Below are 106,549 nucleotides of genomic sequence, written 5' to 3'. Positions count from 1 at the left end.
CGATCCGCTTGTGCAGGCCGGGTGATCCCCCTCCGCCCGTCCGTCCTTGCACCTTGCACCCCCCGGTCTCGCCGACGGGCAGGGTTGCAGCGCAGCGCTGCGCTCCAACCCAAGCCCATAGGAGAAAGACCATGACCACGACCGACAACACCGCCCCGACCGTCGAACACGGCACGACCGTTTTCATCCCGCTCAACAAGCTCAAGAAGCACCCGAAGAATGCCCGCAAGACCCCGCACAGCGAGGCGTCTATCGAGGCGAAGGCGGCGAGCATCGCCGCCAAGGGGATGCTGCAAAATCTGGTAGTAGAGCCGGAACAGAACGCAGACGGCGAGCCGACCGGCTTCTATCTGGTCAGCGTCGGGGAAGGCCGCAGGCTGGCGCAGTTGCTCCGTGTGAAGCGCAAGCAGATCAAGAAGACCGAGCCCATCCGCTGCGTCATCGACACGGCGAACGACGCGGCGGAAATCAGCCTTGACGAGAACGTCAACCGCGAGAACCTGCATCCCGCCGACGAGTTCGAGCGCTTCCGCGAGCTTTCGGAAAATCGCGGATGGGACGCGGAGGAAATCGCGGCCCGGTTCGGCGTCACCGCGCATGTGGTGAAGCAGCGGCTTCGCCTCGGCGCTGTCAGCCCCAAGCTGATTCAGGTTTACCGCGACGGCGGGCTGACCATGGACCAGTTGCAGGCTTTCGCCATCACCGACGACCACGACCGGCAGGAACACGTCTTTGAAAACCTGTTCCACAACAAGGAGCCGTGGATCATCCGCCGCGACCTGACCGCCTGCAATGTGGCGGCTTCGGATCGGCGCGCGGTGTTCATCGGGCCAGAAGCCTATAGCGAGGCGGGCGGCTACATCATCCGCGACCTGTTCACCGAGGATCGCGGCGGCTTCTACGAGGACGCCGCGCTGCTGGACCGGCTTGCCCTCGACAAGCTGGAAAGGATCGCCGCCGAGGTTCGGGAGGCAGAGGGATGGAAATGGGTTTCGGCGCATATCGACTGGCCCCATGCCCACGGCATGCGCCGCACCTATCCGGGGCCGGTGGAGCTATCCGAGGATGATGAAGCCGCCTACGCCGCCGCGCAGGAGGAACATGAGCGTTTGACGGCGGAATGGGAGGACGCGGACGTGGACCTGCCGCCCGATGTGGATCAGCGCTTTGCCGATCTTGAAAACGAGATCGAGCGCATAGATTACAAGCGCTACGACTACGATCCCGACGAGATCGCGCGCGGCGGCGTTCTCGTGGTTCTCAACCATAATGGCAACGCCCGCATCGAGCGCGGTTTCATCCGGCCCGAGGACGAGGCCCCGGAGCCGGAGGAAGATGAAAGCGGGGATGACGAAACCGTCATCGACGGCGTTCGCGTCAATGGCGATGGTGAAATCATCGGAGAGGACGGCGAGCATGATGAGGGTGGAAACCATGTTTCCGCGCTCGGGGACGAGGAAAGGGAGGAAGACGGCAAGCCGCTGTCGGATTCGCTCATCCGCGACCTGACCGCGCATCGCACCCTTGCCCTCCGTCTCGCCCTTGGCGAGCAGACGGACATGGCCTTGATCGCCGTCACCCATGCACTCGCCGCGCAGACCTTCTATCGCGGCGGCGGGGACGCCCATTGCCTCGAAATCCGTCCGATCAGCGCCAGCCTTGGCGGGCATGCGGACGGCATCGAGGACACGGCGGCGGCGAAGGCGCTGGCGGATCGTCATGCCGGATGGGCGGCGGACATGCCTCGCGACGTGGCCGACCTTTGGGGTTTCATCGCCGGGCTGGACCATGCCAGCGTCATGGCGCTGTTCGCCCACTGTGCCGCGCAGACCGTCAACGCCCTCAAGCTGCCGTGGGAGCAGAACAAGCGCCACGCTCATGAAACGACGGACAGGCTGGCGACGGGGGTTGCGCTCGACATGACGGCGCACTGGACCCCGACCGTCCGGGCTTATCTCGGGCGCGTCACCAAGGCCCAAATCCTCGCCGCCGTGCGGGAAGCCCTTGGCGACGAAGCCGCCGAGCGGATCGCGGACAAGAAGAAGCAGGAAATGGCGGAAAAGGCCGAACAGCTTCTTGCCGGAACCGGCTGGCTGCCCCCTTTGCTGCGCACCGAGCGGCCCGCGTGGCTGGACAACGAGCAGCCGGAGGCCGCCGCCATGGCCGAGGACATGCCGGAGGCCGACAGCGCCGGGACCGTGGAGGATGAGCCTTTCCCCGTCGCGGCGGAATAAGCGGCGGGCCGGGATCGCGCCAGCGGTCCCGGCCTTCCATCGGAAAAAATCCCGGCCGCGCGGCTTCCCCGCGCGGCCGGATAACCTCGACAGTTCAACAATAGTCAGGCCCCACAGCCTCGACAGGACAGGCAAGCATTGGCACCATGCCGACGATCCAGCCGTCAGAATCGCGACGGCACGAAAGGCGGTGTGGCAAGTAGAAGGTGAAGGATCATGGTCGCAGTGATGTTCATGAGCGTTGCGCTGATCGCGCTTCTCTGCGTTCTCGCCTACACGCTCGCTATCTATGCGCTGCCCTTCATGCTCGGGCTGACCGCCGCGCAGTTCGCCTATCAGACCGGCTCTGGCCTGATAGGCGCGGGTTTGGTCGGCCTGTTCTCCGCTGGCGTCGCCTTCGGCATCCTGGCGGTGCTGTTCGAGACGATCCGCACACCCGTTATCCGTCTGATCGTGGCGCTTGTCTTCGCCGCGCCCGCCGCCGTCGCAGGCTATGCGCTGATCTATGGCATCACCAAGGAAGCCGTACCGTCCGAAATCTGGCGGCAAATCTTCTGCATTGTCGGCGGCGGCGTCGTAGGCGTGTCCGCCTTGACACGACTCGCGGCAGGGGCTCCCAAAACCGCGTAGCGGGTTTGCTACATCGCACAGGTTAGACGCACGAGGTGTCGCAGGTTTTGGGGAATTTTGCGACAGATCGGTCATTGACTGTTCAGCGCGGCGTTAAAGCCGAGAGCGATCGATATTCCCCCGCCGATGCGTTGAGCCAGTCGGCCGGCCTATGTGCGGCTGCTGAAGGAGCCGCGAGTACAGCTTAGGACGGCTTCCGACCTCATCCTGGTCATTCGTGTGGCCGGTCATCACTCCTGAAAACCAGACATTGCAGTTGGCCATCGTCATCCGCGATCATCACGAAAGCCTTACTGCCCGCCCGGCCGCTTGTATGGGATCACCGCGTCTATGACCGTGCAGGGTCGTCGTCCACGTATGCGCACGTCATCCCATTAGCTGCCGGAGCAGGATCTCAAGCATGCTGCGACAACCACGGAAGCATCTTCACCGACACCCATGACGAGGGCTGAAGCACGATTCCGTTGCCATGGGCGACCTAGGGTCGAAACCCAATCAGGCTGTTGAAGGTCTGTAGCAAATCAGATTCGCTGTCGTCGTTTTGCGATGGAGGCGATGATGAGCAGGCTTTTCTGGCTGGACGACGAGGCGTGGGCGGCGATCGAACCGCACCTTCCAAAAAACCAGCCGGGCGCGCGCAGGGTAGATGATCGCCGCGTGATCAGCGGCATCCTGCATGTGCTAAAGACTGGCTGCCGTTGGCAGGACTGCCCGGCCGAATACGGCCCGTCCACGACGATCTACAACCGCTTCAATCGCTGGTCCCGCCGGCAGCTCTGGAGCCGAATCTTGGACGCTCTCGTTGCCAAGGGCGTGCTTGCGCTGTCAGCGTCGATCGACTCCAGCTACGTGAAGGCGCATCGCTCAGCCCATGGCGGAAAAGGGGGGCGAAGGCGCAAGCCATCGGCCCGTCGCGCGGCGGCCAGACCACCAAGATCCATGCAGTGACAGACCTGCTCGGGCGGCCGGCCATTCTGCTGCTGACGGCAGGCAACGTCGCCGACGTCACTATGGCCGGGCCGCTGATGGACGCGGCCGGTCGAGTGCGCTGCCTGATCGCAGACAAGGGCTATGACGCCAACGCGTTGCGCAAACGCCTGCGGGCAGAAGGTGCCGAGGCTGTCATTCCGGGGCGATCGAACCGGAAGGTGCCGATCGCTTACGACAAGGTCCGCTACAAGGGGCGTTGGCGCATCGAGGCAGCCTTCTGCAGGCTGAAGGACTTCCGGCGCGTCGCCACTCGTTATGACAAGCTCGCCCGCAACTTCCTCTCGGCAGTGGCGCTCGCAACCCTCGTCGCGTTCTGGGTCTGAATGAGTCTCGACCTTAGGTGAAAAAGGCCCGCTACGGGAGACAGCCCGACCGTTTGCAGAAAGCTTCCATTGGAATCGGTACTACCTGCAATCTGGAGCCATTCGGTGTCGTCTCGGTATCCGATGCACCAGATGACGGAGTCGATCACCCGTTTCGATCCATCTGCAAAGAATGCGAGGCGGTCCTGTGAAGAGACTAAGCGTGTTGAAACCGCTACGCCCCTTTGTTCCAGATCGCTAAGGCTGCGATCCCTGTCCGGAAATGGGTCCGCGCGCCGCATCAGGCGACCTATCGCGGAGCCGGGCCTTGCTCTCATCAAGCCCAATGTGTGCAGCCACCACCATGTGCTCTTGCCCAGAATGCGCTCGGGAAACAGACGGCGCCTGCGTCCAACCGCAAGCATCACTTCATGGGTCAGAACCAGCTCGGCTGCGATGTCGCGTCCGCTTGCTCCATCCCCGACAACAAGGACCGTGCCAGGCGGGAGATCGCCGGGATTGTGATAACTTTCCGGTGTCAGTTGAGTGACCGCGCTGTCGAAGCCGGCAGCAATCGTTGGGACGATTGGTTTCTGAAACGCACCCGTCGCGACGATCACCGCCTTGGCGACCACGTGTCTGCCATCATCGAGTTGCGCGGTGAACCGCTCATCAGCGCGGCGTTCGAGCCGAGCCACGCCATTTCCGGAATGCACCGGCAGGTCGAAATGGCTGGCGTAGGTTTCGAGATAGTGCGCAAACGCGTCTCGCGTTGGGTAGCCGTCCGGGTCCCCCTCGAGCGCAAGACCGGGCAGCGAACTAAATGCGCGCGGAGTGAACAGAGTCAGGGAATCGTAGCGACGGCGCCAACTGTCACCGATGCGGGAATGGCGATCAACGATCAGGAATGAAAGCTCTGTTCTGGCAAGAGAATAGCAGGCTGCGAGTCCCGCTTGACCGGCGCCGATCACCAGAACGTCAACTTCCTCCGGCCCATGACTCACGGATAGCTGGCGAAAGCTTCTGTTCATGCCGCCTTTGTTTTGCCTCGTGCCAGAACGCTCTCCACCAGTAAAAGCCCTACCCCGCAGACAATCGCCACGTCGGCAAGGTTGAAGGCGGGCCAATGATAGCTGCCAATGTAAAAATCCAGGAAATCCGTCACGGCACCCTGCCGGAGCCGGTCGAGCAGATTGCCGAGCGCTCCCCCAACCACGAGCCCGAGGGCCGATGCCGTCAGGCGGCTGTCGCTTCGATGGATCCAGACCAGGAGCCCGGTGACTATGGCAAGCGTGAGCGCCATCAGGATCCAAGCCGGAGCCTGGCCGAACAATCCGAAGCTCACGCCGGTGTTAAAGCCGAGCACGAGATTAAAGAAGCCGGTGACGGGGATGACCTGAGGTGGATTCATAACATGGTTCAGGACCCACCACTTCGCCGCCTGATCAATGAAAAATCCGCCAAGGACGAAGGGAAGGCCGATCCTGAGCATGTCCAAATGTCCTCTAAACTAAGGCTTAGCCGATGCGGCCCAGAGCCGGGAAGGTCTGGAGCAGCCATATCGCAAAGCTGGTGAGATGGCCGGTGATCATGGCGATGCCCATCACCACCATCACCCCACCAGCGACGATTTTGAGCACGCGGCCAGTGCGGCGCATCGACATCATCCGAGCCATGAACCCGCGCATGAACAAAGCCGCCAAGATGAAAGGGAGGCCAAGACCAAGGGAGTAGACGGCGAGCAGCGTCGTTCCGCTTGCCACCGTGGCGTTGGCGGCGGACAGGGTCAAAATCGCTCCCAGCACTGGTCCGATGCAGGGAGTCCAGCCGAACGCGAAAGCGAGACCGAGGAGATAAGCAGCGCCGGCGCTTCCGCTGCCCGGATTGGCATGGAACCGCGCTTCACGATTGAGCCAGGGCATTGGCACGAGGCCTGTCGTGAACAGACCGAAGACGACGACGATCGCGCCTCCAATCAGGTTCGCTTCGAAAAGGTACATGCGCAGGAGCCGGCTCAACACGGTGGCGCTCGCCCCAAGGAGGACGAACACGGTCGCAAAGCCGAGCACGAAGCAGAGGCTGAGGCCGAGAGTTCGGCTTGCCGCTTTGAATTCGGCATCGGCCGCAGTGCCATCCGGGCTAATCGTGCGGCCTGCAACGTAGGAAATATAGCCCGGCACCAGCGGCAGAACGCAGGGCGACAGGAAGGATATAACGCCAGCGGCAAAAGCCGTCGCTATTCCGATACTGGAGAACTCCATCAGCCAATCTCGCCCACCAGACGGCGGAGCTTCTGCAAGCGAATCTCACGCGGCTCGTGCATGTCGAGCGTGCCGACGAATTGGCTCTCGGCATCCATCATGTAGACGCCTGCGGTGTGATCCATCGTGTATTCGCCCCCCTCCAGAGGCACTTTTCGCGCGTAGGCCGCAAAGGCCTTCACCACGGCGTCCGTTTCCTGTCGATTCCCGCGCAGTGCGAGGATGCGGTCATCAAAGGCTGTCATGTACTGAGCCAGCAGTTCTTGGGTGTCCCGTTCGGGATCGACGGTGAAGAACAGTACGTTGAACTGGTCGGCCACCGGCCCAAGTTCGTTCATGAGATCGCTAAGTTCGTAGAGCGTCGTCGGGCACACATCGGGGCAATGGGTGAAGCCGAAGAAGGCGAGATAAGGCTTTCCAGCCAGCGCAGCATTGTCGATCGTCTCGCCTCGATGGGATGTGAGCTGGAATGGACCGCCGATGGCTGCGGTGCCTGTCGAGGACGCGACCGCCGCGGTTTGCTGCTGCCAAGGCTTTGATAAGGACAGGCCGATGAAAAGCCCGCCGACAGCGGCGACGGCAACCCATGCAACAAGACGGAAAAGTTTGACGCCGCTCATTGGACAGCCTCTCCGTGCCCTTCATGTTCGCTCGCAGATTCCGGACGAGCACCCATGTTCTGCACAGCGAACTCAACGTCGATGGTACCGGCCTGCTCGAACACCAGTGTTGCGGCAAACCGCTCCCCTTCCTTCAAAGGACGCGATGGTTTCAAAAACATGATGTGTATACCGCCAGGTTGAAGTTCGATCGTATCGCCAGCCCCAATTTCGATGCCATTTTGCACCGGCCTCATGCTGGCAACCCCGTCGATCACGGTCGACTCGTGGATTTCCGCCCGTTCTGACAGAGGTGATGAGATCGAGACCAGGCGGTCGGCCATGTGGCCATCGTTCGTTAGCGTCAGATAGCCGCCGGCTACCGGCGCGACCGGCGGAGTCGCGCGTGACCACGGATGATCGATGGTGATCGAACCGGCCTGGAAGTCGTGACCCACAGCAGGAACGATCGACGCGGTAAGGGCAAGGAACGCGCCGGATAGCGCTCGCAAACTAATCATGTTGTTTTTCCTTTGTTTCCAGCTTCGCCGGCCTTCTCAAGGATTTCGAAGCCGCTTCTGACAACGACAACAACCACACCCACGCCAATGATCAGATCCGGGTATGGCGAATTGAAAAGGATCACGGCCAGACCCGAAAGCGCGATGGCCGAGTTCACAAGCATGTCGTTTGTCGTGAAAATCCATGAGGCTTGCAGATGCACGCCGCCTTCCCGATGTGATTTCAGGAACCACATGCAGACCATATTTGTAAGCGCGCTTGCTATCGCCACGGCGATCATGACCGGCCCTATCGGATCGGAACCAGTGAAGAAGCGACGTCCGACTTCGAATAGAAGAAGACCGGCGAAAACGATCAGGAGGATACCCGACAGCCGGGCAACTCGAACCTTCGCGGCCAAACCGCGTCCGACGACAAAAAGGCTGATGGCGTAGACACCTGCATCGCCAAGATTATCGAGCGCGGAACCCATCAGTCCTGTTGACTGAGCCCACCACCCTAATCCTCCCACAATGGCTGCCTGGGCCGTATTGATCGCAAGCACCCATGCGAGCGCCCATTGTTCGCTCTTCTCGGATGAAGTGGCACTGCCCTTGGACTGATTCCTCATAAATTACACCTCGGCTTTCTTGGCAAGAAGTGGAAGCCGCGACCTGCCTTCGCGCACTGCTTAAGCTCATTTGTCGCGGGTGCCGCGCCAGGTCAGCAGGCGCAACGCATTGGCCGTAACGAGGACCGTAGCGCCCGTATCGGCGAGGATCGCCATCCAGAGCGTGGTAATGCCGAATAGAGTCGTCACGAGGAAGACGGCCTTCAGACCAAGCGCTATGGCGATATTTTGCCAAATATTGCCGAGTGTCGCCTGTGACAACCCGATGAGATCGGCAACACCCGTCACCCGGTTTCTGAGCAGCGCGGCATCTGCGGTCTCCAAAGCAACGTCGGTGCCTGCTCCCATGGCGACACCAACGGAAGCGGCTGCGAGCGCCGGCGCGTCATTGATACCGTCTCCCACCATGGCGATCGGGCCATCAGCCTTGAGGCGGCCGATCTCGGCGAGCTTGGCGTCGGGCAACAATTCGGCGCTCGCCTCAAGGCCAAGATGGGCCGCGATGGCGTCGGCCGTGCGCTTGTTGTCGCCGGTCAGCATCAGTGGCCGCACACCCCGATCTGTCAGTCGCTTCACACCTTCGATAGCGTCGTCGCGTGGTTCGTCGCGCAGAGCGATCAAACCCTCGACGGTCTTGCCCTTTAAAAGCACAACGACCGTCTTGCCTTGGCTCTCCAGTGTCGTGATCGTCTCGGCGATGTTCTCTTCAAGGGCAGCCTGTTCGGCGGCATGACGGGGAGACCCGACCGAAGCGAAGCCGTCCTTCAATCGCGCTGTGACCGCCTTGCCTGGTGTGGCAACGCCGCCTCCGAAGGTGACGGGCAGTTCGAGCCCACGCGACTCCGCCGCCGCCACGATTGCAACCCCAAGCGGATGGCTGGTGTTGCGCTCGACCGCTGCCGCGATGGCAAGGACGGAGTTCTCGTCCCCATTGATCGGCACAATGTCCGTCACCTGGGGGTGGCCACGCGTCAACGTTCCCGTTTTGTCGAAGGCAACGGTTACGACCTTGCCGAGTATTTCCAGCGCCGCCCCGCCCTTGATCAGCAATCCCTGACGCGCGCCGGCTGCAAGACCTGACGCGATGGCCGCCGGCGTGGAAATCACGAGTGCGCAGGGACAAGCAATCAGCAGCGTGGCGAGACCCCGATACACCCATGTCATCCAGTCGCCGCCGAAGGCGAGCGGCGGTACGACAACGATCAGAGCCGCAACGACCATCGCGCCCGGCGTATACCAGCGGCTGAAACGGTCGATCATGCGCGCCGTTGGGGCCTTTGATTCCTGAGCTTCCTCAACCATGTGGATGATACGGGCAATGGTGTTGTCAGCCGCGACATGGCTGATCGACACCCGCAGCTCGCCATTGGCATTGATGCTGCCGGCATAGACGGTTGCGCCGGCTTCTTTCAGCACGGGCACGGATTCGCCTGTCACGGGGGCCTCATCGACCTCGGATACACCGTCAATCACCGTGCCGTCAGACGGCACACGGTCACCAGGCCGGACAACGACGACATCACCAATGGCCAGCTCTTCGGCAGCGACCTGCTCAACGGCACCGTCGCGCTCGCGGAACGCGACGCGAGGCACGAGGTCGATCAACGCCTCGATACCGGCGCGCGCGCGGCCAGCCGCTACGGTTTCAAGCAGTTCGCCCACTGCGAACAGGACGATCACGACAGCGGCTTCTTCGGCCTCGCCAATGGCGACCGCGCCGAGTGCCGCAACCGTCATCAACGTCTCGATGGTGAAGGGCGAGCCGGACATCGCTCCGGCGACCGCGCGCCTCGCGAATGGGATAACGCTGATCAAGGCCGCGCCTGAATAGAGCCATTGCTCCCAATCCGGCAGGATACGCGCGAGGGCGAAGGCAAGCACGAACAACGCGCCGGTCAGGAGGACAAGCCGACCCTTGCTGCCTTTCCACCACGCCTCTGTACTGCGCTTACGAGGCGGGCCCGCCTTTGTCTCCGCCTGTTCGATCACTGGCGTGTAGCCCAGCGCGCGGATCTTTTGCTCAATCGTGCCGAGGGCCGTGCGGTCCTCATCGAGTTGCAACGCGAGCGTCTCGTTGGCGTAACTGACATTGACGTCGCTAACGCCTGGCAGACGTTGCATCGCCGTTTCGATTTTCAACGCGCAGGATGCACAGTCCATGCCTTCTACACGCAGTTTGTAAGGGCTCGCTGCCGCCATGAGATGTCACCTCGACAATTTGATGTAACACCGCAGATAGACCCTGTAGCAACTACAGGGTCAAGGGCCGGTTTCTATGATTACCTTTGCGCGGCGATCCGTGCGCGAATTCGTCGCACAGAGACTTGACCTTGTAGCTTGTACAGGGTGCAAAGATGCTCGAAATACAAAGCTTGATGGAACGAAAGAAACGTTGCGAAAGGGAGTGCTATGACCACCGGTGCGGGCACGACTGAAAATGTCTGGGCGGCCGTGTTCTTGGCATGGCTCATCGCGCTTGCCGCCTCGCTGGGCGCTCTCTTCATTGGTGAGATTATGGGACAGACACCGTGCAATCTGTGCTGGTATCAACGCGCTTTCATGTTTCCGCTGGCGGTCATTCTGGCTGTTGCCAGCTTTCGGGGCGATGCCAGCGTTTCCTGGTACGGGCTTCCACTGGCCGCCCTCGGCGCCGCCATCGCGGCGTTCCACTCCTTGCTTTATGCGGGCGTCATTCCCGCCGCCATCGAGCCCTGTGGTCAAGACGGCCCATCCTGTTCGAGCGCGGATATGACGATTCTTGGCGTTTTGCCGCTCCCCTACCTATCGCTCTCTGCCTTCTTGAGCATTGCCCTTCTTCTCGTTCTCGCGCGCCGGAGGCGTCCAGCATGACCAGACGGTCCATCGTACTTTTCACTGGCCTCGTCGCACTGATCGTCTTTGCCGGCGGAGCCTTTCTCTACGACCGCTACGGCAGCACCTCGGCACAGCTCGTTGCAACACCGCAAGGTGATTCGATGGTCAGGACGCATTCACCAATCATTGGCCCTGCGGATGCGCCGGTGACGATCGTGGAATTCTTCGATCCGTCCTGTGAGGCCTGCCGAGCCTTCTATCCAGCCGTTAAGCAGATCATGGCGAATTTCCCTGACGAGGCGCGCCTTGTCATCCGATATACGCCCTTCCATGAGGGATCGGAGGAAGCCGTCAGGATTCTGGAAACGGCCCGTCTTCAGGACCGCTACGAACCCGTGCTGGAAGCCTTGCTGGCGCGCCAGCCGGAATGGGCCGTGCATGGTGCACCCGACCTTGTGAAAGCCTGGGAAATCGCAGCGGCGGCCGGGCTTGATGTCGAGCAGGCACGGCGCGAGATGTCCTCGTCCGAGATCGACGCGGTTCTTGAGCAGGACCTGGCCGATGTTCAGAGCAATAAAGTTCGCCAGACACCGACTTTTTTCGTGAATGGCAGGCCGCTCGAATCTTTCGGACCGCAGCAACTCCACGATCTGGTGCGTGAAGAGGTGGAGAGTGCCAGAGCGGCACAATAGGCGAGCCATCAAGATCGACAAACGTCCAGATCGAACCTACATTGACCCTGTATTCGCTATAGGGTCACGCAATGAACTCTTCAATTCTGACGATCGGACATCTTGCAAGGCAGACCGGCACCAAGGTCGAGACAATCCGGTTTTACGAGAAGAATGGTCTACTGCCCGAGCCGTCACGCACCGAAGGCAACTATCGGGCTTATGAGCCGGATCATCTGAACCGGCTGAGCTTCATCCGGCGCGCGCGTGATCTCGGTTTCTCGCTCGACCAGATCAGGGCGCTTCTCGCACTCTCCGACAATCGCGGGCAATCCTGTGCGGCTGTTGACGCCATCGCTAGTGAACACCGTGCAGAGGTTGAAAAGAAGATCACTGATCTGATGGCGCTTAAGGCCGAACTCGACAGGATGATCGACCAATGCGGGTGCGGCGTCGTCGCCGATTGCAGGATTATCGAAACCCTGTCTCCTCTGCCGTCGAGAACCTAATGACTGCTCACCGCAGCGCCGGGCCTCTCGATGCCAAAATCTTTGCGGCGATCGGTGACGTAATCATCTGGATCACAGCGAAGAAGGCGGCAGGCACGGCGATTTTCGAGGGCAACCCGGACGCCGCTACGAACGCCGCTGCAATGGAGAACTCCTTTTTGCTCACCGTGAACAGGTAGGCGATCAGTTCTTGCCGGTCGGCCACAAAGACTTGCGCGACGGACCCGACCGCATAGCCGATCAGGTTCAGCGTGAGCGCGGCCAGCGCGATCACGAAGGCGAACCAGCCATAGCCGAGGATTGTTTCGGCGTTCGGACCGACGACCGCCAGAAGCAGGAGCAGATAGAGCACCGAACCAAGAGAGGGATAGAGGCCATCGTGTCGGCCGACCGCTTCCGGGTATCGCGTGCGTAGGTAGATCCCGATCACGGTCGGCAGCACCACGATCTGCACTAATTCCATGATGACCGCCCCGATGGGAACTTGCAGCTCGATTCCGGTGAGAAGCAGGAACAGGATTGGCACGATGAAGGGCGAAAGCACTGTGTTGACCGCATTGAGGACCGCCGCGAGGGCGACATTGCCGCGTGCGAGCAGGACCAGCAACGGAGCGGAAACGTCAGTCGGCAGAGTGCCGACAAGGGTTTGACCGGCGGCCAGCGGCCCAGAGCCGAAGAACAGCCGCCCGGTGAACCATCCGGCGAGCGACATGGGACCATAGACGAGGCCAAGCGCCCAAAGCTGCCGGCTCGGCTTCCGGAAAACCAGCTTCACGGCGTGAGCGTCGAATGTCAGGCTGATGACCAGCATCAGCAATGCCAGAAGCGGGCTTATGCCGCTTTCAAGGACCATGCCGAGCGAAGGGACGAGCAGGCCAAGCGCGGCCGTTACAACGGCCAGCAGCAGGAGATTGTTTTCAACAAAAGCGAGGGCTTTCTGCATCGGCAGTCCTATTCGCAGCGGATCGTGCCGGTCGGGCGGCCCTCGCATTTCGCGAACAGGGCAATCGCTTGATCGCAATATTTGCAGTGACCTTGGCAGCAGTCGTGCATGAGGAAGGCGACGAGATCGGAGAGCGCCGGCCAATCGGCGCTGTAGATGATCGACTTGCCATCTCGCCGCCCCTGCACGAGTCCGGCACGCTCCAGTTCCTTGAGATGGAAGGAGACGCGCGACGGCGGCGCATTATCGAGCGCGCCGGCGATGGCACCAGCGGCCATGCCGTCAGCGCCGGCGACGACCAACATGCGGATTATCCGCAAGCGGTCCTCGTGAGAGAGCGCGGCGAAGCCCGCGAGCGCGTCGTTTTCGTCCATATCATTTCAACGTTTCATGTTTTGTTGAAATTGTTGCTTATAGACGGAGCGCACTCGCGTCAATGTCGCGCAAATCCTAAAGCCTGCAACAGATCGGCCGATCCTGGAAATCAAAGGTCTCCGTGTCGTATGTCTTTGTCGTTAGCGGCGGAAAACGCGCGACATAATTTGCGACAATAGGTGTCGTTTGATGGCGTTACCCTTCGGGCCGGGCTTTCGGCTGCGCCGGAACCACGCCTATGGCGCGTTTCCGCCATTCGGCTTCAATCCCATAACGCAAGGGCGGCGGCGGCCATTTCGCGGCAAGCCCAACCCGGTTGAGCAAGGGGCCCGGGGCCGATCCTGGTCGCCACGGCTCAAGGAACAAGGAGATCGGGATACACGGCTTTCCGGTTCTCGGGTTTTGCGTATCCCGATCAGATTTTCTCTCCCGTCCTCCGCTGCGCTCTGGCCGGGCTGGTTGCTTGGGGGCGCTGCCCCCTGGCGCGGCACAAGGGCGGCCGGGCGGTATCCCCAGCCTTCCGCGCGGATGCCAGCTTTCGCACCTTCGTTATGACTTCGATCCGCTTGTGCAGGCCGGGTGATCCCCCTCCGCCCGTCCGTCCTTGCACCTTGCACCCCCCGGTCTCGCCGACGGGCAGGGTTGCAGCGCAGCGCTGCGCTCCAACCCAAGCCCATGAAAGGAAAGACCATGAACACCATGACCATCAACGCCAGCCAGCCGGTTTCCAAGGGGTATCGCGTGGACATTTCGCGCGGCCAGAATATTGGTCGCGTTTCATCGGAATGGTTTTCGCGCCCGGATGATGAGCGCTATCTGTCGCTCACCGAGCTTTACGACGCGGTGAAGGCCCGCGCGGATCGCGCCAAGGCGCGCACCGTGGAGAGCCGCGCCGTGCGCGTGGAGGCGACCCGCGACAATACCGAGCGGCTTTCGCTGATCGTGCCCGGACAGGAGCAACCCGTCGCCCCGACGCATTGGAGTTTCGGCCAGCTTTGCAGCCTTGTCGGTGCACCGGCCCGATACCTGCGCGAGCTTCCCGCGCCGCTGGCTGGCATCAACCTGCAACATGGCTTACTGTCCCATCGCGGCGAGCTTGTGAAAACGCTGGAAACCGAGGATGGCCGCGTTGAGCTTCGGGCCGTGACCGGCCCCGACTATGGCCGCATCTGGGATCATGAGCTTGTCGCCGCCGTGATGAAGATCGCCGGGAACGGAACCGGGGACACCATGTGGAAGGTGCCGGGCGTGCTGGATTGGGCGACCATGACGCACAACCCCTTTGTGGATGTAACCAAGGACACGACCACGCTTTACGCCAGCGACCGCGACGTTTTCCTGTTTCTGGTGGACGACACGCACCCCATCGAAGCCGGACGCCTGCCGAATGGCGACCCCGACCTTTATTTCCGGGGTTTTTATTGCTGGAACAGCGAAGTCGGATCGAAGACCCTCGGCATCGCCTCTTTCTATCTCCGGGCGGTCTGCATGAATCGAAATTTGTGGGGCGTCGAGAATTTCGAGGAAATCAGCATCCGGCACAGCAAGTTTGCCGCGCAACGCTTCGCCCATGAAGCCACCCCGGCGCTGACCAGCTTTGCCAATTCCAGCCCCGCGCCTTTCGTCGCCGGGATCAAGGCGGCGCGGGAGCGGATCGTCGCCCGCACCGACGAGGATCGGGAGAGCTTTTTGCGCAAGCGCGGTTTTAGCAAGGCGGAAACCGGCAAGATCATCGAAACCGTGTTGCAGGAGGAAGGCCGCCCGCCCGAAAGCATCTTCGATTTCGTCGCAGGCATGACGGCGCATGCCCGCAGCAAGGCCCATCAGGATACGCGCCTTGAACTGGAAACGAAGGCGAAAACCTTGCTGGAGAAGGCCGCATAGCCCTCAAAAGCCGCGCAGCCGGAAATCCGGTTGCGCGGCTTCCCGGTTCTCCAATTTTCCGCCGATCCGGCATCGCGGATCGGCGGTGCGGCCATGCCCAAAAACATGGCCGCGCTCGCCGGGCTGCGCCCGACTCGCAGAATCACACACGCACTGTTAAGAACAAAGTAACCAAGTAATTTATTGAGTTACGCGCTTCGGTTATCGCGACTGCACAGCTACAACGACTTCCGGTCTTCTTGAAATCTCTCTATCCGGGCGTTGCCCTGCGCCGCCCGGTATAGGGAGGTGACGCCATGTTGAGTATTGATTGGCGTGTTCCGGGCGCTTACGGGCACGCAAAAACCATCCCCGCCGCCGGATTCGCCTGGGAGTATCTTCGTCGCAATGAGGACTATCATCGCGACTTCGAGACCATATCACGCTTGAAGAAACCGGCTGCCAGCCGACTGGAAACCTTCTCGAAGCGTTGGGGGTTGCGATTTCCCGTCCGACCCCGAAACCCCACCTGACCGACAATCCCTGTTCTGGATTCCAAGCCTCCAGCCGCAAGTTGTTCTCCTTTCGCCCGTCCAGCATCGGGACGGCGCGACAGAACCTATAGTGACGCTGGCGCATCTGTCCGGCCTTGATCTGCGGCACGCGGCGGACGGATGGCATGGTATCTGGCAGGTCGATGGCGTCGCGCATCAATTCTGGCTGCCCGAGGCCGTGCCCGATGCAGCCGCCTTCTATGCCGCTACCCTGCTGATGGATTCCTTCATGGAGCTTCGCGCCCATGCGACCCGCCGCCTATGGCGATCCCTCAGCGGACGGGCACCTGGCCCGGACTTCCGAACCATGCCCGCCCAGCTCCGGCAGTTTCACACCTTGTCCCTGCGCGCGCTCGACGCTCGCCTGCGGGGCGAAAGCTACCGCGTCATTGCCGAAATTCTGCTCGGCTTTCGCGGGAGCAAGGAAGATTGGGAAGCCGATCCCCGCAAGAATCAGGTCCGGCGTCTGGTTGCCCACGGCATCAAGATGATGCGGGGCGGCTACCGCCTCTTGCTGCACTATCCGATCAAACCGCCTGCCAAGTGAAGCGCCAGCGCTAGTCAGCGCTGAGCTGCGACCGCCTGTTCCAAGATGCGCCGATATCCCTCGCGTGAAAGCCATTGGGCGCGCGCGAGGTGGCTTTCCCAGCAACGCAGCGTTCGCGCTTCGTCGTCAACCGGATCGCGGTGCAGGACGATCCGCGCAACTTCCTTCCAGTCCGTGCCTTCCGCCTTCGCGTCGAGAAGGCGCAGATAGGTGACGTAGTGCTGTTCATCGTATGGCGTGATGTTGTTACCCGTTGGCGCTTCGTCGCCTACATCAGGATCGAGTTCGACGGGTGTTTGCATCGTCGTTCCCCTTTTACCCGGAAGAGCCGAGCTTGCGGTGCGCCCCCGCAAATGGCCCCTCTGACCTGGTGATCGGGGAGTTAGTAACCGTGTTGGACGGCCCCATGGCCTTTAGGCGGGTAGCCCTGGACATACGCCATGGGCTCCCCGACCATAGGGTCAAGGAGTGTGGTGCCGTCACGGCCGACACCAACCGCCAACAGGGGTTACTAAGCCCCAGAGCAGCGCGTCTGCTCCGCCCGTAGTCTTAACCGAACCGCGCACGAATGTCTTCGCCAATTCAACGCGACGGCCACGCCCCCACTGAAATCGTTCCGCTTTTCGTCTTCGCGGGGGGTGCCGCCAGCGCATAGGCGCAAATACGGCACGCTACAGGTCGCCGATCCCTCGCCATCGTTCGCCATAGCCCGCTGCCGGCATCGGCAGCCCGACCGACGAACGAGGTGAACCCCATGGCCATCCGCCGCAATGCGGACCTGCCGCCGCGCCTGTTGCGCACAAAGGAAGCTGCGCGCTTCCTTGGCTTGTCCATCCGCACATTGGAGAAACATCGCACCTACGGCACCGGCCCGACCTATCGCAAGGTCGGCGGCCGCGTTCTCTACACCGTCCGCGATCTGGAAGCGTGGAGCGCCATCGGCACCCGCAAATCCACCCGCGACAAGAACGCCGGCACGGTCTTCGCCGCACGCCCGCTCACACCCAAAGAACGGGATGAGTGCTGAATGTTGCGCGACGACGAACATAGACCCGCGCAGCCGACCGACGCCAGCGAGCGCAGCCGCCTCGATCCCTTCGTGGTCGCAACCGGCGATGCCGCGCCGCGCGACCAGCGCGATTTGATGGAGCGGCCCTTCTTCTCGCTGGCGAAGCGGCCCCGCACTACGCCGATCCTCTACCGGGCCGCCGATGTAGAGGTGCAGGTGTTCGCCATGCCCGAACATGGCATGGCGACGATCTGGGATGCGGATGTGCTCATCTGGGCTGCCAGCCAGATCGTCGCGGCCGAGAACGCCGGTTTCACCACGTCGCGCTTCTTCCGCTTCATGCCATATCAGCTCCTGCGCGCCATCGGGCGGGCCACCGGCAACCGGGATTACCTGTTGCTCAAGGCCGCGCTCGCGCGCCTGCAATCGACCGTCATCGCTACGACGATCCGCAACGGCCGGCATTGGCGGCGGCGGCAGTTTTCATGGATCAACGAGTGGGAGGAAATGACGACGCGCACGGGCCGCGTCGAGGGCATGGAATTTGTCCTGCCCGAATGGTTCTACAACAGCGTCATCGACCGCTCGCTGGTGCTGACCATCGACCCGGCCTATTTCCGGCTGACCGGCGGCATCGAGCGCTGGCTGTATCGCGTCGCCCGCAAGCATGCCGGACGCCAGACCGAGGGCTGGGCGTTCGAGGTTTCCCACCTTCACCAGAAATCCGGTAGTTCGGCCCGGCCGTCCGACTTCGCGCTCGACCTGCGCCGGATCGCTGCCCGCCAGTCGCTGCCCGGCTATTGCCTCCAGATCGAATGGGAAGACGGCCGGGAGTTGCTGCGTTTCCTGCCCGAAAATCTATCCACAGTGCCTGTGGATAACCATGTGAATCCTATCGGGACATTAGGCGCACGCAGTATCGGGACATTAGGCGCAAATCGCCCGCCGGACTCTATAGAAGAATCTAACAAAGAATCTAACTCTTCTTCTTTGACGCGCGCGCACGCGATCCATGGTGCCTGTCGGGGTGCCAGGTTTCGCGAACCGGGGCGAGGTTTCGCGGACTCGCTCCGGGAAACGCGAACCGGGTTCACGAACCCGGAACCGAATACTGCCCAGAACCCCTCGGTTTCCAAGCCGGTCCACTCGATCAACGACGATCAGGTGGCGCAAAATCTGCGCAGAAACCAGTACGCAAACCCGGATCACCACGAGCCCGATTCACAAACCTGGAACGAGTCGCTCTCCGCCAATCCATTGGAAAGGCAAGATTCTGCCGACGGTTCGATTCACGAAACCTGGAAAAACGACAGTGCCGGTGCCACCCGGCGAGGTGCGCCATGATCGTCGCCGTTCTCAATCAGAAAGGCGGCGTCGGCAAAACCACGCTGGCGCTGCATCTCGCCGGAGCCTGGGCGGCGCAAGGACGGCGCGTCGTGCTGATCGACGCCGACCCGCAAGGCTCCGCGCTCGACTGGTCCGAACGGCGCAGCCATGAAGGGCTGCCGAGGCTGTTCAGCACCCTCGGCCTGGCCCGCGATACGCTGCACCGGGAAGCCCCGGAGCTGGCCCGCGATTCCGATCATGTCGTCATCGACGGGCCGCCCCGTGTCGCCAGTCTCATGCGCTCGGCGCTGCTCGCCGCCGACCTCGTGCTGATCCCGGTGCAGCCGTCCCCCTTCGATGGTTGGGCCTCGGCCGAGATGCTGGCGCTTCTGAGGGAAGCACGCATCTACCGGCCCGAGCTTGCCGCCCGCTTCGTTCTCAATCGTTGCGGCATACGCACGGTCATCGCGCGGGAGACGGCCGAGACGCTGGCCGATCACGATCCGCCCATGCTCTCCGCCACCATCGGCCAGCGTGTCGTCTTCGCCGACGCCGCGCAGTCCGGCCGGCTCGCCAGCGAGATTGACGGCGACAGCCCCGCCGCGCGCGAAATCGCGGCGCTGGCCGCCGAGATCGACCGGCTGCGCATCGGAAGGGCCGCGCCATGACCGGACGCACCCGCAAGCCCGGCTTCGCCTCCCGGCCGGGCAATCCCGAAAGCTGGATCAGGGCGGCCGAGGCGCAGCCGGATGGAAAGGCCGCCGGTGAAGCATTCACCGCCCGCCTGACCATAGACGTCACGCCTGAGCTGCGCGGCCGCATCAAGGTCGCCGCCTTCCGGCGCGGCATCACCGCCAGCGACATGCTGCGCGACCTGCTCGCGCGTGAATTTCCATCCTCCGAAGGAGATCAGCCATGACCGGCAAAGCGGCCCGCCGCATGCCCGGCCGTCCGCTGCCGGATGGCCCCGCACCCTTCACCACATTGGTCGAACTGACCTTCGAGAAGCGCAAGGTCGAGCATTGGATACGCTTCGGCCGCAAGAGCTACGAACAGATCATCGACCGCCGCCGCAGCGTCGTCGGCTTCGCGCCGAACAGCATATTCGCTTTCGTGCGATGGGCGGCCGGCGACCATGGCACGGTGATTTCCCGCATCGACATCGTGCGCGCCATCGGCCGTGGGGAGCCGTTCCAGACGCTGCCCTTTGTTCGCCCCGGTGGCGAAATCCTGTTGCGCCTCGGTAGCTGGGCGAAGGTGCAACGCGCACTTGCCGCCATCGACGCCGTGAAAGCGCTCGGCCTCGATCCGGCAGACGTATCGCCGGAGCACTGGCGGCATGTTCATAACCGCCTGACGGTCGGTCTGGAGCCGCATCCCTACACGCCCGAGCGGCATGCAGCATGGATCGGCCGCCAGAGGATCGACCCATGACGTGCCGCCGCATCCTCACGGTAACGGCGCTGGCCGTCATCGGTATCGCCGCCGCAAGCGTCGTCGATTGGCCTGCGAAACTGATCTGGAACGCCACCGCCAGCGCGCCCATCGGCTTCTACACGGTCGCGCCAGCCGACGCGCTCGACGTGCCGGAGCTGGTCGCCGTCATGCCGCCCGAACCGCTCGCCGCCTTCATGATCGAACGGGGTTACGTCGCACGCGGCGTCCCGCTCCTGAAGCGCGTACTCGGCTTGCCGGGACAGCGCGTATGCCGCGACGGCTCCGCGATCACGGTCAACGGAATCGAGATCGGCGAGGCGCTGGCGCATGACCGGATCGGCCGCGAACTCCCTGTCTGGCAGGGCTGCCGCATCATCTGCGACGGCGAACTCTTCCTGATGAATTGGGACGTTCCCGACAGTCTCGACGGCCGATACTTCGGCCCCATCCCCGCAAATTCCGTCATCGGCCGAGCGGTCCCGATCTGGACCGACGAGGAAGGCGACGGCCGCTTTGAATGGCGCGCGCCGACGCAATGACCGCTTCCCCATCAGCGGGAGCGGTGCCCGCCGATGGTTCTCCAACCTCACCGCCAAGGAGAATGTCATGCCCCAGATTGGTGAATTTACGCGCGACGAGGCCGGCTTCATCGGAAACCTCGGGACGCTCTTACTGCATCAGGACATCATCATCGTCGCGGCAGAGCCGTCCGATGCGGAGAACGCACCGGATTATCGCGTTCACCTCTTCGACGGCATGAGCAACGAAACCGGCCCGGAGGTCGGCGCAGCCTGGAAACGCACCGGCGAGAAGGCCGGCGAATATCTTTCCGTGCTGCTGGACGATCCCACATTCCCGCATCCGATCCGCGCCAACCTGTTCCGCGACGACGATGCGGGCGCGTCGTGGTCGCTGCACTGGAGCCGCCCTAAACCGCGCGACGAGCGGGACTAAGGCCATGCGAACCCGCATCATTCCCGCACTCAAGACCCTCATCCCGTTGTTCGCGGAAGGACCGGCTCATCCCGCCGTCCCGCTCAGGCGCGAGACGGCCGACGCGCGCAGCGAAGGTCAAGGGCGGCCAACGGCCGGCGCTTGCGCCTTGCCCTTGACCGCAGCGAGCACGCTGGCAGGCTGGTGTCGTGGCGGAGACAGGGCGGCATGGCGCTATGCCGCCCTGATAGTAGCCGGCGTGCTGTCGTTCGGCGGCGGATCGGCTTTCGCGGTCGCGCAATCGACGCCGGCCGCTCAGTCCGCCGCCCATCCTCATGCCGCTCACATTGCCGAGGCGTCGCAGCGCTTCGGCATCCCCGAACTCTGGATTCGCGCCGTGCTGCGCGCCGAAAGCGCGGGCGACGTGCGCGCGGTCTCAACGGCCGGCGCGATGGGGTTGATGCAGGTCATGCCCGACACCTGGGCGGGCCTGCGCACCCGTCATCGGCTCGGCCGCGATCCCTACGAGCCGCGCGACAACATCCTCGCAGGAACGGCCTATCTGCGCGAGATGTTCGACCGCTACGGCAATGTCGCGGCGATGCTGGCGGCCTACAATGCCGGTCCCGGTCGCTACGATGAATACCTTGCGACCGGCCGCGCATTGCCCGCCGAAACCCGCGCCTATGTGGCCGCGCTCGCGCCGGTTCTCGGCGGCGCGGCTGCATCCGATACCATGGTATCGGCACCGCCACCGCCGCCCGACTGGCGCGAAGCCCCGCTCTTCGTCACGCGCCGCAGGCCGGCAGCATTTTCGTGGCCCGCGCCGACGATGGGGGAACGCCATGAGGACGGCGTTCCCGCCCTCGGCGCGATCCGTTCCGGTGTCCAGTCGGGCAGGTTTGCGCCTGGCTGGATTCCCGGCAGGAAGGGCGGAAAGGGCGAAAAGGAAGGAGGGCAAGATTGAAGAAACCGGCACCATATCGGGCCGGTTTCCGAAATTGTTGTTGTCTGCACACTGGTTGGGCGGCCGATTCCGGCACCATGGATTTGAGGCGTGGAGTGCCGCGATTTCGCGCAACGCCTTGGCTTTGCGGGATTTCGACCGGCACCATGGCCGCCGATTGCCCGATTTTCCACCATTTTGGCCGGAGGCGCATCCATGAGCGCCGATGACGAAAACCGCTTCCGGCCGAAGCCCGGCCGTATCCGCTCGGACACGCCGCGCGCGGGCAAGACCAAGAGCTTTCTCACGCAAGCCAAGAAGATCGCCCGGCAGCAGCGCCGCACGTCGCCCCGCGTCGGTTTCGGAACGGCGGCGTTCACGCCCGTAACCCCGGCCGGTTCGCATGTGGTCCTGTCGAGCGGCAAGGGCGTGAAGCGCGGGCGCGGCGCGATCTTCGTCCGCACTCGCAACCTCGGCGGCGGCTGGCATCACCGGCAGCCGGGCGCGCGTCGCGTCATCGTCCAGCAGCGCTACATCCTCCACCCCGGAAAGGGCCATAAGGCGCAATCCCATCTTCGCTATATCCAGCGGGACGGCACTTCGCGCGACGGCGAGCGCGGACAGCTTTATTCCGCCACCGAAGACCGCGCCGACCGCGACGCCTTCATTGATCGCGGCCAGGACGACCGCCACCAGTTCCGGTTCATCGTCTCGCCCGAGGACGGGGCAGAGCTATCCGACCTCACAGCCTATACCCGCGACCTCATGGGCCGGGTGGAAGGCGACCTCGGAACCAAGCTCGATTGGGTTGCGGTCAACCACTACAACACCGGCCATCCCCATGTGCATGTCATCGTCCGGGGCAAGGACGAGCTGGGGCAAGATCTGGTCATCAACGGCGACTACATCGTTCACGGCATCCGCGAGCGCGCCAGCGAGCTTGCCAGCCTCGAACTCGGCCCCGTGACCGAGATCGAGCAGACCCGCAAGCTCACCGCCGAAATAGATCAGGACCGATTCACCCGCATCGACCGAGCCATGGCTGAGGAAGCCGACGGACGGTTCATCGACCTGCGCCACGAGCCGGGGGAGCCGAAGCGGCAGTTCGAGCGCAGCCTTCGCCTGCGTCGGCTTTCCAAGCTGGGGCGGATGGGCCTCGCCACCGAACACGCGCCCGGCGTCTGGGAATTGAACGAGCGGCTTGAACTGACGCTGCGCGAGCTGGGCGAGCGCGGCGACATTATCCGCACCATGCAAAGATCGCTCGCCGCCGATGGGCTTGAGCGCGATCCGATGACCTTCCGCATCCATGAGGGCGCACCCGCAACGCCTGTCACCGGCCGCGTCCTCGACAAATATCTCGCCAACGAACTGGGCGACAATCTCACCATCGTCGTGGACGGGATCGACGGGCGGACGCACCATATCGCCAACATCGACCCCATGCAGTTGGAGGATGCCCGGATCGGCGGCGTCATCGAGATCGGCCGTGCCGAGGCGACGGCCCGACCGTCCGACCGCACCATTGCCGCCATCGCCGAGGACGGCATCTATCGGCCGAGCCGCCATCTGGAGCAGGCGAAATTCGAGGGCCGCGTTCCCGGCGGCGACTATGAGGGCTATGTCGATGCGCATGTTCGGCGACTGGAGGCGCTACGCCGCGCTGGAATCGCCGAGCGGATCGACGCCGACCAGTGGCGTATCCCCGAGGATTTCGAGAGCCGCGCCGCTGCCTATGACGCTGGCCGCACCCGGCAGGCCAGCGTTCGCGCCCTGTCGGCCTTCGATCTGGAAAAGCAGATCGGGGCGGACGGCGTGACCTGGCTTGACCGCCGGATGATCCACGGCGAGACCGCCGACCTTGCAGCAGCGGGTTTCGGTCAGGAGGTGCGTGAGGCCATCGACCGCCGCCGCGAGCATCACGTTGAACAGGGTGACGCTACCCGAGCGCGGGACGGCCGCGTGTTATACCGGCGCAACCTGCTAGCCACGCTGCGCGAGCGGGAGGTTGCCCGCGTCGGCGCGGAGATGGCGGAGAGCAAGGGGCTGCCGTTCCGTGCCGCCACAGATAGCGAGAACGTCAACGGCAAGTTCACCGGCACCGTGCAGCTATCCAGCGGCAAGTTCGCCATCGTCGAAAAGAGCTATGAGTTCACGCTTGTCCCGTGGCGGCCGGTCATCGACCGTCAGCTTGGCCGCGAGGTCATGGGCGTCGTGCAGGGTGGTTCGGTGTCGTGGCAGTTGGGGCGATCGAAAGGCCTGGGTATCTAGTGTGTCGCACTTTTCCCAGTTGTTCGAGCAGCGACACCATAAGTGCTCGTGTCTCAGAATAGTCAGTCAGCATTGTCGAGACGTGTTTTGATCTGCTCCATCTGTTCGATTTCAGACCGTTGCGCGCGGATTATATCGTCGCACAATGCAACCAGTTCGGCGTCTCTGATATCGGCCTCCCGACACATCAGGATAGCTCCCGAATGATGGGGGATCATCGAGTCGATAAACTGACGATCGTCGATGAAGGTTTGTGCGCGCGTCGCCGCAAACGACCCGATCGTCAGGACGATGAACGCCGCATAGAGCGCGAGATTGAGAGCCCTTCTTAGAAACATGCCCGGCATTGTCGCCAGCATGAAGATGCCCATCGGCGCCCACATGGTCACGGCCATGTAGAACATGTTGAGATTGTTCCGAAAGTCATGCAGACCGTCGATCATCGAAAACATCACGACGTACATGACGACCAGACCGAGCGCCATGTTGATCCAGAACATCAGATAGGGACGGCCTGCGCCGTGGTTCTCGTGGTGCCGTTTGTTGGTGTCGGATGATTGGGTCATCTCGTCTCTCCCGCTGCGCTTAATCAATGCCCAAGACCCACGCCCATCGGCTTGAGCAGCATCCAGATGGCCATTCCGACCATCATCAGGTTTTCGGTCAGCGACACAAATCCGAGCGGCACGTTGCTGTCTCCGCCGACACAAGCGCATTTGAGTTCGCGCTTATCGATATAGACCGCCTTGAAGACGGAGATGGCTCCGATTGTGCCGATGAAGAGGGCGACCGGAATCGACAGCCACATCAAGGCTCCGGCGATCATGAGAATGCCTGCCAAAGCCTCGGCGAACGGATAAATATAGGAGTAACGCACCCACCGCTGTGCCAACAGATCGTAGTTCAGGAACATGGTGGCGAAGCCCTCCACGTCCTTCAGCTTCTGTAAGGCGAGCAGGGACATGGCAATGGCGATGAACCACTCTGCCGCCTCGACGGTGAGGAGACTTCCGAACGCAGCCCAGCTCGCCGCCAGCGCCATTGCCGCTGCCATCGAGAACAGTGCGATCACAGGCGTGTAGGTGGTAGCGTCCTTGTCCTTCACCTCCTTGCCGAAAAAAGCGAGGAGATCGTCATAACCGCCAATGCGCTTGCCATCGATGAAGGTCTGCGGTGTGGTCTCCACACCATGCTCTTCCTTAAAGGCGTCAATTTCGGCGCGGGAAGTAAGTTCATGGTCGTTGACTGCGTAACCCTCACGTTTCAGAAGATCGAGGGATTTGAGACCGTAGGGACAGGTATGTTCGGGCGTCACCATCCGGTGCAGTTCGGCGTGTTTTCCAGATGCCATTTTCGGTTCCTTTGATGTCTATAGCTTCGCCTTGGCGAAGACCTCGACCAGCTCGGTAAATTTCGCGCGCTGCTGCGCGGCGTTCCCCGAGGCGATCGCATCCTCGACGCAGCAGGCGGCATGGGACTTCAGGATTTCAGTCTCGACCTTGGCGAGAGCGGCCTTGATCGCGTGAACCTGGTGCAGGATGTCGATGCAGTAGCGGTCATCCGCGACCATCTGGCCGACCCCGCGCACCTGTCCTTCAATCCGGTTGAGCCTCGTGCGGAGGGCTTTGTTGTTCTTCTGGCACATCGCCGTTAAATACCCCATATGGGTATATTAAGGCTCGAGAGCCACCTTGGGTTCCTTCCGATCAATAAATCTCTCGTCGGCACCTTCCGACTGCTTTGCCCATTGTCGTGATCATCAGTAGGGTTGACCTTCCAACGGTGGGAAGGATTATCATCCCAGACAAGCAAAGGAGATCAATCCATGAAGATCAGAGCCGAGAATCTGATCGCCGCTGTTGGCGAGCTTCGGGTCGGGTTGCTTACGGTCAGGAATCTGGCCGATACGCTACTATCCCTGGTCGAGGCAGCGGACGCATCACCATTATCTAAGCAGGGTTCCGGGCGTCGTTCTGTGTCCACCGCAGCCGTTTGCCTTGATCGTAGGCGAACCGATGGAGTGCTTGTCGCCTTCGCGGTGGCAACTGTCATCGTGCTGATGACCGGCAAAGGAAAAGGGCGGAATTGATCCGCCCTTCACCGTGTCATTGGCCGCGCTTGGCCAGCCATTCCTGCATCTGCGCGATTTCCGCCTCCTGGGCGGAGATGACCTCCTCAGCAAGTGCTCGCACCTCGGGGTCTGATCCGTGTTCGAGAACGACACGAGCCATGTCGATGGCGCCCTGGTGATGGGGGATCATGCCGCGCATGAAATCCTCATCCGCATCGCCCGTAAATTCGATCGCCATATCGGCATGCATCTTGTCGTTGGCTTGCCTGTAGGCCCGAATGACAGGGTTATCCGAAGGCGTGCCGGCGCCGTGTCCGGCATGTTCACCGTGATTCATGGTCGCTCCTTGGCCTTGCTCGTCCATCTGGGACTGTGCGTAGGCGAGTCCGCCGGCAATGACGAACGCGCCGGCAATGAAGATCGGGGTGAGCTTGTTCATGACGCAGCTCCTGGTCAGTTTACAGTTGCAGGATAGCCGGCTTCTTCGAGAACCTGCTGAAGAGCCCCCGCCGTAGCAGTCGTCTCGACCTTAACCGCGCGCGCTTCCGGATTCGTCTCCACCCTGGCGGTGGGGTCGACTGACTGGATCGCCTTGGTGACGGATTTCGCGCAGCCGCCGCAGGTCATGTTCTCGATTCTGAGTTCCATGAGAATTCTCCTTGTTTCGGTCTCACGCTGCCGGATGTAGGGCTTCCAACCATGGGAAGGTCAATAGCGATTTTTCTCTTTTTGTCCTCTTGACCTTCCCATGGTTGGAAGCCCCATCTTCTGTCCGAACTGGAATTTCGGGACAAAAAAGGAGGCGGCTATGAATGCCCCCGTTCGAGCAACAGACTTGTCTGGAACGATATCACTCCCCATTGAGGGGATGACCTGTGCATCCTGCGTAGGTCGTGTCGAAAGAGCCCTCAAGGCCGTGCCTGGCGTCGCCGATGCGGTCGTCAATCTGGCGACAGAAAAGGCGAGCATCACCACGAACGCTGCGGTCGATCCTGCCACGCTCGTCAAGGCCGTGGAGGATGTAGGCTATGAGGTTGCGGCAAGCTTCTCCGCGCCAACGGCAGCCTCGCTTGAAGTGGCGATCGAGGGCATGACCTGCGCATCCTGCGTGGGACGCGTCGAAAAGGCGCTCAAGGCCGTACCCGGCGTCACCAATGCCGTCGTCAACCTCGCGACCGAGAAGGCCACGATCCAGGGCAGCGCCGATGCGGCGGCTTTGGTGGCTGCCATTGAGGGCGCGGGATACGACGCCAGGGTGATCGCCACGGCGGCAGGAACCAGCCAGGGCGAGACGGATGATCGTTCCGAAAAGAAGGAAGCGGAGCGCCGTGAACTGACGCGCGATTTCACCATCGCGGCGGTGCTGACGGTGCCTGTCTTTATCCTGGAGATGGGCTCGCACGTCGTCCCGGGCATGCATGACCTGATCGCTTCGACCATCGGCATGCAGATGAACTGGTACATCCAGTTCCTGTTGACGACCATCGTGCTGTTCGTTCCGGGTATCCGCTTTTATGACAAGGGGCTGCCCGCCCTGTGGCGGCTCGCCCCCGACATGAATTCACTGGTCGCGGTCGGCACGCTCGCCGCCTATGGCTATTCGCTGGTCGCGACCTTCGCGCCCGGTTTCCTGCCTGCCGGAACGGTGAATGTCTATTTCGAGGCAGCCGCCGTCATCGTGACGCTGATCTTGCTCGGTCGCCTGCTGGAGGCTCGTGCCAAGGGACGCACCTCTGAGGCGATCAAGCGTCTCGTTGGCCTTCAGGCCAAGATGGCGCGCGTGCGCAGGGACGGCAAGACGGTCGAACTGCCGATCGACGCCGTGCTGTCGGGAGACATCGTCGAGGTTCGTCCCGGCGATCGCATCCCGGTGGATGGCGAGGTCATCGAAGGCCAGAGCTATGTCGACGAATCGATGATCACGGGCGAACCGATCCCGGTGTCCAAAACGAATGGCAGCGAGGTCGTGGCCGGAACGGTGAACCAGAAGGGTGCCTTTGCCATCCGTGCGACGGCGGTCGGCGGCAACACCGTGCTGTCGCAGATCATCCGCATGGTCGAGGAGGCACAGGGCTCCAAGCTGCCCATCCAGGCGCTGGTCGACAAGGTGACGATGTGGTTCGTACCGGCGGTCTTCGCCGTAGCGGCCCTGACCTTCGCGGCCTGGCTCTGGTTTGGGCCGTCACCGGCACTTACATTCGCTCTGGTCAATGCCGTCGCCGTCCTGATCATCGCCTGCCCCTGCGCCATGGGTCTGGCGACGCCGACCTCGATCATGGTGGGCACGGGCCGCGGTGCGGAACTTGGCGTGCTCTTCCGCAAGGGCGAAGCGTTGCAACTGCTCAAGGACGCCAGGGTCGTCGCCGTCGACAAGACGGGCACGCTGACCGAAGGCAAGCCTGCGCTCACCGATCTGGAACTGGCCCTTGGTTTCGACCGGGCAGATGTCCTCGGTCTGGTGGCGGCCGTCGAGGCGAAGTCGGAGCATCCGATCGCCCGTGCGATCGTGGATGCGGCCGCCGGGGGGAACATCCCGCTGCCGGCCGTGTCGGACTTCGAATCGGTGACGGGTTTCGGCGTCAAGGCCGTGAGCGGCGGCAAGCGCGTCGAGATCGGCGCTGACCGCTACATGGCAGACCTCGGCCATGACGTGGCTGCCTTCGCAAAAATTGCCGAACGTCTCGGCAATGAGGGCAAGTCACCGCTCTATGCGGCGATCGACGGCAAGCTCGCGGCGGTCATCGCCGTGGCCGATCCGATCAAGGAGACCACGCCTGCGGCGATCAAGGCGCTGCACGATCTCGGCCTCAAGGTCGCGATGATCACCGGCGACAACAAGCGCACGGCAAAAGCCATTGCGGCTCGGCTGGGGATCGACGAGGTGGTGGCAGAAGTGCTGCCGGACGGCAAGGTCGACGCGGTGCGCCGCCTCAAGGCCGAGCACGGCAAGGTCGCCTTTGTCGGCGACGGCATCAATGACGCGCCGGCGCTGGCCGAGGCGGATGTGGGCCTTGCCATCGGCACCGGTACGGACATCGCGATCGAGGCCGCCGATGTGGTGCTGATGTCGGGCAGCCTGCAAGGTGTGCCGAACGCGATCGCGTTGTCGAAGGCGACGATCGGCAACATCCGGCAGAACCTGTTCTGGGCCTTTGCCTACAACACGGCTCTGGTCCCCGTTGCCGCTGGCCTGCTCTATCCGGCCTACGGCATCCTGCTGTCGCCGGTCTTTGCCGCCGGCGCCATGGCCCTGTCGAGCGTCTTCGTGCTCGGCAATGCGCTGAGGCTCAAGACCTTCCGCGCGCCCGCGCAGGCGGAAATCGGTGCAGTCCGGCCCCGTCAGCCTGAACTCGCGCCCGCGGAGTGAGAACAGGCGAGCCTGCTCCGGCAGGCTCGCCACACCTAAAGAAATGAAGCGATGACCTACACGAAAACTCCGTCGGTGGTGCTTTATACCACGCCAACCTGCCCCGATTGCCATGCGGTCAAACGCTGGCTTGTTGATCAAGGCGTCTCATTCGAAGAGCTGGACCTGTCGGATCCGCAGATCGCCGAAGAGGCGAAAGCGCGGACCGGCGTGCGCGTTGCCCCGATCACGATCATCAATGAACAGGTCTTTTACGGAACGTTCGCCGACCAGAAACCTCGCCTGGCGGAAGCCCTGTCATCGGGTGCCGCTTGAGGGAGATCGTCATGGCAAGACAAATCGAAATTCGGCAGGCGGGGCGCATCATCGACGTGCCGGATGGCCGAACCATTCTGGAGAGAGCGCTGGAAGAAGGGATCGCATATCCTCATGGATGCCGTTCGGGCCGCTGCGGCTCGTGCAAGTCCCGACTGCTCAGCGGCGAGGTCGATCTTCTGCCGCATACACGCTTTTCCCTGACGGACGATGAGCGGGCTGAGGGATTGATCCTTGCATGCCGCGCGCAGCCGCTCACGGATTGCACCGTCGCGTGGCTCGATGAGGAGGAAGAACAGCTTGATCTTCCCGTCCGCACCTATCGGACGCGGGTCGTCGCGATCGATGACGCAACCCACGACATCCGGCAGATCAGGCTGGAGGTCGAAACGGAAGAGGCCATCGCGTTCAAGGCGGGCCAGTATGCGCAGCTGACGTTCGATGGTGTTCCGGCGCGCGACTATTCGATGGCGAACCAGCCGGGTCGATCCTGCCTCGAATTTCACATAAGGCATGTCCCCGGCGGAGCGACCAGCGAACACGTCGCCAGGTCGCTCAAGGTCGGTGACGAGGTTTCGGTTCGCGGGCCGCTCGGCAGCTCGTTTCTGCGCGAACAGCATACGGGTCCAATTCTGGCGGTTGCCGGCGGGTCGGGACTGGCGCCGATCAAGTCGATTGTCGAAACGGCGTTGGCAAGCGGCCTGCAACAGCCGATCCATCTCTATTTCGGGGCGCGGACGGAACGCGATCTCTATCTCGTCGACCATTTCAGTCTTCTGGCGAGCGCCTACGACAACCTCACTTTCACACCCGTGCTTTCGGAAGTGAGGCGATCCGATCACTTCCGAACTGGGTTGGTAACGGATGCGATCGTGAGTGACGTGCAGGACCTCGATGGCTGGAAGGCATATATGGCCGGACTGCCTGCCATGATCGATGCTGCCGGCATCATGCTTCGCGAGTTGGGCTTGCGCGGCGAGGACATACATGCGGACGTGTTTTTTACGCCCGAAGAAGCACCTACATAAATCGAAGAAAGGAACCAGCGATGAACATCGGAAAGGCAGCGGCGGCATCGGGCGTCTCGGCGAAGATGATCCGCTACTACGAATCGATCGGATTGATCGCGGAAGCGTCGCGAACGGATAGCGGATACCGGGATTACTCCGACAAGGACGTGCATACTTTGCGTTTTATCAGGCGTGCGCGCGATCTCGGTTTCTCGGTCGAGAAAATGACGGAATTGCTTGCCCTGTGGCGAGACCGGAGCCGGGCGAGCGCGGACGTCAAGCGCGTGGCGCTCGAGCATGTCGAAGAACTTGAACGGAAGGCGCGCGAACTCAGGGAAATGAGCATGATGCTCAAGCATCTGGCCGAGAACTGCCGGGGCAATGCCCGGCCGGACTGCCCGATCATCGATGAACTGTCCGCGACTGATGGTCCTGAAACCAGCCCCACGCGCACCCGCGATCGTTCGGGCGCGACAGGGAACAGGTTCGAGCACACGAGGCCCGTCGTTTCGGCGAAGGCGAAACTGAGCGGCCACGGCGCCAGGAAGCAATAGCCATGACGCTTGCCGGCGAAATCCTGCACCTGTTCAAACGGGCGTGCTCGGACGGCGACATGGAAGTTGCCGAGAAGCTATTGCAGGCTCTTGAACTGATTGATGCGCGAGGGCTCGGCGCCACAGCTTCGCACAAGCCGTTGTCTCGAGCTTACCTGGCTATTGGTGAACTTCCTGTGTCTCCGAAAAAATGTCAGCGGCATCATTAAGACATCATCCGTTCAGTGAGGCCCAAGGATGGATGAGCCGGAAACGGGACGGGTCAATGCCGACTTCGCAGGTCAACAACTGCCCGCGTAGGCGGGACTCCGAACCTCAGCGGCGGCGGGAAACCTCCTCCTGATATCCGCGCTCTCGTTCCGGCCAGGTACTCTTGATAAAAGCGAGGACAGCCCGGATCTCGCCGTCGCTCAGGGCATCGGCAAAACCAGGCATGTCGCTCTCATAGCTCCCTCCGACGATGGCCGCTGTACCCTCCTTGACGATGCGGAACAGCATCTCATCGGCATGGTGCCAGGTGTGGCCGCTTTCGTCGTGCGGCGGTGCGGGGAGCCGACCAGAGGGAAGCGGCGAGCGCCAGTCCGGCTGCCCTTCCAGATTCGCGCCGTGGCAAGACGCGCATTGATCCGCATAGACTTGTCGGCCCTGCTCGACGACCTCCGCTGATGCCGCAACGGTGGACCCGGAACGGGCGTAATGCCATCCAGCCAATGTTGCCACGATCGCACCTCCGAGGAGCGACCCTGACCAGAAAGTAATTTGGAGCTTCTTTCGCATGGCACGCATGTTCAGTAGCGAGGAATTGCAACTCACGAGAGAGTCAAGAAGACTTGCCAGAGGTGCGACGCCATCTGCAATAGACATTCCGGTAAGCAGCGCCTATCTTTCCAGTATGTTTGCGCGTGTTGTATCCATGCTTGCCATAGTCGCGGTCGCCGTCATGACGATGGTGCTCTCCGCGCACGCTGTACGCATGAGCATAACGCCAGATCAAGCTGTTCATGTGAACGAGATGATGAACTCCGCAGCCGGCATCGAGCCTGCATGCAGCAGCAAACACTGCGGATCGGCAGATATGGATGCGGGAACCTGTGAACTGGTTTGTGCAGGTTTTTCGCTCTTTCTCATATCACCGAGCAGTGGTTCTGGAAACCAATACACGCCAACCATCTATGTCCTGCCGCCTGATGCAAGCATCGCCGGTCGGGCGCTTGGTCTGAACGAGCGTCCTCCGAAGATCCGTCTCCTCTGATCGCGCCCGGGCTTCGGCCCGTGGTCTTCCGACAGCTTTGAGAAACGGGACTGCTGTCCCGAGGAGACGACCATGAATACCCTTTCACGACGCGGCTTTCTCGCCGCTGGCGCAGCCATGCTGGCCTACGCTCATGTGCCCCGGATGGCGACAGCGCAGGACGCCACGCCGCTGTCGCTTCGCGCCGCCAGCCGGACGCTGGACATCGACGGACGCGCCGCCACTGTCTGGGGTCTTGCCGGGCCATCAGGACAGGGCCTGACACTCGATCCCGGCATGGCCTTCCGGGTGGATCTAACAAACGAACTCGATACCGCCACACTGATTCACTGGCACGGCCAGATCCCGCCCAATGCGCAGGATGGCGTGCCCGACATGCCCTTGCCGATGCTCGCCCCCGGCGAGACACGCGCCTATGACTTCGCACCTCTGCCTGGCACCTACTGGATGCACGCGCATGTGCCGCTGCACGAGATGCGCCTTCTGGCCGCGCCACTGATCGTGCGCAGCGCCGAGGATGTCGCGGCTGACCGGCAGGAGGTGGTGCTGTTTCTGCATGATTTCTCGTTCAAGGCGCCCGAGGAGGTGATGGCTGACATCAAGTCCGGCCATGGCGCCACGGGCAGTCACGGAAGCGGCGAAGGCGCAGGCACGAGCGGAATGTCCGGTATGGACCACGGCGCGATGGGAAACATGCCGATGAATGGCATGGATCACGGCGCCATGGGTGGCATGATGGGAATGGGGTCCATGGACAATATGGCGATGGACCTCAACGACTACGACTGGGACGCCTATCTTGCCAACGATCGCACGCTCTCGGACCCGGAAGTGGTGCAGGTCGAGCGCGGCGGGCGTATCCGCCTGCGGGTTATCAACGCCGCTGCGGCGACTGTGTTCTGGCTCGACACCGGCGAAGCGCAGGCCCGGCTCGTCGCGGTTGATGGCCATGCCGTTCAGCCACTCTCCGGCACGAGGTTCGGTCTGGCCATGGGCCAACGGCTCGACCTTGAGATCGACCTGCCTTCGGAGGGCGGTGCCTGGCCGATCCTCGCGCTGCGAGAAGGCGCGCCGGAGCGCACCGGTCTGATCCTTGCCACTCCGGGCGCCGAGATACGGCACATTGATGCTTTGGCAGAAACCGAAGCACCGGCCTTTGACACCGACCTTGCGCAGGAGACGCGCCTGATCGCCTCTGAGACCTTGCCGGACCGGCCGGTGGACCGCAGCCACATGGTGATGCTGGGCGGCTCGATGCAGCCCTATGTGTGGACGATCAACGGTGCCGTCTGGGGCCAGCATCGCCCGGTTACCGCGAGGCGCGGCGAACGGATCGTGCTGTCCTTCCACAATATGTCGATGATGGGTCACCCGATGCATCTCCACGGCCATGTGTTCCAGGTCGTCGGGCTGAATGGACGTGCGGTCACGGGCGCGCGGCGGGACACGGTGTATGTGCCGCCGATGTCGATGGTCGACGTGGCACTCGATGCCGGAGAAGCCGCGCGCTGGATGCTGCATTGCCATCATATGCCGCATCTTGAAACAGGCATGATGACCGAATTCGCGGTCAGCGCATAGGCGGCGCTGGCAGAGGACGCCGGCACCGGCGTCCTCCTTTGGCAACAAGGAGTGAACTCATGTCAATGTCTAACGGTGGCCATGCCGGCCACATGTCCGCGAGTGGTGATCGCAAAGCACTCGTCATTTCGGGCTGGCTCACCGCTGATGGCAGGAACTCTGGACTCCGATCACCTCTTGACCTTCCAACGGTTGGAAGGCGCAGAATAGGCAAAGAGCAAGCTTAGACGCCGAGGACGCGTGAAAATGGCCAGCAAGACCGAACACGATCATCAGAACCAGAGACACGCTCATACCGCCCAAGGTCATGCGCATGATCACGCGGCCGTCGCGCAGGACGACACGCACAAGGTCAAGGACCCGGTTTGCGGTATGATGGTCGATCCCCACACGACCCAGCACAAGGCCGAGCATGCCGGTCGGCCCTATTACTTCTGCTCTGCCGGATGCCATGCGAAGTTTCTGGCCGACCCCGACCGCTATCTCGATCCGGCAGTGGCGGCGGCGAAGGAAGAACCGGTTCACGAGGGAACGGTCTATACCTGCCCGATGCATCCCGAGATCAGGCAGGTCGGCCCCGGATCATGCCCGATTTGCGGCATGGCGCTGGAGCCGGTGCTGGTCAGCCTTGAGGCCGAACCCAATGTCGAACTGATCGACATGACGCGCCGCTTCTGGATCGGCCTTGTTCTGGCGATCCCGGTATTCGTTCTCGAGATGGGCGGGCATCTGTTCGGTCTGACTCACACCATCGGCCAGCAGGTCTCGAACTGGCTGCAACTGATCCTCGCAACGCCAGTCGTTCTCTGGGCGGGCTGGCCGTTCTTCCAGCGTGGCTGGCAGTCGCTCGTCAACCGCAGCCTCAACATGTTCACACTGATCGCCATGGGCACGGGAACGGCGTGGATATACAGCGTGGTCGCCACGCTGGCGCCGGGCATCTTCCCAGATGCATTCCGCCAGCATGACGGCTCGGTCGCGGTCTATTTCGAGGCGGCCGCGGTCATCACTGTGCTCGTGCTGCTCGGGCAGGTGTTGGAATTGCGGGCGCGCGCGAGCACCAGCGGCGCGATCCGGGCGCTGCTCGACCTCGCCCCCAAGACCGCCCGGATCATTCGTGACGACGGCACCGAGGAGGAGGTTCAACTCGACACCGTTCATGTCGGCGACCGCCTGCGGGTGCGTCCCGGCGAGAAGGTGCCGGTCGATGGCGAAGTTCTGGAAGGACGCAGCGCCGTCGATGAATCGATGGTGACTGGCGAGTCGATGCCGGTCACCAAGGAGGTGGGCGCCACCGCCATCGGCGGCACCATGAACCAGTCCGGCGCGCTGGTGATCGAGGCGAAGAAGGTCGGCCGCGACACCATGCTGTCGCAGATCGTCCAGCTCGTCGCCGAGGCGCAGCGTAGTCGCGCGCCGATCCAGCGCCTCGCCGATCAGGTGTCGGGCTGGTTCGTGCCGACGGTGATCGTGGTCGCAGTCCTTGCCTTCATCGCCTGGTCGATCTGGGGACCGGAGCCGCGCTTCTCTTTCGGTCTGATCGCGGCGGTTTCCGTGCTGATCATCGCCTGTCCCTGCGCGCTCGGGCTGGCGACGCCGATGTCGATCATGGTCGGTGTCGGGCGTGGCGCACAGGCGGGCGTGCTGATCAAGAACGCCGAGGCGCTGGAGCATATGGAGAAGGTCGATACCATCATAGTCGACAAGACCGGTACGCTGACCGAGGGCCGGCCCGCCGTCACCGCCATCGTTCCTGCGCCGGGGTTCACCGAGGAGGAGTCCCTGCGGCTTGCCGCCAGCGTGGAGCGGGCCAGCGAGCATCCGCTGGCGCTCGCCATCGTGCGCGCGGCCGAGGAGCGCGGGATCGTGACCGCATCAGTCACGGATTTCGACTCCCCGACCGGCAAAGGCGCTTACGGCACGGTCGAGGGCAAGCGCATCCCCCTTGGCAATGCAAAGTTCCTGGCCGAACAAGGCGTCGATGTCGCGCCGCTGGCCGATGAGGCCGACCGGCTGCGCGAGGACGGGGCAACCGCGATCTTCATGGGAGTGGAGGGCCGGGTTGCTGCCATCTTCGCCATCGCCGATCCGGTCAAGCCCTCGACGCCGGAGGCGCTTGCCGCGCTGAAGGCGCAGGGAATCCGGGTGGTCATGCTGACCGGCGACAACTGGACGACGGCGAAGGCGGTCGCCCGCCAGCTCGGCATCGACGAGGTCGAGGCCGAGGTACTGCCCGATCAGAAAAGCGCGGTGGTGCAGCGGCACAAGGCGGCGGGCGAGGTTGTCGCGATGGCGGGCGACGGCGTCAACGACGCGCCGGCGCTCGCCGCCGCCGATGTCGGCATCGCCATGGGCACCGGCACCGATGTGGCGATGGAGAGCGCGGGCGTCACGCTGCTGAAGGGCGATCTGACAGGCATCGTCCGCGCGCGGCGGCTGTCGGAGGCGGTCATGGGCAACATCCGCCAGAACCTGTTCTTCGCCTTCATCTACAACGCCTTGGGCGTGCCGGTGGCGGCGGGCGTGTTGTACCCATTCTTCGGCATCCTGCTGTCGCCGATCATCGCAGCGGCCGCAATGGCGCTGTCGTCGGTCAGTGTCATCGCCAATGCTGCGCGTTTGCGGAGGGTGAAGCTGTGACGATGGGAGTGTCGCGGGCTTCGATTTGCTGCTCACCCCTTTGTGCGCCGCATGCGGACCGTGACAGCGAGACAATGAATCCATGAAACGAGGTTTGACGATGAGAATCGATCACCACATCAGCCGGCGCACCGTTCTGACGGCCGCCGGCGCGCTGCCCCTGCTGATGACCATGGCAGGATCGGGACATGCCGAAACGCTGCCCCTGGTGAACGTCACCAAGGATCCATCCTGCGGCTGCTGCGATGGCTGGGTCGCGCATATCGAGGCCGCAGGCTTCCCGGTGCAAGTGGTAGAATCCACCGACATGGACCGCCTCAAGCAGCGGCTCGGCGTGCCAGCCGATATGGCATCGTGCCACACCGCCGAGGTGGGGGGCTATGTGGTCGAGGGCCATGCGCCTGCCGCGGCGATCCGCCGCCTGCTGGCCGAGCGGCCTGACGCGACGGGGCTGGCCGTGCCCGGAATGCCTGCCGGTTCGCCCGGCATGGATTTTCCCGGAGTCGATCCCGAGCCCTATGAAGCGTTCCTGTTCGGCCCGACCACCCGGAGCTTCGGACGCTTTCTCGGGCCACGGGAAATCTAAGTCAGAGGCACCACATGACTGCCCCGCCTCCCCAATGACCCACATCGACGAGGACCATGCCGATGACTAGCGAAAATCAGCGGAGCATCCGAAGCACGTCGCGATTTCGGCACTCGCGTCTTTGGCTCTGCATGGAAGGTTCATCGTTCCGCTTCCTGTCTGAGCGGTAGTACGAAGGTTGAACCTGCTGCTTTCAATCGAGTGCGAGTTTGGTTTGGGTTGTTGGAAATCAAGATGAAATAGGGTCTTGACCTTCCAACCCTTGGAAGGCGCACGGTGCTGTTTGACACCCGTTGACGAAGGTTAGGAGGCGGCAATGAGCGTTCCGGTGAAGAACAATTTCTCGGTTGAAAGGAAATTCAGCCCGCCGGTCGAAGGCACGACCTGCGAGCGCTTCGACGTGATCCTGTTTGGATCGGCGGGGCGCGAAGTTTCCGCCTGCCGTTAGGATCACCATGCTTTCGATCCTCGCCAACCGAACTTATCGAAATCTCTTCGCTGCGCAGGTTCTCTCCCTGATCGGGACGGGCCTCACGACCGTCGCGCTCGGCCTGCTCGCTTACGATATCGCCGGCGCGGATGCGGGCCAGGTGCTGGGCGTGGCGCTGGCCGTCAAGATGATCGCCTATGTTGGCGTTTCCCCCTTTGCCGGCGCCTTGGCCGGCTGGATGCCGCGCCGCGCATTGCTCGTCACTCTTGATCTCATTCGGGCAGGGATGGTCCTGCTGCTACCCTTTGTCTCGGAGATCTGGCAGATCTATGTGCTGGTCTTCCTGTTCCAGTCCTGCTCGGCGGCGTTCACGCCGACTTTCCAGGCGACAATCCCCGATGTACTTCCTGATGAGGAGGAATACACGGCCGCGCTCTCCATGTCGCGGCTGGCCTATGATCTCGAATCCCTTGCCAGCCCTCTACTCGCGGCGTTGCTCCTGACGGTCATCAGCTTCCACTGGTTGTTCGTCGGAAATGCCATCGGCTTTGTGGCGTCGGGTATCCTGGTGCTGTCGGTCACGCTGCCCGTCGTGAAGGCCGTTCAGCGCAGCTTCGTGGAGCGGTTGACACGCGGCGCCTGGATTTACTTCTCGACTCCCCGCTTGCGTGGGTTGCTGGCCCTCAGCTTTGCCGCGGCGGCATCAGGCGCAATGGTGATCGTGAACACGGTGGTCATCGTTCGTGCAGGCTTCGGGGGCACGGAAGGTGACGTGGCATGGTTCTTCGCTGCCTATGGGGCTGGTTCCATGGTCGTCGCCATCGCCTTGCTTAAACTCCTCAAAGGCAGATCACCGCGCGGCGTCATGATCACGGGCGCAGTGGCTTTGCCGGTGTTGCTCGCGATCGCCGCGTTTTACCAGAACTGGTGGTCGATTCTGGTTCTTTGGCTCTTGCTGGGCGCTGCCGGTTCCGCTGTCATGACGCCAGGTGGTATCCTGCTGCGTCGCTCCGCACACCCGGAAGATCGGCCGTCGCTGTTCGCTGCGCAGTTCGCGCTGTCGCATGCTGGATGGCTCGTGACCTATCCGCTGGCGGGTTGGCTCGGCGCAAGTTTCGGGATGACGATAGCTTTCGCGGTGTTGGCCATCGCGGCTGGATCTGGCGCGATCGCAGCCATGCGGCTCTGGCCCGCAAATGATCCCGATATCATCGAGCACGATCACCACGAAATCGAGCACAGCCATCCGCTCGACGCCGGGACCGATCATGCGCCGCCGCTCCTTGGCAATGCTGACGGAAACCGCGTCCATCGCCATGGGCCGATCCGCCACGCTCACCCCTACATTATTGATGATCACCATCAAAACTGGCCAAAGGGGTAGCGATGCGTCGGCGTCGATCAGCACTCATGATTGATCGCCAAGGGGGCATGCCGACTGCGCTGGGGTCGCGCATCCCCCTTGCGTCGCTGATTCAGGCGCTCGCCGTCGCCGAATATCTCAGCTTCTACCGCGCTGCCCAGGCACTCGGCACCAGCCAGTCGAGCGTCAGCGCCCGGATCAGGGCATTGGAGGAAGAACTTGGCATCCTCCTGTTCGAGCGCAACACGCGAGGCGTCCGGCTCACCGAAGCCGGACGCCTGTTTGTCGAACGGGTGTCGGCCGGCGTCGATCAACTCGACCATGCCGTGAAGACCGCCGGCATGGCGGCGCAAGGGGAGTGCGGCCGGCTGCGCATCGGCATCCATGCCCTGATCCCGCGCAGCTTCCTCGCCGAACTGATCGGGCAATATCGCGAAGACCATCCCGGCATCGACGTGGAGATTATCGAAGGCACGGCCCGCGAGGCGGTGATGCAGCTTCGCGCCGACCGGGTGGATATAGCGTTCGTCGCCGGCACGCCGGAGCTGCCCGACTGCCATACCCGACCGATCTGGACCGAACCACTTCTGGCCGTGCTGCCGGAGGGGCATCAGCTCGCCGGGAAGCCTGCCGTCACCTGGGCCGATCTGGCGGGCGAGACCTTCCTTGTCCGGCACGGCGGCACCGGCCCGCAGGTGCATGACCATATCGTTCTGCGCCTCGCCGGGCGCTGGCCCGCGCCGTCGATCCTGCGCTTCGACGTGGGGCGCGGCACGCTGCTTTCCATGGTGGGAAAGAGCTTCGGCATCACCATCGTCGGCGCGGCAACGTCCCTGCTGCCGACGACCGGCATCGTCTTCCTGCCGTTCGCCGATGAACTGGAGCCGGTTCCGTTCTCGGCCGTCTGGTCGCCGTCCAACCGTAGCGCGGCATTGAACAACCTGCTCACCCTCGCAGGCAAGATGGGACGGTCAGCCCGACCCCTCTGACCTTTTCAGCAATTCGCCGGGCTCGATCCCAAGGGCATCGGCAATCTGGCCGAGAACGGTCACGCTCGCGGACACGTCGCCGCGTTCGATAGCCCCGACATAGCGCATGCTCAGCCCGGCGCGGTCGGCCAGTTCCTCTTGCGTCAGCTTTTTATCATGACGTGTCCGACGCAGATTTTTCGCCATGACCTCCTTGAGATCCATGACGAGAGGGGAACCAGCATAGGAACGATCATTCTAGGAATGATCGTTCCTAATCGTCCGGCGCTATGCTATTCATCCGCCATATTGGCCGTGCGCAACTGTTCTTCGCATCGCCCCCGAGAAGGACAACACTCATGAGCGTGCGCCCGGAACTTGATCCCGATGTAGAGGATAAGGCTCCGACCGGCCCTGCCATCACCACCTACGACGAAGAGCATTTCGTGACCTATCTTCGGCTGCTCGACGCGGAGGCGGAAGGGGCCGACTGGAGGGAGGTGGCGCGGATCGTCCTCCACCGCGATCCCGTCACGGACGAGACCAGCACACGCCATTGCTGGGAAAGCCATCTTGCCCGCGCGCAATGGATGGCGAATCAGGGCTACCGCAGAATCCTCGAACAAGCCTGCGACGAAGAACGGCGGGGCCGGACGCACTGACCCGACCCGTCCTATTTGCCGCCGATAGTATCCGGTAGCCCTCCGGCATCCTCTTTCCTGTTGCCTGTCCCATAATTGCCTACTCTCTGATCGGCTCCGTCCCTTTTGCAGACTGGAGCCTGGATGCGCGGAGGCCGAATCTTATGGGGCCAGATGGTGGTGGTTGCCACCATCGTTCTGGTGATGACGTGGGCGGCGACGCAATGGACGGCGTTCCGCCTCGGCTTCCAGTCCCAGCTTGGCAATCCGTGGTTCGAGCTGGTGGGCCTGCCGGTCTATTATCCGCCCGCCTTCTTCTGGTGGTGGTTTTCCTTCGACGCTTATGCGCCCGCGATCTTCGTGGAGGGCGGCATCATCGCGGTATCGGGCGGCTTCCTCGCCATCGCCGCCGCCATCCTCATGTCGATCATCCGGGCGCGAGAGGCGCGCAACGTCGCTACCTACGGTTCAGCGCGATGGGCCGAGGAAAGGGAAATCCGTGCGGCAGGATTGCTCGGCCCCGATGGCGTCGTACTTGGCAGGCATCCCAATGACTATCTGCGCCATGACGGTCCCGAGCATGTCCTTTGCTTCGCCCCGACCCGCAGCGGCAAGGGCGTCGGCTTGGTCGTCCCGACGCTGCTGACCTGGCCGGGAAGCTGTATCGTCCATGACATTAAAGGGGAGAATTGGACGCTGACAGCGGGCTTTCGCGCGCAGCACGGCCGCGTCCTGCTGTTCGACCCCACGAACGCGAAGTCCGCCGCCTACAATCCGCTGCTCGAAGTCCGGCAAGGCGAATGGGAAGTCCGCGACGTTCAGAACATCGCGGATATTCTGGTGGACCCGGAAGGCAGCCTCGACAAGCGCAACCATTGGGAAAAGACCAGCCACAGCCTGCTTGTCGGCGCAATCCTGCATGTTCTCTATGCCGAACCGGACAAGACGCTGGCGGGCGTCGCCAATTTCCTGTCCGACCCGCGCCGCCCCGTCGAGGCGACCTTGCGCGCGATGATGGACACGCCGCACCTGGGCGAAGCCGGTGTTCATCCCGTCATCGCGTCGTCGGCGCGGGAACTGCTCAACAAGAGCGAGAACGAGCGGTCGGGCGTTCTCAGCACCGCCATGTCCTATCTCGGCCTCTACCGCGATCCCGTGGTGGCGCGCGTCACGGCGCGGTGCGACTGGCGCATTGCCGATCTGGTCGGCAGCAAGGAGCCGGTCAGCCTCTACCTTGTCGTGCCGCCGTCCGACATCAACCGGACGAAGCCGCTGATCCGGCTGATCCTAAACCAGATCGGCAGGCGGTTGACCGAGGATTTGAACACGTCCGGCAAGCGCCACCGCCTGCTGCTCATGCTGGATGAGTTTCCCGCACTCGGCCGGCTCGACTTCTTTGAATCGGCGCTCGCCTTCATGGCCGGCTACGGGATGAAATCCTTCCTGATCGCGCAGAGCCTCAACCAGATCGAGAAGGCATACGGCGCAAACAACAGCGTCTTGGACAACTGCCACGTCCGCGTCGCCTTCGCCACGAACGACGAGAGGACCGCGAAACGGATCAGCGAAGCACTCGGCACCGCGACCGAGATGCGCGATTCCACCAACTACGCCGGGCATAGGCTGGCCCCGTGGCTCGGGCATTTGATGGTGTCGCGGCAGGAGACGGCCCGGCCGCTGCTCACGCCAGGCGAGGTGATGCAGCTTCCGCCATCCGACGAAATCGTCATGGTCGCGGGAACGCCGCCGATCCGGGCCATCAAAGCTCGCTATTTCGAGGATGCGCGGTTCATGGAACGCATCCTGACCCCGCCCGATCCGGCAGCCGGTCCCGCCGCAGCGAACCCGTCATCCGACGATTGGTCGAGCCGCGTGGTCGCAGCGGCGGGCCATCCCGCGACAGACGCCAGCGATAGGGCCGAAGGCGACCCGGCCAATGCCGGAATCCGCCGCGAGCCGGAATTGCCCGAGCATGAGGAAATCGTCGCGCCGCCGCCGTCGCCCACGCAGGAGTTCGACATTCTGGACGACGAACCGGACGTGGATGCGGCCAAGGCCCGCGCCATGCGCCAGCGCATGCGGATGGTCGCGCGGCAGGTCGCCATGAACCCTGATGACGGCATCGAGCTTTGAAGGAACGCCCATGACCACCCGCACCCGCATGAACGTCTATTTCGACCCGGAACTGCTCGAACAGGTCGAGATGTTGGCCCTGCGCCGGCAAGTGTCGAAATCCGCCATCGTCGAGGCCGCCGTAGCTTCCTTCCTGTCCGGCGACGCGGCGGATCGGCTGGAGGCGGCCATGTCGCGCCGCCTGGACAGGCTCGGCCGCCAGATCGACACGCTCGACGTAGATCTCGCCGTGCTCGGCGAGACCGTCGCGCTGTTCGTCCATTTCTGGTTGACCATCACCCCGCCGCTGGCAGATACGGCGCAAGCCTCGGCGCGCGCCAAGGGCGTCGAGCGGTTCGAGGGCTTCATGCTGACCCTCGGCAAGCGCCTTGCGACGGGCGACAGGTTTCTCAAGGAACTGTCCCGCGACATGCCCGCACTATCCATGCAGGATGGCGCGGTCGGCGAGATGGCTGCCGATGATTCCTTGAAAAACCCATCGTGATAGGTTATCTGGTTCTATGGTTACGATCCACCGCGCGCATGGGCTGCGCATCGTCATCTACACCGACGACCACGAGCCTGCCCATGTGCATGTGTTCGGCGATGGCCACGCCAAGATCAATCTGACCGGACCCGATGGCGGACCGGAACTGGTCTGGGCGGAGGACATGAAGCGGAACGAGGTGCGCCGCGCGATGGCCGTCGTGACCGAACACAGGGACGTGTTCCTGGCGCGATGGAGAGAGATACATGGTTGACCTGACCGATACCGCAATCGACGCCGCGCTGGAGCGGGGCTGCGCCGCACACGCCAACGAGCCGCGTGCGGCGGCTGCGCGCTATGACCGCTCTTCCGGTCGCGTGATCGTCGATCTTGAGAACGGTTGCACCTTCGCCTTTCCGCCACGTCTGGCGCAGGGGCTTGAGGCCGCGTCCGACGACCAGCTCGCCGCCGTCGAAATCCTCGGCCGGGGCTATGGCCTGCATTGGGAGGAACTGGACGTTGACCTTTCTCTGCCGGGCCTGATGGCGGGCCTCTTCGGCACGAAGGCATGGATGGTCCGCCGCGCCGGGCAAGCGACCTCGGCGGCCAAGGCCGCCGCGTCCCGCGCGAACGGAGCCAAGGGCGGGCGCCCACGCAAGGCGGCGAATCGGTAAAGCGCCAATCGCCGCCGATCCTGCGCGCGCACCCTCGAAACTACGACAACACAACCCGTCCTATTTGCCGCCGATGGCCGCCGATGCCCGCACGCACTTAGATACTTGTTGAACCGGCTGGATTTCGGCCTCTCTTAATCGACCCCGATCCGGGGATTGCCTGTCGCGTCCCCACCAGAAGTCGGGGCCGACATGACCACCAACCACCAAAGACCGGAAGCCATCGCACGCGGCGCACGCATGCTGCGCACCGCGCTCGGGCCGTCCATCGGCCAGCTTCTCGAAGACCCGGCCGTGGTCGAGGTGATGTTGAACCCGGATGGTCGCCTTTGGGTGGACCGTCTGTCCGAAGGGCTGGCCGACACGGGCGAGCGCCTGTCCGCCGCCGATGGCGAGCGCATCGTTCGGCTCGTCGCGCACCATGTCGGCGCGGAGGTGCATACGCGCAGCCCTCGCGTGTCGGCGGAACTGCCGGAGACCGGCGAACGGTTCGAGGGCCTGTTGCCGCCCGTAGTCGCCGCGCCGACCTTCGCCATCCGCAAGCCGGCCGTCGCGGTGTTCGGCCTCGACGACTATGTGGCCGCCGGCATCATGACCGCCGACCAGGCGGACACGCTGCGCGAAGCCGTCACAGCCCGCGCCAACATCCTCGTCTCTGGCGGCACCAGCACGGGCAAAACCACTTTGGTCAACGCCTTGCTCGCCGAGGTGGCGAAGGGCGCGGATCGCGTCGTCATCATCGAGGACACGCGCGAGCTGCAATGCCGCGCGGAAAATCTCGTCGCCATGCGGACGAAGGATGGCGTCGCAACGCTTTCCGATCTGGTGCGGTCCTCGCTGCGCCTACGCCCCGACCGCATCCCCATCGGCGAGGTGCGTGGTTCCGAAGCCCTCGACCTTCTAAAAGCGTGGGGCACGGGGCACCCCGGCGGCATCGGCACCATCCATGCCGGCACCGGCATCGGCGCGCTGCGCCGGCTTGAACAGCTCATTCAAGAGGCTGTCGTCACCGTCCCCCGCGCGCTGATCGCGGAGACCATCGACCTTGTTGCTGTCCTGTCCGGGCGCGGTTCCGCGCGCCGGCTGGCCGAACTCGCCCGCATCGAAGGGCTGGGGCCGGACGGCGACTACCGCATCACACATCCCAGCCCATTGGCAATCCCCACCAGCACAGGAGAATCTTCATGATCCGCACGCTCACGCGCGGCTATCGCTTCGCCACGACCGCCGCATCCACCCTTGTCATCAGCCTCATGCTCGCACCGGCCGCCCATGCGTCCGGCTCGTCGATGCCGTGGGAAGCACCCCTCGAAAGCATCCTCCAGTCCATTGAGGGGCCGGTCGCCAAGATCATCGCCGTCATCATCATTATCGTCACCGGCCTGACCCTGGCCTTCGGCGATACGGGCGGCGGCTTCCGCAAGCTGATCCAGATCGTTTTCGGACTCAGCATCGCCTTTGCGGCCAGTTCCTTCTTCCTGTCTTTCTTCTCGTTCGGCGGCGGGGCGCTCGTTTGATGGCGGGCGGTCTCGAACAGCTCGACGCGGTGCCGGGATTTTCGATCCCGGTCCACAGGGCGCTGACCGAGCATATTTTGCTCGGCGGCGCACCGCGCGCCATCGCCATCATGAACGGCACGCTGGCCGGGGCCGTGGGCCTCGGCCTGCGCCTCTGGCTGGTCGGCCTCGCCATCTGGGCCATCGGCCATTTCGCAGCCGTGTGGGCGGCGAAGCGCGACCCGCTCTTTGTCGAGGTCGGGCGCAGGCATCTGCGCATCCCCGGTCATCTGGCGGTGTGAGGGCGCGGCCATGATGAACCTTGCCGAATACCGCCGCACCGCCGCCCGGCTCGCCGACTATCTGCCCTGGGCCGCGCTGGTCGGCTCGGGCGTCGTCTTGAACAAGGACGGCTCGTTCCAGCGCACCGCGAAGTTTCGCGGTCCCGATCTGGACTCCGCCGTCGCGGCCGAGCTGGTCGCCGTCGCCGGCCGCATCAACAATGCGGTGCGCCGCCTCGGCTCCGGCTGGAGCATCTTCGTCGAGGCGCAGCGAAGCGAAGCCGCGACCTATCCCGACAGCACCTTTCCCGATCCCGCGTCGGCACTGGTCGATGCAGAGCGGAAAGCCGGTTTCGAGGAAGCGGGCGCGCATTTCGTGTCCGGCTATTTCCTGACCTTCCTCTATCTGCCCCCGGCCGAGGAAGCCGCCCGCGCCGAAACCTGGCTCTACGAGGGCCGCGAGCAATCCGGCGTCGATCCGTGGGAGCTGCTGCGCGGCTTCATCGACCGCACCGACCGCGTTCTGGCGCTGCTCGACGGCTTCATGCCGGAATGCCGTTGGCTCGATGACGCCGAGACGCTGACCTACCTGCATTCGACGATTTCCACGAACCGGCATCGCGTGCGCGTGCCCGAGGTGCCCATGCACCTCGACGTGCTGCTCGCCGACCAGCCCTTGACCGGCGGGCTGGAGCCGCGCCTTGGCGGCGCGCATCTGCGCGTCCTGACCATCGTGGGATTCCCTAGCACGACCACCCCCGGCCTGCTGGACGAGATGAACCGCCTGCCGTTCCCCTATCGGTGGAGCACGCGGGCGATCCTGCTCGACAAGACTGACGCCACGCGGCTGCTGACCCGCATCCGCCGCCAGTGGTTTGCGAAGCGCAAGAGCATCGCCGCGATTCTGAAAGAGGTGATGACCAACGAGCAATCTGCGCTCGTTGATACCGATGCCGCGAACAAGGCGCTTGACGCCGACATGGCCTTGCAGGAACTCGGCGCGGACGTGGCGGGCATAGCCTACGTCACGGCCACCGTCACCGTATGGGATGCCGACCCGCGCCTAGCCGACGAGAAGCTGCGCCTGGTCGAGAAGATCGTTCAGGGCCGCGACTTCACCGCCATGGCGGAGACCGTCAACGCGGTTGACGCATGGCTCGGCAGCCTGCCCGGACACGCCTACGCGAATGTCCGCCAGCCGCCCATCAGCACTTTGAATCTCGCCCACATGATCCCGCTTTCAGCGGTGTGGGCGGGGCCGGAACGGGACGAGCATTTCGGTGCGCCCCCTCTGCTCTATGCAAAGACCGAAGGCTCTACCCCGTTCCGGTTTTCCCTCCATGTCGGCGATGTGGGCCATACCCTTGTCGTCGGCCCCACAGGCGCGGGAAAATCCGTGCTGCTGGCGCTAATGGCGCTCCAGTTCCGCCGCTATGAGGCTAGCCAAGTCTTCGCCTTCGACTTCGGCGGCAGCATCCGCGCTGCGTCGCTCGCCATGGGCGGCGACTGGCATGACCTTGGCGGTGGACTGACAGAAGGAGCCGAGGCGTCCGTTTCGCTCCAGCCGCTCGCCCGCATCCACGACACCTATGAACGGGCATGGGCTGGCGACTGGATCGCCGCCATCCTCATGCGCGAGGGCGTCGCCATCACGCCGGAGGTAAAGGAGCATCTTTGGACGGCGTTGACTTCGCTTGCGTCCGCGCCGGTCGAGGAACGTACCATCACCGGCCTTGCCGTGCTGCTGCAATCCAACGATCTGAAACAGGCGCTCCGGCCGTTCTGCGTCGGCGGTGCCTATGGCCGGCTGCTGGACGCCGAAGCCGAACATCTCGGCTCGGCCGATGTGCAAGCCTTCGAGATCGAGGGGCTGGTCGGGACCGGCGCGGCCCCGGCCGTGCTGGCCTATCTGTTCCATCGCATCGGCGACCGGCTCGACGGCCGCCCGACGCTGCTCATCATCGACGAGGGCTGGCTTGCGCTGGACGATGAGGGGTTCGCCGGCCAGCTCCGCGAATGGCTGAAAACGCTCCGCAAGAAAAACGCATCGGTCATCTTCGCCACGCAAAGCCTGTCCGACATTGACGGCAGCAACATCGCGCCCGCGATCATCGAGAGCTGCCCGACGCGGCTCTTGCTGCCGAACGAGCGGGCCATCGAGCCGCAAATCACGGCCATCTATCGCCGCTTTGGCCTCAATGACCGCCAGATCGAGATTCTGGCACGGTCCACGCCCAAGCGGGATTATTACTGCCAGAGCCGCAGAGGCAATCGCCTGTTCGAGCTTAGCCTTTCCGAAGTCGGCCTCGCGCTCTGCGCCGCGTCCGCCAAATCGGACCAGACGCTCATTGCGCAGATCGTCGCCGAACACGGCCGCGACGGTTTCCTCGCCGCATGGCTACGGGCGCGCGGCGTCGAATGGGCGGCCGACCTGATCCCGAACCTCACCAATCTTGCCGACCGGCCGGAATCCGCCGCGCCGGCCCGGCTCGATAACCATCCCACACAGGAGATTCTTCCATGACCTATCCCAAGATCGTCGGGGCTTCGGCCCTCGCGCTGGCGCTCGCCGTGCCCGTCGCGCTTTCGCCCATGCTGGCAAGTCCGGCCCATGCGCAATTCGGCTTCGGCCGGATCGTCTATGACCCGTCCAACTACGCGCAAAACGTCCTCACGGCAGCGCGGACGCTGGAGCAGATCAACAACCAGATTCAGAGCCTCCAGAACGAGGCGCAGATGCTCATCAATCAGGCCCGCAATCTGGCGAGCCTGCCGTATTCGTCGCTCCAGCAACTCCAGCAGAACGTCCAGCGCACGCAGCAGCTTCTCGGCCAAGCGCAGAACATCGCCTTCGAGGTCGGCCAGATCGACCAAGCGTTCCAGCAGCAATATGGCAACGTCTCGCTTTCGGCGACCGACGCCCAGCTTGTCGCCGACGCGCGGAGCCGCTGGGAGAACACGGTCGGCGGCTTGCAGGACGCCATGCGCGTTCAGGCGGGCGCGGTCGGCAATATCGACAGCAACCGCGCCGAGATGGCCGCGCTTGTCGGCCAGAGCCAAGGCGCGACCGGCGCGCTGCAAGCCACGCAGGCCGGCAATCAACTGTTGGCGCTCCAGTCGCAGCAGCTTTCGGACCTGATCGCAGTCATCTCGGCGAACGGACGCGCCGACGCGCTGACCGAAGCGGAACGCGCCGCCGCCGCTGAACAGGGCCGCGAGCAGCGCCGCCGCTTCCTCACACCGGGTTCGGGCTACCAACCCGGCAACGCGCAGATGTTCAACAACGGCAACAACTGACCGGGAGGCTCGCCATGGACGGCAAGATGCTGGCCCGGCTCGGGGCCGTGGTGTTCGTTGCGATTGCCTTGACAGTGACCGCAATCGACATGGCGCGGAAGGATGAACCTTCCGCGCCGCCCGCCGCACCGGCCCTCCAGCCGCCGGCCGATCCCCTGCGCGAGACCCTGCGCCGTTGCCAGCAGCTCGGCGAGGCGGCGGCGAGTGACGCGGGTTGCCTCGCCGCATGGGCTGAATCCCGCGACCGTTTCCTCGGCCGTGACCGCAGCGGGGCGCGCTGACCATGGGCAACACGGGCGTCATCGACAATTTCCTCGGGGTCTTCACCTCCTACATCGACAGCGGGTTCGGCCTGCTCGGCGGCGAGGTCGCGTTCATCGCCACCACCCTGATCGTTATCGACGTGACGCTCGCCGCGCTGTTTTGGGCATGGGGCGCGGATGACGACATCATCGCGCGGCTGGTCAAGAAGACCCTGTTCGTGGGCGTCTTCGCCTACATCATTTCCAACTGGAACAACCTCGCCCGGATCGTCTTCGAGAGCTTCGCCGGCCTCGGCCTCATGGCGTCGGGCACCGGCTTTTCCGCGCAAGACCTGATGCGGCCCGGCCGCGTGGCGCAGACCGGCCTCGACGCCGGCCGTCCGCTGCTCGATTCCATCTCCGACCTGATGGGTTGGATCGCGTTCTTCGAGAATTTTATCCAAATTTCATGCTTGCTGTTCGCCTGGGCACTGGTGGTGCTGGCCTTCTTCATCCTCGCCATCCAGCTATTCGTGACCCTGATCGAGTTCAAGCTGACCACCTTGGCCGGCTTCGTGCTGATCCCCTTCGGTCTGTTCGGCAAGACCGCCTTCATGGCCGAGAAGGTGCTTGGCAACGTGGTGTCCTCCGGCATCAAGGTCTTGGTGCTCGCCGTCATCATCGGCATCGGCTCGACCCTGTTCAGCCAGTTCACGGCCGGCTTCGGCGGTCAGACCCCGACCATCGACGAGGCCATGGCCATCGTGCTGGCCGCGTTGTCGCTGCTCGGTCTCGGCATCTTCGGCCCCGGCATCGCCAACGGCATCGTCTCCGGCGGGCCGCAGCTTGGCGCTGGCGCGGCCGTGGGAACCGGCCTTGCGGTCGGAGGCGCGGCCGTCGCCGCTGGTGGTGCGACCATGCTCGGGGCGAAGGGCGGCGCTGCTGCCCTGTCCGGTGGAGCCGCGGCCGTTCGCGGCGGTGCGACCGCCGCGGGAGCGGCGTCCGCTGCCTATAGCCTCGGCTCACTCGGCCAGTCCGGTGCGGCCGGTATCGCTTCCGGCATGGGCGGTGTGGCGCGGGCCACAGGCTCGGCCGCCATCTCGCCCCTCAAACGCGCCGCCGCGCGCGCCAGCGAATCCGTCAAATCCAGCTTCTCCGAAGGCGCGAAAGCGGGATTCGGCGCGACAGGTGGCAGCTCCACCATGGGCACGGTTGGCGGCGCGAGCGCCGATCCCGCCGCCGCAGCATCCGGCCCGGCCGGCAGTCCGCCCGCCTGGGCGCAGCGGATGCGCCGCCCGCAAGGCATCAACCAAGGCGCGACCATGGCCGCACACGCTGTCCGCTCCGGCGACGGCCGTGGCTCCGGTTCCTCCGTCAACCTCTCCGAAAGTGACCGCTCATGAGCATCTTCAAACGACCGGCAACCCATTACGGCAAGACGCCGGAACCCGAAACGCCTTATCAGCGGGCCGCGCAGGTCTGGGACGAACGCATCGGCTCGGCCCGCGTGCAGGCGAGGAACTGGCGCTATATGGCCTTCGGCTCCCTGATCCTTTCGGCCGGCTTCGCCTCGGCGCTGGTCTGGCAGTCCGCACGCGGGACCGTGGTGCCGTGGGTGGTGCAGGTCGATAATCTCGGGCAGGCGCAGACCGTCGCGCCTGCCAACGCCGACTATCGGCCGACCGATCCGCAGATCGCTTTCCATCTCGGCCGTTTCATCGAGCAGGTCCGCGCGATTCCGGCCGACGCCATCATTGTCCGGCAGAACTGGTTGAGGGCCTACGAGTTCACCACAGACCGGGGCGCGGCGGCCTTGAACGATTATGCGCGGGCCAACGATCCGTTCACCAAGGTCGGCCGCCAGCAGATCGCCGTCGAGGTATCGAGCGTCATCCGGGCTTCGCCGGACAGTTTCCGCGTCGCCTGGACCGAACGCCATTTCGAGAACGGCCAGCTTTCGACCACCGAGCGATGGACCGCGATCCTGACTGTCGTGATCCAGCCTCCGCGCGATGCCGAGCGGCTGCGCGCAAATCCGCTGGGAATCTACATCAACGCAATTTCGTGGTCGCGGGAGATGAGCCAATGACTCGCACGACGTTCCGTAAAGCCGGTTTTCCGGTTTTCCGTAGACCCGCTTTCGCGGCTTTGCTGCTTTCCGCGACCATGCTGGCCGGCTGCGCCACCAACCGGACACCACAGTTCAGCTACGACGCCGACGTGCCGCCGCTGCCCACCGTGCAATCGGCCGCCACCGACGACCGGCCCCGGCCATTGCATACGCCGCCGGCCTGGGCCGTCGCGCGCGGCGGCACCGCCGCAGGCACGCCCACCGGCCGCGTCGAGAACGCCAATGCCGCTGCCCGCGTCGAACCGCGCCGGGAAGGCTATTACAATGCCATCCAGATTTATCCGTGGAGCGAAGGCGCGCTTTATCAGGTCTATGCGGCCCCCGGCCAGATCACAAATATTGCGCTGGAGCCGGGCGAAAGCCTGACCGGCGCGGGACCGATTGCGGCCGGGGATACGACACGATGGATCATCGGCGACACCGAATCCGGTTCGGGCGCGACCCGCCGCGTCCACATCCTCGTGAAGCCGACACGCCCGGACCTTTCCACCAACCTTGTCGTGACCACCGACCGGCGCACCTACATGATCGAGCTGCGCGCGCGGGAATCGCTCTACATGCCTTCCGTGGCATGGGCCTATCCCGCAACGCCCGGCCAGCGCCAGAGCGTTCCGGCCACGCCAGTCATCCCGGCCGAGGCCGCACGCAACTATCGCTACGGTCTTCAGGGCAGCACCCCGCCATGGCGGCCGGTTTCCGTCTTCGACGATGGACGCCGCGTCTATGTCGTCTTCCCGGCCGGGATCGTGCAGGGCGAGATGCCGCCGATCTTTGTGCTCGGCTCCGGTGGCGAACCGCAGATCGTCAATTCCCGTATCCACCAGAACGTCCTGATTGTGGACAGGCTGTTCGGCGCGGCCGAGCTGCGCCTTGGCAGCGGCAACCGCCAACAGGTTGTCAGGATCGTCCGCATCAACCCGACGCAGGCCGCAGCAGAACCAGCCAGCACGACCACGGGAGGATCGTCCTCATGAGCGACACCGACACCGCCGCGCCCATGCGCCTGCGCGCTGAGTCGCCCCGCGTCACCCGCCTGTCCCGCAAGATGCTGGCAGGCGTCAGCGCGATTGCGCTTCTCGGCATCGGTGGCGCGCTGATCTATGCGCTCCAGACCCGCGACGGGGGACCGGGCGGCGGCGAACTCTATTCGACCGAAAACCGCCCTACGGCGGATGGCCTCGCCGGTCTGCCGCGCGACTATACCGGCCCCATGCTGGGACCGGCATTGCCGGGCGACCTCGGAAGGCCCATCCTCAACGCGCAGAACCGGGGCCAGCCCGTTGTGACGCCGGCCATTACGACACCCGCGGTCGATCCCGAGGAAGAACGCCGCCGCGCCGAGGAAGAAGCCGCGCGCTTGAGCAATGTGTTTTTCCAGTCCGGCCCGCGCACGGGAGCGCCGGCAGGAACGGCCATGCCCGGCCTTGCCGGTCTTGGCCTTGGTGGACAGCCTGCGACGCAGGACCGGCACGCGGCTTTCCTCAATGGACCCGTGGACCGGCAGACCGTCGCGCCGGATCGCGTCGCGGCACCGGCCTCGCCCTACATCCTTCAGGCCGGGGCCGTGATCCCGGCCGCGCTCATCACCGGCATCCGTTCCGACCTGCCGGGGCAAATCACGGCACAGGTGACGGAGAACGTCTATGACAGCCCGACCGGCTCGCTGCTGCTGATCCCGCAGGGCACGCGCATCATCGGCCAATATGATGACGGCGTGACCTTCGGCCAGCGCCGTGTGTTGCTTGTCTGGAACCGCCTGATCCTGCCGGGCGGACGCTCCATCGTCCTTGAGCGCCTGCCGGGCGCGGACGCCAGCGGCTATGCCGGGCTTGAGGACGGTGTGGATTACCACTGGTGGGATCTGATGAAGGCCGCCGGGCTGTCCACGCTGCTGGCGGTCGGCACGGAGCTGGCGACCAGCGACGAGGACCGCCTGATCCGCGCCATCCGCGACGGGGCGCAGGATACTGTCAATCAGGCCGGGCAACAGATCGTCCAGCGCCAGTTGCAGGTCGCGCCGACGCTCACCATCCGCCCCGGCTTCCCGGTCAGGATCATCGTCACCCGCGATTTGGTATTCGAGCCGGCAGGAGGCTGACCATGACGAAACTGAAACTTGGCCCGCTCCCCGACGACAAGCCCGTGAAGGTGACGGTGGAGCTGCCCGCGCCGCTTCACCGCGATCTGGCCGCCTATGCCGAGGTGCTGGCCCGCGAGACCGGCCAGCCCGCCGCCGATCCCGTCAGGCTGATCGTGCCGATGCTGGAGCGGTTCATCGCCACGGATCGCGGGTTTGCGAAGGCCCGACGTTCGGCCGGCTGACCACTGGCGGCATCCCCGCAAGCTGGGGGTGCCGCCAGCGTATGACTGCAAATGCGGCACGCTACAGCCCGCCAATCCCCCTCCATGCTTCGCCTAATTCCGGGGGCTTCCAGCCGCCCGGAATCCAGCGAACCACGGAGGATTCCATGTGCGCCCAACGCCGTAGCACCAACAGGGGCCGTCCACGCCAGCCGGCCCCCAGGACGCTCCCCGACGACCTCTACGACTATGACGACGATCCCGCGCCGCGCATCAGCCCGCCGCGCGGCAGCCCGCCCCATGTCTTCGACGTCGAGAAGCTGCCCGTCATCGACGACTGGCCCGAGGAAGTGCCGATCACCGAAGCCGAGATTCAGGTGTTCGAGCGCTGGTTCGCCGATGTTTTCGACGAGATGTTCGGCTCGCTCGATCTTCCCGACGACTTGAAAAAGTTATCGCGGTATGATAATGATAAACCATAACCGATGATCGAGTCATGCCATGTCAACGCTGAAGGTCGGGATCGCCGAGCCCGAGGAAATGAAGGCCCGCACCATGCGGATCGCGCGCGGCGAGGAAAAGCCCGCGCCCGGCGATCCGACCGTCTGGTTCGCGTCCACAATGTCATTCGCCAAGTTCCTTTCGCCCGGCAATTGCGACTTGCTCCGCATCATCCATGAGCGGGAGCCCGGATCGCTGGAGGAACTGGCGCAAATTACCGGCCGCGCGAAATCCAATCTCTCCCGAACCCTCAAGGCCATGGCCGGCTACGGCCTTGTCCGCATGGAGAAGGGCAAGGGCCTCAAGCTGGTCCCCAAGGTCGTTCATGACCGCGTGGAGCTGGTCTTGCCCCTGATCGAGCGCCGCAAGAAAGGAACCCGCAAATGAATGTCCACAATCCCAATGTCGCCCTGCGGGCCGCCCTCTACCTGCGCGTCTCGACTTCCCGGCAGGCCGAGCATGACGTTTCGATCCCCGACCAGCGCAAGCAGGGCGAAGCCTGGTGCGAGGCGCGCGGCTATCAGCTTGTCGAAATCTTCGTGGAGCCGGGCAACAGCGCCACCAACGACCGCCGCCCCGAGTTCCAGCGCATGATCGAGGCGGGCACGTCCAAGCCCGCGCCGTTCGACGTGGTGCTGGTTCACAGCTTCTCACGATTCTTCCGCGACGCCTTCGACATGGAATATTACTACCGGAAGCTCGCCAAGAACGACGTGCGCCTCATCTCCATCACCCAGGAGCTTGGCGACGATCCGATCCACGACATGATGCGCCGGATCATGTCGCTCTTCGACGAATATCAGTCGAAGGAGAACGGCAAGCACGTCATGCGCGCCTTGAAGGAGAACGCCCGCCAAGGCTTCTGGAACGGCTCGCTGCCGCCCATCGGCTACCGCGTCGTCGCGGCCGAGCAGCGCGGCGCGAAGGTCAAGAAGAAGCTGGAAATCGACCCGCTGCACGCCAATACGATCCGGCTGATCTATCGCCTTGCGCTGGAAGGCGAAGGCTCATCCGGCCAGATGGGCGTCAAGGCCATCGTCAAATATCTCAACGGCAAGGGCATCTTCACCCGCGACGGCGGCCGCTGGGGCATCGGTCAGGTTCATCGCGTCCTGACCCGCCGCACCTATATCGGCGAGCATCAGTTCAACAAGCGCGGCAAGTCGAAGGAGTTGAAGCCCGAAGCAGAGGTCATCACCGTCCCGGTGCCGCCGTTGATCGACCGGGAAACCTTCGACACGGTGCAGAAGCTCTTGCAGGCCCGCAACCCCAAGACCGAGTTGCCGGCCCGCGTCGTCATCGGGCCGACCCTGCTGACCGGCATCTGCTATTGCGGCAATTGCGGGGGCGCAATGACCATCCGCACCGGCAAGGGCGGCCGCTATCGCTACTATGCCTGTTCGATAAAGGCGCGACAGGGCGAAACCGGCTGCAAGGGCCGCGCGATCCCCATGGACAAGCTCGACAACATGGTGGTGCGCCATATCGAGCAACGCTTGCTCGATCCTGTCAGGCTGGAGAAGTTGCTTGGCAGCGTTCTCGGCCGCCGCGAGGATCAGGCCGAACGCCGCCGCGAGCACATCGCCTCCTTGCAGCGGCAGGCGACCGAATCGGAACAGCGCCTCAAGCGACTCTACGACGCCATCGAGGCTGGCGTTGCCGATCTGGACGACCCGGCGCTCAAGGAGCGCATCGCCGGCCTCAAGGTCATCCGAGATCAGGCGAGGGCCGACGCCGACCGCGCACAGGCGTTGCTTGAAAGCCCCGGCCACAGCGCCATCAGCCCCACGATGATCCGGGGCTTCGCCCACAGCGCACGCGAGCGCATCAAGGGCAGCGAGGGGGGCTATCGGCGGGATCACCTGCGCTCGTTGGCGCAGCGTGTCGAGGTCGCGGACGACGCAATCCGCATCATGGGATCGAAGACGGAGCTGCTACGGACGCTTATTTCGGGCCAAGTGCGGCAATCGGCGGCGATTGGCGTGCCCAGAGGCGGTCTGAAATGGCGGAGAGGGTGGGATTCGAACCCACGGTACCCTTGCGGGTACTCCGGTTTTCGAGACCGGCCCGTTCGACCGCTCCGGCACCTCTCCGCCGCGCGATACGCGGATGACACCGCGTCGGGAGGCGGAACATAGCCGAAGCTTTCGGTCGGTGCAACAGCTTTGCTGTGCCTTTTGCAATCATGGAGAGGGGGAGATTCGCGGTTGACTCGCGGGTTTTGAACAGTATATTGACGCCCTTCCAACGGCGGGCCCCGGCCCGCGGGATTCCGTTTGCTTTATGTGGTAGAATCGTCATGTTCGCAGTCATCAAGACCGGCGGTAAGCAGTACAAGGTCGCGACCAACGACATCATTGTTGTCGAGAAACTTGCCGGCGAGGCCGGTGACTCGATCACGCTGGACCAGGTGTTGATGGTCGGCGACAAGATTGGCGCCCCTGTTGTCGCCGGTGCTTCCGTCACCGCCACCGTGGTCGAGCAGACCCGTGGCGACAAGATCATCGTCTTCAAGAAGAAGCGCCGTCAGAACTATCGCCGCAAGAAGGGCCATCGCCAGGATCTGACGGTTCTGCGCATTACCGATATCGCCGGCGCCTAATCGGCGGCCGAGTTCCGAGGAGAGTGAAACATGGCTCATAAAAAAGCTGGTGGTAGCTCCCGCAACGGCCGCGACTCCGCCGGCCGTCGTCTGGGTGTGAAGAAGTTCGGCGGCGAAGCCGTCGTCGCCGGTAACATCATCGTGCGTCAGCGCGGCACCAAGTTCTATCCGGGCGCCAATGTGGGCATGGGCAAGGACCATACCCTCTTCGCCCTGACGGATGGCCGCGTGGTGTTCCAGCACAAGGCGCTGGGCCGCACCTTCATCACGGTCGAGCCGGCCGCTTAAAGCGTTCCGGACCGATCCCAATATCAAGGGGGACGGCTTGCCGTTCCCCTTTTTGGTTTGCGCGACATGAAGTTCCTGGATCAGGCGAAGATCTTCGTCAAAAGCGGTGACGGCGGTGCCGGTGCCGTCAGTTTCCGCCGCGAGAAATACATCGAATTCGGCGGCCCCGATGGCGGCGACGGCGGACGGGGGGGCGATGTCATCCTCGAATGCGTGGCCAATCTCAACACGCTGATCGACTTCCGCTACCAGCAGCACTTCAAGGCGCAGAAGGGCCATCACGGCATGGGCCGCAACCGCACCGGCGGCGGCGGCGAGGACCTGATCATCAAGGTCCCCGTGGGCACCCAGATCCTGTCCGAGGACAAGGAATTCGTCATCGTCGACATGGTCGAGCCCGGCCAGCGCTTCGTGCTGTGCAAGGGCGGCGACGGCGGCTTCGGCAATGCCCATTACAAGACCTCGACCAACCAGGCGCCGCGCCGCGCCGATCCCGGCTGGCCGGGCGAGGAGAAATGGGTCTGGCTGCGGCTGAAGCTGATCGCCGATTGCGGCCTGGTCGGCCTGCCCAATGCCGGCAAGTCCACCTTCCTGGCCGCCGTCACCCGCGCCCGTCCCAAGATCGCCGATTACCCCTTCACCACGCTGCATCCCAATCTGGGCGTGGTCTATATCGGCGAGCAGGAATTCGTCATCGCCGACATCCCCGGCCTGATCGAGGGTGCCCATGAGGGCGCCGGTATCGGCGACCGCTTCCTCGGCCATATCGAACGCTGCGCGGTGCTGCTGCACCTGATCGACGGCACCCAGGACGACGTCGCCGAGGCCTATGACGTGGTGCGCGGCGAGCTGGAGCAATATGGCGCGGGGTTGGACGAGAAGCCCGAGATCCTGGCGCTGAACAAGATCGATGCCCTGCTGCCCGAGGAAGTCGAGGAGAAGCGCCGGATCCTGGCCGAGGCGGCCGGGCTGGAACCGTCGCAGGTCCATGCCATCTCGGGCGCGGCCGGCATGCAACTCAACGAAGTGCTCTATGCCATGCTGCGCCATGTGACGGATGCCCGGGCGAAGCGTCTGGGCGAGCCATCGCGCGACGACGAGGGGGAGCCCTATATCCCATGATTCCCGGTCTGGAAACGGCCCGGCGTCTGGTCGTCAAGATCGGCTCTTCCCTGCTGGTGGAGGAAACCAGCGGGCAGATCCGCCGCGCCTGGCTCGACAGCCTGTCCGATGACGTCGCCCGCTGCCGGGCGCGCGGGCAGGAGGTGATCCTGGTCTCCTCGGGCGCCGTCGCGGTGGGGCGGCGCCATCTCGGCCTGACGCCGCCCTTGCGGCTGGAAGAGAAGCAGGCGGCGGCGGCCACCGGCCAGATCCGGCTGGCCCATGCCTATCAGGAAAGCCTGGCGCGCCATGACCTGACCGTCGCCCAGGTGCTTCTGACCATCGACGATTCGGAAAACCGGCGGCGCTATCTCAACGCCCGCAACACGCTGGACACCCTGCTGCGCCTCGGCGCCGTGCCGGTGATCAACGAGAACGACACGGTCGCCACACAGGAAATCCGCTTCGGCGACAACGACCGCCTGGCCGCCCGCGTCGCCCAGATGACCGGGGCCGACGCGCTGGTGCTGTTCTCCGATATCGACGGCCTTTATACCGGCAATCCGCGCAGCAACCCGGATGCGGAATTCATCCCCGTGGTGCGCGAGATCACCGCCGAGGTCGAGGCCATGGCCGGTGATCCCGGCTCGGCCTACGGCTCGGGCGGGATGGTGACCAAGCTGGCCGCCGCGCGCATCTGCATGCATGCCGGCTGCCGCATGGCCATCGCCCTGGGGCAGCCCTTGCATCCGCTCCAGGCCATCGAGAACGGCGCCCGTTGTACCTGGTTCCTGCCCGGCGACGAGCCGAAGAATGCCTGGAAGCGCTGGATCGCCGGCAGCCTGAAGCCGGAAGGCGAGATCATCGTCGATGAAGGCGCCTGCAGGGCCTTGCGGAGCGGCCGCTCGCTGCTGCCGGCGGGGGTCGTCGCCGTCTCCGGCGACTTCCAGCGCGGGGACGGCGTGGTGGTGCGCGGTCCCGACGGCCGTGTCATCGCCCGCGGCCTGTCGGCCTATTCCGCTGAGGATGCGCGCCTGATCATCGGGCACCGAAGCGGCGATATTGCCGAGATCCTGGGCTATCAGGGGCGCGACGAGATCATCCACCGCGACGACCTGGTGATCGAGAAGTAAGCCCCCTTTCCTGCTTTCTGGAACGCGCCCTCCTTCCCGCTGTTAATTCTTCGGATCAGTCGGAGGAAGGAGGACGCAATGGCGCAGAAGGACCGCCCGCAGATCAAGGACGACGAGACCTACGAGGCTCTGCGCCGGCGCGGCGAGAGCAAGGAGAAGGCGGCCCGCATCGCCAATGCCAAGGCCCAGGCACGGCGCGGCGAGCGGGAATCACCCTCCAGAAGGGGCGGGAAATCCCCGGCCTACGAGGAGTGGAGCCGGGACGATCTCTATGAAAAGGCCAGGGAAATCGGCATCGCCGGGCGCTCCAAGATGAACAAGGGGCAGTTGATCGACGCGCTGCGGCATCACTAGGCTGTCTTGCTTTCAAGGCGCACCACCGTCTGACTCCCTATCGGCTTGGCCCTCGCGGGGCCCGCCTCGAAGCACGCCGCTTTGCCGCTGGACGGCGGGATGGGGCTGGATAATAATAACGGTTACAGATTCAACTTTTCTCAGACCCAGGACGACCCAATCGTGAGCGGATCCGCCTCGACCTGTCTGCGGGCTCTCCGCGCCAGCCTGCTTCCGTCTGATCGCGAATGACATCTCCGGCATCCCGGCCAGGATTGGGGGCGCTCCTGGTTCTGACCGCAGTCTTCATCTTTGCCGTCCTCGATACGATTACGAAATACCTTAGTGCCGATTATCCCGTCGTGATGATCGCCTGGGGGCGTTATTTCTTCCATTTCGTGACGATCGGTCTGGGCACACTTCTCCTTCAGGGGCAGGCGGCGTGGCGGACCAGGCGGCTGAAGCTGCATGTGCTGCGGGCGGGGATGCTGGTGGCGGTGACGCTGCTGATGATGTCGGCCCTGGCGCGCATTCCCCTGGCCGATGCCACCGCCATCGCCTTCGTCACGCCCTTGCTGGTGATCCTGTTCTCGGTCCTGCTGCTGCGCGAGAAGGTCGGCCCCCATCGCTGGACGGCGGTGGCCCTGGGCTTGGCGGGCGTGCTGGTGATCCTGCGTCCGGGTGCGGGGCTGATCGATCCCGGCGCCCTGTTCGCCCTGGGGATGACCGTCTGCTATGCCGGTTACCAGATCACGACACGGGTGCTGAGCGCGACGGAATCCTCGATCACGACCCTCTTCTATACCGCCCTGGTGGGGGTGGCGGTGATGTCGCTTCTGGTGCCGTTCCACTGGCGCTGGCCGGATCTCGAGGGCTGGGGGCTGATGGTCGTGCTCGGGGTCCTGGGCGGCGGCGGCCATCTGCTGCTGATCCAGGCCCTGCGGCTGCTGCCGGCCTCCGCCGTGGCGCCGCTGACCTATAGCCAGATCGTCTTCGCCACCATCCTGGGCCTGGTGGTCTTCGGCCATCTGCCCGATCTCTGGACCTTCGTGGGTGCGGCGATGATCACCGCCGGCGGCCTGTGGTCCTGGTACCGCGAACGGATACGTACTACCCGTTCCGCCTAGTCGGCCGCCGCCTCCACGGAGGGTTCTTTCCCGCCTTTCCATCCCCCCGCAGACCGGACCTTCCGCAGGATTTCCGGGCGGGGACCCGAAGAGATGGAGGCTTCCGGGGGAGGCGGGGATGGCGCAGGGGGAGCTACCCCTTCGGGCATAAGACTGCGGCTCCTCTGGACAAACCGGAAAACGAGAAATAAAGTATCGCTCGTGCGGTAAATTAAGACATATTTTTAACGGAATTTCAGCGCCCTCGCTGACTACGCCAAGGGTAAGCGAGGGCGCGGCGGAAGCCGGTGGCAGGGATCTCTGGTGCAGTATATGTGCTATGAGTACTTTTCTGTGGGCTTTTCGAAGAAGTATTGTTCTGCCTCTTTGTTTTCGTGTCTGACCGGGCCGAGTAACCGGAAAAAGGGCGCCATGAAAAAGAAAGGCGGCAAGACAAGGGAAGCGGCTGGCCGTGCGGAGGGCGCGACCGGTCTTTCCCGTTCTGCGTGATTCCTTGCCGGCGGAGCGCCGGCACCAGGAAAAACGCCAAAAAAGCTAGGAGCGCTGCCGATTTTTCGGCTTCACGGCTGCCCCGGTGAGGTTCAACAACCCGCCCCGAGCGCGCTCTTCCCTGTGTTGCAAGAAAAAAACTTTCAACCAAGGGATCAACAGGGGCTTGCCGAATGAAAACATTTCTCTAGTCTGTGGCAGTGGAAACTACCCAGAAAGGGGGGCATAAAAATGAGTGACAAAGTCCCGACATCCGCTGGCGCCTATTGGCGTGCAAACCTTAAGACCGTGCTGATCTGCTTGGTCATCTGGTTCATCGTCTCCTACGGCTTCGGCATCATCCTCGTCGACGTTCTCAACAACATCCGCCTCGGTGGCTATCCCTTGGGCTTCTGGTTCGCCCAGCAGGGGTCCATCTACACGTTCCTTGCGCTGATCATCTTCTATGCTTGGCGCATGAACCAATTGGACCGCGAATTCGACGTGGATGAACAATAAGTCGCCCGGGGGAGCATAAAAAATATGGATCTTCAAACTCTGACTTACTTGGTCGTCGGCGCGACTTTCGCGCTGTATATCGGCATCGCCATCTGGTCGCGTGCCGCGACGACGGGTGAATTCTACATCGCCGGCAAGGGCGTCAATCCCGTCGCCAACGGCATGGCCACCGGCGCCGACTGGATGTCGGCCGCGTCCTTCATCTCCATGGCCGGCCTGATCGCCTTCCTGGGCTATGGCGGCTCGGTCTACCTGATGGGCTGGACCGGCGGCTATGTGCTGCTGGCCATGCTGCTGGCCCCGTATCTTCGCAAATACGGCAAGTTCACGGTGCCGGAATTCATCGGCGACCGCTATTACAGCCAGACCGCCCGCGCCGTGGCGGTGATCTGCCTGATCTTCATCTCCTTCACCTATGTCGCCGGCCAGATGCGCGGCGTCGGCATCGTGTTCTCCCGCTTCCTTGAAGTGGACCTGCTGACCGGCCTGATCATCGGCATGGGCGTCGTGTTCGTCTATGCGGTGCTGGGCGGCATGAAGGGGATCACTTACACCCAGGTGGCGCAGTATGTGGTGCTGATCACCGCCTACATCATTCCGGCCATCTTCATTTCCTTCCAGATCACCGGCAACCCGATCCCGCAGCTGGGCCTGGGCAGCACCATCAGCGGCACGGATGTCTATCTGTTCGACCGCTTGGACCAAGTGGTGACGGATCTGGGCTTCAACGAATATACGGCGGGTGGCAAGTCGGCCATCGACATCTTCGCCATCACCGCCGCCCTGATGGTCGGCACCGCCGGTTTGCCGCACGTGATCGTGCGCTTCTTCACCGTGCCGCGCGTGCGCGATGCCCGCTCCTCGGCCGGTTGGGCGCTGTTCTTCATCGCCCTGCTGTACACCGTGGCCCCGGCTGTCGGCGCCATGGCCCGTTATAACCTGACCGCCACGGCTTGGCCGGGCGGCGTGGCGACCGCCGAAGGCGCCATGTCGATCGAAGACCGTCCCGACTGGATGAAGCGCTGGGAGCAGACCGGCCTGATCCGCTTCGAGGACAAGAACGGCGACGGCCTGATCCAGTACTACAACGAAGCCTCGCCGAGCGGTCAGGCCCTGGCCGCGCAGCATGGCTGGGCGGGCAACGAACTGCGGGTCGACAACGACATCATGGTTCTGGCCAACCCGGAAATCGCCGGTCTGCCCAATTGGGTCATCGCCCTGGTGGCGGCGGGCGGTATCGCCGCGGCCTTGTCCACGGCGGCGGGTCTGCTGCTGGTGATTTCCTCGGCCATTTCGCATGACCTGCTCAAGAGCATGATCGCCAGGAACATCACCGAGAAACAGGAGTTGATGGCAGGTCGTACGGCAGCCGCCGTGGCGATCCTGATCGCCGGCTACCTGGGCTACAATCCTCCGGGCTTCGTGGCCGAGGTGGTGGCCTTCGCCTTCGGCCTTGCGGCATCCTCGCTCTTCCCGGCAATCATGATGGGGATCTTCTCCAAGACCGTGAACCGTGAAGGGGCCATCGCCGGGATGATCGCGGGTCTGGCCTTCACCATGGGCTACATCCTGTACTTCAAGGGCATCTTCATCACGCCCCTGGCGGCGAATATCCCCGAAAACTGGCTGTTCGGCATCTCGCCGGAAGGCATCGGCTTCGTGGGCATGATCATCAACTTCGCCGTCGCTTATGGCGTGTCGAAGGTGACGGCTCCGCCGCCGGCCCGTATCCAGGAACTGATCGAGAGCATCCGTTCGCCCCGTGGGGCCGGCGCTGCCATCGATCACTAAGGCCGGGTTTCTGACCTGACCTGACTTTAGGCGGGCGGGCCTCCGATGGGGTCCGCCCGTTCTTTTTTGGGGGAAGCGAGTAAGTTTGCGGGGGGAAACATGGATGTCGAACTGATTGAAATCCGCGATTTCATCGCGTCACACCATCCGTTCAACCTGTTGCCGAAGGAGGAGACGACCGAACTGGCCCGTCAGGTCAGCCTGCGCTATCTGCGGCGCGGCGCGGTGCTGATGGAGCCGGGCGAGCAGGTGCAGGTGCTGAGCCTGGTGCGGACCGGAGCGCTGGAGACCGTCAGTCCCGAGGGCCATCTGCTGGCGCGCCTCGACGAGGGGCAGGCGGCGGGCGTGCGGGCGCTGCAGCGTGGCGGCTTGGCGGTCAACCGCATCCAGGCCATCGAGGATTCGCTGCTCTATCAATTGCCGGCGGAACATTTCCACCGTCTGCGGGAAACCTATCCCTCCTTCGCCTATTTCTTCGCCTCAGAGACAGGCGGGCGACTGCGCGGCACCCGCCAGGCCGAGGGCGGGCCATCCGACACGCTGGGCCTGACGACGCGGCGGGTGGGCGAATTGCTGCGCCGCAAGCCGATCTCGGTGCCGCGCGGAACCTCGATCCGCGAGGCGGCCAGCCTTATGACCCGGATGGGCATCTCCTGCCTGCTGGTGGTGGAGGAGGGCGAGCTGTGCGGCATCCTGACGGACCGCGACCTGCGCAGCCGCGTGCTGGCCGCGGGACGCGATACCGCCAGCCCGGTCGAGGCCATCATGAGCGCGCCGCCCTTCAGCGTGCAATCGACGGCTTGGCTGTTCGAGGCGCTGATGATGATGTCGCGCCACAACATCCATCACCTGCCGGTGGTCAACGGCAAGGTGCCGGTGGGTGTGGTCACCACCACCGACCTGCTGCGCACCCAGACCCGTTCGGTCGTCTTTCTCGCCAGCGACGTCCATCGCCGCGACGATGCCGAAGGCATCCGCGAGACCACGGCGCAGATTCCCGATCTCGTCTTCGAATTGGTGGAAAGCGGCGCCTCGGCCTATACCGTGGGCAATGCCATCACCGCCATCGCCGATGCTGCGACCGAGCGCCTGATCCAATTGGCCGAGGCAGAGCTGGGGCCGCCGCCGGTGCCCTATTGCTGGATCGCCTGCGGCTCCCAGGCCCGTTTCGAGCAAACCGCCAAGTCCGACCAGGACAATTGCCTGCTGATCTCGGACGACTTCCGCCCCGAGGAACATGGCCCCTGGTTCAAGGACTTCGCCACCCGCGTCTGCCGGGGCCTCGATACCGCAGGCTACATCCTTTGCCCCGGCGACGTGATGGCGATGAACGACAAATGGCGCCAGCCCCTGGCGGTATGGAAGCGCTATTTCCGCAAATGGATCGACCAGCCCGACCCGATGGCCCTGATGCTGTCGAGCGTCTTCTTCGACATGCGCCCGATCAGCGGCGACACGGCGCTGTTCGAGGAATTGCATGACGAGGTGCTGCGGCGGGCCAAGGGCAACCGCATCTTCCTGGCGCATATGATGGGCAATGCCCTGACCCATCAGCCGCCTTTGGGCTTCTTCCGCAATTTCGTGCTGATCAGCGGCGGCGAGCATAACCGCACCCTGGACCTGAAGCATTCCGGCATCGTGCCCATCGTCGATCTGGCGCGGATCTATTGCCTGGACGCCGGACTGCCGCAGCTCAACACCTACGAGCGGCTGCAGGCCGCCCGCGAGGCCGGCGTGGTCAGCCGCCAGGGGGCGGACGACCTGGAGGATGCCCTGGCTTTCCTGGGGCTGGTGCGGCTGCGCCATCAGGCCAGCCAGATCCGCGCGGGCGAGGAGGCCGACAATTACATGCCGCCCTCGGAATTGTCGGGCCTGGAGCGCGGCTACCTGAAGGACGCCTTCGCCGTGGTGAAGTCCATGCAATCCGCCGCCAGCACCGCCTATCGCGGCGGGCGCGGCTGAAACGGGGGCGCGCCGTTTCAGCCGGATGGACGCGGCGGCGCGAAGACGGCTAAAAGACCGGAAAAAGTATCGTTCTACGTATTGGGATTTGGAGGCGGTCTGAGATGTTTATCGATGTGGTGGTCGCTGTCTGTGTTGCTTTCACGGCCTGCGGGATCGTGTTCGCCCTGTTCCATCTGATCAGGGTCCAGCGGCCGCGTTGGCTGATGCCGGTGGTGGCGGCCGTCGCCATCATCGGTGTGACGGCCCATCTGCGCTATGACTGGCAGGACCGCACGGCGGCCCTGCTGCCCGAGCGGATGGTGGTGGTCGAGAAGATGACCTCCAGCACCTTCCTCGAACCCTGGTCGCTGGTGCAGCCGGTGGTGACCGGGCTGGTGGCGGTGGATACCGTCACGGTCAAGCGCAATGCCGCCCACCCCGACATGCTGATGGTCGATCTGGTGGTGCTGCGCCGGGCGGACGACACGGTGGTGGTGCCCCATATGGTCGATTGCGCCGGCCGCCGCGTCGCCCCGCTTCCCGCCGCCCCGACCTTCGGCAGCGACGGCCTGCCGATGGACCTGTCCTGGCGCAGCGGTGCGCCCGAGTCGCTGTTCACCGCCGCCTGCAACACGGCGGTCTGATCCCTCGGTCCCTGTTCCTTCCGCCGGTGCCGGAAAGCGGCGGCATCGGTGGCGGGAGCAGGGAACCAAACTGCGCCATCCGGGTTTCTCCTTTTGGACGAAAGGAGGAGCCATGTTCCGCAAAGACGATCTTTCGGTGCTGCTCGCCAACACCGCCAAACCCGCCGTCACGATCCTCATGCCGGGGATTCGCGCCGGTCAGGAAACGCAACAGAATCCGATTCGCTTCGATAACCTGGCGCAGGAAGCCCATGCCCGCCTGATCGAGATGGGGCTGCGTCCGGATGATGCCGAGGCCATCCTGAAGCCGGCCCGCGAGTTGGGGGAACAGGCCGATTTCTGGAACCATGCCGATCACGGCATGGCCTTCTTCATGGCCCCCGGCTTCTTCCGCTGGTTCGCCGTGCCGACCCAACTGCCCGAAGAGGCGCGGGTGGGCAATCTCTTCCACTTCACGCCGCTTCTGCCGCTGCTGAACCATGACGGCCGTTATGTGCTGATCACCGCTTCCGCGGCGCAGATCGGCGTCTTCGATGCCGGGCGTCATTGGATCCGCGAACGCACGGGGCTGGACCTGCCCCAGGGGGTGGAGGAGATCAACCGCGAGAGCGATTTCCAGCCTCAATACCATTCTGCCCCGCAAGCCCGGCCCCGGTCCAACCGCCCGAGCGGCATGCCGGCGCGGCAGGGCACCAATGATGCCGAGGAACAGCGCCACGCCAACAACATCGAATATCTGCGCCGTGCGGCCGCCGTGCTCGAGAAGGAATTCTCGGGCGAGCCGGTGCCCATCGTCCTGGCGGCCCAGCCGAATATCCAGGGCCATTTCCGCAATCTGCTCGGTCTGAAGCAATTGCTGTCCGAGGGACTGACGCTCAATCCCGATGCGATGTCGCCCGAGGAACTGAACGTCAAGGCCCTGCCGCTGGTCGAGCCGATCTGGCGGGCCGACGAGGAGCGGGCGCGCGAGAAATTCGCCACCATCTATGGCGAGGAGGGCGAGGGCGGAACGAAGGTCACCACCAAGCCCGAGGAGATTATCCGCGCCGCCCAGTATGGGCAGGTGGAATGCCTGTTCCTGGCCAATGACCGCAGCCTGTGGGGGCGCTACGATCCCGCCACGGAAAAGCTGGTCGCCCATGGCCGCCAGGGGGTGGAGGATGACGACCTGGCCGATCTGGCCGCCGCCCAGACCCTGCTCCATGCCGGACAGGTCGAGGTGACGGACAAGGACCATCTTCCGGCCGGTCAGGTCATGGCCGCGCTTCTGCGCTACTGATCCTGAAGCGTGATGCGGGAAATCTGCGTCACGCTCTCAGCCCTCTGCCTTAGCCTAAACGGCCGCAAGCCGCTCTCAACAAAGAAGGGCTGCCCGAGGGCAGCCCTTCCATTGTCGTACGGTCGTGAAGACCGCTTAGCCTTTTCAGGCCGAGATCCCGCCGTTGGCGATGATCCCGCTCACGATGATCGACGACCGATGATGACAATGAGACACGAGATCACCTCCTTTCTGCTGTTGAAGCCTGAACGGTAAATAGAGCCGAACGGAGCCCCGGCAAGGCGGAAGGCGATTTTTTATCCGTGGAAGGGCAGCCTCAGCCCGGGGTGAGGATAGCCTCCAGGCTGCGGTTCAGGAGGACCGGCAGGATCGAGATATGGTCCTCGTCGGGGAATTCGACATAGGTCAGATGCAGGCCGTGTTCTTCCAGCCCTTGCAGGTCGGCTGCGAGATCGCGGGCATTGCCGACCATCCGGTTGGCCTGTTTCCAGGCAAGGCGGCGTGCCGGGTCCGGCCCTTGCTGTTCGCTGGGCGTCAGGACCTCTTCCAGGCCGCCCACGGCGAGGAACAATCTGGTGGTCTTGGCCGGTTGTTGCTTCAGCCGCGCAGCGAAGGCGCTGCCTTCCTTCAGGACCTGGCGGTCGTTGAACCACAGCGACGGACTGCCGGCGATGTAGCTGTCGAAGGAATCGGGGCTGGTGAAAAGCGTGTGCAGGGTGAAGAGCCCGCCGAAGGAATGCCCCATCAGCGTCTCGCGCGTTTCGTCGATGGGGAAGCGCTCTCGCACCAGGGGCTTCACCTCGCTTTCGATGAAGCGCAGGAAGGCCGCCGCCCCGCCCATGCGCGGCCAGGGCGTGCCGTCGGGACGCTGCGGCAGCGACAGCGTTTCCGACGGCGGGGTCAGGTCGTAGCTGCGCCGGACGTCATCGAAGGGGTCTTCGGTGGGATAGCCGATGGCGGCGACCACCGCGGGCTGGATGCCCGTGGCCCGGACCCTGCGGGTGCGCGAGTCGAGGATGTCGGTGATCATGCCGAAGCGGGCATTGCCGTCGAGCATGTAGATCACCGGATAGCCGCCGGGCGGCGGCGGGGCGGCCGGGCGCCAGAGCATCAGACGGTAGGTCTCGCCGCTTTCCGGTGATTGGATGTCGTGGACTTCGCTGCGGGCGATGGTCGCCGGTCCGCCCGTTTCCTTCACCTGCGCCTGTGCCTGCGCTCCGCCCGTGGCGCTGGCGGCCAGGGCCAGGGCGAGTATTGCCCCCGCGACTCCCCGTCTTCCGGCCCCGCGCATCCTGCCGGTCGATCCCTGCCGCTTCATTCCATCCTCCCGTCGCGTCCGCCACCCTTCCATTCAGGGTGTTCCAAAATCATGATAGTAATACGCATTCGCATGTTTTGGAAAGAAGAGCCGTCCTCCGGCCTTGCGGCAGGATCACAGCAGCGGATAGGGACCCTCGAAAAGGTCGCCCAGGGCCCGGCGGCGGCGCATGGCCAGGCGGCGCATGGCGGCGTTGTGGTCGCGGTCGTGGATCATGTGGCAGCGCTGGCACAGGGCCTTGAGGTTCTCGGCGCTGTTGTTGCCGGGATCGTGGTCGAGATGGGCCGTGGCCAGCATCACTCGCCAGGTCTTGGCGTCGGTCATTTCCTCGGAGGTGGGGCGGCGGGTGCGTTTGCCCTCGCCGTTGCGCCACATGCCGGTGCTGGGGCATTGCCAGCGTCCGTCGCCGACCAGGCTCAGGATTTCCTGCCCATGCGGACGGCCGCATTGCTCGCACCGGCCTTTGGCGCGGTGGAAGCGGATGACTTTCGACAGTTGGGGCCAGTCGATGGGATAGAGGAAACGATGGGCACGGCGGATGGGCATCGCGTCAGTATAGAGCAGTCGCATCCCGCCGGGAAATGCTGTTCTTATACGAAAAATGCATGCCCCAGCGTGCGCAGCGCAATGCCGATGCAGGCGCCATAGACGGCGGGGCGCCAGACGCGGGCGACCCGGGGACCGGCCGCCATCAGCACCGCCACGCCGGGAATGTCCAGGGGATGGATCAGGAAGCCGGCGCTTTGGTTGATCAGGGCCGGGGTGATCTGGTCCTGGCGCAGCATTTCGTCGGTCACGCCCAGCATGGCGGTGCCGCCGGCCATGTATTTGGTCAGGCTGGGCAGGACCAGGGCGGTGTCGATGTTCAGCAGCCCCAGCAGCGGGGCCAGCAGCGTCACCAGGACGTCGATCGCCCCCAGATTCCGCAGGGCCGTGACCACCACCAGCGACAGTACCAGCATGGGAATGGCGGTGACGGTGATCTTGAAGGCCTCGGCCCCGGCGCGGTTGATCACGTCCAGGACGCCCTTGGCCGAATCGGCGACGGGATGGCTCAGGCTGTCGCTGGTCAGGTGTTCCTCGTCCGACAGCCTTCGTCCGAAGCCGTAATAGGTCGCCGCCGCCGCCGTCAGCCCGCCCAGCAGGGAAAAGAAAAGCACCGGGCCGACATGCAGCCCCAGCGCCGCCATGGGAAACATCGCATTGGCCTGGGCCATGGCGAGCACCATGGCGAAGGCCGCCGCCAGATGCCGGTCCGAGCTGCCCCGCTGTTCCATCATCGCCAGCGTCGAGATCGGCGCGGCGAAGCTGACGAAATTGATCTGCAAGGCGGCGAAGATGCCCAGCCCGGTCAGGCCGAAAGGCTTCAGGACGGGGGCCAGCCGGGTCACCAGCCAGTCCAGCACCCCCTTGGCCTCCAGCAGGCGCATGATGGTCAGCATCACCACCATGACCGGCAGCAACACGAAGAACGACAATTCTATCGCGGCGCGCCCGGCGGGAAGCAGGATGTCTATGAACTGACTCATGGGCCGCCATCATGGCAGCGGCGGCCGAAGACGCCAAGAGCGGCGACTCGTCCTTGCTTCGATCGCTTCCGCCCTGCCGGGTGCCGCCAAAGGCAAGAGCCGGAAAAGGATAGCATTATAACCATGTGAAAAGTGGTGGCAATTGAGGGTTGTTTTTGTGGCATATGTAGTCTAAAGGGGAAAGTAAGGGGTTTTTGAGTTATTCGCCGCATTGCAGCAAGCGTTAAAAGAGAAATTTAAATAAAATTCTCGGGGGTTCGCATGAGGATGTTTAGTCGGTTGCCTTCCTTGGGCTTGGCCGCGAGGATGCCTTCTCTGGGGTTGCGGGGGCGGTTGATCCTGGCTTTCGCCTTGGTGACTGGCGGCATTGTGGTGGCCTCGGTGGTGTCCATGGTTGCCTTCCGCGAGGTCGGGGGAAATATGGGGGTCATCATTGACCGCCAATTGCCGGCCACGACGGCGGCCCTGCAATTGGCACAGCGTGGCGAGCGGCTGGTTGCCGTGGCGCCCGCCCTGCAGGCCTCGACGACCTCCATGCAGATGGACGAGACGATGCGCCAGATCGAGGGTGAGACGGCCGCGATGACCGCCCTTGCCGAACGCATCGAAAGCAACAACCCCGAAGAGGTCGGCCAGATCCGGACCGAGATGGCGGAACTGGTCGATAATCTCGACGTCTTGCGCGATGCGGTGGAACGCCGCCTGAACCTGGCGAATAACGGCCAGCTCGTGCTGCGCGTGGCCTTCCAGGCGCAGGAGGAATTGCAGAAGCAGTTGAGCCCCTGGCTGACCGTGGCGCGCGCGGAAGCGGAAACCGCGCTTGAAGCCCTGTCGAATTTCGCCTCGCCCGAGACGGCAGCGGCCCTAATTGCCGCCCAGGAGCGTCTGGCTGCGTTGCAGGACGTCGAGGAACAGGGGAACGCCCTGCGCAGCCTGCTGAGCGAGGTGGCGACCACCAACGACATGGGCCGGGCCCAGCTGCTGGCGGCGCGTGCCCCCATCCTGCACGGCCAGCTGACATCGGCGGTGCAGAGGCTCGACGCGGAATTGTCGGGTTCCCTGGCTTCGGCCATCGAGCGGCTGGGTTCCGCCGCCACCGGCTCGTCCAGCCTGCCGCAGGGCCGGATCGAGGAATTGGAGGCCCTGGAATGGGCCGAGGCGCAGCTCCAGGCCAACGTCTTCTATGCCAGCCGCATGATCGGCACCATCAATGATCTGGTCGAGGCCAATCAGGCGGCCATCCGGCAGGCCGGGGCAGAGGCGGGCACGGTCGTCGAGCGCAGCTCGTGGCTGCTGATGGTGGTGGCCCTGCTGGGCGTGGCGACCTCGGTGGCGATCGTCTGGTTCTATGTCCATCGCGGCATCACCCGGCGCCTGCTGGACCTCAGCTCGACCATGGACCGTCTGGCCGGCGGCGAGCTGGAACTGGAGATCAACACCCAGGGCAAGGACGAGATCAGCCGCATGGCCCGTGCCCTGGTCGGCTTCCGCGACACCGCCGTGGTGGTGCGTGACACCCAGAAGAAGGCCGAGGAAGAGCGGCGCAAGGCCGAGGAAACGCTGGCTCGCCGCGGCGAGGCGATCGCCAATTTCGAAAAGGCCGTGCTGGGGATCGTCGGACATCTGGGCAGCGCCTCCGCGACCATGCGCGAGACGGCCGAACTGATGGGCGAGAACGCCCACCAGACCAATTCCCGCAGCGTCACCGTGGCCCGTGCCGCCGAAGATGCCAGCAACAATGTCCAGGCCGTGGCCGCGGCGACCGAGGAACTGAATGCCTCGATCGGCGAGATCGCGCGCCAGGTCAGCCATTCCGCCGAGATCGCCCGGGGCGCCGTGGCGGAAGCCAAGCGCACCGACGGCATCGTCACCGGCCTGGCCGATGCCGCTGGCCGCATCGGCGAGGTGGTGCAGCTGATCACCGACATCGCCAGCCAGACCAATCTGCTGGCGCTGAACGCGACCATCGAGGCGGCCAGGGCGGGCGAAGCCGGCAAGGGCTTTGCCGTCGTCGCCAATGAGGTGAAGAGCCTCGCCAGCCAGACCGCCAAGGCGACCGAGGAAATCGCCGCCCAGATCCAGGCGGTGCGGGGTGCCACCGGCGATGCCGTCGGCGCCATCCAGGGCATCGCCGCGACCATCGCGCAGGTCCACGAAGTGACGGCCACCATCGCCGCCGCCGTGGAGCAGCAGGGCGCGGCGACCAGCGACATCGCCCGCAATGTGCAGCAGACGGCGGAAGGCGCCCGCGAGGTTTCGTCCAATATCGACGGCGTCACCGTCGCGGCCGGTCAGGCGGGTGAAGCCGCCGCCAAGGTGATGGAGGCCTCGGCCGACCTGTCGCGGGAATCCGACCGCCTGCGCCAGCAGGTGCTGTCCTTCCTCGAGGAAATGCGGGCGGCCTGATGATATGGCGCGCGGCCCGGGAAAACGGGCCGTGCCGAAGGACAAGGCAGGGCCGGTTCCGGACAACGGAACCGGCCCTGTTCTTTTTTGGGGCGCCTTAGCGCGCGAGCCCGGGCAGGGCCTCGGCCAGGGCTTGCAGATGTTCGGGCTTGGCGAAGACCGGGGCGCGGGTGGCGGCGCCTTCCTGGCCGGTGATCCTGACGAGGCAGCGGCCATCGGCATAGCTGTTGAAGGTCAGGGCGATGCCGCCGGGCTGCGGCCCGCCGCCATACCGGCCCAGGTCGCGCTGGACCGGCGTCTTCCTGGCCCGTGCCTGCTGGCAGAAGACGGCGCCGTTGCGCAATCCCGTCTGGAAGATCGTCAGGTGCTGGCGGCCGACGACGTGGCGGCTGCTATGACTGCCGCCACGAATGGTGATGACGGCATTCCCGGCCGCGTCGCCACTCAAGGAAAGGGTCGAGCCCCGGCCCGGTTCCTCGCCCCGTGCCGCCGCCTGGAAGCTGTCCCAGACCGGAATGGTGACGAGCGCCCTCTGCGCCTGTGCCGACGGCGCCAGAAGCAGCAGGGGGACAAGGGCGGCAAACAGGGTCTTCATGGCGGGGCATACCTTCCACGGCGGCAGCGATCGTCACCATTCTTTGTGCCGTTGCGGCTTTTCAAGTGACAAGAAAAAAACGATCACGCCGCCGGGCGGGGAAGGCGTCAGGTGAGGGGGAAGCGGATGCGGAAGACGGTGCCGCTGTCCGAGCTTTCATGGGCGAGATAGCCGCCGATCTGCCGCACCAGGGCTTCGACCAGTTTCATCCCCCAGCTTCCGGGACGGGAAGGGCCCATGCCGATGCCGTCATCCTCGACCGTCAGCCAGGCCTCGCGGCCGTTTCCATCGGCACGCAGCCCGACGCGGATGGTCCCGTGATGTTCGGGGAAGGCATGCTTGATGGCATTGGTCGCCAGTTCGTTGAGGATCAGGCCCAGCGGCGTCGCCCGGTCGATGGGCTGCATCATCGGCGCCAGTTCCTTCTCGATCTGCACCCATTCGTATTGGCGGGCGAGGTTGGAGGCCAGCGCCCCCAGGTAAGACGACAGGTTGACGTTCGAATTCGTGACCTGCATGGTCAGCTGGTCGTGGGCGGTGGAGATGGCGATCACCCGGCCCATGACATTGTCCAGCGCGGTTTTCGTCTGCTCGTCCTGCTGCTTCTGCTTTTCCAGCATCAGCGTCGAGATGATGACCATGAAGTTGTTCTTCACCCGGTGCTGGATCTCGCGCATCAGGGTCCGTTGATGCGTCAGGTTGTGCTGGGCCTTCTGCACCTCGTCCTCGGCCGCCTTCATCAGCAGATGGCGGTGGATCGCTCCGCCCAGGATGTTTGCCAGCGACAGCATGAAGTTCACGTCGTCATGGCTGAAGCCCCGCTTCTGCTCGCTGTCGATCTCCAGCACGCCCCAGACCTTGTTGTCGGTGATGATCGGCGTGTTGAGCAGGGCGTGGATATTGTGCTCCTGCAAGGTCGGAGAGATCTTGTAATCCGTGTTGGCCGGCAGGTCCTGGATCGTGACCGGCTGGCGCGTCTGCAAGGCCCGCCCCGGCGGCGAGGCCAGAAAGGTGCCGAAGGTTTCGTTCCCCACCAGCCCTTCCTTCCAGCCGATTCCCGCGACCATCAGCAGGTCGCTCGTCTCCGGGCGATAGCGCAGCACCTTGGTATGGCTGATATCCATCCCCCGCGCCGCCTGGACGCAAGCCAGGTGAAGCAGGGAATCGAGGTCGGTGCTTTCCAGGGCGATGCGGCTGAAGCTGGTGAGGATGTCCTGGTAACAGCGAAGGCGCTTCAGAGCATCAGAGGTCGCATGATGTTCTTCAGGGGCCGTCATGGGAACCTGCGTGCAATGGTACTCTTGGATAAACCCACCACCCCCTTGGCATGTTCCGGCCCGGATTCTCTTTAGTCAGGACTGGAGGAGTAGGTCTCTATGACGGTTCTCCTACGGCGGGAGGGGAGCGCAGGAAAAGCTTTGAGAAGAAGCTGATGTCGAGAAATGCGCGTGCTATCGGGGCGCAATCTTCCGACCAAACGCAATGCGCTCACGCAGATCGTATTGGCGCATATCTGGCGAGCGCAGTTCGCTCGATGACACGCCCTTCATTTGAAATGTTCCAAACCATTCCAGTCGGTGCGCTCGACCGGACGCCGACGTGGGTCTTCGAGGCCCATCTCTTCGAGCGTGTAGTTCATACGGCCAAAATTGCAGGCAGCGCAGGTAACCACTATGTTCTCAAAGCTGTTATCTCCTCCCCTGGCATGGGGAAGGATGTGGTCGAATTGCATCCACAGCGCCATGAAAGCTGCGTGCTGCAGGATGTTCTGGTTTCCCCATGACACAGCGTCCGGATAGGCCTTGACGGCGCGCTTGCGAACCCGGGTATGTACGAGTGGGATGCCGCAGAAGGCGCAGCGGTATCCCCAATGCTCGATAAGCCGCTGCTCTTCGGCGGCGTTTGGCATTCTGGACTTCACCCTGGCCTCGGGTGGAAGATAGGGCGGTGCTCCTTCGATCTTGAACAGAGTGTGGATGTCAGGCCGATGTTTGCCCCACACGCTATCGGTCCATTCCCACACGGCTTTTATGTTTGCCGCGCGAAAAAAAGCGGCGGCAGCCGCGCGGTCGCCACTCAGATGATGATCGACTGCGTTCTGCAGCAACTCCGCAGCTACGAATATCTCCGGAATGGGCTCTCTCAGACGACGTCGCATTTCGTCCTCTATTCTTGCGGCGTATTATACCTTGCCGCCCCACCCTTCGCTAAATCTCGGTTACACTGGCACAGCCAATAGGATTTGAAGCGGTGACGATTGCCCCTTTGCCTTCCTGCGCCAACTGCGCTATATAGACCCTCCGCCGCGTTCACACGCGGGTCCGGCCAGCGCACCCGTAGCTCAGCTGGATAGAGCGCTGCCCTCCGAAGGCAGAGGTCACAGGTTCGAATCCTGTCGGGTGCGCCAATCCTTCCCTTACATTTCTGATTTCAGCCCGGCGCCTTGCCGGTGACGGCGATGCCTTGGTCTTCCTGGGGGACCGGCTTCTTGAGCACCAGCAGGGCGATGGCCGTGACCACGGTGCCTGCGAGGATCGCCAGGGCATAGGGCAGCAGGGGCGAGACGGCGCCGGGGATGGCGAGGACGAAGATGCCGCCATGGGGCGCGCGCAGGCCGACGGCGAAGAACATCGACACCGCTCCGGCCACCGCCGAACCGAGGATCAGGCTGGGGATGACGCGCAAGGGGTCCTTGGCGGCAAAGGGGATGGCGCCTTCGGTGATGAAGGCCAGGCCCAGTACGGCGGCGGCCTTGCCGGCCTCGCGTTCCTGCAGGGTGAAGCGGTTGCGGGCGATGAAGGTCGCCAAGGCGATGCCCAAGGGCGGGGTCATGCCGGCGGCCATGGTCGCGGCCATGGGGGTATAGGTGCTGCTGGCGAGCAGCCCGACCGAGAAGGCATAGGCCGCCTTGTTGACCGGCCCGCCCATGTCCACCGCCATCATCGCACCCAGCAGGGCGCCCAGCAGCACCGCATTGGCGCCCGTCAGGCCCTGGAGGAATGCGGTCAGCGTCGCCATGATGAAGGCCACCGGCGTGCCGATCACATAGATCATCAGCAGGCCGACGATCAGCGTCGAGAGCAAGGGCAGCACCAGGACCGGCTTCAGCCCTTCCAGCGTCTGGGGCAGCTTGATGGCATCGCGCAGCCAGCGCGCCAGGTAGCCGGCCAGGAAGCCCGCCAGGATGCCGCCCAGGAAGCCCGATTCCAGCTGCACCGCCAGCATGCCGCCGACCAGTCCGGGGGTCAGGCCGGGGCGGTCGGCGATGGAAAAGGCGATATATCCGGCCAGCACCGGCACCATCAGGGCGAAGGCCGCCTCGCCGCCGATCTGCATCAGGGCGGCGGGCAGGGTGCCTTCCTGCTCGAAGGCTTCGATGCCGAAGACGAAGGACAGGGCGATGATCAGCCCGCCCGCCACCACCATGGGCAGCATGAAGGACACGCCGGTCAGCAGGTGCTTGTAGGGTCCGGCGCTGTCCTGGTCCTTGCGCTTGGCCTTGGCGGCGGCGACCTGGTCGGCCAGGGTGGCGCTGCCTTGGGGCTCGGGCTGGGACAGCGCCTCGGAGATCACCTCCTTGGGCCGCTTCAGGGCATCGCCCACCGAGGTGCGCAGCAGGCGCTTGCCGCCGAAGCGGTCGAGCGAGACATGGGTGTCGGCGCCGATGATCACCGCATCGGCTTCGGCGATCTCTTCATCCGTCAGGGTGTTCTTGGCGCCGACCGAGCCCTGCGTCTCGACCTTGATGTCGTAGCCCGCTTCCTGCGCCGCCTTCTTCAGCGCTTCGGCGGCCATGAAGGTATGGGCGATGCCGGTGGGGCAGGCGGTGACCGCCACCAGTTTGCCGCGGCCCTTGGGCGCGGCGGGCGGCGGTGCTTGGAACTCGTCCGCTGGGGCGGCGGGGCGGCGGGGTTCGGCCGCTCGTGGGGCGGCGGGAAAGGCCCGGGCCGTCCCGGTCTGGGCAGGGGCGGCTTCATAGCCGCCGGCGGCGCGCAAGGCGGCATTCAAGGCGGTGCCGATCACGGCGTCGGTGTCGCGGATGGCGATGGCGGTCGAGGTGCGGTGGAGGGGCTTGCCCGCGAAGCGGCTTTCATCCACCTGGATATCGGCGGCGATGATGACGGCATCGGCCTCGCTGATCTCCTGTTCGGAGAGCGGAGTCTTCACGCCCTCCGATCCTTGCGTCTCGACGCGGATGTCATGGCCGCGCGCGGCGGCGACCTTCTTCAGGGCCTCGGCGGCCATGATTGTATGGGCAATGCCCGTGGGGCAGGCGGTGACCGCGACCAGCTTCGCCATGATCCTGGACCTCCATCCTTCTTTCCCTAGCCGGGCTCTTCCAGTCCGACGCGCGACATGATCCTTTCGATCTCGTCCCCGGGCGGCAGGACCGGCCCCTGGCGGGTCAGCGTGCCGACCGCGAAGGCGGTGCCGCGCCGGGCGCAGTCCTCCAGGCCCTCGCCCCGCGCCATGGCCGCCAGCACGCCCGACAGCATGGCATCCCCCGCGCCCACGGTGCTGACCACCTCGGTCGGCGGCGGCTGGGCGTGGAGCGCGCGGTCCTGCTCGACCAGCAGCGCGCCGTCCGCCCCCAGCGACACCACCACCCGTCCGATGCCGCGCGACACAAGCTCCCGCGCCGCCGCCAGCACGTCGGCGCGGCGGGGCAGGGAGCGGCCCAGCAATTCCTCGAGTTCGTGGATATTGGGCTTGATCAGGTCGGGCGCCTGCGCCACGCCCAGGCGCATCGGCGGGCCGCTGGCATCCAGGGCGACGAAGCATCCCTTATCCTTCAGCAGCGCGACCAGTTCCGCATAGGCCGTTTCGGGCGCGCCGCTGGGCAGGCTGCCGGCCAGGACGAACCAGCAGCCGGTGGCGGCCAGCGCCTCGATATCCTGCTTCAGCGCCGTCCATTCCTCTTCGCCGATCTTCAGGCCGGGCAGGTTGATGTCGGTGACTTGGCCGTTCGGCTGGTCCAGCACCTTCAGATTGACGCGGGTCTCGCCCGCCACGCGGCGGCAGCGGTCCTCGATGCCCTTGGCCTGGAACAGCGCCTCGAAAACTTGCGGATTGTCGCGGCCCAGGAAGCCCGTGGCCGTCACCGGCTGAACCCAATCGGCGAGGAAGGCGGCGACGTTGATGCCCTTGCCGCCCGGATTCAGCCAATGCTTCACCACCCGGTTGACCGTGTCGGGGCGGAAGCCCGGGCAATCGAGCGAATGGTCGATGGCGGCATTCAAGGTCACTGTGACCAGGCCGGGAAATGCCATCTTTTCCCCCTATGCGCCGCCGGCCAAGGCGCGGACTTCGGCGGCGCTGCGACAATCAAGGGCGCGCCTGGACAATTCTTGCAGCTTTGCCATCGATAGGCCACGGATTTTCGCTTTGATCGCGGCGATGCTGGGAATGCCGACGCTGAGTTCCGCCACGCCCAGCCCGGCCAGCATCATCGCGCCCGCCGGATCGCCGGCGATGCCGCCGCAGGCGCCGACCCAGATGCCCGAACGTTCGGCCGCCTCGACCGTCTGGCGCACCATGCGCAGGACGGCAGGATGCAGCCCGTCGGCCTGGGGGGCGAGGACCGGATGCAGGCGGTCCATGGCCAGGACGTATTGCGTCAGGTCGTTGGTGCCGATCGAGAAGAAATCGACTTCGCGGGCGAACTGGTCGGCCATGACCACGGCGGCGGGGACCTCGATCATGATGCCGATGGGCACCGGATCGGCCCCGATCTCCTGGCGGATCTCCTCGGCAATGGCTTTCGCCTGGGCCAGTTCGCCCGGCATGGTGACCATCGGGAACATCAGCCGCACCGGGCCCGTGCGCGAGGCGCGGTAGATGGCGCGGAGCTGGGTGCGGAACAGGTCCTGGCGCTGCAGGCACAGGCGCAGGCCGCGCACCCCCAGGAAGGGATTGTCCTCGGCGGGCAGGGACAGATAGGAGACGTCCTTGTCGCCGCCGATATCGAGCGTGCGCAGGATTACCGGCAGGCCGTTCATGGCCTTCAGGATGGTCTCGTAGGCGGCGACCTGCTCGTCCTCGCTCGGCGGCGCGTCCCGTTGCAGGAACAGGAATTCGGTGCGCATCAGCCCGATCCCCTCGGCGCCGCCATTGACGGCGGTCTCGGCCTCGGAGGGCGCGCTGATATTGGCGGCCACTTCCACCCGCCTGCCGTCGGTGGTGATGGCGGGCTGATAGCAGGTGCGGCGTTCCTCCTCGCGCTGGGCCTGGGATTCCCGTTGGCGCGTGGTGGCCAGGGCACGGTCCGCTTCGGTCGGGTCGGCGACGATGACGCCATTATCGCCGTCGATGATGCATTCCTGCCCGTCCGTCAGGTCCAGCACCGCCGGTCCGGTGGCGACCACCGAGGGCAGGTCCAGCGAGCGGGCGATGATGGCGGTATGCGAGGTGGCGCCGCCGCCGGCGGTGCACAGGCCCAGCACGTCGCGCGGTTCCAGCTTAGCGGTGTCCGAGGGCGCCAGGTCCTCGGCCAGGATGATCACCGGATGGTCGGGCAGGGCGGTTTCGCCTTCCACCCGCTCGGCCAGCAGGCGCAACACCCGGCGGCCGACATCGCGCAGGTCGCCCGCCCGGGCCGCCAGCAATTGGTCCTTCAGGCCGCCCAGCATGGCGGCGCGCTCTTCATAGGTCTCGCGCCACGCCCAGCCCGCGCTCTCGCCCGCCTGGATGCGCTTCCTGGCCTCGGCCACCATTTCCGGATCGTCGAGCAGTTCCAGATGGGCCTTGAAGATGGCGGCCTTGGCGGCACCGGCCTTCTTCCAGAATTCCTCGTAGAGATTGTTGAGGTCCGCCGAGGCCGAGGCGAGAGCCTTGTCCAGCCGGGCCTTCTCGGTTTCGGGATCGGCGGCGAACTGGCTGACGAGGATGGTCTCGCGCTTGAAATGCCAGACCGGGCCGACGGCGATGCCGGGCGAGGCCGAGACCCCGGCGATGACCCGTCCTTCATAGGACAGGCTGGGGGGGTGCGGGGCCGGGGCGGCGGCCTGCGGGGCTTGCTCCGTCTCGCCTTCCCCCAGCCCCTGGGCGAAGGCGTCGGCGATGGCCTTCAAGGCGGCTTCGGCATCGGGCCCGTCGGCGGCCACGACCAGTTGGGCTCCGCCCCCGGCGCCCAGGCGCAGCAGCGAGACCAGGCTCTTGGCATTGGCGGTCTTGCCGTCATGGGAGAGGGTGATCTCGGATTGGAAGCGCTTGGCGGTCTCGGCCAGCAGCGTGGCGGGGCGGGCATGGAGGCCGTGGGGCGAGGGGGCGGCCAGGGTGATGGCGTCGCCGGCGGCCCTGACCGTCTCGGGCTGCGCCTCGGGACTCTGCTTGCCGTTGAGATAGGCGGCGATTTCCTCGCGGTCCCGGGTGACGGCCAGCCGGGCGGCGGTGTCGGGATCGCCCAGCACGCCGGTCAGGTTGGCCAGTACCTGGATATGTTCGTCCGACTTGGCGGCGATGCCCACCGCCAGATGCACCATCCCGCTATCGCCCCAGGGCACGCCATCGGGGAATTGCACGACCACGACCCCTGTGCGCAGGACCTGGTCGCGCGCCTCGGGCAGGCCATGAGGGATGGCAATGCCGTTGCCGAGGAAGGTGCTGGCGAGTTTCTCGCGGCCATGCATGGACTCCACATAGCCCGGTTCGACGAAGCCGCTTTCGGCCAGCACGCGCCCGACAAGGGTGATGGCTTCGTCACGATCCTGGGCGCTGCTGCCCAAGCGGATGTCGTTGGCGCCGATCTCGAGCATCTTCCTTCCCCTCGTGATCTGTGTCTGCTCATAAGGTTCTGGCGGCATTGGTTTTCAACGCGCCCGTCCGCAAGCGGCACATCCGCGCGAGACGGCGCGTCCAAGGAGGCAACCGGAGGACAGAATGCATCTTTCTTCCGGCTTCGCGCCATATGTTCTTGGCTTGGGCGCCATAAAGCACTATCTGTATGGCCTCGATCGCTGGAGGCATTCGCGTCTCTTGAGAGAGATGCGGCCCACCCCACCTATTGTCGCGCGGCTGTTTCCGCGCCGGGCTCCGTTTTGACGCTTCTCCCTCTCTGACTTCCTCCCGGCGACTCTATCGCCGGCGTTGCGCTGTGACCCTGTGGGTTACGGTGGAATGTCCGTGCCGCCCTGTGCAACGGAAAGGTTCACCGACTTGACATTTTCTGAACTCGAACTTCATCCGCAAGTCATTCGCGCCCTTGAGCTGGCCGGTTATACCGAACCGTCTCCTGTCCAGGCTGCCGCGATTCCCCCGGCGCTGGCCGGACGGGACATCCTTGCCACCGCCGAGACCGGCACCGGCAAGACCGCAGCCTTCATGCTGCCCTCGCTGACCCGCATCGCCGACAAGGGCCGCTCCATGCCGGGCGCGCCGCGCGTCCTGGTGCTGGCCCCGACCCGTGAACTGGCCCGCCAGGTCACCGATGCCGTGCGCAAATACGGCAAGTTCCTGCGCCTGAACACCGTCGACGTGGTCGGCGGCATGCCCTATCGCGACCAGATCCGCCTGCTGTCGCGCCCCGTCGACGTGGTCGTCGCCACTCCGGGCCGCCTGATCGACCATGTCGAGCGCGAACGCATCGACCTCAGCCAGGTCGAGGTGCTGATCCTCGACGAGGCCGACCGCATGCTCGACATGGGCTTCCTCGACGACGTGCAGGCCATCGCCGGTGCCTGCTCGCCCGACCGCCAGACCATGCTGTTCACCGCCACGCTGGACCGCCGCATGACGGCCCTGGCCCAGCGCCTGCTGAACAATCCCGAGCGCGTCGCGGTCGAGCGTACGGCCACGGCGGCGCGCATCGAGCAGCGCCTGCATCTCACCGACGACCTGAGCCACAAGCGCAAGCTGCTGCATCACTGGGCGTCGCTGCCGGAAGTGGGCAAGGCCATCGTCTTCGCCGCCACCAAGCGCGACGCGGATACCCTGGCCGAGGAATTGAACGAGGCGGGCCACGCCGCCGCCGCTTTGCACGGCGACATGGCCCAGGGCGCCCGCAACCGCACCCTGCAGCGTCTGCGCACCGGCCAGGTCCGCCTGCTGGTGGCGACCGACGTGGCGGCGCGCGGCATCGACGTGCGTGACATCTCGCATGTCATCAACTTCGACCTGCCGCGTTCGGCCGAGGATTACGTCCACCGCATCGGCCGGACCGGCCGTGCCGGTGCGACCGGCGTCGCCATCTCCTTCGCCGCCCGCAGCGACCGCGAGACCCTGGCCCGCATCGAGCGCTATACCGGTGCGAGCATGGAAGTGCATGTGGTGCCCGGCCTCGAGCCGCAGCGTCCCTTCGGCACCGCCCCGGGCCGTCCGTCCGGCCGTGGCCCGCGCGGCGCCGGGCGTCCCAATGGCGCCGGCGCCGGCAAGCCCTGGGTGCGCTCCGCCCGTCCGGCCAATGACGGCGGACGCCCCGACCGCGAGCGTGGCCGTCCCGCCGGTGCCCGTTCGGAAGGCGGGCGTGACCGTCACCACTATGAAGGCCGCGAACGCGCGGGTGCCCGGAAATAATCCTGCGGGCACGAAAAGTTGGTAGTCCTGGGGCCATGCCGGTAGTTTCACCGGCATGGCCCCGCTACCATATAGCGCTCATGATGATAGGAAAAACGAGAGACTGATGACGCCTACCGAGATTGCCCGGGTCGAAGACTATCTGCGCCGCACCTTTGCCAATTCCCGCATCGGAATCACGCCGCCCGCCAAGCGCGGTGCGCCGGTCGAGGTCAAGCTCGGCAGTGAATTCATCGGGGTCCTGCATCGCGACGAGGAAGAGGGCGAAGTGTCCTACTCGCTGCTGATCTCGATCCTGGAAGAAGACCTGCCGCCCGCCAGCGCCGTCGACAAGGACAAGAAATAAGGCGAAAGGGGCTCCGGCACGGCCGGGAGCCCCTTTTTCCTTTCTATCGTTGCCGGACCCGGCCTTAGGCGAATTTATGCCGGGTGCGGTTGGCGAAGGCGACCAGGGACAGCATCACCGGCACTTCGACCAGCACGCCGACCACCGTTGCCAGGGCGGCGCCGCTGTTCAGGCCGAACAGGCTGATGGCGACCGCCACGGCCAGTTCGAAGAAGTTCGACGTGCCGATCAGTGCGGCGGGGGCGGCGACATTGAAGGGCACGCGCCACAGATAGGCCCAGCCATAGGCGATGAAGAAGATGCCGTAGCTCTGGGCGATCAGCGGCAGGGCGATCAGGGCGATCAGCAAAGGCTGCTCGACGATGGTCAGGCCCTGGAAGCCGAACAGGATCACCACCGTGGCCAGCAGGCCCAGGATGGACAGCGGCTTCAGCTTCGCCGTGAAGCGCGCCACGTCCTGCAGTCCGTTCCTGCTGCCGGACAGCAGGGCGCGGCGGGTGATGATGCCCGCGGCCAGCGGGACCACCACATACAGCAGCACCGACAGCAGCAGCGTTTCCCACGGCACCACGATATCGGTCACGCCCAGCAGCAGCGCCACGATAGGGGCGAAGGCGAAGACCATGATCAGGTCGTTCAGCGACACCTGCACCAGGGTATAGGTGGCATCGCCCCGGGTCAGCTGGCTCCAGACGAAGACCATGGCGGTGCAGGGCGCGGCCCCCAGCAGGATCAGACCGGCGATATATTCCTTGGCATCGGCGGGATCGATCAGGCCGCGGAAGAAGACCTCGAAGAACAGCACGCCCAGGGCGGCCATGCTGAAGGGCTTGATCAGCCAGTTCACGGTCAGCGTGATGACCAGCCCCTTGGGCCGCTCGCCCACATGCAGCAGGCTGGCGAAATCCACATTGACCATCATCGGGTAGATCATCACCCAGATCAGCACTGCGACGACGAAATTGACATTGGCGTATTCCAGCGCCGCCAGTGCCTCGAACAGGCCGGGCGCCAGGGTGCCCAGCGCGATGCCCGCGAGGATGCACAACGCCACCCACAGGCTGAGCCAGCGCTCGAACAGGCCCATGGGGGCGGGATCGGACTTGGCCGGGGGATGGCCCTGGAGTGTCATGATCGGAAATCCTTGGATCTAGAGCAGCTTGCGCCCCTGTTCGTCGACGACCTTCTCGCCGTCCTCCTTGGCGAAGGCGCCTTGCTGGGGAAGCGGCAGGATGTCGAGAACGGTTTCGGAGGGGCGGCAGAGTTTCACGCCCAAAGGCGTGACGACGATGGGCCGGTTGATGAGGATGGGATGGGCCATCATCGCGTCGAGAAGCTGACCGTCGCCGAGGCCGGGATCGTCCAGCCCGAGTTCATGGAAGGGCGTTCCCTTCTCGCGCAGGACCGAACGCACGGAAACACCCATCCGCGCGATGAGCCAGGCCAGCATCGCCCGGCTGGGCGGCGTCTTCAGGTATTCGACGACATGAGGCTCGATCCCGGCATTGCGGATCAGGCCCAGTACGTTACGCGACGTGCCGCAATCGGGATTGTGGTAGGCGATGATATCCATGATCGTCACTCCGGTGCGGCGCATTCGGTGTCGGGGCAGCAGGGCAGAAGCTCGTCGATCAGCGGCTGGCAAAGAGCCTGATTGCCGCCGCAGCAATCCTTGAGCAGGAACAGGGTCAGCTCGCGCAGGCGGGCGACCTGGGCGCGATAGATGATCGAGCGGCTGCGGCGTTCCGACATCACCAGCCCGGCCCGCGCCAGCACCGAGAGATGCGCCGACATGGTGTTCTGGGGAACGCCCAGCAGGCGCGCCACCTCTCCGGCGGGCAGCCCGGCCGGTTCATGCCGTACGAGCAGGCGGAAGGTATCCAGGCGCGTGGCTTGGGCGAGGGCCGACAAGGCGAGGATGGCATCTTCGTTTTCCATATATCCAGAATTAACGATATTTTGGCCGAAGGCAAGAAAAAACAGGCGGTTGAAGCCCTGTCGAGGATGAGAAATCGGCGGTGTGGAAGGCGTTATGGCAAAAGCATCTGTGACATAAATGTGTCTTGCGGCGCCCTTTGCCTTGGCGAATTATGAGTGCGCATAGCATCCAGAAGAGGCAAGGATGTCGGCCGGTCGCGCAAGTTTCGAAATCCAGACTTTCCGGAATGGGCATTGGTCGACGGAGGAATTCCGCGAAACGGAATCCGCAGGGCGCGCCTGTGCCAAGAAGCTGTTTTCCGCCACTCCGCCAGTGCAGGGGGTGCGGGTGGTCAAGAATTGGGCCCGCGCCGACGGCCAGATCACCGAGACGGTGGTCTTTACCCAGATGCGCGAGAGCAATCCCGACCAGGTGCGCATCGTCGCCATCGAAACCGCCAATGTCTGCCGCCAGCCCGCCGATTATTTCAGCCAGGCCAGCCGCATGACCATTGGGCGCTTGCTGCGCAACTATCTGGAACAGGCGGTGATGACGCCGACCGAGTTGCTGCACAACTACCGGGCGCTGAAACGCATCCAGGATACCGACAGCCTGTATCCCTCGGCGGTGGATCGCGTCGCCACGGTGCAGTCGCGCATAACCGGTGATGACAGCCGCGAACGCCGCGACGAATTGTACCGCGCCGTGGACCAGATGTCGGTCCGGGCCTTGCGGGCGGAGCGCATGCGGAGCCTGCCGCGCCTGGACGACGATTTCGCCAAGGTGGTCGAGGAGGTAAGCCGCTTCGCCGAGGACGACGAGGACCGGGATTACTATTCGCTGGTCGTCCTCAGCAACGACCTGATCACCACCCGCAACTGGCTGGGCAAGCTGGAACGCCTGACCAGGCTCAGCGGCAAGGGATTGCCTCCGGCTTCCATGAGCCTGCTCGACGGGGTGATCGCCGATCTGCTGGGCGTGCCTTCGGCCTTGCAGGACGTGCTGGGCCATCAGCGCAGTCTGGCCGCCGCCCTGATCCAGATGGTCGACCTGTCCGAAGGCCTGGCCAAGACCTCGCCTGCCGATTCTCCGCAGCTGGAGGTTCTGAACGGATTGTTCGCCGCAGGCTTGCTGCCGGCCTGCCGTGCCGCCTTGCTGGATCGCGTGCAGCGCCAACTGGCCAGTGCTCAGCCGCTGGACCGAGCAGGTCCCGGCAGTGAGGACCAGGCCCTGCGCCGGGTTTTGGCCCGGCTGGTCGGCCCCGAAGGCGTTTGTGGCGGGCCGGACGTGGCGGCGGCGCTGGTCTTGCGCTTTGCCCGTTCGCTCGAACAGGGCGGGCGCACCGGCCAGTGCATCGCCATCGGCGGCGTCCTCAACATGATCCGCATGCCCGACGTGGAGGTCATGTTCCTGGTCGAACTGCTGAGGGCGCAGCTGGGCCGCGACCATGGCGGCGACGTGCTGAAGCTGATCCATGATACCGTGCATGTGCGCGACCTGGAGAAGCTGGTACCGGCCAAGCTGTCGCCCAAGGACAAGATGGTGCGGGCGACGCGGCTGCACCGTTTCCTCATGGCCTCGCACCTGCCCGAGGACATGCGCCAGGGCTTGGCCGATCATATCGACGATCTGCTGGCCCGCTACCTGCTGCGCGAGGGGGTGATCGAAAAGCTGGACAAGCCGGACAGTCCCCTGCGCCAGCGCGCCATCATGCTGGTGCAGTTCTGTGCTGCGGGCGTCCTGCCCGAGGGCAAGGCCCTGAAGCTGGCGCGCGAACGCGTGGTGTCGCATCTGCGCCGCCCCGATTTCGAGAAGGAATTCGTCACCGGTCTGGATGCCACCGCCCAAGCCCGCAGCCTGCGCGCTTTCTACAGCCTTCTGGGGCGGGCGGGATTCCATTAATCGGCTGGGCCCGTCCCGAAAAGGTCGAAACCGCCCCCTCTTTTGAGGTAGAACCTCCCTGTCTTGCAGGGAGGATGGGGCATGGGTTGGGGGTGTCGGTTCTGGGTCTTGTCGTCATTGGCCGTTCTGGCGGCCTGTGCCTCGCCCGCTCCACCGCCGCCGCCCGTCGCGGCCATTCCTGTTCCGGCAGGACCGTCCTGCCTGCAAGAACTGGAAAGCTATCGGGTGGAGTTCGAGACGGTGCCCGCCATCTCCACCCCGCAGGGCTGCGGCGTCGATAATCCGGTGCGGGTGACGGCGGCGGCGATTCCCTGGAACCGTCCCTCCGTCGTGACCTGCCAGATGGCCGCCACCATCCACCGCTTCGAGGCCGAGGTGGTGCAGCCTGCGGCCCTGAAGCATTTCGGCCGTCCGGCGACCAAGGTCTGGCATGCCGGTACCTATGTCTGCCGCAACGAAACCGGATCGCGTAACCGTCTCAGCCAGCACGCCCTGGGGCAGGCCATCGACATCCTGGGGTTCGACATCGAGGGCGGGATCACCATCAACGTCAAGCGCAACTGGAACGACGGCAGCGCCAAGTCCCGCTTCCTGCGGGATGTGGCGCGCGGATCCTGCGATATCTTCAACGTCGTCCTGACTCCGCGCACCGATGTCTTCCATGAGGATCATCTCCATCTGGATATCGGGCCCTACCGCCGGTGTGATGCCTGACGCGCTGTCGGTGCAAAGGGCTAGGCAGAAGCGTCGGTTGGGACCATATCCGCCGACATGAAGATGCAAAGCGCTCTTTTGGCCGCCGGAGCGGCGATTTTTTTCCTGGCCTCGCCGGTCCAGGCCTCGCCGACATTGGGGACCTCCCCCGAGAAGAGCGGCCCGAACGAGGAACTGGCCTGCCTGGCCCAGAACATCTATTTCGAGGCCCGCGGCGAGCCCCAGGTCGGGCAACTGGCCGTCGCCCATGTCACCCTGAACCGGGTCGCCCATCCCGCCTTTCCCAATACCGTCTGCGAGGTGGTGACCCAGGGCGGCAAGAAGGGACCGTGCCAGTTCTCCTGGTGGTGCGACGGCCGATCCACCGAACCCCGAGACCTGGATGCCTGGGCCGCCGCCCTGACCTTGGCGCGCGAGGTGCTGAACGGCCGCACCGAAGACCCCACCAACGGCGCCCTCTACTATCACGTCGTCGACCTCGAGGTGGCCTGGTCGGAAGAGAAGGTCGATCCCCAGGTCATCGGCCGCCATATCTATTTCATGCTGCCGGAGTGAGAAGAACCGTCCCGTAGGGAACTGGTTCTCCCGTCATTCCCGCGAAAGCGGGAATCCAGGACGCCGCGTTCCCGGTCTGCGGCATAGACTCCCACTTTCGCGGGAGTGACGAAGCGTAGGGCGCATCCCGATGGGATCAGCCCCGGAAATCGTTCAACTGGATGCCGTGGCGCTTGACCTTGTCGTAGAAGGTCTTGCGCGGGATGCCCAATTCCTCGATGCAGGCCTTCACGTCGCCGCCATGGGCCAGCAGGGTCTCGCAGATCACGTCCTTTTCATAATTGTCCACGCGCTGGGGCAGGGGCAGGGGCTCGCCGGGCCGGTCGGGACCGGCGGCGCTGTCCTCGTCGAGCAGGCCGAGGGCGAAGCGTTCGGCGAAGCGGGATAGCTCGCGTACATTGCCTTCCCAGTCATGATCGAGCAGGCGCCGCTTGACGCTGGCGGTCACGGGTGGTGCTTCGCGGCCATAGCGGGCCGAGGCGCGGTTGAGGAAATGTGCGAAGAGCAGGGGGATGTCGGCCTTGCGTTCGCGCAGGGGAGGAATGCGGAGCGTGACCGCGTTCAGGCGGTAATAGAGGTCCTGGCGGAACTCGCCGCGCTTGATGGGATCGGACAGGTCGATCTTGGTGGCGGCGACGACCCGCAGGTCGACGGGGCGGATTTCGTTGGTGCCCAGCGGCGCGATCTCGCGGCTGTCGAGGACGCGCAGCAACTTGACCTGAAGGGCCGGGGTCATGCTGTCCAATTCGTCCAGGAACAGCGTGCCGCCGTCGGCATGTTCGATCCGCCCGATGCGGCGGCGCTGGGCGCCGGTGAAGGCCCCGGCTTCGTGGCCGAACAGCTCGCTCTCCATCACCGTTTCGGGCACCGCGCCGCAATTGACGGCGACGAAGGGGCGGCTCTTGCGGCGGCTCCAGCGGTGCAGGGTATTGGCGACCACTTCCTTGCCGCTGCCGGTCTCTCCCAGCAGCAGCACGTCCACATCGGCATCGGCGATATGGCGCAGGGTCTGGCGCAGCCTTTCCATCACCGGCGTCTCGCCGATCAGCGGGAAGGCCTCGTCGACGGAGGATTGCACCATTTCCTTCAGCCGCCGGTTCTCCAGCACGAGGCGGCGGGTCTCCAGGGCGCGGCGCACGCTGCCGATCAGCCGTTCGGCGCCATAGGGCTTGGAGACGAAGTCGTGGACGCCTTCGCGCATGGCCTCGACCGCCATGGGAATGTCGCCATGGCCGGTGATCAGGATGACCGGCAGGCCGTCATCCATCTCCTTCAGGCGGTGGAAAAGCTGCAGGCCGTCCAGGCGCGGCATGCGGATGTCGCTGACCACGATGCCCGGAAAGTCGGGCGTCAGCCTGGCCAGGGCCTCTTCCGCCGAAGCGAAGAGCAGCGGCTCGAATCCCGCCAGATGCAGGCTGTCGGCATTGGCCAGGCGCAGATCCTCGTCGTCGTCGATGAAGGCGACGGTGTTGACGGCAACGGTCATGACGGGAACCTCGGCAGGATGAGGGTGAAGCAGGCGCCGCCTTCGGCGCTGTTCTCGGCCTCCAGGCAGCCGCCGAAATCGGCCAGGATATCGTGCGAGATCACCAGCCCCAGGCCCAGCCCGGATTCCTTGGTGGTGACGAAGGGCGTGAACAGCGCCTGCATGACCTGAGGCGGCAGGCCGGGGCCGTTATCGGCCACGGTAATCCGTACCTCCCCACCGTCCTCGGCAACGGACAGGCGGATCATGGGGGCGGGCGTGCCGGCCAGGGCATCCAGGCTGTTCTGCAGCAGGTTCACCAGCACCTGTTCCAGCCGCACCCGCTCGGCGGCGGCCAGCAGGCCCTCGGGGCCGAATTCCGTGACCAGCTCGACATCGCTCTGGCGCAGGCGGTGCCCCAGCAGCAGCAGCGCGCCGGAAATGGCCGCGGCGGGGGACACGGCCTCGATCTGCCCGGTGGCCTTGCGCGAGAAGGCGCGCAATCCGTCGGTAATGGTGCCGATGCGCTCGGTCAGGGCGGCGATGGTCTTGAGGTTGCGCTCGACCGAATCGGGCTGGCTGCGGGCCAGGTAAAGGGCGGCATTGTCGGCATAGCTGCGGATCGCCGCCACCGGCTGGTTGATCTCGTGGGCCACGCTGGCGGTGATCTGGCCCAGCAGCGCCAGCTTGTTGGCCTGGACCAGTTCGTCCTGAAGCTGCTGCTGATGGGCCTCGGCGCGCTGGCGCTCTTCCATTTCCGCCTGAAGCTGCCGGTTGGCGGCGAGCAGATCCTTGGTGCGCGCAACGACCCGGTTTTCCAGGTCGAGGCGGATGGCCTCCTGCGCGGCGCTGTGGGCCAGCAGGCGTTCGCGGCGGGTGAGCTGCAAAGCGGCGAAGGCGAGCAGGGCGGAGACGCTGAGGAGGGCCAGGGTCCGCATCTGGAAGACCGAACGGCTGACGGCCTGCTGCGTCGGGGCCAGCAGATGCAGGGTCCAGGGCGTGGAGGCGACGGCCTTGGTCACTTCCAGGAAGCCGTCATGGCTGTCGGCGGGCAGCGGGTCCAGGGGGGCGGCGCCGAATTGCAGGCTGGCGCGGATGGCGTTCTTGTCCTGGGGCGGGATGGGGGCCAGGGTGCGGAAGCGCCATTCGGGCAGGCTGGTGATCAGGATGATGCCGCGTTCGTCGGCCACGAAGGCCGGGCGGGCATAGGCGCGCCAGTCGGCTTCCAGCTTCCGGAAATCCATCTTCACCACCAGCACGCCCAGCACGCCGTCAGGGCCGTCGATGCGGCGGGCGAGATAGACGCCGGGCAGGTGGCTGACATTGCCCATGGCGAAATGTTCCGCTGCGCCCTGGGCGAGAGCGCGCTGGAAATAGGGGCGGAAGGCGTAGTTCCGGCCGACGAAGCTGGTGGGTTCGCGCCAGTTGCTGGCGGCAATCGCGGTGCCGTTGCGGTCCATCAGATAGACGATCGACATGCCGCCGCCGGTGCTGAGGGATTCCAGCTTGGCGTTCAGCGCGGCCAGCCTCTCTTCGTCTTGAGGCGCGGCCAGGGCGGCGCGGAAGTCGGGGTCCTGGGCGAGGATGAAGGGCAAGGCGCGCTGCTTGTCCAAGGCATTTTCCAGCGTCCCGGCATGAAGCGTCGCCGAAGCCTCGGCATCGCCGAGCAATTCCGCCAGGGCCAGTTTCCGCCCGATCTCGCCCGCCCCCCATAAGGCGCCCAGCAGCAGCACGAGCGCGGCCAGCGCGAACAGGAGCCACGGGCGCGGGCGGGGACGCGGCTGGGCGGAAAGGGGGAAGGAGGAAATGGCCACGGACGGAGATTCCCAGAAGGACCGGCACCGGAATGTGCGGCAAACCGCTCATCTTTTACAGCATTGTGCGGAAATCCGCACATACGATTCCGGAAGGCAACTTTTCTTTCGCAAAAAGTTCAGCTTTCGCAATGCCCGGCAAGTTTTTTCGGCTGGAACGGAATTTGGCACAAAAAATGCCAGTAGGGCGGTGAGGCGCCTACCCGTTCCGGGAGGGTGCAGTGCGAAAGGAATTGGGCCGCAAGAAGGCGAATGAAGGCCTTCCGAAGAGTACGAGGGCGGTTCCGGGAAAGAGAAGGGAACAGATGGCATATACGGTACAAGCGGCGGAAACGGCACAGCCGCGCAAGAAGAAAAAATTCTATCAGCAGCTTTACGTGCAGGTCCTGAGCGCGATCGCCTTCGGCATCCTGCTCGGCCATTTCTATCCCGATATCGGGACGGACATGAAGCCGCTGGGCGACGCCTTCATCAAGCTGGTCAAGATGATCATCGCCCCGGTGATCTTCCTGACGGTGACCACCGGCATCGCCGGGATGAACGACATGGAGAAGGTCGGCCGCGTGGGCGCCAAGTCCATGGCCTATTTCCTGTTCTTCTCGACCCTGGCCCTGGTGGTGGGGCTGGTCGTCGCCAATGTGGTCCAGCCCGGCAGCGGCATGCATATCGACCCGGCGACGCTGGATGGCGGCGCCGTGGCCTCCTATACCAAGGCGGCCGAGCAGCATTCGCTGACCGCCTTCCTGATGAACATCATCCCGACCACGGTGGTCGGCGCCTTCGCCTCGGGCGAGATCCTGCAGGTGCTGTTCTTCTCGGTGCTGTTCGGGGTGTCGCTGGCGCTGGTGGGCAAGCCCGCCGAGCCGGTGGTGCATATCCTGCAATCGGTCTCGCAGGGTGTGTTCAAGCTGGTCAACATCCTGATGAAGGTCGCGCCCATCGGTGCCTTCGGCGCCATGGCCTTCACCATCGGCAAATACGGCATCGGCTCGATCGCCAATCTGGCGCTGCTGGTGGGAGCCTTCTACCTGACCTCGCTGATCTTCGTGCTGGGCGTCCTCGGCGTGGTGGCGTGGTTCAACGGCTTCTCGATCCTGAGCCTGATCCGCTACCTCAAGGAGGAATTGCTGCTGGTCCTGGGCACCAGCTCGTCCGAAGCCGCCCTGCCCACCCTGATGGACAAGATGGAACGCGCGGGCTGCTCGCGTTCGGTGGTCGGCCTGGTCGTGCCCACCGGTTATTCCTTCAATCTGGACGGCACCAACATCTACATGACCATGGCCGCCCTGTTCATCGCCCAGGCCACGGATATCCCGCTGTCGCTGGGAGATCAGATCCTGCTGCTGCTGGTCGCCATGCTCAGTTCCAAGGGCGCCGCAGGCGTGACGGGGGCGGGTTTCGTCACCCTGGCCGCGACCCTGTCGGTGGTGCCCACCGTGCCGGTGGCCGGCATGGCGCTGATCCTGGGGATCGACCGCTTCATGTCGGAATGCCGCGCCCTGACCAACTTCATCGGCAATGCCGTGGCGACCATCGTCGTCGCGCGCTGGGAAGGTGAGGTGGACGAGGAACGCCTGCGGGCCGCCCTGCGCGGCGAGGCGGCTCCGGCCGTCAAGGACGTGACGATCGAGGACGAGGGACTGGCTCCCGCTCCGGCGGAATAAGATCAGGAAAGAGAAGAAACGGCAAAGCGTGCGGGAACACCCGGTTCCCGCACACTTTATCTTTTGGGAAATAGGAGGCGCCGTTTCTCTCGGGCGCGGAGTCAGGGAAGAAAGCGCGCGCTCGAAGGCTCCCGAACAGGAGTTCGGAAGAGGGGACGGCGTGAAGGAAGGGGGAGAGAAAGAAGAAAGAGGCTTAGTGGTGGCCGGCAGGAGAGGGAATGTCGCCGTGAAGGCCTTCCATCAGCCAAGTGAACCAGGGCTGGCGCAGCGTCTTGCTGGGACGCGCCGAGGTCATCACCGCCGGTCCGGGAATATTGCGCCGGGGACGGCGGCGCCCGTTCTGGGCGGTCGCGCCGCGTCGGTTGGCCCGGCGGCTGGAAAGGCGCCCGGCGGAGGGCGTGCCGAAAAAGTTGTCCGAAGTCATGCAGCCATCTCCCGATAGGTAAACATATTCTCGCGGCTCAGATTGAAGCCGTCTACCAAATTCGAGACATGGCGGGGCGTGGCGTTGACCTGGAGGAAGGGGCGACCATCGCGCAGGACCAGCCAGTTCCGGGGCTTGGCCGGAGTTTGGGGGGCGGTAGCGGGTTCATAGGTCCCGGTTTCTTCGGGCAGGGTATCGATGGTGGCGAAGTCGTTCAGGTCGTCGAACATTTCGATCTCCCTCGGACGGGCAAGGTGTTGGCGATGTCTATGCCCCAATAGGTACGCCGGTAGGGGAGGAGAGAAAAGGCCTAAGTAAGTAGTAATACCCTTGCGTTCAGGTCCGATTCTGTAGCGCGGGAAGAGGGCGCCTATCCCCTTCGTCTTGGGGCCGTCGAGGAGGTGCGGAAAAGGCAGGAAATCCAGCCGTTTAGCCGGTCTGTCGGCAGGGCGGAAGGGGCTGGATGAGCGGCCCTTCGGCCAGCCCGGAGAGGGCGGCGCGGCCGTGCTTCATCCTTTCGGAGTGGGGGAGGGCCGTTCCTTGGGATACGGAAAAGGGGTAGGACAGGCCCTGCACGGCGGGCCGAGTGTCAAAATGAGCCCGCACGCAGCCTGTCTTCTTTGCCGGGCGTCAGCTGGCCGCGCGGGTCTTCATCAGCCAGTCCTTGACCTGGGGCATCATGGCCTTGCAGGTCAATTGGGTCGAGACCAGCAGCTGGTCCTTCTCCTGGCTCATATGCAGCAGCGAATCCACCAGCTTGCGCAGCAATTCCTTGGCGAAGCTGGGCTGGCCCAGGATCAGCGGCAGCATGTCGCTATAGGTGGCCTTCAGCGACTGGACCAGCACATCGGCCTTGTCGATGTTCAGGCGCTGCATCTCTTGCAGGTTCTCGCTGGCGATATAGGCCAGGACGTCGCCATAGACACGGGCGGTGGGCTTGTCCAGGGCGGCGACGGTGTTGAAGAAGCTCTTCTCGCGCGAGAAGAAGTCCCAGGATTTGGGCCCCAGCGCGTTGCGGAAGAACATGTACATGTCGCGGTTCCAGTTGACCGCGCCGACCAGGGCCTGGGGCTGTTCGATCAGGCTGGAGAAGTCGCGCCCTGAGATTTCCTTGGCCTTCTTCAGGACCGAAGGCTCGCAATTGCCGATGATCGCGACCGCTTCCGGCGTATGCAGCGCCAGGATGTCCTGGTCCAATTCCATCAGGTGGATGAGGCTCAGATGCTCGCGATAGGCATCGAGCAGCGGCAATTGCCAGTCGAAGGCCAGGTATTTCAGCAATTCGCGGATCTTGCGCTCGTCGCCGCTGGTAGCCTTGCGCTCGACCACTTCGGTCTTGGTGAAGAAGAGGAAACGCCTGGTGGTCACCGTTTCCTCGACGGTCTCGGTCACCAGGTCCCGTTCGTAATATTTGCGGGCGCAGGTCTTGACCAGCAATTGCTGCACCTGTTCCAGCGTGACCCCGCAGAGCAGCATGGCGCCGTCTTCGCGCACCGGCTTCTTTTCCGGCGACATGACGATGCTGTCGGCGACCTCGGGATGGGAACGATAGGCCTGGATGAAGGCGTGAAGCGCCTTGGGTTCGCCGATCAGATCGCCATAGCCGATCGATTTGTCCACCAGCCCCTTGGCCTTGTAGAGATCCAGGACCTTCTTGATCCCGTCGATCAGGACCTTCTTGGTTTCGGCTTTGATGTCAATCGGCGGTGGCAATGTGGCGACAGCCATCGGGCTTTTCCCGTTCTTTATTCGATAGATGCATCGTCTCATGCCTACCCCGAACGAGGGAGGCGCGCAAGACGATTACCCTATCAAGCCCTGGAAGCGGTGAAGAATAACTTAACGAAGCAAGATCCAGGTCAACTCGTGCTTGTTATGGAACAGATGGACCAGGTGCGAACCCGGAATGGCGGCGAAGGCGCGGGCGGTTTCATGGTCCGTCTCGCCCTGGAATTTCAAAGTGCAGACGAAATTCCGTACCGTGCCCGCGGCAAGCCAGCGTTCGACCATGCGCAGCAGGCGCTGGGGATAGCAGATGACGTCGCAGCACAGCCAGTCGATGGGGCCGACGGCGGCCGGTTCCAGCGCGAAGGCGCTGTCCTGGCGGAAGGTCACGCGGGGCAGGGCATCGATGCGCGGGTCGAGCGGCGCCTTGTCTACGCTGATGACCTCGGCGCCCAATTCATGCAGCACCCAGGTCCAGCCGCCGGGGCAGGCGCCCAGGTCCAGGCAGCGGTCGCCGGGGGCGGGGCGTCGTCCCCCCAGCAGCTGGGTCAGCGTCAGGGCTTCCCAAAGCTTCAGATAGGCGCGGTTGGGCGGGGTCTGCTTGTCCTCGGCGAAATGGATCTCGCCATGGGGCCAGGGGCTGGAGCAGCGCGAAGCCGCCAGGATGGTGTTCTCGTCCCACAGCGTCCACGATCCCAGCGGCGCGCTCGGCGGGTCGGAGGGGAAGACCACCGGGCGCGGCTTGATCGGCGGCAATTGCTCCTGCAGCAATTGGGCGCGGCGGTGAAGCTGGAAGGAATAGAGTGCCCAATTGCGCTGGATGGCGCGCAGGGCCTTGGCCCCCTGCTTGATCGAGGCGATGGGGATCAGCTGCGGATTGAGCCAGACATTCTGCGCCCAGGCCGCCGGGCGCGGCGGTCCGTCGGCAACGACCAGCCGCCCCCGCGTTTCGCGCACCTCGCCCAGTTCGGCGATCAGTTCGGCCTCGAAACCTTCGGCGGCCAGATAGACGGTCGCGTCCAGGGGGCGCGAGGCCGCCGCGTCTTCGTCCGCGCTCACGAATTGGCGAAGGCGCAGGCGCCCGCTCCGCATCCGCCCATGCCGCAGGCCGGTGCCGGCTGGGGAGCGGCCTTGCCGATATTGGGGGCCATGATCGATTTGCTGATGGCGCTATCGCCGCATTCAGGGCAGGACAGGGCGCCTTCGGCGGCCTTGGCGTCGTAATCCGCGCTGTTGTCGAACCAGGACTCGAAGGCGTGGCCGTGGCTGCAGCGCAAGCTGTACTTGATCATGCTCATCCGTCCCATGAGGAGAAACTGCGGCCTTTATCTAAATGGCCCTTCGCGCAGTGTCAAAATCTGCCTTGCCTAGCCCAGCAACGTACGGCGCAGGGCGGCGGCGAGGCGGCCCGCCAGCCCCTCGGGCGTGGTTTCGGCCTCGAGGGTCTTCTCCACGGCGGTGGCGGCGGGCGGCGGCGGCATGGGGGCGGAGATGCGCTCGGCCATCTCGAAGGGCGGCGGCATGGGGCCGGAAATCTGGTGGGCGCTGTCCAACTGGGCGAGGACGACCCGCGTTCCCTCCCATTCCGGTTCGGCGGCGGTTTCCGCCGGGGCGGCGTCCTGCGGCGCATGGGACGGCAGGTCCAGCGGCGACGGCAGGGGCAGGTCGTAGAGACCTGCCAGCCGGGTATAGCTGGTCACCTGGTCGGGCTTGTGCGGCGGCTGGGGCAGCATATGCGCCAGCAGCCACGGATCCGCGGACTCTTCCGCCTCCGCCGCGGCGGCCGTCATGACCGGTTGTTCCGGCTTGGGCGGCGGTGCCGTGGCGATCAGCACGGGCATGTCGGGTTTCGGGGGCGGCGCCGTCGCGACCAGGACCGGGGCCTCGGGCTTGGCCGGTGGTGCGGTGGCGACCAGAACCGGGGCGTCCGGCTTCGGTTCGGGCACGGCGGCCATCATCACCGGGGCCGTCGGCTTGGCCTGCGGAATGGGGGGAGGCTCCGCCGCTGGCGGCTGGGCCTGCGCCATCATCACCGGAGCGGGGGCGGGCGTTTCGGGCTTGACGCCGGGCGGCGGCGGCACGCCGATGCCCAGTTCCTGCTTCAGGGCGGCGAACTGGCGCATGGGCCGCTCGATGCGGGCGGACAGGGATTCGTAGACATTGGCCACGCTGCGGGCGCTGCGTTCTTCCTCCATCCGGGCGAAGAAGACCTGGGGATTGCTGCGCGCCGCTTCGGGCAGCAGGTCCGCCGCCAGTTGGCTGTCATCCGAGGCATGGGCCTTCAGCATGCGCAAGGCGCCGCCGGGGCCGAGGAAATGGGCGAGGTAGAGATCGGCCCAGCCGACCTGCCGCTGCAGGTTGCGTTCCAGATGGGCGCGGTTGTCGCGGGCGTATTCGGCGGCCATCACGGCGGCCAGTTCGGGATCGCGGCGCAGATTCAGGATGTCGCGCCGCGCCTGCGGGTCGTCCACATGCAGTCGGCCGTCGGCGGAACGGCGGATCTTGGCGCTGGCTTCGCCCAGGCCATGGGCCTGGCCGTGCCTGTGGACCAGTTCCAGCCATGTTCCGGCGGTGAACTGGAACAGGCCCGCGGCGGTGGATTTGCTGTTCTGGGCCGTCGGGCGGAAGGCGCTTTCGCGGCTGGCCTGGGCCATGAGGAAGCTGAAGCTGACGCCGGTCTTTTCCGAGGCGCGGCGGATGCTGTCCACCACCGGGGCCGGAATGGTATGGCCGGCGACAGTGAAAGCCGTAGGGGCCGCTTCGCTCATGGATAAAGACTCTCCTTCCTCGCCGCTCCGGCGGCGCCAGATATCCTATCGATGTGAAAGTTAAAAAACACCTGATGAAATGCGCCCGCACAGGGAAAGAGGGCGCTTCCTCTCCCTCCTAAGGTGTCCACCCTACTCCGGAATTGTGTCGCCTCCGTGACTGCGATAGGATGCCCCTAGAAACAGTGGCGCTTTGACGGTCTCTCTTCACGACGGGAGCGCCGCTGGCGGGGGATTTCGTTTTCCGGCGATAGAGGTGGTGGATGGTCTATCTGGGCGGTTCGGCCAAATTCATCGAGTGGCGGCCCGAATACAGTGTCGGCAACATGGTCCTGGATTTCGACCATCAGACACTGATCAACATCATCAATCATTTGCAGTCCACGGTGGATCAGAAGGCCGGGCCGGACGAGATCGGCCGGGTCATCGACAACATGGTCAATTACATCGAGACCCATTTCGCCCGCGAGGAAGAGATCATGAAGGCGGCGGATTTCCCCGACTTCGTCGAGCACGTCGCCAAGCACCGCGAGATCGAGAAGACGGCCCGCGACATCGCCACTCTGTACAAGAAGGATCCCTCCACCATCAATGTGGACGAGGTGATGGAGTTTCTGCGCAACTGGCTGACCCAGCATATCCTGCGCTCGGACAAGCAATACATGCCCTATATCAACAAATAGGCCGCAGCTTTAAGCCTTCAAATCGCCGCAAAAGGCGGGTTATCCTGGGGACATGACGCAGAGCCCCAAGGATTCTTCCGCCGCCTTGCTGCGGCATTCCCCCGCATGGTGGCGGGGGGCGGTCATCTATCAGATCTATCCGCGTTCCTTCCAGGACGGCAATGGCGACGGCATCGGCGATCTGGCCGGTGTGGCCGACCATCTGGATCACGTCGCCGATCTTGGGGCGGACGCCATCTGGATTGCCCCCTTCTTCACCTCGCCCATGCAGGATTTCGGCTATGACGTCTCGGATTACCGGGACGTCGACCCGATCTTCGGCACGCTGGCCGATTTCGACCGGGTGGTGGAACGCGCCCATGCTTTGGGGCTGAAGGTGCTGATCGACCAGGTGTGGAGTCACACCTCGGACCGTCATCCCTGGTTCGTGGAAAGCTGTGTCGATCCCGGCGGGCCCAAGGGCGACTGGTATGTCTGGTCCGAACCCAAGCCCGACGGCAGCCCGCCCAACAACTGGCTGTCGGTCTTCGGCGGCCCGGCCTGGCGGTGGGAGCCGCGGCGGCGGCGCTATTACCTGCATCATTTCCTGTCCAGCCAGCCGGCGCTGAACCTGCGCAATCCCGCGGTGCTCGACGCCGTCCTGGATGCCGGGCGCTTCTGGCTGGATCGGGGCGTGGATGGCTTCCGCCTCGACGCGGTGGATTTCATGCTCCACGACCCGGACCTGCGCTCCAATCCCCCGGCGCCGCGCCCGGCGGAGGGGGATTATCCGGTCAAGCTGTTCGGGATGCAGCGGCATCTCTACGACACCACCCAGTCCGGCGTGGTGGATCTGGCCGAGCGTATCCGCGCCTTGATGGACGAATATCCCGGCACCACCACGGTGGCCGAACTGTCCAGCCAGCCCGGCGCCCTGGCCCGCGCGGCGGCCTATACCTCCGGCGGCACGCGCTTCCACATGGCCTATACCCTGGACATCATGCGCCGTCCCTTCACGCCCGAGGCTCTGCGCCAGTCCATCGCCGAGGCCGAGGCTCATTTCGACGAGGAAGGCTGGCTGTGCTGGGCCTTCTCGAACCATGACGTCGAGCGGGTGGCCAGCCGCTGGGGCGACGGCTCGCCCCGCTTCGCCAAGCTGGCCCTGGCGCTGCTGCTGTCCTTGCGCGGCAGCGCCTGTCTGTATCAGGGCGAGGAACTGGGCCTGACCGAGGCGGAGGTGCCCTACGAGCGCCTGCGCGATCCCTTCGGCATCAATTTCTGGCCCCAGTTCAAGGGCCGGGACGGCAGCCGCACGCCGATGCCCTGGCGTGCCCGCGAGCGTCATGCCGGATTCAGCGAGGCCGAACCTTGGCTGCCCATGCCCGAGGCGCATCACGCCCTGGCCGTGGACCGTCAGCAGGCCGATCCGGATTCGGTGCTGTCCTTCTGCCGCCGCTTCCTGTCCTGGCGGCGCAGCCGGCCCGAGATGGTGGCCGGTTCCATGCATCTGGCCGGGGGCGGCGGGCCGGTTGTGGCCTTCGAACGCCGCCTGACGGATGCCCGGCTGGGCGAGCGGCGGCTGCTCTGCCTGTTCAATACCGCGCGGGAGCCGCATTCCGTGCCCCTGGCGCCGGGCTGGGCGCTGATCGGGGATCCCGGCTGCGATGCCCGCGCGGGCGAGGACGGGGTGCTGCTGGAAGGCTGGGGCGTGGCCTTCCTGTCCTACGATCCCGAGGCATTGGGCGTGACCGCCGGGGATTCGCTGGCCCGCACATAGCCCAGGCCGCGCATGCAGCTGTCCGTCAGGGCCTGGGCCTGGCGGCTCTCGATCTCGCGGTCGGCCTCGGCGATGGGGTTTTCCCAGCGCTGGTTGCCCGGTGGCCCCAGGGGCTGCGTGCCGCCCGGCGGGGCGGTCAGGCGTTCGGCGCGGCTGCGGCAATCGCGGTAATCGGCCCGCCATTGCTCTTCCGGTAGGGCGGGATTGATCCAGTCGAACCCGGCGGGCGTGCAGGCGGACAGGGCCGTCAGGCCGAGGCCGAGAAGAAGGACGGCCCGCCCCCGGAGGGGGAAGGAAGGGCGGAAACGCGCTGCTTTCATGTCTTTTGCCTCCTATGCCCGCAAGATAGGGGCGGGGATGCGGCCTGGAAATGGGAAATATCCATGACGCAAGCGGGGGGATATCTTGTTCGCCTCTTGCGCGTGCGCTATAGTCCCCCCATTCTTTGCTGCATTGCAGAAAAACGTGACGGAGACCACGATGTCGGACGCCAGCGAATTCACCGGTTACTACTTCGAGGACCTTTCCGTCGGTCAGTCGGCGGTTTTCGCCAAGACCGTCACCGAAGCCGATATCCTGCTCTTTTCGGGCGTTTCCGGCGATACCAATCCCGTCCATCTGAACCAGGATTACGCCGCCCAGACCATGTTCAAGGGCCGCATCGCCCACGGCATGCTTTCGGCCAGCTTCATCTCCACCGTCTTCGGCACCAAGCTGCCGGGGCCGGGCTGCATCTATGTCGCCCAGAACCTGAAGTTCAAGGCACCGGTCAAGATCGGCGACACCGTGGTCGCGCGCGCCGAGATCACCGCCCTGAATGCCGAGAAGAAATTCGCCAGCTTCAAGACCACCTGCTCGGTCGGCGAAAAGATCGTGATCGACGGCGACGCCACCCTGATGGTGCCCTCGCGCGGCTGATCCTGCCCTTGAAAAAGCCGTAGCCTCCTGCCGCAGGGGCGGGAGGCTTGCGCTTTTTGCAACAATGGATTACCCCTGACCGGCCGTTGCGACCCGCAAAGCCCGTGCTTTGCTTGCGGGTCGTTTTCGGTTTTGCGCCAGTTCCGGCGCGGCCGACTGACCTGGAGAGGGACTGCTCCGCCGATGCGCATCTTTCGCCACTACGCCGAATTGCCCGCCGAGGTGAAGGGCGGCGTGGTCGCGCTTGGGAATTTCGATGGTGTCCATTGCGGCCATCAGGCCGTGATCGGCCGCGCCCTTGCCGTGGCCGCCGATCTGGGCGTTCCCTCGGGGGTGATGACCTTCGAGCCCCATCCCCGCGCCTTCTTCAATCCTGCCTTGGCGAATTTCCGCCTGTCGCCTTTCCGCATCAAGGCGCGGCTGATCGAGGCCCTGGGCGTCGAGTCATTGTTCATGCAGCATTTCGACAGCGCCTTCGCCGCCCTGACGGCCGAACGCTTCGTCGAGGAAGTGCTGGTCGCCGGACTGGGCGTGCGCCATGTGGTGGTCGGCTACGACTACGTCTTCGGCAAGGGACGCCAGGGCGATCCGCAATTGCTGCGCGACATGGCCGTCCGCCATGGCTTCGGCGTCGATACGGTCGAGCCGGTGCGCGGCGAGGGCGGGGTGGTCTATTCCTCGACCCGTATCCGCGAACATCTGGCCGCCGGCCGACCCGGCGAGGCGTCCCGCCTGCTGGGCCGCTATTGGGAGATCGAGGGCCGGGTCGAACATGGCGATGCGCGCGGGCGCACCATCGGTTTCCCCACCGCCAACTTGCATCTGGGCGAATATCTGCATCCGGCGCGCGGCGTCTATGCGGTGCGCGCCGGCGTGGACCGGGGCGGCGAGACGCTGTGGATGAACGGGGTGGCGAATTTCGGGCGCCGTCCTACCTTCGACAAGACCGAGGCGCTGCTGGAAGTCCATCTTCTGGATTACAGCGGCGACCTTTACGGCCAGCATTTGCGCGTGGCCCTGGTGGACTTCCTGCGGCCTGAACGGAAGTTCGATGGTATAGATGCCCTGAAGGCCCAAATTAACCAGGATGCCGCCGATGCCCGGCGCGTCCTGGAGGCGATGAATTTTTCCGGCGAGCCGGGGCCTGTGGTGCCCGGGCCCCATTGCTGACGAGCTTGAGACAATGAGCGTGGACTATAAAACGACTGTCTTCCTGCCCAAGACCGACTTCCCCATGAAGGCCGGTCTGCCGCAGAAGGAACCGCAGCTTCTGGCGCGCTGGGCGGCGATGGATCTGTATGGCCGCCTGCGCAAGGCCGCCAAGGGCCGCGAGAAGTTCGTCCTGCATGACGGCCCGCCCTATGCCAACGGCCATCTGCATATCGGCCACGCGCTGAACAAGATCCTCAAGGACGTCATCAACCGCTCGCAGCAGATGATGGGCAAGGACGCCGATTACGTCCCCGGCTGGGACTGCCACGGCCTGCCCATCGAGTGGAAGATCGAGGAAAAATACCGCGCCGAGGGCAAGGACAAGGATGCCGTCGATCCGGTGGAATTCCGCGAGGAATGCCGACAGTTCGCCCAGAAATGGGTCGATATCCAGCGCGAGGAATTCAAGCGCCTGGGCGTCGAGGGCAATTGGGCGCAGCCCTACACTACCATGGCCTATGCGGCGGAAGCGCAGATCGTGCGCGAGCTGACCAAGTTCGTCATGAATGGCGGGCTCTATCGCGGCGCCAAGCCGGTGATGTGGTCGGTGGTCGAAAAGACCGCCCTGGCCGATGCCGAGGTGGAATATCACGACCACACCTCGATCACCATCTGGGTCAAGTTCCCGGTGGTGACCGCCGGCCTGCCCGAGATCGAAGGCGCCTCGGTGGTGATCTGGACCACCACGCCCTGGACCATGCCCGGCAACCGCGCCGTCGCCTTCGGTCCCGAGATCGAATACGGCGTCTATGAAATCGAGACGGTGGCCGAGGACTCGCTGGCCAAGTCCGGCGAGCGCCTGGTCCTGGCCAAGGCCCTGGCGGAGAAAGTGCTGAACGACGCCAAGGTCACCGGCTTCCGTCAGGTGGCCGAGGTCGCGGGGGCGTCCCTGGCCGGCACCATCCTGCATCACCCCTTGCGGGCGCGGGGCTTTGACTTCGACGTGCCGATGCTGGGCGGCGACTTCGTCACCGACGAGGACGGCACCGGCTTCGTCCATATCGCCCCCGGTCATGGCGAGGACGACTGGCATCTCGGCACCGCCCACGGCATCCCCGTTCCCGACACCGTGCAGCCCGACGGCAGCTATTACCCGCATGTTCCGGTCTTCGCCGGCATGAAGGTCCTGGACCAGGGCAAGAACGGGAAATACTACTCGCCCGTCGCCAAGCCGGTGATCGAGGCGATGAAGGAACAGGGCGCACTGCTGCATCACGGCAAGATCGAGCATTCCTATCCCCATTCCTGGCGCTCGAAGGCCCCGCTGATCTTCCGCAACACGCCGCAATGGTTCATCTCGATGGAGAAGAACGATCTGCGCGCCAAGGCCCTGACCGCCATCGACGAGACCCGCTTCGTTCCCGCCCAGGGGCGCAACCGCATCCGCTCCATGGTCGAGGCGCGCCCCGATTGGTGCGTGTCGCGCCAGCGCGCCTGGGGCGTGCCGATCACCGTCTTCGTCAACAAGCGGACGGGCGAGGTGCTGCGCGACGAGGCCGTGAACGAACGCATCATCGCCGCGGTCGCCGAGAAGGGGGCGGATGCCTGGTTCGCCGCCGATCCGCAAACCTTCCTGGGCGAGGCCTACAAGGCCGAGGATTACGAGCAGGTCTTCGACATCCTGGACGTCTGGTTCGATTCCGGCTCGACCCATTCCTTCGTGCTGGAGAACGGCCCCTGGGACCTGAAATGGCCGGCCTCGCTTTACCTCGAAGGTTCGGACCAGCATCGCGGCTGGTTCCATTCCTCGCTGCTGGAAAGCTGCGGCACCCGTGGCCGCGCGCCCTATGAGGCCGTGCTGACCCACGGCTTCGTGCTCGACGAGCAGGGCCGCAAGATGTCCAAGTCGCTGGGCAATGTGGTCGCGCCGCAGGAAGTGGTGGACGAATCGGGGGCCGATATCCTGCGCCTGTGGGTGGTCGGCTCGGATTATTCCGACGACCTGCGCATCGGCAAGGAAATCCTGAAGTCGCATGTCGATGTCTATCGCCGCCTGCGCAACACGCTGCGCTATCTGCTGGGCAGCCTGGACGGCTTCACCGAGGACGAGCGCCTGCCGGTCGAACAGATGCCCGAACTGGAACGCTGGGTGCTGCATCGCCTGAGCGAGCTGGACGAGGTGGTGCGCAAGGGCTGCAACGACTTCCAGTTCCACGCGCTGTTCACGGAATTGCATAATTTCTGCGCCGTGGACCTGTCGGCCTTCTATTTCGATATCCGCAAGGACTCGCTCTATTGCGACGCAGCGGGCAGCCTGCGCCGCCGCGCTACCCGCACGGTGATGGACCAGCTGTTCCACTGCCTGACGCGCTGGCTGGCCCCCTTCATCTGCTTCACCGCCGAGGAAGCCTGGCTGGCGCGTTTCCCGGGCGAGGACGAGAGCGTGCATCTGCAGCTCTTCCCCGACATCCCGGCTTCCTGGCGCGACGACATCCTGGCGGCACGCTGGGAAGTGGTGCGCGACGTGCGCCGCGTCGTCACCGGCGCCCTTGAGATCGAGCGCAAGGAAAAGCGCATCGGCTCCAGCCTCCAGGCCCGCCCGGCGGTCTATGTCGGCGCGCAGCATCTCCAGGCCCTGCAAGGGCTGGATCTGGCCGAGATCGCCATCACCTCGGGCATCGAGGTGATCGAGGGGGCTGCGCCGGAAGGCGCCTTCACCATCGACGGCATCGACGGCGTGGGCGTGCTGCCCCATGGCGCCGAGGGCGAGAAATGCGAGCGCTGCTGGAAGGTGCTGCCCGAGGTGAAGGAGCATGACCACGGGCATCCGGGCCTGTGCAACCGCTGCGCCGATGCGGTCGACACCCTGATGGCATCCGCCCAATGAGGCCTGCGATGCGCCTGGGGCTGGCTTGCGCCCTGGTGGTCCTGGTCCTCGACCAGCTCACCAAATTCTGGGCGATCGAAGCCCTGCGGCCGGAAGGGGTGGATCACACCCCCTTCTGGTCGCCCATCCGCTTCGAGGTCACGCCCTTCTTCAACATCGTCATGACCTGGAACCGGGGCATCAGCTTCGGCATCTTCAACAATGGCGGCGACCACAACGCCCTGATCCTGTCGCTGCTGTCGCTGGCCATCGTCATCGGCCTGCTGTTCTGGCTGCGCAAGGCTGAAGGGAGGCTGGTGCCGCTGGCCCTGGGACTGGTCATCGGCGGTGCCCTGGGCAACGTCATCGACCGCGCGCGTTTCGGCGCCGTGGCCGACTTCCTGGATTTCCACGCTTTCGGGTATCATTGGCCCGCTTTCAATATAGCGGATGCGGGAATCGTCGTCGGAGCGGGTCTTCTGCTCGTCGATGCCTTGTTCGCGCCACAGGATTCCCCTAAGAATAGCTCTTGACTGAAATAGCCATGACCTTCGTCTTAAGCGGGAAACCATCCATGCGTAGCATTGCCCGGGCCGGGCGCGTCGCTTTTGCCGGCCTCCTTATCGCCCTTACCGCTACGGGCTGC

111 protein-coding genes, 2 tRNA genes and 2 pseudogenes (1 of these 115 running past the window's edge) are annotated in these 106,549 nt (G+C 64.5%); 76 read left to right on the top strand and 39 right to left on the bottom strand.

What is annotated here, in order from left to right; all coding sequences use genetic code 11:
• Positions 1-131: 131 nt before the first annotated feature.
• The 3 genes from EPD66_RS08190 (at position 132) to EPD66_RS08180 (ending at position 4,177) form a co-directional block, all read left to right on the top strand.
• Positions 132-2,234: a ParB/RepB/Spo0J family partition protein gene (locus EPD66_RS08190; RefSeq protein WP_142847999.1), complete on the top strand. Its 2,103-nt coding sequence runs from the start codon at positions 132-134 to the stop codon at positions 2,232-2,234.
• Positions 2,235-2,450: 216 nt separating this feature from the next.
• The gene (locus EPD66_RS08185) at positions 2,451-2,864 is read left to right on the top strand and encodes a hypothetical protein (protein ID WP_142847998.1); all 414 of its coding nucleotides are present in this window, start codon (positions 2,451-2,453) and stop codon (positions 2,862-2,864) included.
• 558 nt (positions 2,865-3,422) lie between these two features.
• Positions 3,423-4,177, top strand: a protein-coding gene (locus EPD66_RS08180; protein WP_370511869.1) for an IS5 family transposase whose coding sequence is annotated in 2 segments (ribosomal slippage) — positions 3,423-3,761 and positions 3,764-4,177 — 753 coding nt in all. Because the reading frame shifts where the segments join, the coding sequence is not laid out codon by codon here.
• Here the strand turns inward: EPD66_RS08180 and EPD66_RS08175 are convergent.
• The 7 genes from EPD66_RS08175 to EPD66_RS08145 all read right to left on the bottom strand — a co-directional run bounded on the left by EPD66_RS08175 (position 4,108) and on the right by EPD66_RS08145 (position 10,347).
• Entirely contained in the window at positions 4,108-5,187 is a 1,080-nt protein-coding gene (locus EPD66_RS08175) for an NAD(P)/FAD-dependent oxidoreductase (RefSeq protein WP_142847997.1), read from the bottom strand. The two genes, EPD66_RS08180 and EPD66_RS08175, sit on opposite strands and share 70 nt — an antisense overlap.
• A complete protein-coding gene (gene lspA, locus EPD66_RS08170; protein WP_142847996.1) occupies positions 5,184-5,648 on the bottom strand; it encodes a signal peptidase II in 465 nt (154 codons plus the stop codon). The genes EPD66_RS08175 and lspA (EPD66_RS08170) overlap by 4 nt, the downstream gene beginning before the upstream one ends.
• 25 nt (positions 5,649-5,673) lie before the next feature.
• Complete coding sequence (locus tag EPD66_RS08165) at positions 5,674-6,417, bottom strand: cytochrome c biogenesis CcdA family protein (protein ID WP_142847995.1); 744 nt, start codon at positions 6,415-6,417, stop codon at positions 5,674-5,676.
• Positions 6,417-7,037 (bottom strand): SCO family protein, encoded by a 621-nt coding sequence (locus tag EPD66_RS08160; RefSeq protein WP_142847994.1) that lies wholly within the window; start codon positions 7,035-7,037, stop codon positions 6,417-6,419. Before EPD66_RS08160 ends, EPD66_RS08165 begins: the two co-directional genes overlap by 1 nt.
• The gene (locus EPD66_RS08155) at positions 7,034-7,537 is read right to left on the bottom strand and encodes a copper chaperone PCu(A)C (RefSeq protein WP_142847993.1); all 504 of its coding nucleotides are present in this window, start codon (positions 7,535-7,537) and stop codon (positions 7,034-7,036) included. The genes EPD66_RS08160 and EPD66_RS08155 overlap by 4 nt, the downstream gene beginning before the upstream one ends.
• A complete protein-coding gene (locus EPD66_RS08150) occupies positions 7,534-8,148 on the bottom strand; it encodes a cation transporter (protein ID WP_142847992.1) in 615 nt (204 codons plus the stop codon). Before EPD66_RS08150 ends, EPD66_RS08155 begins: the two co-directional genes overlap by 4 nt.
• A 66-nt stretch (positions 8,149-8,214) precedes the next feature.
• Entirely contained in the window at positions 8,215-10,347 is a 2,133-nt protein-coding gene (locus EPD66_RS08145; protein ID WP_142847991.1) for a heavy metal translocating P-type ATPase, read from the bottom strand.
• A 210-nt stretch (positions 10,348-10,557) separates the two neighbouring features.
• Between EPD66_RS08145 and EPD66_RS08140 the strand changes: the two genes are divergently transcribed.
• From EPD66_RS08140 to EPD66_RS08130, 3 genes are all read left to right on the top strand, one after another.
• Complete coding sequence (locus EPD66_RS08140; RefSeq protein WP_142847990.1) at positions 10,558-10,998, top strand: disulfide bond formation protein B; 441 nt, start codon at positions 10,558-10,560, stop codon at positions 10,996-10,998.
• Positions 10,995-11,654, top strand: coding sequence for a thioredoxin domain-containing protein (locus tag EPD66_RS08135; protein WP_142847989.1), 660 nt, complete (start codon positions 10,995-10,997; stop codon positions 11,652-11,654). Before EPD66_RS08140 ends, EPD66_RS08135 begins: the two co-directional genes overlap by 4 nt.
• A 71-nt stretch (positions 11,655-11,725) precedes the next feature.
• Positions 11,726-12,142, top strand: coding sequence for a helix-turn-helix domain-containing protein (locus tag EPD66_RS08130; protein WP_142847988.1), 417 nt, complete (start codon positions 11,726-11,728; stop codon positions 12,140-12,142).
• A gap of 7 nt (positions 12,143-12,149) precedes the next feature.
• Here EPD66_RS08130 and EPD66_RS08125 read toward each other — a convergent pair whose 3' ends face one another.
• Positions 12,150-13,085 (bottom strand): bile acid:sodium symporter family protein, encoded by a 936-nt coding sequence (locus EPD66_RS08125; protein WP_142847987.1) that lies wholly within the window; start codon positions 13,083-13,085, stop codon positions 12,150-12,152.
• An 8-nt stretch (positions 13,086-13,093) separates the two neighbouring features.
• Entirely contained in the window at positions 13,094-13,459 is a 366-nt protein-coding gene (locus tag EPD66_RS08120; RefSeq protein ID WP_142847986.1) for a helix-turn-helix transcriptional regulator, read from the bottom strand.
• Between the two features lie 691 nt (positions 13,460-14,150).
• Here EPD66_RS08120 and EPD66_RS08115 point away from each other — a divergent pair.
• The 3 genes from EPD66_RS08115 (at position 14,151) to EPD66_RS08105 (ending at position 16,424) form a co-directional block, all read left to right on the top strand.
• Entirely contained in the window at positions 14,151-15,344 is a 1,194-nt protein-coding gene (locus tag EPD66_RS08115; RefSeq protein WP_142848013.1) for a DUF932 domain-containing protein, read from the top strand.
• Between the two features lie 296 nt (positions 15,345-15,640).
• Positions 15,641-15,856: a transcriptional regulator domain-containing protein gene (locus EPD66_RS24800; protein WP_142847985.1), complete on the top strand. Its 216-nt coding sequence runs from the start codon at positions 15,641-15,643 to the stop codon at positions 15,854-15,856.
• A gap of 91 nt (positions 15,857-15,947) precedes the next feature.
• Positions 15,948-16,424 (top strand): DUF2285 domain-containing protein, encoded by a 477-nt coding sequence (locus tag EPD66_RS08105; protein ID WP_255448417.1) that lies wholly within the window; start codon positions 15,948-15,950, stop codon positions 16,422-16,424.
• A 14-nt stretch (positions 16,425-16,438) separates the two neighbouring features.
• Here the strand turns inward: EPD66_RS08105 and EPD66_RS08100 are convergent, their stop codons facing one another.
• Positions 16,439-16,726 carry a DNA -binding domain-containing protein gene (locus tag EPD66_RS08100; protein ID WP_142847983.1) on the bottom strand — a complete coding sequence of 96 codons (288 nt, stop codon included), beginning with the start codon at positions 16,724-16,726 and terminating at the stop codon, positions 16,439-16,441.
• Between the two features lie 452 nt (positions 16,727-17,178).
• Between EPD66_RS08100 and EPD66_RS08090 the strand changes: the two genes are divergently transcribed.
• The 9 genes and pseudogenes from EPD66_RS08090 (at position 17,179) to EPD66_RS24795 (ending at position 24,346) form a co-directional block, all read left to right on the top strand.
• Positions 17,179-17,451: an AlpA family transcriptional regulator gene (locus tag EPD66_RS08090; protein WP_142847982.1), complete on the top strand. Its 273-nt coding sequence runs from the start codon at positions 17,179-17,181 to the stop codon at positions 17,449-17,451.
• A pseudogene (locus EPD66_RS08085) lies at positions 17,452-18,372 on the top strand (replication initiator protein A); the annotation flags it as partial.
• Between the two features lie 401 nt (positions 18,373-18,773).
• The gene (gene parA, locus EPD66_RS08080; RefSeq protein ID WP_142847981.1) at positions 18,774-19,427 is read left to right on the top strand and encodes a ParA family partition ATPase; all 654 of its coding nucleotides are present in this window, start codon (positions 18,774-18,776) and stop codon (positions 19,425-19,427) included.
• A complete protein-coding gene (locus EPD66_RS08075) occupies positions 19,424-19,678 on the top strand; it encodes a hypothetical protein (RefSeq protein ID WP_142847980.1) in 255 nt (84 codons plus the stop codon). The genes parA and EPD66_RS08075 overlap by 4 nt, the downstream gene beginning before the upstream one ends.
• Positions 19,675-20,193 carry a DUF2840 domain-containing protein gene (locus EPD66_RS08070; RefSeq protein ID WP_142847979.1) on the top strand — a complete coding sequence of 173 codons (519 nt, stop codon included), beginning with the start codon at positions 19,675-19,677 and terminating at the stop codon, positions 20,191-20,193. Before EPD66_RS08075 ends, EPD66_RS08070 begins: the two co-directional genes overlap by 4 nt.
• A complete protein-coding gene (gene traF, locus EPD66_RS08065; RefSeq protein ID WP_142847978.1) occupies positions 20,190-20,735 on the top strand; it encodes a conjugative transfer signal peptidase TraF in 546 nt (181 codons plus the stop codon). The genes EPD66_RS08070 and traF overlap by 4 nt, the downstream gene beginning before the upstream one ends.
• Before the next feature lie 67 nt (positions 20,736-20,802).
• On the top strand, positions 20,803-21,150 hold the full coding sequence (locus tag EPD66_RS08060) for a DUF736 domain-containing protein (RefSeq protein WP_142847977.1): 348 nt from the start codon (positions 20,803-20,805) through the stop codon (positions 21,148-21,150).
• 4 nt (positions 21,151-21,154) lie between these two features.
• Positions 21,155-22,096 carry a lytic transglycosylase domain-containing protein gene (locus EPD66_RS08055; protein ID WP_255448416.1) on the top strand — a complete coding sequence of 314 codons (942 nt, stop codon included), beginning with the start codon at positions 21,155-21,157 and terminating at the stop codon, positions 22,094-22,096.
• Between the two features lie 195 nt (positions 22,097-22,291).
• On the top strand, positions 22,292-24,346 hold the full coding sequence (locus EPD66_RS24795; RefSeq protein ID WP_142847976.1) for a relaxase/mobilization nuclease and DUF3363 domain-containing protein: 2,055 nt from the start codon (positions 22,292-22,294) through the stop codon (positions 24,344-24,346).
• Between the two features lie 62 nt (positions 24,347-24,408).
• Here EPD66_RS24795 and EPD66_RS08045 read toward each other — a convergent pair whose 3' ends face one another.
• The 3 genes from EPD66_RS08045 to EPD66_RS08035 are packed head-to-tail and all read right to left on the bottom strand — an operon-like array spanning position 24,409 to position 25,991.
• On the bottom strand, positions 24,409-24,912 hold the full coding sequence (locus EPD66_RS08045) for a DUF305 domain-containing protein (protein WP_142847975.1): 504 nt from the start codon (positions 24,910-24,912) through the stop codon (positions 24,409-24,411).
• A 23-nt stretch (positions 24,913-24,935) separates the two neighbouring features.
• A complete protein-coding gene (locus tag EPD66_RS08040) occupies positions 24,936-25,697 on the bottom strand; it encodes a MauE/DoxX family redox-associated membrane protein (RefSeq protein ID WP_142847974.1) in 762 nt (253 codons plus the stop codon).
• 18 nt (positions 25,698-25,715) lie between these two features.
• Positions 25,716-25,991, bottom strand: coding sequence for a metal-sensitive transcriptional regulator (locus EPD66_RS08035; protein ID WP_142847973.1), 276 nt, complete (start codon positions 25,989-25,991; stop codon positions 25,716-25,718).
• A 180-nt stretch (positions 25,992-26,171) separates the two neighbouring features.
• Between EPD66_RS08035 and EPD66_RS08030 the strand changes: the two genes are divergently transcribed.
• Complete coding sequence (locus EPD66_RS08030) at positions 26,172-26,435, top strand: hypothetical protein (RefSeq protein ID WP_142847972.1); 264 nt, start codon at positions 26,172-26,174, stop codon at positions 26,433-26,435.
• A gap of 16 nt (positions 26,436-26,451) precedes the next feature.
• On the opposite strand, the gene EPD66_RS08025 is transcribed toward EPD66_RS08030, so the two are convergent.
• Both EPD66_RS08025 and EPD66_RS08020 read right to left on the bottom strand, forming a co-directional pair.
• Positions 26,452-26,856: a DUF305 domain-containing protein gene (locus EPD66_RS08025; RefSeq protein WP_142847971.1), complete on the bottom strand. Its 405-nt coding sequence runs from the start codon at positions 26,854-26,856 to the stop codon at positions 26,452-26,454.
• A 14-nt stretch (positions 26,857-26,870) separates the two neighbouring features.
• Complete coding sequence (locus EPD66_RS08020) at positions 26,871-27,065, bottom strand: heavy-metal-associated domain-containing protein (protein ID WP_142847970.1); 195 nt, start codon at positions 27,063-27,065, stop codon at positions 26,871-26,873.
• Positions 27,066-27,225: 160 nt separating this feature from the next.
• On the opposite strand from EPD66_RS08020, the gene EPD66_RS08015 reads away from it, so the two are divergent.
• The 5 genes from EPD66_RS08015 to EPD66_RS07995 are packed head-to-tail and all read left to right on the top strand — an operon-like array spanning position 27,226 to position 31,872.
• The gene (locus tag EPD66_RS08015; protein ID WP_142847969.1) at positions 27,226-29,784 is read left to right on the top strand and encodes a heavy metal translocating P-type ATPase; all 2,559 of its coding nucleotides are present in this window, start codon (positions 27,226-27,228) and stop codon (positions 29,782-29,784) included.
• 51 nt (positions 29,785-29,835) lie between these two features.
• Positions 29,836-30,099, top strand: a complete 264-nt coding sequence (locus tag EPD66_RS08010; protein WP_142847968.1) for a glutaredoxin family protein — start codon at positions 29,836-29,838, stop codon at positions 30,097-30,099.
• Positions 30,100-30,110: 11 nt separating this feature from the next.
• Positions 30,111-31,127: a 2Fe-2S iron-sulfur cluster-binding protein gene (locus EPD66_RS08005; protein WP_142847967.1), complete on the top strand. Its 1,017-nt coding sequence runs from the start codon at positions 30,111-30,113 to the stop codon at positions 31,125-31,127.
• A 20-nt stretch (positions 31,128-31,147) separates the two neighbouring features.
• On the top strand, positions 31,148-31,663 hold the full coding sequence (gene cueR, locus EPD66_RS08000; protein ID WP_142847966.1) for a Cu(I)-responsive transcriptional regulator: 516 nt from the start codon (positions 31,148-31,150) through the stop codon (positions 31,661-31,663).
• A 2-nt stretch (positions 31,664-31,665) separates the two neighbouring features.
• Positions 31,666-31,872, top strand: a complete 207-nt coding sequence (locus EPD66_RS07995; RefSeq protein WP_142847965.1) for a hypothetical protein — start codon at positions 31,666-31,668, stop codon at positions 31,870-31,872.
• 106 nt (positions 31,873-31,978) lie between these two features.
• Here EPD66_RS07995 and EPD66_RS07990 read toward each other — a convergent pair whose 3' ends face one another.
• On the bottom strand, positions 31,979-32,383 hold the full coding sequence (locus EPD66_RS07990; RefSeq protein WP_255448414.1) for a cytochrome c: 405 nt from the start codon (positions 32,381-32,383) through the stop codon (positions 31,979-31,981).
• Positions 32,384-32,438: 55 nt separating this feature from the next.
• Between EPD66_RS07990 and EPD66_RS07985 the strand changes: the two genes are divergently transcribed.
• The 7 genes from EPD66_RS07985 (at position 32,439) to EPD66_RS07960 (ending at position 40,504) form a co-directional block, all read left to right on the top strand.
• The gene (locus EPD66_RS07985; protein WP_221930915.1) at positions 32,439-32,915 is read left to right on the top strand and encodes a hypothetical protein; all 477 of its coding nucleotides are present in this window, start codon (positions 32,439-32,441) and stop codon (positions 32,913-32,915) included.
• Between the two features lie 72 nt (positions 32,916-32,987).
• Positions 32,988-34,496, top strand: coding sequence for a multicopper oxidase family protein (locus EPD66_RS07980; protein WP_142847963.1), 1,509 nt, complete (start codon positions 32,988-32,990; stop codon positions 34,494-34,496).
• 246 nt (positions 34,497-34,742) lie between these two features.
• Entirely contained in the window at positions 34,743-37,136 is a 2,394-nt protein-coding gene (locus EPD66_RS07975; RefSeq protein ID WP_142847962.1) for a heavy metal translocating P-type ATPase, read from the top strand.
• Positions 37,137-37,236: 100 nt separating this feature from the next.
• Positions 37,237-37,722, top strand: coding sequence for a DUF411 domain-containing protein (locus EPD66_RS07970; protein ID WP_142847961.1), 486 nt, complete (start codon positions 37,237-37,239; stop codon positions 37,720-37,722).
• A 316-nt stretch (positions 37,723-38,038) separates the two neighbouring features.
• Positions 38,039-38,170: a hypothetical protein gene (locus EPD66_RS24585; protein ID WP_255448413.1), complete on the top strand. Its 132-nt coding sequence runs from the start codon at positions 38,039-38,041 to the stop codon at positions 38,168-38,170.
• Positions 38,171-38,177: 7 nt separating this feature from the next.
• Complete coding sequence (locus tag EPD66_RS07965; RefSeq protein WP_142847960.1) at positions 38,178-39,536, top strand: MFS transporter; 1,359 nt, start codon at positions 38,178-38,180, stop codon at positions 39,534-39,536.
• 47 nt (positions 39,537-39,583) lie between these two features.
• Positions 39,584-40,504, top strand: coding sequence for a LysR family transcriptional regulator (locus tag EPD66_RS07960; RefSeq protein ID WP_142847959.1), 921 nt, complete (start codon positions 39,584-39,586; stop codon positions 40,502-40,504).
• Here the strand turns inward: EPD66_RS07960 and EPD66_RS07955 are convergent.
• Positions 40,487-40,690, bottom strand: coding sequence for a helix-turn-helix domain-containing protein (locus EPD66_RS07955; protein ID WP_255448412.1), 204 nt, complete (start codon positions 40,688-40,690; stop codon positions 40,487-40,489). The genes EPD66_RS07960 and EPD66_RS07955 overlap by 18 nt on opposite strands.
• 152 nt (positions 40,691-40,842) lie before the next feature.
• Between EPD66_RS07955 and EPD66_RS07950 the strand changes: the two genes are divergently transcribed.
• The 19 genes and pseudogenes from EPD66_RS07950 to EPD66_RS24580 form a co-directional block, all read left to right on the top strand.
• Complete coding sequence (locus tag EPD66_RS07950; RefSeq protein ID WP_142847957.1) at positions 40,843-41,145, top strand: DNA -binding domain-containing protein; 303 nt, start codon at positions 40,843-40,845, stop codon at positions 41,143-41,145.
• A gap of 123 nt (positions 41,146-41,268) precedes the next feature.
• On the top strand, positions 41,269-43,257 hold the full coding sequence (locus EPD66_RS07945) for a conjugal transfer protein TraG (RefSeq protein WP_142847956.1): 1,989 nt from the start codon (positions 41,269-41,271) through the stop codon (positions 43,255-43,257).
• Between the two features lie 10 nt (positions 43,258-43,267).
• On the top strand, positions 43,268-43,741 hold the full coding sequence (locus tag EPD66_RS07940) for a CopG family transcriptional regulator (protein ID WP_142847955.1): 474 nt from the start codon (positions 43,268-43,270) through the stop codon (positions 43,739-43,741).
• Positions 43,742-43,757: 16 nt separating this feature from the next.
• Positions 43,758-43,997, top strand: a complete 240-nt coding sequence (locus EPD66_RS07935) for a DUF4160 domain-containing protein (protein WP_142847954.1) — start codon at positions 43,758-43,760, stop codon at positions 43,995-43,997.
• Complete coding sequence (locus tag EPD66_RS07930) at positions 43,990-44,397, top strand: DUF2442 domain-containing protein (protein WP_142847953.1); 408 nt, start codon at positions 43,990-43,992, stop codon at positions 44,395-44,397. The genes EPD66_RS07935 and EPD66_RS07930 overlap by 8 nt, the downstream gene beginning before the upstream one ends.
• A gap of 192 nt (positions 44,398-44,589) precedes the next feature.
• A complete protein-coding gene (gene trbB, locus EPD66_RS07925; RefSeq protein WP_142847952.1) occupies positions 44,590-45,585 on the top strand; it encodes a P-type conjugative transfer ATPase TrbB in 996 nt (331 codons plus the stop codon).
• The gene (locus tag EPD66_RS07920; RefSeq protein WP_142847951.1) at positions 45,582-45,914 is read left to right on the top strand and encodes a TrbC/VirB2 family protein; all 333 of its coding nucleotides are present in this window, start codon (positions 45,582-45,584) and stop codon (positions 45,912-45,914) included. Before trbB ends, EPD66_RS07920 begins: the two co-directional genes overlap by 4 nt.
• Positions 45,914-46,195, top strand: coding sequence for a VirB3 family type IV secretion system protein (locus EPD66_RS07915; protein ID WP_142847950.1), 282 nt, complete (start codon positions 45,914-45,916; stop codon positions 46,193-46,195). The genes EPD66_RS07920 and EPD66_RS07915 overlap by 1 nt, the downstream gene beginning before the upstream one ends.
• A 10-nt stretch (positions 46,196-46,205) precedes the next feature.
• Positions 46,206-48,698, top strand: a complete 2,493-nt coding sequence (gene trbE / locus EPD66_RS07910; RefSeq protein ID WP_142847949.1) for a conjugal transfer protein TrbE — start codon at positions 46,206-46,208, stop codon at positions 48,696-48,698.
• Positions 48,695-49,471 carry a P-type conjugative transfer protein TrbJ gene (gene trbJ, locus EPD66_RS07905; protein WP_142847948.1) on the top strand — a complete coding sequence of 259 codons (777 nt, stop codon included), beginning with the start codon at positions 48,695-48,697 and terminating at the stop codon, positions 49,469-49,471. Before trbE ends, trbJ begins: the two co-directional genes overlap by 4 nt.
• Positions 49,472-49,485: 14 nt before the next feature.
• Positions 49,486-49,752 carry a putative entry exclusion protein TrbK-alt gene (gene trbK-alt, locus EPD66_RS07900; RefSeq protein ID WP_142847947.1) on the top strand — a complete coding sequence of 89 codons (267 nt, stop codon included), beginning with the start codon at positions 49,486-49,488 and terminating at the stop codon, positions 49,750-49,752.
• Positions 49,753-49,754: 2 nt separating this feature from the next.
• Positions 49,755-51,116 (top strand): P-type conjugative transfer protein TrbL, encoded by a 1,362-nt coding sequence (gene trbL, locus EPD66_RS07895; protein ID WP_142847946.1) that lies wholly within the window; start codon positions 49,755-49,757, stop codon positions 51,114-51,116.
• A complete protein-coding gene (gene trbF, locus EPD66_RS07890) occupies positions 51,113-51,802 on the top strand; it encodes a conjugal transfer protein TrbF (protein ID WP_142847945.1) in 690 nt (229 codons plus the stop codon). The genes trbL and trbF overlap by 4 nt, the downstream gene beginning before the upstream one ends.
• Entirely contained in the window at positions 51,799-52,818 is a 1,020-nt protein-coding gene (gene trbG / locus EPD66_RS07885) for a P-type conjugative transfer protein TrbG (RefSeq protein ID WP_142847944.1), read from the top strand. The genes trbF and trbG overlap by 4 nt, the downstream gene beginning before the upstream one ends.
• Complete coding sequence (locus EPD66_RS07880) at positions 52,815-53,942, top strand: TrbI/VirB10 family protein (protein WP_142847943.1); 1,128 nt, start codon at positions 52,815-52,817, stop codon at positions 53,940-53,942. The genes trbG and EPD66_RS07880 overlap by 4 nt, the downstream gene beginning before the upstream one ends.
• Positions 53,943-53,944: 2 nt before the next feature.
• Positions 53,945-54,166 carry a DUF2274 domain-containing protein gene (locus EPD66_RS07875; protein WP_129139884.1) on the top strand — a complete coding sequence of 74 codons (222 nt, stop codon included), beginning with the start codon at positions 53,945-53,947 and terminating at the stop codon, positions 54,164-54,166.
• Between the two features lie 146 nt (positions 54,167-54,312).
• Positions 54,313-54,627: a hypothetical protein gene (locus EPD66_RS07870; RefSeq protein ID WP_142847942.1), complete on the top strand. Its 315-nt coding sequence runs from the start codon at positions 54,313-54,315 to the stop codon at positions 54,625-54,627.
• 19 nt (positions 54,628-54,646) lie between these two features.
• The gene (locus tag EPD66_RS07865) at positions 54,647-55,033 is read left to right on the top strand and encodes a helix-turn-helix domain-containing protein (protein WP_142847941.1); all 387 of its coding nucleotides are present in this window, start codon (positions 54,647-54,649) and stop codon (positions 55,031-55,033) included.
• A pseudogene (locus tag EPD66_RS24580) lies at positions 55,030-56,073 on the top strand (recombinase family protein); the annotation flags it as partial. The gene EPD66_RS07865 and the pseudogene EPD66_RS24580, both read left to right, overlap by 4 nt.
• A gap of 576 nt (positions 56,074-56,649) precedes the next feature.
• On the opposite strand, the gene EPD66_RS07855 reads toward EPD66_RS24580, so the two are convergent.
• Positions 56,650-56,739 (bottom strand) — tRNA-Ser (locus tag EPD66_RS07855).
• A gap of 206 nt (positions 56,740-56,945) precedes the next feature.
• On the opposite strand from EPD66_RS07855, the gene rplU reads away from it, so the two are divergent.
• From rplU to EPD66_RS07800, 11 genes are all read left to right on the top strand, one after another.
• On the top strand, positions 56,946-57,248 hold the full coding sequence (rplU, locus tag EPD66_RS07850) for a 50S ribosomal protein L21 (RefSeq protein WP_142847940.1): 303 nt from the start codon (positions 56,946-56,948) through the stop codon (positions 57,246-57,248).
• A 30-nt stretch (positions 57,249-57,278) separates the two neighbouring features.
• Entirely contained in the window at positions 57,279-57,536 is a 258-nt protein-coding gene (gene rpmA, locus EPD66_RS07845; protein WP_142847939.1) for a 50S ribosomal protein L27, read from the top strand.
• A gap of 66 nt (positions 57,537-57,602) precedes the next feature.
• Complete coding sequence (gene obgE, locus EPD66_RS07840; RefSeq protein WP_142847938.1) at positions 57,603-58,658, top strand: GTPase ObgE; 1,056 nt, start codon at positions 57,603-57,605, stop codon at positions 58,656-58,658.
• Entirely contained in the window at positions 58,655-59,770 is a 1,116-nt protein-coding gene (proB, locus tag EPD66_RS07835; RefSeq protein WP_142847937.1) for a glutamate 5-kinase, read from the top strand. Before obgE ends, proB begins: the two co-directional genes overlap by 4 nt.
• Before the next feature lie 78 nt (positions 59,771-59,848).
• Positions 59,849-60,124 (top strand): Rho termination factor N-terminal domain-containing protein, encoded by a 276-nt coding sequence (locus EPD66_RS07830; RefSeq protein ID WP_142847936.1) that lies wholly within the window; start codon positions 59,849-59,851, stop codon positions 60,122-60,124.
• Between the two features lie 227 nt (positions 60,125-60,351).
• Complete coding sequence (locus EPD66_RS07825; RefSeq protein ID WP_142847935.1) at positions 60,352-61,230, top strand: DMT family transporter; 879 nt, start codon at positions 60,352-60,354, stop codon at positions 61,228-61,230.
• 720 nt (positions 61,231-61,950) lie between these two features.
• On the top strand, positions 61,951-62,217 hold the full coding sequence (locus tag EPD66_RS07820) for a DUF4212 domain-containing protein (protein ID WP_142847934.1): 267 nt from the start codon (positions 61,951-61,953) through the stop codon (positions 62,215-62,217).
• Between the two features lie 24 nt (positions 62,218-62,241).
• Complete coding sequence (locus EPD66_RS07815) at positions 62,242-64,008, top strand: sodium:solute symporter family protein (protein WP_142847933.1); 1,767 nt, start codon at positions 62,242-62,244, stop codon at positions 64,006-64,008.
• 99 nt (positions 64,009-64,107) lie between these two features.
• Positions 64,108-65,970, top strand: coding sequence for a putative nucleotidyltransferase substrate binding domain-containing protein (locus tag EPD66_RS07810; protein WP_142847932.1), 1,863 nt, complete (start codon positions 64,108-64,110; stop codon positions 65,968-65,970).
• Positions 65,971-66,074: 104 nt separating this feature from the next.
• A complete protein-coding gene (locus tag EPD66_RS07805) occupies positions 66,075-66,596 on the top strand; it encodes a hypothetical protein (RefSeq protein WP_142847931.1) in 522 nt (173 codons plus the stop codon).
• 112 nt (positions 66,597-66,708) lie between these two features.
• On the top strand, positions 66,709-67,875 hold the full coding sequence (locus EPD66_RS07800) for a hypothetical protein (protein WP_142847930.1): 1,167 nt from the start codon (positions 66,709-66,711) through the stop codon (positions 67,873-67,875).
• Positions 67,876-68,191: 316 nt separating this feature from the next.
• On the opposite strand, the gene EPD66_RS07795 is transcribed toward EPD66_RS07800, so the two are convergent.
• The 3 genes from EPD66_RS07795 to EPD66_RS24575 all read right to left on the bottom strand — a co-directional run bounded on the left by EPD66_RS07795 (position 68,192) and on the right by EPD66_RS24575 (position 70,722).
• Complete coding sequence (locus tag EPD66_RS07795; protein ID WP_185961301.1) at positions 68,192-69,193, bottom strand: alpha/beta hydrolase; 1,002 nt, start codon at positions 69,191-69,193, stop codon at positions 68,192-68,194.
• Positions 69,194-69,307: 114 nt separating this feature from the next.
• Positions 69,308-69,763: a hypothetical protein gene (locus EPD66_RS07790; RefSeq protein ID WP_255448411.1), complete on the bottom strand. Its 456-nt coding sequence runs from the start codon at positions 69,761-69,763 to the stop codon at positions 69,308-69,310.
• Positions 69,764-69,783: 20 nt separating this feature from the next.
• Positions 69,784-70,722 carry a nucleoside recognition domain-containing protein gene (locus EPD66_RS24575; RefSeq protein ID WP_142847928.1) on the bottom strand — a complete coding sequence of 313 codons (939 nt, stop codon included), beginning with the start codon at positions 70,720-70,722 and terminating at the stop codon, positions 69,784-69,786.
• A 306-nt stretch (positions 70,723-71,028) separates the two neighbouring features.
• Between EPD66_RS24575 and EPD66_RS07780 the strand changes: the two genes are divergently transcribed.
• Positions 71,029-73,128, top strand: a complete 2,100-nt coding sequence (locus EPD66_RS07780; RefSeq protein WP_185961300.1) for a methyl-accepting chemotaxis protein — start codon at positions 71,029-71,031, stop codon at positions 73,126-73,128.
• A gap of 97 nt (positions 73,129-73,225) precedes the next feature.
• Here the strand turns inward: EPD66_RS07780 and EPD66_RS07775 are convergent, their stop codons facing one another.
• The 3 genes from EPD66_RS07775 to EPD66_RS07765 form a co-directional block, all read right to left on the bottom strand.
• Positions 73,226-73,723 (bottom strand): hypothetical protein, encoded by a 498-nt coding sequence (locus EPD66_RS07775; RefSeq protein ID WP_142847926.1) that lies wholly within the window; start codon positions 73,721-73,723, stop codon positions 73,226-73,228.
• A 107-nt stretch (positions 73,724-73,830) separates the two neighbouring features.
• Complete coding sequence (locus tag EPD66_RS07770; protein WP_142847925.1) at positions 73,831-75,000, bottom strand: sensor histidine kinase; 1,170 nt, start codon at positions 74,998-75,000, stop codon at positions 73,831-73,833.
• Positions 75,001-75,269: 269 nt separating this feature from the next.
• Entirely contained in the window at positions 75,270-75,881 is a 612-nt protein-coding gene (locus EPD66_RS07765; protein WP_142847924.1) for an HNH endonuclease, read from the bottom strand.
• A gap of 172 nt (positions 75,882-76,053) precedes the next feature.
• Here EPD66_RS07765 and EPD66_RS07760 point away from each other — a divergent pair.
• Positions 76,054-76,130 (top strand) — tRNA-Arg (locus tag EPD66_RS07760).
• 23 nt (positions 76,131-76,153) lie between these two features.
• Here EPD66_RS07760 and EPD66_RS07755 read toward each other — a convergent pair.
• From EPD66_RS07755 to ptsP, 3 genes are read right to left on the bottom strand one after another with little or no spacing between them, the layout of a single operon-like run.
• Positions 76,154-78,022: a PTS fructose-like transporter subunit IIB gene (locus EPD66_RS07755; protein ID WP_142847923.1), complete on the bottom strand. Its 1,869-nt coding sequence runs from the start codon at positions 78,020-78,022 to the stop codon at positions 76,154-76,156.
• Positions 78,023-78,048: 26 nt separating this feature from the next.
• Complete coding sequence (gene pfkB / locus EPD66_RS07750) at positions 78,049-78,993, bottom strand: 1-phosphofructokinase (RefSeq protein WP_142847922.1); 945 nt, start codon at positions 78,991-78,993, stop codon at positions 78,049-78,051.
• Between the two features lie 9 nt (positions 78,994-79,002).
• The gene (gene ptsP, locus EPD66_RS07745) at positions 79,003-81,477 is read right to left on the bottom strand and encodes a phosphoenolpyruvate--protein phosphotransferase (protein ID WP_142847921.1); all 2,475 of its coding nucleotides are present in this window, start codon (positions 81,475-81,477) and stop codon (positions 79,003-79,005) included.
• 400 nt (positions 81,478-81,877) lie between these two features.
• Here ptsP and EPD66_RS07740 point away from each other — a divergent pair, with 400 nt between their 5' ends.
• Together EPD66_RS07740 and EPD66_RS07735 are read left to right on the top strand one after the other, a co-directional pair.
• The gene (locus tag EPD66_RS07740; protein ID WP_142847920.1) at positions 81,878-83,233 is read left to right on the top strand and encodes a DEAD/DEAH box helicase; all 1,356 of its coding nucleotides are present in this window, start codon (positions 81,878-81,880) and stop codon (positions 83,231-83,233) included.
• Positions 83,234-83,339: 106 nt separating this feature from the next.
• The gene (locus EPD66_RS07735) at positions 83,340-83,579 is read left to right on the top strand and encodes a DUF3126 family protein (RefSeq protein ID WP_142847919.1); all 240 of its coding nucleotides are present in this window, start codon (positions 83,340-83,342) and stop codon (positions 83,577-83,579) included.
• A 64-nt stretch (positions 83,580-83,643) separates the two neighbouring features.
• Here EPD66_RS07735 and arsB read toward each other — a convergent pair whose 3' ends face one another.
• Genes arsB through EPD66_RS07720 form a run of 3 tightly spaced genes read right to left on the bottom strand, consistent with a single transcriptional unit; the run spans position 83,644 to position 85,517 of the window.
• Complete coding sequence (gene arsB / locus EPD66_RS07730) at positions 83,644-84,711, bottom strand: ACR3 family arsenite efflux transporter (protein WP_304650057.1); 1,068 nt, start codon at positions 84,709-84,711, stop codon at positions 83,644-83,646.
• Positions 84,712-84,729: 18 nt separating this feature from the next.
• Positions 84,730-85,152: an arsenate reductase (glutaredoxin) gene (arsC, locus tag EPD66_RS07725; RefSeq protein WP_142847918.1), complete on the bottom strand. Its 423-nt coding sequence runs from the start codon at positions 85,150-85,152 to the stop codon at positions 84,730-84,732.
• A gap of 5 nt (positions 85,153-85,157) precedes the next feature.
• Entirely contained in the window at positions 85,158-85,517 is a 360-nt protein-coding gene (locus EPD66_RS07720; RefSeq protein ID WP_142847917.1) for a helix-turn-helix transcriptional regulator, read from the bottom strand.
• A gap of 184 nt (positions 85,518-85,701) precedes the next feature.
• On the opposite strand from EPD66_RS07720, the gene EPD66_RS07715 reads away from it, so the two are divergent.
• From EPD66_RS07715 to EPD66_RS07705, 3 genes are all read left to right on the top strand, one after another.
• Complete coding sequence (locus tag EPD66_RS07715) at positions 85,702-87,399, top strand: hypothetical protein (RefSeq protein ID WP_142847916.1); 1,698 nt, start codon at positions 85,702-85,704, stop codon at positions 87,397-87,399.
• Between the two features lie 81 nt (positions 87,400-87,480).
• Positions 87,481-88,113 carry an extensin family protein gene (locus tag EPD66_RS07710; RefSeq protein ID WP_142847915.1) on the top strand — a complete coding sequence of 211 codons (633 nt, stop codon included), beginning with the start codon at positions 87,481-87,483 and terminating at the stop codon, positions 88,111-88,113.
• A gap of 63 nt (positions 88,114-88,176) precedes the next feature.
• Positions 88,177-88,668 (top strand): cell wall hydrolase, encoded by a 492-nt coding sequence (locus EPD66_RS07705; protein WP_221930913.1) that lies wholly within the window; start codon positions 88,177-88,179, stop codon positions 88,666-88,668.
• Between the two features lie 136 nt (positions 88,669-88,804).
• Here EPD66_RS07705 and EPD66_RS07700 read toward each other — a convergent pair whose 3' ends face one another.
• Complete coding sequence (locus EPD66_RS07700; RefSeq protein WP_142847913.1) at positions 88,805-90,154, bottom strand: sigma-54 dependent transcriptional regulator; 1,350 nt, start codon at positions 90,152-90,154, stop codon at positions 88,805-88,807.
• On the bottom strand, positions 90,151-91,947 hold the full coding sequence (locus tag EPD66_RS07695; RefSeq protein WP_221930912.1) for an ATP-binding protein: 1,797 nt from the start codon (positions 91,945-91,947) through the stop codon (positions 90,151-90,153). The genes EPD66_RS07700 and EPD66_RS07695 overlap by 4 nt, the downstream gene beginning before the upstream one ends.
• Positions 91,948-92,252: 305 nt before the next feature.
• Between EPD66_RS07695 and EPD66_RS07690 the strand changes: the two genes are divergently transcribed.
• Positions 92,253-93,611: a dicarboxylate/amino acid:cation symporter gene (locus tag EPD66_RS07690; RefSeq protein WP_142847912.1), complete on the top strand. Its 1,359-nt coding sequence runs from the start codon at positions 92,253-92,255 to the stop codon at positions 93,609-93,611.
• A gap of 193 nt (positions 93,612-93,804) precedes the next feature.
• Here the strand turns inward: EPD66_RS07690 and EPD66_RS07685 are convergent, their stop codons facing one another.
• The 6 genes from EPD66_RS07685 to EPD66_RS07660 form a co-directional block, all read right to left on the bottom strand.
• Positions 93,805-94,035, bottom strand: a complete 231-nt coding sequence (locus EPD66_RS07685) for a hypothetical protein (RefSeq protein WP_142847911.1) — start codon at positions 94,033-94,035, stop codon at positions 93,805-93,807.
• Positions 94,032-94,265: a hypothetical protein gene (locus EPD66_RS07680; protein ID WP_142847910.1), complete on the bottom strand. Its 234-nt coding sequence runs from the start codon at positions 94,263-94,265 to the stop codon at positions 94,032-94,034. Before EPD66_RS07680 ends, EPD66_RS07685 begins: the two co-directional genes overlap by 4 nt.
• A gap of 400 nt (positions 94,266-94,665) precedes the next feature.
• Positions 94,666-95,763, bottom strand: coding sequence for a hypothetical protein (locus tag EPD66_RS07675; RefSeq protein ID WP_142847909.1), 1,098 nt, complete (start codon positions 95,761-95,763; stop codon positions 94,666-94,668).
• Positions 95,764-95,874: 111 nt separating this feature from the next.
• Positions 95,875-96,819 carry an SAM-dependent methyltransferase gene (locus tag EPD66_RS07670; RefSeq protein WP_255448410.1) on the bottom strand — a complete coding sequence of 315 codons (945 nt, stop codon included), beginning with the start codon at positions 96,817-96,819 and terminating at the stop codon, positions 95,875-95,877.
• On the bottom strand, positions 96,816-97,052 hold the full coding sequence (locus EPD66_RS07665) for a DUF1178 family protein (RefSeq protein ID WP_142847907.1): 237 nt from the start codon (positions 97,050-97,052) through the stop codon (positions 96,816-96,818). The genes EPD66_RS07670 and EPD66_RS07665 overlap by 4 nt, the downstream gene beginning before the upstream one ends.
• 75 nt (positions 97,053-97,127) lie before the next feature.
• The gene (locus EPD66_RS07660) at positions 97,128-98,528 is read right to left on the bottom strand and encodes a transglycosylase SLT domain-containing protein (RefSeq protein ID WP_142847906.1); all 1,401 of its coding nucleotides are present in this window, start codon (positions 98,526-98,528) and stop codon (positions 97,128-97,130) included.
• A 263-nt stretch (positions 98,529-98,791) separates the two neighbouring features.
• Here EPD66_RS07660 and EPD66_RS07655 point away from each other — a divergent pair, with 263 nt between their 5' ends.
• Both EPD66_RS07655 and EPD66_RS07650 read left to right on the top strand, forming a co-directional pair.
• Positions 98,792-99,211, top strand: a complete 420-nt coding sequence (locus EPD66_RS07655; protein WP_142847905.1) for a bacteriohemerythrin — start codon at positions 98,792-98,794, stop codon at positions 99,209-99,211.
• Positions 99,212-99,263: 52 nt separating this feature from the next.
• Positions 99,264-100,967 (top strand): alpha-amylase family glycosyl hydrolase, encoded by a 1,704-nt coding sequence (locus EPD66_RS07650; protein ID WP_221930911.1) that lies wholly within the window; start codon positions 99,264-99,266, stop codon positions 100,965-100,967.
• Here EPD66_RS07650 and EPD66_RS07645 read toward each other — a convergent pair.
• Positions 100,913-101,287 (bottom strand): hypothetical protein, encoded by a 375-nt coding sequence (locus EPD66_RS07645; RefSeq protein ID WP_142847904.1) that lies wholly within the window; start codon positions 101,285-101,287, stop codon positions 100,913-100,915. The two genes, EPD66_RS07650 and EPD66_RS07645, sit on opposite strands and share 55 nt — an antisense overlap.
• 160 nt (positions 101,288-101,447) lie before the next feature.
• On the opposite strand from EPD66_RS07645, the gene EPD66_RS07640 reads away from it, so the two are divergent.
• From EPD66_RS07640 to EPD66_RS07620, 5 genes are all read left to right on the top strand, one after another.
• Positions 101,448-101,885 carry a MaoC family dehydratase gene (locus EPD66_RS07640; RefSeq protein WP_142847903.1) on the top strand — a complete coding sequence of 146 codons (438 nt, stop codon included), beginning with the start codon at positions 101,448-101,450 and terminating at the stop codon, positions 101,883-101,885.
• 183 nt (positions 101,886-102,068) lie between these two features.
• Positions 102,069-103,055 carry a bifunctional riboflavin kinase/FAD synthetase gene (locus EPD66_RS07635; RefSeq protein WP_142847902.1) on the top strand — a complete coding sequence of 329 codons (987 nt, stop codon included), beginning with the start codon at positions 102,069-102,071 and terminating at the stop codon, positions 103,053-103,055.
• Positions 103,056-103,068: 13 nt separating this feature from the next.
• On the top strand, positions 103,069-105,924 hold the full coding sequence (gene ileS, locus EPD66_RS07630; RefSeq protein ID WP_142847901.1) for an isoleucine--tRNA ligase: 2,856 nt from the start codon (positions 103,069-103,071) through the stop codon (positions 105,922-105,924).
• Positions 105,925-105,932: 8 nt separating this feature from the next.
• Positions 105,933-106,436, top strand: a complete 504-nt coding sequence (gene lspA / locus EPD66_RS07625; RefSeq protein ID WP_255448409.1) for a signal peptidase II — start codon at positions 105,933-105,935, stop codon at positions 106,434-106,436.
• Positions 106,437-106,477: 41 nt separating this feature from the next.
• Positions 106,478-106,549: the 5' end (the start) of a DUF3035 domain-containing protein gene (locus EPD66_RS07620; RefSeq protein WP_142847899.1), read on the top strand. It continues 501 nt past the right edge of the window; the window shows 72 of its 573 coding nt (coding positions 1-72); the start codon lies at positions 106,478-106,480; its stop codon lies beyond the right edge, outside the window.

This window comes from Telmatospirillum sp. J64-1 (assembly GCF_006980715.1).
GTDB classification, from domain to species: Bacteria; Pseudomonadota; Alphaproteobacteria; order Rhodospirillales; family Magnetospirillaceae; genus Oleiliquidispirillum; species Oleiliquidispirillum nitrogeniifigens.
The sequence above is the reverse complement of the archived record's forward strand: the minus strand, read 5'-3'. Positions and strand labels throughout refer to the sequence as shown.

Bases quoted from the DNA above. Each gene is read 5' to 3' on its own strand.
- EPD66_RS08185 (WP_142847998.1), top strand. From the start codon at position 2,451: ATGGTCGCAGTGATGTTCATGAGCGTTGCGCTGATCGCGCTTCTCTGC.
- EPD66_RS08045 (WP_142847975.1), bottom strand. From the start codon at position 24,912: ATGACCCAATCATCCGACACCAACAAACGGCACCACGAGAACCACGGC.
- EPD66_RS07930 (WP_142847953.1), top strand. From the start codon at position 43,990: ATGGTTGACCTGACCGATACCGCAATCGACGCCGCGCTGGAGCGGGGC.
- EPD66_RS08100 (WP_142847983.1), bottom strand. From the start codon at position 16,726: ATGCAAACACCCGTCGAACTCGATCCTGATGTAGGCGACGAAGCGCCA.
- EPD66_RS07915 (WP_142847950.1), top strand. From the start codon at position 45,914: ATGGCGGGCGGTCTCGAACAGCTCGACGCGGTGCCGGGATTTTCGATC.
- EPD66_RS07685 (WP_142847911.1), bottom strand. From the start codon at position 94,035: ATGACTTCGGACAACTTTTTCGGCACGCCCTCCGCCGGGCGCCTTTCC.
- EPD66_RS07735 (WP_142847919.1), top strand. From the start codon at position 83,340: ATGACGCCTACCGAGATTGCCCGGGTCGAAGACTATCTGCGCCGCACC.
- EPD66_RS07690 (WP_142847912.1), top strand. From the start codon at position 92,253: ATGGCATATACGGTACAAGCGGCGGAAACGGCACAGCCGCGCAAGAAG.
- EPD66_RS07810 (WP_142847932.1), top strand. From the start codon at position 64,108: ATGGATGTCGAACTGATTGAAATCCGCGATTTCATCGCGTCACACCAT.
- EPD66_RS07960 (WP_142847959.1), top strand. From the start codon at position 39,584: ATGCCGACTGCGCTGGGGTCGCGCATCCCCCTTGCGTCGCTGATTCAG.
- EPD66_RS08015 (WP_142847969.1), top strand. From the start codon at position 27,226: ATGAATGCCCCCGTTCGAGCAACAGACTTGTCTGGAACGATATCACTC.
- EPD66_RS07805 (WP_142847931.1), top strand. From the start codon at position 66,075: ATGTTTATCGATGTGGTGGTCGCTGTCTGTGTTGCTTTCACGGCCTGC.
- ileS (WP_142847901.1), top strand. From the start codon at position 103,069: ATGAGCGTGGACTATAAAACGACTGTCTTCCTGCCCAAGACCGACTTC.
- EPD66_RS08010 (WP_142847968.1), top strand. From the start codon at position 29,836: ATGACCTACACGAAAACTCCGTCGGTGGTGCTTTATACCACGCCAACC.
- EPD66_RS08190 (WP_142847999.1), top strand. From the start codon at position 132: ATGACCACGACCGACAACACCGCCCCGACCGTCGAACACGGCACGACC.
- EPD66_RS08055 (WP_255448416.1), top strand. From the start codon at position 21,155: ATGCGAACCCGCATCATTCCCGCACTCAAGACCCTCATCCCGTTGTTC.
- trbF (WP_142847945.1), top strand. From the start codon at position 51,113: ATGAGCATCTTCAAACGACCGGCAACCCATTACGGCAAGACGCCGGAA.
- EPD66_RS07665 (WP_142847907.1), bottom strand. From the start codon at position 97,052: ATGATCAAGTACAGCTTGCGCTGCAGCCACGGCCACGCCTTCGAGTCC.
- proB (WP_142847937.1), top strand. From the start codon at position 58,655: ATGATTCCCGGTCTGGAAACGGCCCGGCGTCTGGTCGTCAAGATCGGC.
- EPD66_RS07675 (WP_142847909.1), bottom strand. From the start codon at position 95,763: ATGGCTGTCGCCACATTGCCACCGCCGATTGACATCAAAGCCGAAACC.
- EPD66_RS08075 (WP_142847980.1), top strand. From the start codon at position 19,424: ATGACCGGACGCACCCGCAAGCCCGGCTTCGCCTCCCGGCCGGGCAAT.
- EPD66_RS07825 (WP_142847935.1), top strand. From the start codon at position 60,352: ATGACATCTCCGGCATCCCGGCCAGGATTGGGGGCGCTCCTGGTTCTG.
- EPD66_RS08070 (WP_142847979.1), top strand. From the start codon at position 19,675: ATGACCGGCAAAGCGGCCCGCCGCATGCCCGGCCGTCCGCTGCCGGAT.
- EPD66_RS08040 (WP_142847974.1), bottom strand. From the start codon at position 25,697: ATGGCATCTGGAAAACACGCCGAACTGCACCGGATGGTGACGCCCGAA.
- EPD66_RS08155 (WP_142847993.1), bottom strand. From the start codon at position 7,537: ATGATTAGTTTGCGAGCGCTATCCGGCGCGTTCCTTGCCCTTACCGCG.
- rpmA (WP_142847939.1), top strand. From the start codon at position 57,279: ATGGCTCATAAAAAAGCTGGTGGTAGCTCCCGCAACGGCCGCGACTCC.
- EPD66_RS08030 (WP_142847972.1), top strand. From the start codon at position 26,172: ATGAAGATCAGAGCCGAGAATCTGATCGCCGCTGTTGGCGAGCTTCGG.
- parA (WP_142847981.1), top strand. From the start codon at position 18,774: ATGATCGTCGCCGTTCTCAATCAGAAAGGCGGCGTCGGCAAAACCACG.
- EPD66_RS07775 (WP_142847926.1), bottom strand. From the start codon at position 73,723: ATGAAGACCCTGTTTGCCGCCCTTGTCCCCCTGCTGCTTCTGGCGCCG.
- EPD66_RS07875 (WP_129139884.1), top strand. From the start codon at position 53,945: ATGACGAAACTGAAACTTGGCCCGCTCCCCGACGACAAGCCCGTGAAG.
- EPD66_RS08120 (WP_142847986.1), bottom strand. From the start codon at position 13,459: ATGGACGAAAACGACGCGCTCGCGGGCTTCGCCGCGCTCTCTCACGAG.
- EPD66_RS24575 (WP_142847928.1), bottom strand. From the start codon at position 70,722: ATGAGTCAGTTCATAGACATCCTGCTTCCCGCCGGGCGCGCCGCGATA.
- EPD66_RS07995 (WP_142847965.1), top strand. From the start codon at position 31,666: ATGACGCTTGCCGGCGAAATCCTGCACCTGTTCAAACGGGCGTGCTCG.
- EPD66_RS07940 (WP_142847955.1), top strand. From the start codon at position 43,268: ATGACCACCCGCACCCGCATGAACGTCTATTTCGACCCGGAACTGCTC.
- EPD66_RS08035 (WP_142847973.1), bottom strand. From the start codon at position 25,991: ATGTGCCAGAAGAACAACAAAGCCCTCCGCACGAGGCTCAACCGGATT.
- EPD66_RS24585 (WP_255448413.1), top strand. From the start codon at position 38,039: ATGAGCGTTCCGGTGAAGAACAATTTCTCGGTTGAAAGGAAATTCAGC.
- EPD66_RS07770 (WP_142847925.1), bottom strand. From the start codon at position 75,000: ATGACGGCCCCTGAAGAACATCATGCGACCTCTGATGCTCTGAAGCGC.
- EPD66_RS08115 (WP_142848013.1), top strand. From the start codon at position 14,151: ATGAACACCATGACCATCAACGCCAGCCAGCCGGTTTCCAAGGGGTAT.
- EPD66_RS07980 (WP_142847963.1), top strand. From the start codon at position 32,988: ATGAATACCCTTTCACGACGCGGCTTTCTCGCCGCTGGCGCAGCCATG.
- EPD66_RS08130 (WP_142847988.1), top strand. From the start codon at position 11,726: ATGAACTCTTCAATTCTGACGATCGGACATCTTGCAAGGCAGACCGGC.
- EPD66_RS08125 (WP_142847987.1), bottom strand. From the start codon at position 13,085: ATGCAGAAAGCCCTCGCTTTTGTTGAAAACAATCTCCTGCTGCTGGCC.
- rplU (WP_142847940.1), top strand. From the start codon at position 56,946: ATGTTCGCAGTCATCAAGACCGGCGGTAAGCAGTACAAGGTCGCGACC.
- EPD66_RS07965 (WP_142847960.1), top strand. From the start codon at position 38,178: ATGCTTTCGATCCTCGCCAACCGAACTTATCGAAATCTCTTCGCTGCG.
- EPD66_RS08145 (WP_142847991.1), bottom strand. From the start codon at position 10,347: ATGGCGGCAGCGAGCCCTTACAAACTGCGTGTAGAAGGCATGGACTGT.
- trbJ (WP_142847948.1), top strand. From the start codon at position 48,695: ATGACCTATCCCAAGATCGTCGGGGCTTCGGCCCTCGCGCTGGCGCTC.
- EPD66_RS07680 (WP_142847910.1), bottom strand. From the start codon at position 94,265: ATGTTCGACGACCTGAACGACTTCGCCACCATCGATACCCTGCCCGAA.
- lspA (WP_142847996.1), bottom strand. From the start codon at position 5,648: ATGCTCAGGATCGGCCTTCCCTTCGTCCTTGGCGGATTTTTCATTGAT.
- EPD66_RS07705 (WP_221930913.1), top strand. From the start codon at position 88,177: ATGCAAAGCGCTCTTTTGGCCGCCGGAGCGGCGATTTTTTTCCTGGCC.
- EPD66_RS07645 (WP_142847904.1), bottom strand. From the start codon at position 101,287: ATGAAAGCAGCGCGTTTCCGCCCTTCCTTCCCCCTCCGGGGGCGGGCC.
- EPD66_RS07795 (WP_185961301.1), bottom strand. From the start codon at position 69,193: ATGAAGCGGCAGGGATCGACCGGCAGGATGCGCGGGGCCGGAAGACGG.
- EPD66_RS07635 (WP_142847902.1), top strand. From the start codon at position 102,069: ATGCGCATCTTTCGCCACTACGCCGAATTGCCCGCCGAGGTGAAGGGC.
- EPD66_RS08140 (WP_142847990.1), top strand. From the start codon at position 10,558: ATGACCACCGGTGCGGGCACGACTGAAAATGTCTGGGCGGCCGTGTTC.
- EPD66_RS07655 (WP_142847905.1), top strand. From the start codon at position 98,792: ATGGTCTATCTGGGCGGTTCGGCCAAATTCATCGAGTGGCGGCCCGAA.
- pfkB (WP_142847922.1), bottom strand. From the start codon at position 78,993: ATGGCATTTCCCGGCCTGGTCACAGTGACCTTGAATGCCGCCATCGAC.
- EPD66_RS07870 (WP_142847942.1), top strand. From the start codon at position 54,313: ATGTGCGCCCAACGCCGTAGCACCAACAGGGGCCGTCCACGCCAGCCG.
- EPD66_RS07970 (WP_142847961.1), top strand. From the start codon at position 37,237: ATGAGAATCGATCACCACATCAGCCGGCGCACCGTTCTGACGGCCGCC.
- trbB (WP_142847952.1), top strand. From the start codon at position 44,590: ATGACCACCAACCACCAAAGACCGGAAGCCATCGCACGCGGCGCACGC.
- obgE (WP_142847938.1), top strand. From the start codon at position 57,603: ATGAAGTTCCTGGATCAGGCGAAGATCTTCGTCAAAAGCGGTGACGGC.
- EPD66_RS07715 (WP_142847916.1), top strand. From the start codon at position 85,702: ATGTCGGCCGGTCGCGCAAGTTTCGAAATCCAGACTTTCCGGAATGGG.
- EPD66_RS07920 (WP_142847951.1), top strand. From the start codon at position 45,582: ATGATCCGCACGCTCACGCGCGGCTATCGCTTCGCCACGACCGCCGCA.
- EPD66_RS07700 (WP_142847913.1), bottom strand. From the start codon at position 90,154: ATGACCGTTGCCGTCAACACCGTCGCCTTCATCGACGACGACGAGGAT.
- EPD66_RS07790 (WP_255448411.1), bottom strand. From the start codon at position 69,763: ATGCGACTGCTCTATACTGACGCGATGCCCATCCGCCGTGCCCATCGT.
- EPD66_RS08150 (WP_142847992.1), bottom strand. From the start codon at position 8,148: ATGAGGAATCAGTCCAAGGGCAGTGCCACTTCATCCGAGAAGAGCGAA.
- EPD66_RS07720 (WP_142847917.1), bottom strand. From the start codon at position 85,517: ATGGAAAACGAAGATGCCATCCTCGCCTTGTCGGCCCTCGCCCAAGCC.
- lspA (WP_255448409.1), top strand. From the start codon at position 105,933: ATGCGCCTGGGGCTGGCTTGCGCCCTGGTGGTCCTGGTCCTCGACCAG.
- EPD66_RS07950 (WP_142847957.1), top strand. From the start codon at position 40,843: ATGAGCGTGCGCCCGGAACTTGATCCCGATGTAGAGGATAAGGCTCCG.
- EPD66_RS07780 (WP_185961300.1), top strand. From the start codon at position 71,029: ATGCCTTCTCTGGGGTTGCGGGGGCGGTTGATCCTGGCTTTCGCCTTG.
- EPD66_RS07985 (WP_221930915.1), top strand. From the start codon at position 32,439: ATGGCACGCATGTTCAGTAGCGAGGAATTGCAACTCACGAGAGAGTCA.
- EPD66_RS08025 (WP_142847971.1), bottom strand. From the start codon at position 26,856: ATGAACAAGCTCACCCCGATCTTCATTGCCGGCGCGTTCGTCATTGCC.
- EPD66_RS08090 (WP_142847982.1), top strand. From the start codon at position 17,179: ATGGCCATCCGCCGCAATGCGGACCTGCCGCCGCGCCTGTTGCGCACA.
- EPD66_RS07975 (WP_142847962.1), top strand. From the start codon at position 34,743: ATGGCCAGCAAGACCGAACACGATCATCAGAACCAGAGACACGCTCAT.
- EPD66_RS07660 (WP_142847906.1), bottom strand. From the start codon at position 98,528: ATGAGCGAAGCGGCCCCTACGGCTTTCACTGTCGCCGGCCATACCATT.
- EPD66_RS24800 (WP_142847985.1), top strand. From the start codon at position 15,641: ATGTTGAGTATTGATTGGCGTGTTCCGGGCGCTTACGGGCACGCAAAA.
- trbK-alt (WP_142847947.1), top strand. From the start codon at position 49,486: ATGGACGGCAAGATGCTGGCCCGGCTCGGGGCCGTGGTGTTCGTTGCG.
- EPD66_RS08160 (WP_142847994.1), bottom strand. From the start codon at position 7,037: ATGAGCGGCGTCAAACTTTTCCGTCTTGTTGCATGGGTTGCCGTCGCC.
- EPD66_RS07935 (WP_142847954.1), top strand. From the start codon at position 43,758: ATGGTTACGATCCACCGCGCGCATGGGCTGCGCATCGTCATCTACACC.
- EPD66_RS07955 (WP_255448412.1), bottom strand. From the start codon at position 40,690: ATGGCGAAAAATCTGCGTCGGACACGTCATGATAAAAAGCTGACGCAA.
- EPD66_RS07640 (WP_142847903.1), top strand. From the start codon at position 101,448: ATGTCGGACGCCAGCGAATTCACCGGTTACTACTTCGAGGACCTTTCC.
- EPD66_RS07650 (WP_221930911.1), top strand. From the start codon at position 99,264: ATGACGCAGAGCCCCAAGGATTCTTCCGCCGCCTTGCTGCGGCATTCC.
- trbL (WP_142847946.1), top strand. From the start codon at position 49,755: ATGGGCAACACGGGCGTCATCGACAATTTCCTCGGGGTCTTCACCTCC.
- EPD66_RS24795 (WP_142847976.1), top strand. From the start codon at position 22,292: ATGAGCGCCGATGACGAAAACCGCTTCCGGCCGAAGCCCGGCCGTATC.
- arsC (WP_142847918.1), bottom strand. From the start codon at position 85,152: ATGGATATCATCGCCTACCACAATCCCGATTGCGGCACGTCGCGTAAC.
- EPD66_RS08175 (WP_142847997.1), bottom strand. From the start codon at position 5,187: ATGAACAGAAGCTTTCGCCAGCTATCCGTGAGTCATGGGCCGGAGGAA.
- trbG (WP_142847944.1), top strand. From the start codon at position 51,799: ATGACTCGCACGACGTTCCGTAAAGCCGGTTTTCCGGTTTTCCGTAGA.
- EPD66_RS07830 (WP_142847936.1), top strand. From the start codon at position 59,849: ATGGCGCAGAAGGACCGCCCGCAGATCAAGGACGACGAGACCTACGAG.
- EPD66_RS08005 (WP_142847967.1), top strand. From the start codon at position 30,111: ATGGCAAGACAAATCGAAATTCGGCAGGCGGGGCGCATCATCGACGTG.
- arsB (WP_304650057.1), bottom strand. From the start codon at position 84,711: ATGACACTCCAGGGCCATCCCCCGGCCAAGTCCGATCCCGCCCCCATG.
- trbE (WP_142847949.1), top strand. From the start codon at position 46,206: ATGATGAACCTTGCCGAATACCGCCGCACCGCCGCCCGGCTCGCCGAC.
- EPD66_RS07800 (WP_142847930.1), top strand. From the start codon at position 66,709: ATGTTCCGCAAAGACGATCTTTCGGTGCTGCTCGCCAACACCGCCAAA.
- traF (WP_142847978.1), top strand. From the start codon at position 20,190: ATGACGTGCCGCCGCATCCTCACGGTAACGGCGCTGGCCGTCATCGGT.
- EPD66_RS07815 (WP_142847933.1), top strand. From the start codon at position 62,242: ATGGATCTTCAAACTCTGACTTACTTGGTCGTCGGCGCGACTTTCGCG.
- EPD66_RS07820 (WP_142847934.1), top strand. From the start codon at position 61,951: ATGAGTGACAAAGTCCCGACATCCGCTGGCGCCTATTGGCGTGCAAAC.
- cueR (WP_142847966.1), top strand. From the start codon at position 31,148: ATGAACATCGGAAAGGCAGCGGCGGCATCGGGCGTCTCGGCGAAGATG.
- EPD66_RS07945 (WP_142847956.1), top strand. From the start codon at position 41,269: ATGCGCGGAGGCCGAATCTTATGGGGCCAGATGGTGGTGGTTGCCACC.
- ptsP (WP_142847921.1), bottom strand. From the start codon at position 81,477: ATGCTCGAGATCGGCGCCAACGACATCCGCTTGGGCAGCAGCGCCCAG.
- EPD66_RS07710 (WP_142847915.1), top strand. From the start codon at position 87,481: ATGGGTTGGGGGTGTCGGTTCTGGGTCTTGTCGTCATTGGCCGTTCTG.
- EPD66_RS07865 (WP_142847941.1), top strand. From the start codon at position 54,647: ATGTCAACGCTGAAGGTCGGGATCGCCGAGCCCGAGGAAATGAAGGCC.
- EPD66_RS08135 (WP_142847989.1), top strand. From the start codon at position 10,995: ATGACCAGACGGTCCATCGTACTTTTCACTGGCCTCGTCGCACTGATC.
- EPD66_RS08020 (WP_142847970.1), bottom strand. From the start codon at position 27,065: ATGGAACTCAGAATCGAGAACATGACCTGCGGCGGCTGCGCGAAATCC.
- EPD66_RS07765 (WP_142847924.1), bottom strand. From the start codon at position 75,881: ATGCGACGTCGTCTGAGAGAGCCCATTCCGGAGATATTCGTAGCTGCG.
- EPD66_RS08165 (WP_142847995.1), bottom strand. From the start codon at position 6,417: ATGGAGTTCTCCAGTATCGGAATAGCGACGGCTTTTGCCGCTGGCGTT.
- EPD66_RS08060 (WP_142847977.1), top strand. From the start codon at position 20,803: ATGCCCCAGATTGGTGAATTTACGCGCGACGAGGCCGGCTTCATCGGA.
- EPD66_RS07755 (WP_142847923.1), bottom strand. From the start codon at position 78,022: ATGGCGAAGCTGGTCGCGGTCACCGCCTGCCCCACGGGCATTGCCCAT.
- EPD66_RS07880 (WP_142847943.1), top strand. From the start codon at position 52,815: ATGAGCGACACCGACACCGCCGCGCCCATGCGCCTGCGCGCTGAGTCG.